Origin of the sequence: Paraburkholderia sp. UYCP14C (assembly GCF_004197395.1) — a bacterium.
Lineage (GTDB): Bacteria > Pseudomonadota > Gammaproteobacteria > Burkholderiales > Burkholderiaceae > Paraburkholderia.
Window position 1 is genome coordinate 115,344 of sequence record NZ_SELS01000011.1, and the last position, 82,472, is coordinate 197,815.

77 protein-coding genes and 1 pseudogene (1 of these 78 only partly in view) are annotated in these 82,472 nt (G+C 64.2%); 24 read left to right on the forward strand and 54 right to left on the reverse strand.

The features are described from left to right. A protein-coding gene (locus EVC45_RS12925; protein WP_129958366.1) for a sulfotransferase crosses the window boundary here: on the forward strand, positions 1-48 show its 3' portion. The gene continues 750 nt to the left of window position 1, outside the view; 48 of the gene's 798 nt are visible here — the last part of the coding sequence; its start codon lies off the left edge, out of view; the stop codon is at positions 46-48. Positions 49-132: 84 nt separating this feature from the next. Here EVC45_RS12925 and EVC45_RS12930 read toward each other — a convergent pair whose 3' ends face one another. From EVC45_RS12930 to EVC45_RS12940, 3 genes are all read right to left on the reverse strand, one after another. Beyond that, positions 133-1,065, reverse strand: a complete 933-nt coding sequence (locus EVC45_RS12930; RefSeq protein ID WP_129958367.1) for a YncE family protein — start codon at positions 1,063-1,065, stop codon at positions 133-135. 160 nt (positions 1,066-1,225) lie between these two features. Continuing rightward, positions 1,226-2,401, reverse strand: coding sequence for a pyridoxal phosphate-dependent aminotransferase (locus EVC45_RS12935; protein WP_129958368.1), 1,176 nt, complete (start codon positions 2,399-2,401; stop codon positions 1,226-1,228). Between the two features lie 234 nt (positions 2,402-2,635). Further along, a complete protein-coding gene (locus tag EVC45_RS12940) occupies positions 2,636-4,120 on the reverse strand; it encodes an RNA polymerase factor sigma-54 (RefSeq protein ID WP_129958369.1) in 1,485 nt (494 codons plus the stop codon). A gap of 507 nt (positions 4,121-4,627) precedes the next feature. Between EVC45_RS12940 and EVC45_RS12945 the strand changes: the two genes are divergently transcribed. Continuing rightward, entirely contained in the window at positions 4,628-4,966 is a 339-nt protein-coding gene (locus EVC45_RS12945; RefSeq protein WP_129958370.1) for a BON domain-containing protein, read from the forward strand. Between the two features lie 90 nt (positions 4,967-5,056). On the opposite strand, the gene EVC45_RS12950 is transcribed toward EVC45_RS12945, so the two are convergent. Further along, on the reverse strand, positions 5,057-5,509 hold the full coding sequence (locus EVC45_RS12950; RefSeq protein WP_129958371.1) for a PA2169 family four-helix-bundle protein: 453 nt from the start codon (positions 5,507-5,509) through the stop codon (positions 5,057-5,059). A 214-nt stretch (positions 5,510-5,723) separates the two neighbouring features. Here EVC45_RS12950 and EVC45_RS12955 point away from each other — a divergent pair, with 214 nt between their 5' ends. Further along, positions 5,724-5,966: a hypothetical protein gene (locus tag EVC45_RS12955; protein ID WP_129958372.1), complete on the forward strand. Its 243-nt coding sequence runs from the start codon at positions 5,724-5,726 to the stop codon at positions 5,964-5,966. 106 nt (positions 5,967-6,072) lie between these two features. Here the strand turns inward: EVC45_RS12955 and EVC45_RS12960 are convergent, their stop codons facing one another. The 5 genes from EVC45_RS12960 to EVC45_RS12980 all read right to left on the reverse strand — a co-directional run bounded on the left by EVC45_RS12960 (position 6,073) and on the right by EVC45_RS12980 (position 8,825). After that, positions 6,073-6,654, reverse strand: coding sequence for a glycine zipper domain-containing protein (locus EVC45_RS12960; protein ID WP_129958373.1), 582 nt, complete (start codon positions 6,652-6,654; stop codon positions 6,073-6,075). Positions 6,655-6,752: 98 nt separating this feature from the next. Beyond that, positions 6,753-7,097: a DUF1488 domain-containing protein gene (locus EVC45_RS12965; protein ID WP_129958374.1), complete on the reverse strand. Its 345-nt coding sequence runs from the start codon at positions 7,095-7,097 to the stop codon at positions 6,753-6,755. Further along, positions 7,094-7,666 (reverse strand): DUF4142 domain-containing protein, encoded by a 573-nt coding sequence (locus EVC45_RS12970; protein ID WP_129958375.1) that lies wholly within the window; start codon positions 7,664-7,666, stop codon positions 7,094-7,096. The genes EVC45_RS12965 and EVC45_RS12970 overlap by 4 nt, the downstream gene beginning before the upstream one ends. Positions 7,667-7,727: 61 nt before the next feature. Then, positions 7,728-8,279 carry a type 1 glutamine amidotransferase domain-containing protein gene (locus tag EVC45_RS12975; protein ID WP_129958376.1) on the reverse strand — a complete coding sequence of 184 codons (552 nt, stop codon included), beginning with the start codon at positions 8,277-8,279 and terminating at the stop codon, positions 7,728-7,730. Between the two features lie 201 nt (positions 8,280-8,480). Further along, positions 8,481-8,825: a chemotaxis protein gene (locus tag EVC45_RS12980; RefSeq protein ID WP_129958377.1), complete on the reverse strand. Its 345-nt coding sequence runs from the start codon at positions 8,823-8,825 to the stop codon at positions 8,481-8,483. A 183-nt stretch (positions 8,826-9,008) separates the two neighbouring features. Here EVC45_RS12980 and EVC45_RS12985 point away from each other — a divergent pair, with 183 nt between their 5' ends. Beyond that, entirely contained in the window at positions 9,009-10,316 is a 1,308-nt protein-coding gene (locus EVC45_RS12985) for a DNA topoisomerase IB (RefSeq protein ID WP_129958446.1), read from the forward strand. Between the two features lie 29 nt (positions 10,317-10,345). Here EVC45_RS12985 and EVC45_RS12990 read toward each other — a convergent pair. Then, a pseudogene (locus EVC45_RS12990) lies at positions 10,346-10,640 on the reverse strand (hypothetical protein). 89 nt (positions 10,641-10,729) lie between these two features. Next, entirely contained in the window at positions 10,730-11,041 is a 312-nt protein-coding gene (locus tag EVC45_RS12995) for a hypothetical protein (protein ID WP_129958378.1), read from the reverse strand. Positions 11,042-11,340: 299 nt separating this feature from the next. Between EVC45_RS12995 and EVC45_RS13000 the strand changes: the two genes are divergently transcribed. Then, positions 11,341-11,847 (forward strand): PRC-barrel domain-containing protein, encoded by a 507-nt coding sequence (locus tag EVC45_RS13000; protein WP_129958379.1) that lies wholly within the window; start codon positions 11,341-11,343, stop codon positions 11,845-11,847. A 61-nt stretch (positions 11,848-11,908) separates the two neighbouring features. Then, positions 11,909-12,322, forward strand: a complete 414-nt coding sequence (locus tag EVC45_RS13005; protein ID WP_129958380.1) for a DUF3175 domain-containing protein — start codon at positions 11,909-11,911, stop codon at positions 12,320-12,322. A gap of 36 nt (positions 12,323-12,358) precedes the next feature. Here the strand turns inward: EVC45_RS13005 and EVC45_RS47890 are convergent, their stop codons facing one another. The 3 genes from EVC45_RS47890 to EVC45_RS13020 are packed head-to-tail and all read right to left on the reverse strand — an operon-like array spanning position 12,359 to position 14,950. Then, complete coding sequence (locus EVC45_RS47890) at positions 12,359-12,574, reverse strand: LuxR C-terminal-related transcriptional regulator (protein ID WP_129958381.1); 216 nt, start codon at positions 12,572-12,574, stop codon at positions 12,359-12,361. Beyond that, positions 12,532-13,683 (reverse strand): branched-chain amino acid ABC transporter substrate-binding protein, encoded by a 1,152-nt coding sequence (locus EVC45_RS13015; RefSeq protein WP_129958382.1) that lies wholly within the window; start codon positions 13,681-13,683, stop codon positions 12,532-12,534. Before EVC45_RS13015 ends, EVC45_RS47890 begins: the two co-directional genes overlap by 43 nt. A 34-nt stretch (positions 13,684-13,717) precedes the next feature. Then, positions 13,718-14,950, reverse strand: coding sequence for an FAD-binding oxidoreductase (locus EVC45_RS13020; protein WP_129958383.1), 1,233 nt, complete (start codon positions 14,948-14,950; stop codon positions 13,718-13,720). Between the two features lie 353 nt (positions 14,951-15,303). Between EVC45_RS13020 and EVC45_RS13025 the strand changes: the two genes are divergently transcribed. Then, entirely contained in the window at positions 15,304-16,719 is a 1,416-nt protein-coding gene (locus EVC45_RS13025; RefSeq protein ID WP_129958384.1) for a PLP-dependent aminotransferase family protein, read from the forward strand. Between the two features lie 71 nt (positions 16,720-16,790). Beyond that, positions 16,791-17,363: an aromatic acid exporter family protein gene (locus EVC45_RS13030; RefSeq protein WP_129958385.1), complete on the forward strand. Its 573-nt coding sequence runs from the start codon at positions 16,791-16,793 to the stop codon at positions 17,361-17,363. 25 nt (positions 17,364-17,388) lie between these two features. Here the strand turns inward: EVC45_RS13030 and EVC45_RS13035 are convergent, their stop codons facing one another. After that, entirely contained in the window at positions 17,389-18,369 is a 981-nt protein-coding gene (locus EVC45_RS13035) for an AraC family transcriptional regulator (RefSeq protein WP_129958386.1), read from the reverse strand. 117 nt (positions 18,370-18,486) lie between these two features. Here EVC45_RS13035 and EVC45_RS13040 point away from each other — a divergent pair, with 117 nt between their 5' ends. Continuing rightward, positions 18,487-18,828 carry a carboxymuconolactone decarboxylase family protein gene (locus EVC45_RS13040; RefSeq protein ID WP_129958387.1) on the forward strand — a complete coding sequence of 114 codons (342 nt, stop codon included), beginning with the start codon at positions 18,487-18,489 and terminating at the stop codon, positions 18,826-18,828. 158 nt (positions 18,829-18,986) lie between these two features. Here EVC45_RS13040 and EVC45_RS13045 read toward each other — a convergent pair whose 3' ends face one another. Then, positions 18,987-20,483: a carbohydrate porin gene (locus EVC45_RS13045; protein ID WP_129958388.1), complete on the reverse strand. Its 1,497-nt coding sequence runs from the start codon at positions 20,481-20,483 to the stop codon at positions 18,987-18,989. Between the two features lie 73 nt (positions 20,484-20,556). Next, complete coding sequence (locus EVC45_RS13050) at positions 20,557-20,877, reverse strand: hypothetical protein (RefSeq protein WP_129958389.1); 321 nt, start codon at positions 20,875-20,877, stop codon at positions 20,557-20,559. 1,058 nt (positions 20,878-21,935) lie between these two features. On the opposite strand from EVC45_RS13050, the gene EVC45_RS45595 reads away from it, so the two are divergent. The 3 genes from EVC45_RS45595 (at position 21,936) to EVC45_RS13060 (ending at position 25,387) form a co-directional block, all read left to right on the forward strand. Continuing rightward, positions 21,936-22,076 carry a hypothetical protein gene (locus EVC45_RS45595; protein ID WP_168991464.1) on the forward strand — a complete coding sequence of 47 codons (141 nt, stop codon included), beginning with the start codon at positions 21,936-21,938 and terminating at the stop codon, positions 22,074-22,076. Between the two features lie 211 nt (positions 22,077-22,287). Continuing rightward, positions 22,288-24,039, forward strand: a complete 1,752-nt coding sequence (locus EVC45_RS13055; protein WP_129958390.1) for an ABC transporter permease subunit — start codon at positions 22,288-22,290, stop codon at positions 24,037-24,039. A gap of 10 nt (positions 24,040-24,049) precedes the next feature. Next, positions 24,050-25,387 carry an AAA-associated domain-containing protein gene (locus EVC45_RS13060; protein WP_129958391.1) on the forward strand — a complete coding sequence of 446 codons (1,338 nt, stop codon included), beginning with the start codon at positions 24,050-24,052 and terminating at the stop codon, positions 25,385-25,387. A 125-nt stretch (positions 25,388-25,512) separates the two neighbouring features. On the opposite strand, the gene EVC45_RS13065 is transcribed toward EVC45_RS13060, so the two are convergent. The 3 genes from EVC45_RS13065 to EVC45_RS13075 form a co-directional block, all read right to left on the reverse strand. Beyond that, positions 25,513-26,520: a sterol desaturase family protein gene (locus tag EVC45_RS13065; RefSeq protein ID WP_129958392.1), complete on the reverse strand. Its 1,008-nt coding sequence runs from the start codon at positions 26,518-26,520 to the stop codon at positions 25,513-25,515. A 20-nt stretch (positions 26,521-26,540) separates the two neighbouring features. Next, entirely contained in the window at positions 26,541-27,587 is a 1,047-nt protein-coding gene (locus tag EVC45_RS13070; protein ID WP_129958393.1) for a YncE family protein, read from the reverse strand. 228 nt (positions 27,588-27,815) lie between these two features. Further along, entirely contained in the window at positions 27,816-28,871 is a 1,056-nt protein-coding gene (locus EVC45_RS13075; RefSeq protein ID WP_129958394.1) for an aldo/keto reductase, read from the reverse strand. 273 nt (positions 28,872-29,144) lie between these two features. Here EVC45_RS13075 and EVC45_RS13080 point away from each other — a divergent pair, with 273 nt between their 5' ends. Both EVC45_RS13080 and pdeR read left to right on the forward strand, forming a co-directional pair. Further along, entirely contained in the window at positions 29,145-33,818 is a 4,674-nt protein-coding gene (locus tag EVC45_RS13080; protein WP_129958395.1) for a DEAD/DEAH box helicase, read from the forward strand. 213 nt (positions 33,819-34,031) lie between these two features. Continuing rightward, complete coding sequence (gene pdeR, locus EVC45_RS13085; protein ID WP_129958396.1) at positions 34,032-36,035, forward strand: cyclic di-GMP phosphodiesterase; 2,004 nt, start codon at positions 34,032-34,034, stop codon at positions 36,033-36,035. Positions 36,036-36,054: 19 nt separating this feature from the next. Here the strand turns inward: pdeR and EVC45_RS13090 are convergent, their stop codons facing one another. After that, the gene (locus tag EVC45_RS13090) at positions 36,055-37,158 is read right to left on the reverse strand and encodes a malate/lactate/ureidoglycolate dehydrogenase (RefSeq protein WP_129958397.1); all 1,104 of its coding nucleotides are present in this window, start codon (positions 37,156-37,158) and stop codon (positions 36,055-36,057) included. 124 nt (positions 37,159-37,282) lie between these two features. Beyond that, positions 37,283-38,740, reverse strand: a complete 1,458-nt coding sequence (locus EVC45_RS13095) for a M20 family metallopeptidase (protein WP_129958447.1) — start codon at positions 38,738-38,740, stop codon at positions 37,283-37,285. A 168-nt stretch (positions 38,741-38,908) separates the two neighbouring features. On the opposite strand from EVC45_RS13095, the gene EVC45_RS13100 reads away from it, so the two are divergent. Continuing rightward, entirely contained in the window at positions 38,909-39,220 is a 312-nt protein-coding gene (locus tag EVC45_RS13100; RefSeq protein ID WP_129958398.1) for a superinfection immunity protein, read from the forward strand. Positions 39,221-39,295: 75 nt separating this feature from the next. Here the strand turns inward: EVC45_RS13100 and EVC45_RS13105 are convergent, their stop codons facing one another. From EVC45_RS13105 to EVC45_RS13120, 4 genes are all read right to left on the reverse strand, one after another. Further along, the gene (locus tag EVC45_RS13105; protein WP_129958448.1) at positions 39,296-39,565 is read right to left on the reverse strand and encodes a YodC family protein; all 270 of its coding nucleotides are present in this window, start codon (positions 39,563-39,565) and stop codon (positions 39,296-39,298) included. Positions 39,566-40,054: 489 nt separating this feature from the next. After that, positions 40,055-41,608 carry an MFS transporter gene (locus EVC45_RS13110; RefSeq protein WP_129958399.1) on the reverse strand — a complete coding sequence of 518 codons (1,554 nt, stop codon included), beginning with the start codon at positions 41,606-41,608 and terminating at the stop codon, positions 40,055-40,057. A gap of 41 nt (positions 41,609-41,649) precedes the next feature. Further along, entirely contained in the window at positions 41,650-42,279 is a 630-nt protein-coding gene (locus EVC45_RS13115; RefSeq protein WP_129958400.1) for a TetR/AcrR family transcriptional regulator, read from the reverse strand. 193 nt (positions 42,280-42,472) lie between these two features. Further along, the gene (locus EVC45_RS13120; RefSeq protein WP_062137154.1) at positions 42,473-42,898 is read right to left on the reverse strand and encodes an OsmC family protein; all 426 of its coding nucleotides are present in this window, start codon (positions 42,896-42,898) and stop codon (positions 42,473-42,475) included. A gap of 318 nt (positions 42,899-43,216) precedes the next feature. Here EVC45_RS13120 and EVC45_RS13125 point away from each other — a divergent pair, with 318 nt between their 5' ends. Then, a complete protein-coding gene (locus tag EVC45_RS13125; RefSeq protein WP_129958401.1) occupies positions 43,217-43,525 on the forward strand; it encodes a DUF4148 domain-containing protein in 309 nt (102 codons plus the stop codon). 131 nt (positions 43,526-43,656) lie between these two features. Here EVC45_RS13125 and EVC45_RS13130 read toward each other — a convergent pair whose 3' ends face one another. From EVC45_RS13130 to EVC45_RS13145, 4 genes are all read right to left on the reverse strand, one after another. Next, entirely contained in the window at positions 43,657-44,211 is a 555-nt protein-coding gene (locus tag EVC45_RS13130; RefSeq protein ID WP_129958449.1) for a carboxymuconolactone decarboxylase family protein, read from the reverse strand. 32 nt (positions 44,212-44,243) lie between these two features. Further along, positions 44,244-45,572: an aspartate aminotransferase family protein gene (locus EVC45_RS13135; protein ID WP_129958402.1), complete on the reverse strand. Its 1,329-nt coding sequence runs from the start codon at positions 45,570-45,572 to the stop codon at positions 44,244-44,246. 5 nt (positions 45,573-45,577) lie between these two features. Then, positions 45,578-46,693 carry a C45 family peptidase gene (locus EVC45_RS13140; RefSeq protein WP_248295109.1) on the reverse strand — a complete coding sequence of 372 codons (1,116 nt, stop codon included), beginning with the start codon at positions 46,691-46,693 and terminating at the stop codon, positions 45,578-45,580. A 101-nt stretch (positions 46,694-46,794) separates the two neighbouring features. Continuing rightward, on the reverse strand, positions 46,795-47,649 hold the full coding sequence (locus tag EVC45_RS13145) for a MurR/RpiR family transcriptional regulator (protein WP_129958403.1): 855 nt from the start codon (positions 47,647-47,649) through the stop codon (positions 46,795-46,797). Between the two features lie 375 nt (positions 47,650-48,024). Here EVC45_RS13145 and EVC45_RS13150 point away from each other — a divergent pair, with 375 nt between their 5' ends. Further along, positions 48,025-48,927, forward strand: coding sequence for a LysR family transcriptional regulator (locus EVC45_RS13150; RefSeq protein WP_129958404.1), 903 nt, complete (start codon positions 48,025-48,027; stop codon positions 48,925-48,927). Positions 48,928-48,942: 15 nt separating this feature from the next. Here the strand turns inward: EVC45_RS13150 and EVC45_RS13155 are convergent, their stop codons facing one another. The 9 genes from EVC45_RS13155 to leuC form a co-directional block, all read right to left on the reverse strand. Then, positions 48,943-49,866: an SMP-30/gluconolactonase/LRE family protein gene (locus EVC45_RS13155; protein WP_129958405.1), complete on the reverse strand. Its 924-nt coding sequence runs from the start codon at positions 49,864-49,866 to the stop codon at positions 48,943-48,945. A 19-nt stretch (positions 49,867-49,885) separates the two neighbouring features. Then, complete coding sequence (locus EVC45_RS13160; protein ID WP_129958406.1) at positions 49,886-50,911, reverse strand: ABC transporter substrate-binding protein; 1,026 nt, start codon at positions 50,909-50,911, stop codon at positions 49,886-49,888. A 132-nt stretch (positions 50,912-51,043) separates the two neighbouring features. Continuing rightward, positions 51,044-51,799, reverse strand: coding sequence for an SDR family NAD(P)-dependent oxidoreductase (locus tag EVC45_RS13165; protein WP_129958407.1), 756 nt, complete (start codon positions 51,797-51,799; stop codon positions 51,044-51,046). Positions 51,800-51,860: 61 nt separating this feature from the next. After that, complete coding sequence (locus tag EVC45_RS13170; RefSeq protein WP_129958408.1) at positions 51,861-52,667, reverse strand: ABC transporter permease; 807 nt, start codon at positions 52,665-52,667, stop codon at positions 51,861-51,863. After that, positions 52,648-53,502, reverse strand: a complete 855-nt coding sequence (locus EVC45_RS13175; RefSeq protein WP_129958409.1) for an ABC transporter ATP-binding protein — start codon at positions 53,500-53,502, stop codon at positions 52,648-52,650. Before EVC45_RS13175 ends, EVC45_RS13170 begins: the two co-directional genes overlap by 20 nt. Then, a complete protein-coding gene (locus EVC45_RS13180; protein WP_129958410.1) occupies positions 53,499-54,524 on the reverse strand; it encodes an ABC transporter substrate-binding protein in 1,026 nt (341 codons plus the stop codon). Before EVC45_RS13180 ends, EVC45_RS13175 begins: the two co-directional genes overlap by 4 nt. Positions 54,525-54,625: 101 nt before the next feature. Next, a complete protein-coding gene (gene leuB / locus EVC45_RS13185; RefSeq protein WP_129958411.1) occupies positions 54,626-55,696 on the reverse strand; it encodes a 3-isopropylmalate dehydrogenase in 1,071 nt (356 codons plus the stop codon). A gap of 53 nt (positions 55,697-55,749) precedes the next feature. Further along, a complete protein-coding gene (leuD, locus tag EVC45_RS13190; protein WP_129958412.1) occupies positions 55,750-56,346 on the reverse strand; it encodes a 3-isopropylmalate dehydratase small subunit in 597 nt (198 codons plus the stop codon). 2 nt (positions 56,347-56,348) lie between these two features. Next, positions 56,349-57,779: a 3-isopropylmalate dehydratase large subunit gene (leuC, locus tag EVC45_RS13195; protein ID WP_129958413.1), complete on the reverse strand. Its 1,431-nt coding sequence runs from the start codon at positions 57,777-57,779 to the stop codon at positions 56,349-56,351. 341 nt (positions 57,780-58,120) lie between these two features. Here leuC and EVC45_RS13200 point away from each other — a divergent pair, with 341 nt between their 5' ends. Then, positions 58,121-58,387, forward strand: coding sequence for a hypothetical protein (locus EVC45_RS13200; protein ID WP_248295110.1), 267 nt, complete (start codon positions 58,121-58,123; stop codon positions 58,385-58,387). Positions 58,388-58,611: 224 nt separating this feature from the next. Here the strand turns inward: EVC45_RS13200 and EVC45_RS13205 are convergent, their stop codons facing one another. Further along, positions 58,612-59,211, reverse strand: coding sequence for a lytic transglycosylase domain-containing protein (locus EVC45_RS13205; RefSeq protein ID WP_129958414.1), 600 nt, complete (start codon positions 59,209-59,211; stop codon positions 58,612-58,614). 192 nt (positions 59,212-59,403) lie between these two features. On the opposite strand from EVC45_RS13205, the gene EVC45_RS13210 reads away from it, so the two are divergent. Continuing rightward, complete coding sequence (locus EVC45_RS13210) at positions 59,404-59,592, forward strand: hypothetical protein (protein WP_129958415.1); 189 nt, start codon at positions 59,404-59,406, stop codon at positions 59,590-59,592. 225 nt (positions 59,593-59,817) lie between these two features. Here the strand turns inward: EVC45_RS13210 and EVC45_RS13215 are convergent, their stop codons facing one another. The 3 genes from EVC45_RS13215 to EVC45_RS13225 form a co-directional block, all read right to left on the reverse strand. Further along, entirely contained in the window at positions 59,818-60,951 is a 1,134-nt protein-coding gene (locus tag EVC45_RS13215; protein ID WP_129958416.1) for a porin, read from the reverse strand. 387 nt (positions 60,952-61,338) lie between these two features. Then, entirely contained in the window at positions 61,339-62,385 is a 1,047-nt protein-coding gene (locus EVC45_RS13220; RefSeq protein ID WP_129958417.1) for a LacI family DNA-binding transcriptional regulator, read from the reverse strand. 254 nt (positions 62,386-62,639) lie between these two features. Beyond that, positions 62,640-63,362 (reverse strand): haloacid dehalogenase type II, encoded by a 723-nt coding sequence (locus EVC45_RS13225; protein ID WP_129958418.1) that lies wholly within the window; start codon positions 63,360-63,362, stop codon positions 62,640-62,642. 339 nt (positions 63,363-63,701) lie between these two features. On the opposite strand from EVC45_RS13225, the gene EVC45_RS13230 reads away from it, so the two are divergent. Together EVC45_RS13230 and lhpH are read left to right on the forward strand one after the other, a co-directional pair. Then, a complete protein-coding gene (locus tag EVC45_RS13230) occupies positions 63,702-64,823 on the forward strand; it encodes a branched-chain amino acid ABC transporter substrate-binding protein (RefSeq protein ID WP_129958419.1) in 1,122 nt (373 codons plus the stop codon). Positions 64,824-64,851: 28 nt separating this feature from the next. Further along, positions 64,852-65,859: a trans-3-hydroxy-L-proline dehydratase gene (lhpH, locus tag EVC45_RS13235; protein ID WP_129958420.1), complete on the forward strand. Its 1,008-nt coding sequence runs from the start codon at positions 64,852-64,854 to the stop codon at positions 65,857-65,859. 97 nt (positions 65,860-65,956) lie between these two features. Here the strand turns inward: lhpH and EVC45_RS13240 are convergent, their stop codons facing one another. From EVC45_RS13240 to gltA, 4 genes are all read right to left on the reverse strand, one after another. Beyond that, positions 65,957-66,613 (reverse strand): hypothetical protein, encoded by a 657-nt coding sequence (locus tag EVC45_RS13240; RefSeq protein WP_129958421.1) that lies wholly within the window; start codon positions 66,611-66,613, stop codon positions 65,957-65,959. Between the two features lie 59 nt (positions 66,614-66,672). Continuing rightward, complete coding sequence (locus EVC45_RS13245; protein WP_129958422.1) at positions 66,673-67,299, reverse strand: DUF429 domain-containing protein; 627 nt, start codon at positions 67,297-67,299, stop codon at positions 66,673-66,675. Then, positions 67,296-69,578: an amylo-alpha-1,6-glucosidase gene (locus EVC45_RS13250; RefSeq protein ID WP_129958423.1), complete on the reverse strand. Its 2,283-nt coding sequence runs from the start codon at positions 69,576-69,578 to the stop codon at positions 67,296-67,298. Before EVC45_RS13250 ends, EVC45_RS13245 begins: the two co-directional genes overlap by 4 nt. Before the next feature lie 316 nt (positions 69,579-69,894). Next, entirely contained in the window at positions 69,895-71,193 is a 1,299-nt protein-coding gene (gltA, locus tag EVC45_RS13255) for a citrate synthase (protein WP_129958424.1), read from the reverse strand. Between the two features lie 411 nt (positions 71,194-71,604). Between gltA and EVC45_RS13260 the strand changes: the two genes are divergently transcribed. Continuing rightward, complete coding sequence (locus EVC45_RS13260; protein ID WP_129958425.1) at positions 71,605-72,006, forward strand: hypothetical protein; 402 nt, start codon at positions 71,605-71,607, stop codon at positions 72,004-72,006. A gap of 66 nt (positions 72,007-72,072) precedes the next feature. On the opposite strand, the gene EVC45_RS13265 is transcribed toward EVC45_RS13260, so the two are convergent. The 3 genes from EVC45_RS13265 to EVC45_RS13275 form a co-directional block, all read right to left on the reverse strand. Further along, positions 72,073-72,861: an alpha/beta fold hydrolase gene (locus EVC45_RS13265; protein WP_129958452.1), complete on the reverse strand. Its 789-nt coding sequence runs from the start codon at positions 72,859-72,861 to the stop codon at positions 72,073-72,075. Positions 72,862-73,181: 320 nt separating this feature from the next. Further along, positions 73,182-74,234 carry a rod shape-determining protein gene (locus EVC45_RS13270; protein WP_129958426.1) on the reverse strand — a complete coding sequence of 351 codons (1,053 nt, stop codon included), beginning with the start codon at positions 74,232-74,234 and terminating at the stop codon, positions 73,182-73,184. A gap of 189 nt (positions 74,235-74,423) precedes the next feature. Next, the gene (locus tag EVC45_RS13275) at positions 74,424-75,110 is read right to left on the reverse strand and encodes an alpha/beta hydrolase (RefSeq protein WP_129958427.1); all 687 of its coding nucleotides are present in this window, start codon (positions 75,108-75,110) and stop codon (positions 74,424-74,426) included. A gap of 299 nt (positions 75,111-75,409) precedes the next feature. Here EVC45_RS13275 and EVC45_RS13280 point away from each other — a divergent pair, with 299 nt between their 5' ends. Beyond that, the gene (locus EVC45_RS13280; protein WP_129958428.1) at positions 75,410-77,011 is read left to right on the forward strand and encodes a DHA2 family efflux MFS transporter permease subunit; all 1,602 of its coding nucleotides are present in this window, start codon (positions 75,410-75,412) and stop codon (positions 77,009-77,011) included. Positions 77,012-77,164: 153 nt separating this feature from the next. Here the strand turns inward: EVC45_RS13280 and EVC45_RS13285 are convergent, their stop codons facing one another. Then, a complete protein-coding gene (locus EVC45_RS13285; RefSeq protein ID WP_129958429.1) occupies positions 77,165-77,941 on the reverse strand; it encodes an AraC family transcriptional regulator in 777 nt (258 codons plus the stop codon). Between the two features lie 122 nt (positions 77,942-78,063). After that, positions 78,064-78,933, reverse strand: a complete 870-nt coding sequence (locus EVC45_RS13290; RefSeq protein ID WP_129958430.1) for an NmrA family NAD(P)-binding protein — start codon at positions 78,931-78,933, stop codon at positions 78,064-78,066. A gap of 729 nt (positions 78,934-79,662) precedes the next feature. Between EVC45_RS13290 and EVC45_RS47895 the strand changes: the two genes are divergently transcribed. After that, positions 79,663-79,776, forward strand: a complete 114-nt coding sequence (locus EVC45_RS47895) for a PDDEXK nuclease domain-containing protein (protein WP_373683018.1) — start codon at positions 79,663-79,665, stop codon at positions 79,774-79,776. 516 nt (positions 79,777-80,292) lie between these two features. Here the strand turns inward: EVC45_RS47895 and EVC45_RS13305 are convergent. Continuing rightward, the gene (locus tag EVC45_RS13305) at positions 80,293-81,192 is read right to left on the reverse strand and encodes an MBL fold metallo-hydrolase (RefSeq protein ID WP_129958433.1); all 900 of its coding nucleotides are present in this window, start codon (positions 81,190-81,192) and stop codon (positions 80,293-80,295) included. A 247-nt stretch (positions 81,193-81,439) separates the two neighbouring features. After that, the gene (locus EVC45_RS13310; RefSeq protein WP_129958434.1) at positions 81,440-82,384 is read right to left on the reverse strand and encodes a hydroxymethylglutaryl-CoA lyase; all 945 of its coding nucleotides are present in this window, start codon (positions 82,382-82,384) and stop codon (positions 81,440-81,442) included. Positions 82,385-82,472 lie beyond the last annotated feature (88 nt).

Here is an 82,472-nt window from a genome sequence, read left to right on the forward strand (position 1 = left end):
GCTCTCGCGGGAACCCAGGCGCGACGGCTTGGTTATGCGGCCGCTTGAGGTGCCCACATGAACTGGCCGCATCCGATGCCGCTATGACGCGGAGTTGCCCGGCCACCATTGGGGCAACTCCGGTTGCAGCACTTACACGTCGGCGTAATCGATACCGGTCAGCGGACCGAGATGGGCAACCGTGGTGAAGTGCGCGTCACGCTTCGTGTCGATGTCCAGCTCCCGCACGTTTCCGCCCAGGTCCGTCACGAACGCGCGGCGGCCGCGCCGATCCAGCGATACGCCGATGCCTTCCTGCAACTCACGCGCGAGCACTTCGCGATCCGCGAGGCCCGACTCGGTGATCTTCGCGCGATTCAGCGTGTTGCCGTCGTATCTGTCGTCGCCGCGATCGGTCCAGTAGAGGACGCCGTCGCGATGATCGATGTCGAGATCGATCGGCTCGGGCAGACGGTCGAGCAGGCACTCGAGATCGGGACGCGCATCGGCTTGCGCGCCGGCAGGCAAATCGATGCTCGCCCGGAAAATCCGGCCCTCGCCCGCATCCGGCGGTCCCTTCTGCGTCCAGTAGAGGTGGCCGTTCGGCTTGTCGAGCGCGATGCCTACGCAATGCCGGGTGGCATCGCCGGTATCCTCCGGGAAATTGCCGGTGCGCACGAGTTCCGTCACCTCGGTGCCGTCCATGCGCGCGCGCATCACGCGCATGCCTTCGCGGTCGCACCAATAGAGGTATCCGCCCTCCATGTCCAACGCGATTTCCTTCGGCGTTCCCGCGGCACCTGATGGCACCAGCACACGATGCTCGCTGCCGTCGAGCTTCGCGCTTTCGATCGTGCCGTCGTTCGGCGGCAGCGCGCCGGCGACCGGATCGCCGTCGATCAGATGGATGCCGCTACCCATGTTGGTCCAGTACACCGTCTGGCTTTCGGCATCGACCTTGATGCCGTCGGGCGTGCGCATCAGATTCGCGAGCACCACCTCGTGCGAACCGTCCGGCCACAGCGCGATGATCGCCGGTGGACGTGCCTGCAGGACATACAACGTACCGCCATTCTCCGTAGCCACAATGAGTACCCTCCATCTGATCGTCAGAACGTCGTCGGATTGCTGGAGCCGGTCCGTGGACCCGCCACTGCGCGTAGTGGCCGACAGGCTAACTCAGGTTGTGTGAGAACTTCGTGAATGCGCGGCGGTCATCGTTCTCCGCAAACGCCGACTCCCCCTCTCAACCCCTCGCCCCTTCGACGAACCGCGTGATCCTCTCGCACGCCTCGATCAACCGATCCTCGCCCACCACCAGCCCCAGCCTGACGAAGCCGTTCGCGGTCTCCCCGAACGCACTCGCGTCGAGTACGGCCACGCCTTGCGCGCGAAACAGCTGCCACGTGAACTCGGTCGTATCGAGCCCGGTCCCGCTGACGTCGACCATCACGAACATGCCCGCCTCCGGCAACAGGCACCGCAAGCCCGGCACGCGATGCAGGCGCTCGAACACGACGTCGCGCCGCCGCCGGTAGATCTTGCGGATATCGGCAACGATCTCCGTCCTGTTCTCCAAAGCCGTCAAGGCAGCTTGCTGGATAAAACCCGGCAAGCCATATAGCATCGCGAGCGCGAGCCGCGCCATGTGCTCGATCAGCGTCTCGGGCCCGATTGCCCAGCCGACGCGCCATCCCGCCATCGCATGCGACTTCGACAGACTGCCGAGCGTGACCGTGCGTTCAGCCATGGCGGGCAGCGACGCAATGCTCACGTGATCGCGCTCGAACGTGAGCTCCGCATAGACCTCGTCGGACAGCACCCACAGGTCGTGCTCGCATGCGAGCCGCGCGATGCGCTCGAGATCCGCTCGCTGCATCACGACGCCGGTCGGATTGCACGGCGTCGCGAAGAAGATCGCTTTGGTGCGCGGCGTGATCGCCGCTTCGAGCGCGTCGCAGTCGACGTGAAACGCGCGCGCCCGGTCCACTGGCACCGCGACGAGCGTCGCGCCCGCCGCGCGCACGCAGGCCTCGTAGGTCAGATACATCGGCTCGGGAACGATCACTTCGTCGCCTGCTTCGAGCAGGCACAGCGACACCGCGAACACGCCGTTTTGCGCCCCGGCGGTCAGCACCACGTTGGTGGCGCTCGTGTCGCAGCCCGTCGTGCGCGCGTGCTCGGCGGCGATCGCGGCGCGCAGCGGCTCGCGACCGGCCATCGCCGTGTAGTGCGTATCGCCGGCGCGCAACGCATCGACGGCGCGCTCGACGATCGGTGCGGGCGTCGAAAACTCGGGATCGCCGACGCTCAGCACGATCACGTCTTCGCCTCGCCCAGCCGCCTGCTGCGCGACCCGATGAATTTCCCACGCCGACGTGCGCCGCCCTTGCAGTCGGTCAACCAGATTCGAATACTTCATTGCGCTCATCCGTTGTTGTGCCGATCCGTTGCGCGGATCTCTTTCCATTCGACCCGCCAATGTAAAGGCACACCGACGAAACGTCCAGATACGAAAAAGGGTCATGCGAGCGGAGCTCCTCGCATGACCCTGTGCGCAATGTATTGCTGTTTGAATGACTACCTTGTCCCCCCCGCCAAACTTCGTTGCCAACCCCCGTTAAAGCTTCGCCGCCTCAAACCGCCTCAAACCGCATCAAAGCTGCCGGCGCAGTTCCGCCGGAGGCACCTTCATCAGGTGCCGGTATTTCGCCACTGTGCGCCGCGCGACCAGCACCCCCTGATCCGCGAGCATCTTCGCGAGCGTCACGTCCGACAGCGGATCGCGCGTGTTCTCCGCGGCAATCATCTCCTTGAGCAGCGCGCGCACCGCGGCGGCCGAGCAGGTGCCGCCGCTTTCGGTGCCGAGCTCGCGCGGGAAGAAATGCTTGAACTCGAAGATGCCGCGCGGCGTCGCCATATATTTGTTGCCCGTCGCGCGCGAGATCGTCGATTCGTGCAGGCCCAGCTCGTCGGCCACGTCGCGCAGCACCATCGGCTTCAGCGCGATTTCGCCGTACTGGAAGAACGCCTTCTGATGCGCGACGATGCATTCGGCGACCCGCTGAATCGTATCGAAGCGCTGTTGCGCGTTGCGGATCAGCCAGCGCGCTTCCTGCAACTGCTGCGCGAGCGGCGAACGGCTGGCGCCGGCCGACTGCGCGAACAGCTGCGCGTACATGCGATGGATGCGCGCTTTCGGCTGCACCGCCGGATTGATCGACACGACCCACTTGTTGCGCGCCTGACGCACGATCACGTCGGGCACCACGTAGTTATCCTCGGCGCGGCCGTAGCAGTTGCCCGGCTTCGGATCGAGCTTGCGCACCAGCGCGCAGGCCACGCGCAATTCCTCCGCGCTGCAGCCGATCTGCTTTTGCAGTTCGGCCTGCTCGCGGCGCGCGAGACGTTCCAGATGATGCTCGGCGATTTGCCGCGCGACGTCGCGCCCCGGCGTACTCGCGGGTAACGCATTGATCTGCAGCGCGAGGCATTCCGACAGCGAACGCGCGCCGAGCCCCGGACGATCGAGCGACTGCACGAGGCGCAACGCCACCAGCAGTTCTTCCTCGGTCAACTCGGGTTCGAGATCGACGCTCTCGGCCAGGTCTGCAAGCGACTGCCGCAGATAGCCGTCGTCGTCGAGCGCCTCGATGATGAAACGGGCCACCGCGCGATCGCGGTCGTCGAGCCGGTACAGCCGCAATGCGTCGTGCAACTGCTCGCGCAACGTGGGTTGCGAGCGAGCCCAATCGGCGGGGTCGCTGCCGTCCGCGTCACCGTTCTGACGCGTCGAGCTACGCGAACCGTAGTCGCCGGAAAAATCCGCGGGCATGTCGTCCTGACCCGCGCTTTCGAGCGTTTCGCTACTGGCGCTGTCGGCCTGCAGTCCGTCCGGCTCGGCGGCGGTGGCAAGCGTATCGGCGGCGGGCAGCGCGCCGGCGTCTTCGCCCGGCGTCGTGCTGGCGAGCGCGACGTCCTCCGTTTCGGATGAGTCGTATTCAAGGAACGGATTGGTATCGAGCGCCGTGCGCAATTCCTGCTGGAACTCGAGAGCCGACAATTGCAAGAGCCGCACCGACTGCTGAAGACGAGGCGTCAGTGCAAGAGACTGCCTTGTGCGTAGTTCGATTGAAGGCATTGGTGTAGATCCCGTTCGTTAGTAGCCAAAGACTCAATGAGCCGAGTTCACTCTCCAATGCAACGTCCGTACCAACTTGCGCAAGACGCTGTTTTGATTGCGCTTTGCTTATTCAGGCCCATGAATTGCGCGCAGCGCGCGCGCCGGTTTTTACAAACAATAGGCAATTTCCGGTCCCTTTCTTTACACCCTCAGTGACTACGCGCGTTACCGCGTCGCAACCCGATTCGTCAGTCGAAAATCCCCGCGGGCTGCGGCTGTCCCGGCCGGCATGGATTGGCGCAACACCTCGGGCACGATGGTTGCGGAGCAGTGGTGTGTGGACGGACGCCGTCCTTCAAACGCGCCGATCAGGAGCGGAAACGAGTTCAGCGTCCGGTGTCGAGAAACGGGCCCCCTGACGGTACCGTAGCGGCGACGCCCCCACGTGTGTCATCAGCGGCTTCGGCCGCGATCGGCCACCGGCAACAAGACCGCCATTTTCATCAACACCTGAAGGAGAGAACCATGAAGACGATCCAGCTTCTCAAGACCGCAGGCAGCATCGCCGTCGTCGCGTTCGCATTGAACGCGAACGCCCAGACCAGCACTTCGGCCCCGCCCGCGGCGTCGGAGAGCGTCGGCCAGCATATCGACGACGGCACCATCACGACCAAGGTCAAGGCCGATCTGCTTGCCGCGAAGAACGTCAAATCGACGCATATCCACGTGAAGACCCGCAAGGGCACCGTGTGGCTCACGGGTTCGGTGCCTTCAGCCGACGACAAGACCGCCGCCGAAGATGTCGTGCAGAACGTGAAGGGCGTGGCCAGTGTGAAGAACCATCTGAAGATCGCGGCCGACTGATAGCCGCGCAATCGGCCCACGCCGATTCGGCTGGGCGCAACGTGAAAGAGCCGGCCAGTGCCGGCTCTCTCTATCGCAACGACGTGTCGATCAACGCTTCATCGCCGCATACTGGTCGCGCAGGTCGCGCACGCGATCGTGCATTTGCAGCACGCCCTGATACTGCCGCTCGACGATTGCCCGCACGTCCGCCGGCAGATCCTTTTCGAGCGCGTCGTGATAGCGTTTCTTCGCGACGTCTTCGCCCTTTTCGCACTCGGCGAGAATGGCATGGTCGCTGCGATCCGACACCGCCGATTTCACGTCGACCCAGCCGCGATGCAGCGCACCGCTCATGCTGCCGCCGGTTTCGGGCTTGCCGCCCAGGCTCTGAACGGCATCCTGCAACTCACGCGCCCCGCGCGAGCAATCTTCGGCGCTCGAGCGGAACAGCATTTTCAGCTGGTCGTCGTGCGCATCCTCGGCTGCCTTCATAAAGCCCTTTTCGCCATCCTTCGACGTTTCGACCAGGTCATTCAATACGGAAACAACGTTGGTAGCCATTCATTACCTCCAAGGGTTTCGCTGATTGCGGAATCCGCCGCGCGGAGCTTTTTATGTGCGTCGCGATGAATCGGCTCGGCGCGCGGCGGGCGGCATTTGACAGTCCGCATGACGCGTGCCCGGCATAACCTCGGCAAAACGCAGCGAGCTTCGAATGGCACGGCAGTTGCTGCTCGAATACGCTCGGCAATGTATAACGACAGGGAGAATTACGATGAAAAAAGCCGGCAGCTTGAAGTTTTTAGCGGCGGTCGCGATCGTCAGTTCGGCTACCGCGATGCAGATTCGCGCGCACGTTGCGTTGCCCGACCCGGCGGCTGCCCAGCCGCGAGCCACGATGTCGACGTGCGGCCGCGCGAACGACGGCATCACGCCGGCTTCATGCGAGCCGATGCATCGCGAAAGGCAACTCGAACGATCGCGGGCGCCGCACGATGCGCGGCAACTCTGGGTGTAGCGCGACGGCGAAACGGCGCGAGAAACGGCAAACGCACCATGCACAACGGAAACGGCCCGATGATCGTCATCGGGCCGTTTTTCGGTGGGTTGCCGCGTCGCCTATATCACGCGTGCTTCTCCGCGAATTCGTTGATCGGCTGGGGCGTCCTGCTCGGATCGAAATCGGCCCAGCGGCCCTGCTGCCAGCGGCCGGTCGCCTTCTCGATCGACATGCCGCCCGCATCACGCAGCACGCGCGCGGCGTCCAGCTGATTGTCGGGCGACACGTGCGCGGCGACGAGCACGCCCGAATCGCGCACCTCCTCGTGATATGGCACGCGATGGTCCGATTTGGCGTGCTCCCTGGTGCGTGACATCGCGCCGACCAGCGAACCGACATACGCGCCGACGCCCGCCGCGATCAGCGACACCAGCAGCGGCGCGGAAAACGCCGCGAAAATCGCCACCCCAACCACCGCGCCGATCACCGCGCCGATCGTCACGCCCATGCCCGCGCCCTTGGGCGCCTCTCGCGCGCCGGGGTCGGTATCGGTGTCGCCGCCGATCGGGAAACGCGCGTGCTGGCCGCGCGGATTGACGAAAAACAGCGTGACGTCCTCCTCCACGAAACCTGCATCGAAAAGCTTCTGCGCCGCACTTTCGGCAGCCGGAAAAGTCGTGAAACGTGCTGCGACGATGAGTGACATAAGGCCTCCTTATCGCTGACTAGCGTTCGCGGACCCTACCGCCGCCGGGTGGCGCGCGTCGGAAGGAGCGTGCGCGGACAGCGCGGCACGCGTTGGCGTTACGCCGCGGCGCCGCGATCCGGCTCCATGCCTTCCACTCTGAACAGTCCACTATGCAACACTACGCCTTCTCCATTGTTCTGGTCGAGCGCTTCCGCGCAGACCGAGCGAATGCGCTGACGGCCTTTGTCGAAAGCGGCCATCAGTGCCGCTTCGAGCGCGGATTCCGCGCCGAAATGATCTTCCAGAGCCTCGGCGGTGATCGCGCAGACCACCGGCTCGCCCTCGACTCGCGCTAGAAAGCGCACTGTCAGATTGGCGCCGTCGAAGGCGGGTTCGTCGTCGGGAAAAGTGATCTGCATCAGAGAGTCCTCATAAGCAGGCCGTGGCAGGATCGCGTTCATGACGAGCCTTTCAATTTGCCGGCCAGTTGCTGCGCCATCTCGAGGTGATGCTTGATGGTCGGCAGCGCTTGCGCGGCCGCGGCCTTCAGTTGCGCGTCGGTGCCGCTGACGCTTTGCTGCTGGAACAGGTCCACCGCGCGCTGGTGCGCTTCCACGCCGATCTGCTCCACGTAGGCCTCATCGAACTCGGTGCCCTTCAACGTCTGCAGTTTGCCGACCAGCGCGGAATCCGCCGACGGCGTCGGCTTGAACCCCTTCTTCGCGACCAGCGCGGCCATCGCGTGCGACAGCTTCGTGTGGTCGGTGATCATCTGTTGCGCGAACTTTTTGACCGCCGGATTACTGGAGTTCTTCAGCGCGATTTTGCTGGCGGCGATTTCAGTGGCGTCCGACTTCGACGCGTCGAGCACGAACTGCTGATCGGCGGGCGACAGCGTCGTGCCACCGGCTGGCGCGGCACTCGCGGGCGCGTCGCTCGCCTGCGCGCAGGCCGTCTCGATCGACCCCGCGCTCATGCCCAGCACGGCAAGCGCGCCAATCAGCACTTGTACGGAATACCGGAATTTCATGCATTTTCTCCCTGTCGAATCACCGCTGCGTGAGGCGTCGAAGCCAACGCGCCGCCTTCGATCAAGCCGCCTTGCGCTTCGTCAGTTGCCCGATCAGCGTCTTGCTGAACGCGGGAAGGTCGTCGGGTTTGCGGCTCGAAATCAGGTTGCCGTCTTCGACCACTTCCTGATCGACCCAAGTCCCGCCCGCGTTGCGAATATCGTCCTGCAGGCTCGGCCAGCTCGTCACCGTGCGCCCCTTGATGATCCCCGCGGAAACCGGCAGCCATGTGCCGTGGCAAATGACCGCGATCGGCTTGTTCGCGTCGTTGAGCGACTTGACGAAGGCCTGCGCCTGCGGCAGCAGGCGCAGTGCGTCGCCGTTCACGACGCCGCCCGGCAGCACCAGCGCGTCATAGTCGTCGGGACTGGCCTTGTCGAGTGTCGCGTCGACGTCGACGGCGTCGCCCTTGTCGACGTGTTTGAAGCCCTGGATCTTGCCCGGCTTCGCCGAAATCACGTGGACCGTCGCGCCCGCCTCGGTGAGCGCGCGTTTCGGCTCGACGAGTTCGGCCTGCTCGAAACCGTCTACCGCGAGTACCGCTACCTTGCAGCCATTCAGTGCGTCAGTCATGCGTCCTCTCCTTGCGGCGCCGCGCTCATGCCGTTGCCCGTTATGCATGTGCATAGCGCGGTGCCTTCGCTAAAAGGTTGATCCGCAAAACCCGTGCCCGGGCGGGGACCGGTGTTCAGCGGGCTCCGTTACGGTGCCGTTGCATTGACGCGGCAGTTGCGCCCGTTTGGCGCGAGCCGCTTCTTGTGCAAAGCGTCGCGGTCAAACGTCGGTTTCGGCTTCGCCGGACCGCTCGGCGCCTGGCGGCTCTTGCGGATCGACGACGTGGTCCGTGTCGATATCGCGGTCGAACTCCAACGTCGAATCGCCATCGGCCGACGCGCGCTCGCCCGTACCCGAGCGATCGGTATCGCTGCCGAGTTCGGTGTCGCCGGTTTCGAGCGCGTGATTGTCGAGTTCGGTATCGACGTCGAAAGCGTGACGCTTCGCGCCCGCCACGTCGCTGCCGCTATCGGACGAGTCGCTCGGACCCAGCGCGCCCGTCGTGCCGGACGTTTGCCTGACGGTCTGCTGCGGTTCTTCATCGGGGTTGAGTGTGCTGCTCATGACGCGGCTCCCTTTCCCGTTGGTCACATCGGCAGTTCCGCAAGGACCGTTCCGCTTCGGCGCCAGAGTTCGTTGTCAATGGCATCCCCCTTGCTTCACGGCGATCACCCGGCACGCATCGGCACGCATCGCCCCGACTCGCCGAGCCGATCCGAACCACGCTTGAAACTTCTACCTGCAACGATGGCTACCGCGACTCATTCCACGACCGCACCACGCAGCCCGACGACTGCGAACGGCAACACCGCGCCGCCACCGATGCCGGCGGGGCTGCGCCATGCCGACGACACCAGGCCCGGCTATACACGCAAACGCGACCGCGACGGCTTTATCTTTTTCGACCTGAACGGCAAGCGCATCGTCGACGAGGACGAGATTCAACGCATCAATTCGCTCGCGATTCCACCCGCCTACGAAGACGTCTGGATCTGCCCCGATCCGCGAGGTCATCTGCAGGCGACCGGCCGCGACGCGCGGGGCCGCAAGCAGTACCGCTATCACCCGCGCTGGCGCGAAACGCGCGACGCCGACAAGTACGAACGGATGGCCGAGTTCGGCCGCGCGTTGCCGAAGATCCGCGCGCGCGTCGCGCGTGATCTGAAGCTGCCGGGCATGCCGCTCGACAAAGTCGTCGCGGCCATCGTGCAGTTGCTCGACACGACGCTGATCCGCATCGGCAGCGCCGAATACGCACGCGATAATCAGTCATACGGATTAACGACGCTCCGCAAGAAGCACGTGAAGATAAAGGCCGGTCAATTGCGCTTCCAGTTTCGCGGCAAGAGCGGCATCGAGCACGACGTAACAGTGGACGATCCGAGCATCAAGCGCATCGTGCGACGTTGCGCGGAGCTGCCCGGTCACGACCTGTTCCAGTATCTCGACGAGAACGGCACACGACACAGCGTCGGCTCGACCGATATCAACGACTACCTGCGCCGAGTGAGCGGCGCGGACTTCACCGCGAAGGACTACCGCACGTGGGCCGGCAGCGTGTACGCGCTTGCGGCGTTGCGCCGGTTGATGTGCGGCAGCGCGGCCGAGGCGCGCCGTCATATCGTCGCGACCGTCAAAGAGGTGGCGACGCTGCTGCGCAATACACCCGCCGTGTGCCGGCGCTGCTATATCCACCCGGGGATCATCAGCGCGTTCGAAGCCGATGAGTTGCAGAGCCTGGCTCCTGGCCGATCGCGCCGGGGGCTGAAGGTGGATGAACTGGCCTTTGCCGTTCTGCTCGCGCAGGCGGAAAAACGCGCAGCGAAACTCGCGCGCGCATCCGGTGCGAAAGGACGCAAGACGCGGGAATCGTCGGTCGGCGACAGCATCAACGGCTCGTTGACGAGTCTGCTGAAAAAATCGCGCATAGTGCGCAAAAAATCCGCGGACGCGAAACGGGAAAGCGTCGCGGCGCATCTGCACGCCGGTGCCCGCGTTCGTACGCCCCGCGCCGTGCGGAAAACGGCATCCGATCCCAAACCGGCGACCCGGTGACGGATTCAACGATCAAGCGACGACGTCTCTCAAACATCTTCCTCGAACGCCGCCATCACTAGCCACACGTCGCGTTCACCGTCGCGTATTGCGGCCGCCAGCGCATAGGCATCGCGTGGCGAACACGCGCGCGAGCGTGTTATGCGCGACTTCACCGTTGTCGAACACACGCGCCGACAATCGCCGCACTTCCTGCTTGCCTTCGAACATCGGCTGTTGCCGTCGATACACGAGCGTCTCGGACTTCCAGCTGCGGAAGCACTCACGAACGTGCGCGAAGTCGCCGCCGCAAATGTTCGCCTGATAATGAATCTTCCTGGTCAAGGTTTTCTCCCCCTCGATGCGGAGCGCGGCATCGCCCACGCGTTACGGCGAACGCAACGGTGCATTGCCGCGACCGCATCGATCCAGCGTTACTGCCCCTTCGTATCACTACTGGCATCGGCACCGGGTGTGTTCGTCGTATCGGTCATCGGCTTCTTTGCCTTCGACTTCTTCTGATGATGCTTCATCGATGAACTCGAACCCGCGGTGCTGCCCATGGCGTTCGACGCGGGCTCGTTGCCCGCCGTGGGCGCGGCGGTCGCGGCGCTATGCGCGTTGCCGCCGCCCGCGCCGCTATTGCCGTTGCCGCCGCCCGCCTGCGCGAACACGGCGCCCGACGCGAGCGCTCCCGACGCGACCACACATGCCGCGACCAGCCATGCTTTCGGATACTTGCTCATCTGGGTTCTCCCTGAAGTAAAAAAGACCGGTGTGATCCTTCTGTCCTGAAGCCATCACTGCAAATCGAGCAAGGCCTATGCCGCGCGATGGACTCATCGCATGCTCGCATCACGTTCTTTCGTGATCGACGTTTGCGTCGGCATGGACGAAATAATTGCAATCGCGCTCGCATCCTTTACGCATGAGGTGCCTCGTCGCGCGAATGCGCCGCGCGACGAGGCATAACGGCAGCGCACGGATCGATGGAACGGCCGTTGCTCAATGCCTCGGTACATTCACCCCTTCAAAGGAGCCCATCATGATCATGCAGACCCAGACGCAAGGTGCCGCCATCGTCGGCAAAGGCGCCGCAACCGCGGAAGGCCCAGGCCCGGATGTCATGGCCGCGGCGACGCTCGACGGCAACAAGGTGATCAGTAGCGACGGCGAGCACATCGGCAAGATCAAGGACATCATGCTCGATGTGCGTTCGGGCCGCGTGGCGTATGCGGTGCTGTCGAGCGGCGGCTTTCTCGGTATCGGCGACAAGCTGCTCGCGATTCCGTGGAGTGCGCTGACGCTCGATACGGAAGAAAAATGCTTCGTGCTGAACATGGTGGCCGAGCGCGTGAAGAACGCGCCGGGATTTGATAAGGATCACTGGCCATCGATGGTGGATCAGACGTGGGCCACCACCGTGCATCAGTACTACGGCAGCGAACCGTACTGGGGCGGCGACGTTTATAGGAGCCGCGACGCGCTGGGCATCGGTGACATTCCTCCGGGTTCGCCGGAGGCGCCTGAGTCCGGCGGCGTGAAGCTCTGATCGCCAGACCGACCGTTTTCAATGCGTGGCCCGTCCGACATTTCGCTTCAGGGAGAAAACAATGGCGACCCGAAAGTCCAGCAGCAAATCGAAACGCCCTGTGTCGCGAGGCAAGTCGGGACGGCCACCGCGTCAGCGCCACGCGCAGGCGCGGGCCGCGCATCGCGCGAAAACCGCAAAGTCGAACGGCGCCTCAGGCGCGAACAAATGGTCGCACCACGTCATGGAAACGAGCGACGCGATGGACATCCAGAAGGATATTTTCAAAACCGGCAGCGCGGAGTCCATCGCGCGATCGTTGAAGCACTCGTCGACGGCGAGTCGTCGACGCAAGGGCTCGCCGTTCCAATCGGCGATGTCGATGCTCAATTTCTACATCAATCGAGCGGGCCGAAACCTGCCGAAGGAGCGGCGCGATACATTGCAACGGGCCAAGCGCAAGCTGCGTGAAGCGTTTGGACGCGAGCCGCGATGAGGTAACGGGATGGGCGCAATCACGCCGCACAGCGCTTCAGTCGGCCCCGGGCTGAATGCCGAAGGCACTCTGCACGCCTTCGAATCGCGAATTGACGTTCAGTTTTTCGAACACGTTCTTCATGTGCCATTTGACCGTCTCGGCCGGCACCCGCAACAGCGCGCTACAAACGCGCGCCGTTCCGACAGCCGGCCCAGCATGAGTCAAACTCACACGCCGCCACTCCCACCCACGGTCCGCTGGCTCTTCCACTGCCCCTGCTGCACCTCGAACAGCGTATAAGGCGGCTTGATCAGGTCCCCATGCGGATCGAACGCGATTTTCCCGGTCACGCCAGTCACGTTCACCTTCGGGAAAGCCGCGACGATCTTCGCGCGATCGAGCGAGTCCGCGTCCTGGATCGCCTGAATCATCGCGAGCGCGGCGTCGTAGGCGAACGGCGCATAAAGCTCGACATCCTGATTGAAGCGCGCCTTGTAGCGCTTGCCGAATTCCTGCGCGGCCGGCAGCTTGTCGAGTGCCGGGCCGGGCTCAAGATCGCGCGTACCCTCGCCCGCGTTGCCCGCAATCTGCAGGAATGCGTTGCTCTTCAGCGCACCGGCGCCAAACAGTTGCGCGGGCATGCCGAGCGAGCGCATCTGCTTGACCAGCATCGCGCCCTGCTCGTCGAGTCCGCCGAAGAAGATCAGATCGACGTTTTTCTGCTTCAACGAGGTCAGGATCGCGCGCAGATCGACCGCCTTGTCGTTCGTGAACTCGCGATCGACGATATTGCCGTTCGCCTGCTTCGCGCCCTTCTCGAACGCATCGGCGAGGCCCTGGCCGAACGCGGTGCGATCGTCGATGATGCCGATGCGCTTCGCCTTCAACTGCTGCACCGCGAACTCGCCGGCGATCACGCCGCCCACCCCGTCGTGCCCCATCGTCCGAAACACGTTCGGAAAGCCTTGCGCGGTGAGCGCCGGATTCGTCGAGCCCGGCGTGATCATAGCGACGTTCGCCGTGTGATAGACGGCCGAGGCCGGAATACTGCACCCCGAGTTGTAATGGCCGATCACGCCGACCACGCCGTCGTCGACGAGCTTCTGCGCGACCTGGATCGCGATGCGCGGATCGGCCTGATCGTCCTGCACGTCGAGCACATATTTGACGGGTTTGCCGCCGATCGTCGGATGCTTCGCGTTCGCTTCGTCGATCGCGAGCTGCGCGCCGTTCTGCAGATCCTTGCCGACCCGCGCGACCGGTCCGGTCAGCGGTCCGACGAAGCCGATCTTGACGATTTGCGGGTCGGCGCCGTACGACGGCGCGTGCGCGCACAACATCCCAAGGGCGAGTGCGACAACCAGGTTTCTGCGTTTCATGATGTCCGTCCTCTTCGTGCAGCAGTTGCGGTGGTTAAAAACGACGTGGGCTAAAAGGCGCGAGATCGACCGGCGGCAAGCGCCCCGCCACCAGATCGGCGACGACGCTGCCGGTCACGCCGCCCAGCGTGACGCCCAGATGCTGATGACCGAATGCGTAGACCACGCGTGGCGACGCGCTCGATGGCCCGACGACCGGCAGCCCGTCGGGCAGGCTCGGCCGGAAACCGAGCCAGTCGCTGTCCGGTTGCGGCAATTGCGGCAGCGCGTGCTGCGCGGAGCGCGTGATCAGATCGAGCAGCGCGGCATTGCGCTGCGGTCCGTAACCGCCGAGTTCGACGGTGCCCGCCGCGCGGATGCCGCCGTCCATCGGCACCATGTAGAAGCCGCGCTCGGCCCAGCCGCACGGCCGCGAAATCAGCGACGACGTGCCCGGGAATCGCACGTGATAGCCGCGCTCGGTATCGAGCGGTACGCGGTCGCCGCATTGGCGCGCGAAGCGGCCCGAAAACGCGCCGGCACAGACGACCACCTGCGCCGCGTCATAGGCGCGCCCCGCGTCGTCGACGATGCGCACACTGGTGACACCCGGCTCGATAGTGCGAACCGCGACCCGCTCATGCCTGAGACCGCGAGCGAGCAGCGCCGCGTGCAGCGCCTGCAAAAAGCCGCGCGGGTCGCTGAGGAACCAGCTGTCGTTGAACAACGTGCCGTGCGCAAAGATCGGTGCGAGATTCGGCTCGAGTGCGGCGATGCCGGCGCGGTCGAAGTTTTCGAAGCGCACGCCGAGCGAGCGGCGCAACGCGAGCGACGGCTGGGCCGCCTCGAACGACGCCGCATTGGAATACAGGTACAGACATTCGCGCGGCCGCACGAAGCGCGACAGGTCGTCGCTCGCGAGCATCTCGCGGTAACCGTCGAACGCGCGCGCCAGCAGGCTTGCAAGTGCCTGCGCGCTGTGCTCGTAGCGTCGCGGCATCGATGCGCACAGAAAGCGTGCGAGCCACGGCGCGAGCTGCGGCAGATAGCGCCAGCGAATCCGCAGCGGGCTCGTCGGCGAAAACAGGAAACGCGGCAGATTGCGGAACACCGCCGGGTTGTTCACCGGAATGCAGCCGTAGTTGGCGAACGTGCCCGCATTGCCGTACGACGTAGCCTCGCCCGGACCGAGCGCATCGAACAGCGTGACGCGATGACCGTCGCGCATCAGCCAGTAGGCGCTCGACAGGCCGATAAAGCCCGCGCCCAGCACGGCGACTTCGCTCATGGCGTTCGCCTGCCGACCGCACCGGCCGTCCGACCCGAACCCGCACCGGATGCACCGACCGGCGGTAGCGTGCTCTGAAGCTCTATCACGACCGTCCCTCCTGTACTACAGTTGCGCGTCGTCTTTCGACACAACGCCATACAAATCATGCTTTAATACTCACACAAAGTTTTTTTGTGTGCAATTAATTTGACTTTGTGTGGACTTAGGGATTTTCCCCGAGCGAAGCAGGCCGAGATCGTGCAGGTGACGTACTTTCGCTTGCCGATAAGATCACAAACGGGTTTAGTATTGGCTTGTTCGGTACGAACGAACGAATTTTTGTATGGAGATTCACGTTGGATGAAAACGCGATGGACCACACAAACGGTGAAGACAACCTCCAGACAAAGGGGCGTCAGTCGACTTATCTCGAAGTCTCGCGCAGCCTTGAGGAAAAAGTCCGCAGCGGACTCTACCCGCCGGGCAGCCGTCTGCCGGCGCAGCGCGAGCTTGCGGTGGAGCTGGGTCTGAACGTCTCCACCGTGTCGCGCGCGTACAAGGAGTTGCAGGCGCGCGGGCTGATCGTCGCGAGCAAGCGGCGCGGCTCGATCGTCACCGGCGGCGCCATGCCGGCCGTGCATGCCCGCAGCGACAGCGCGTCGGCGAACGGCGACGCCAACCCGAACGCCGTGATCGACCTGACCGTGAACCGGCCGGCCACCGGCGAATTCCTCACGCAGCTCGCGCGGACCATGACGTTGATCGCGCACGATCCCCGCTATCCGGAGACTCAGGAATATCAGCCGCCGCAAGGCCCCGAATGGGCGCGCGCCGCGGGCGCGCAATGGCTCGCCGCGCCCGGCTTCACGCCCGCTGCCGACAGCGTGGTCGTCACGAGCGGCGCGCAGCATGGCCTGTACGCGGTGCTGAGCAGCCTGATGGGTCACGAGGGTGTGATCCTGTCGGATCAGCTGACCTACTATGGCCTGAAGGCTCTTGCGCCGGTGTTTCAGTTCGAACTCGTCGGTATTCCGAGCGACGACGAAGGGCTGCTGCCCGACCGTCTCGAAGACGAGTGCCGGCATCGGCGTGTGAAGGCGATCTTCACGGTGCCGAATCTGCAGAACCCGACCGTCGTGACGATGAGCCTCGCGCGCCGCGCGGCGCTCGCCGACATCGCGCGTCGGCATCACATCGTGATCATCGAGGACGACGTATACGGCCCGCTGCTGCAAGCGCGCCTGCCGACGATTGCGAGCCTGTGTCCGGAGCTGACTTTCCACATCACGTCGACGTCGAAGATCCTCGCACCGGGTCTACGCATCGGCTATCTGCGCACACCGCCGCATGGCGCGGCACTGGCCGCGGAAGCGGTGCGCACGACGGCGTGGATGCCCGCGCCGCTGTCGACGCTGATCGCGACGCGCTGGATCGAAGACGGCACCGCGCAGACGATCCTCGACGCGCAGCGCGCCGAGTTGCGCGCGCGCCAGGAGATCGCGCGCGAACTGTTGCCCGCCGAGCATCTGGTGAGCGACCCCGCCTGCATGTTCGTGTGGTTGCGCGTGCCGCCGCCGTGGCGCTCGGACGACTTCGCGGCCAATGCGCTCGCGCGCGGCGTCAACACGATGCCGGCCTCCGCGTTCGCGGTCGATCGCTCGACGGTCGAGCACGGCGTGCGCATCAATCTCGCCTGCGCCGCGTCGCGCGAGCAGTTGACGCGCGGCCTGCAGATTCTCGCGCACACGCTGCGCGACCGGCCGCGCGCGCTGTTCGGCACGATCTAGATGACGGCGGAAGCGTGAAGCGGAGCGGCTAGAATACGGCACTACCCTGCCCCGCCGAGCCGCCCGATCCGATGACTCCGTCCGACGATTCAAGCCCATCCTCGCGCACGCACGCCGCCGATGCGCTGTTCGCTTTCCTGAAGACGCTGCCGCTCGGCGACCGCCTGATCGAGGGCGGCTTCATGGCCGTGCAGGCGGTTGCGGGCGCGAGTCTCGCGTTCGGCATCGGCCGCGCGCTGCACACGGAGCAGGCGTTCTGGGCCGCGATCACCGCGATCGCGGTGAGCCAGCATAGTTATATCGACACCCGCAAGCTGTCGCGCGACCAGTTCATCGGCGCGATGGTCGGCGGTATTTGCGGGCTGATCGGCACGCTCGCGGGCGGCGGCCATTTCGCTGCCTATGCGGCGACCGTGGCGGTCGCGATCCTGATCTGCTGGATCGTCAACGTCGGCAGCGCGGCGCGCCTGGGCGGCATCACCGCGACGATCATGTTGCTGGCGCCAAGCATCGGCCCCGCGTGGGACAAGGCCTTCGTGCGGCTAGCGGAAGTGACGCTCGGCACGGTTTGCGCGCTGGTGATTGCGCGGCTGATGGCGTCGCTCGAAAGACGTGCGTTCAGCAAGAGCGAATCGCCCAAATAGAATCGCAGGCGCCGCGACTCTTTAGTCAGTCGTCCGGAGCATCGTCCGCTTGCGTGCGACGCCGGTAGCGTCCCGGCGTCACGCCGACGCTTTGCGCAAACGCCTTGCCGAACGCCGCTTCCGATTGATAGCCGACCGCCTCGCCGATGTCCGCCGCGCTGCGTTGCGTGCGCAGCAGCAGATCGCTGGCGATCGCCATGCGGATCTGCGTCAGAAAATCCATCACGGTCACGCCCGCGCGTTCGCTGAAGTGGCGCGCGTAGGTCGCGCGCGACATCGCCGCGCGCTCGCCGAGTTCTGAGATCGTCCATGCGCGTTCGGGTGCGTCGAGCATGGCCTGCACCGATGCGCCGAGGCGCGCGTCCGACAGCAACGCGAGCATGCCGGCGCTGTTCGCGTTGCGCTCGCCGTGCACGCGCAGTGCCATTGCGAACAGCGCGTGGCTCAAGGCCGTCACGATCGCGAGCGCGCCGGGCTGACGCCGCGCCGATTCGCCTCGCATCAGCGCGATCACCGTTTGCAACGCATCGAGCGTGTGCGCATCCGCGAGCGACACGTGCAGCGGATCGGGCAGCACATTGAGCAGCAGCGCCGATGAACCGGGCGCATAGACGAAGCGGCCGCACAGCAGATCGACGCCGTCGTGATTCGCGCTGTGCCCGGGCGCGGGCGCGGACGTGGCGGTGGTTTCATGGCCATCGTTGCGCCGCACCGGCAGCATGCCGTCGTGCCCGGGCATCAACGGCAAACCGCCGGCCGAGCGCTTCGCATCGCGCACGCGATGCGCGGCGCCACGCGGAAACAGCATGAAATCGCCGGTCTGCAATTTGAGCGGCTCGCCGGCGGCGGTCTCGATCACGCAACTGCCGTCGAGCACCAGATGAAACGGCGCGACGCCCGCCTCCAGCGGCGCGTGATCGATATCGAATGCGCCCGAGAGCAGGCACCGGAGATCGAGGCTCGCTTGCGGCCGGGCAAGATCGAGCAGGCGACTGAGCGTGTCCATGAGACGAGCGCGCTAAAAGTTGAGTCGAATCAGTATTCAGGATATCGCGGCGCGGCGCAATACTGTGTCCCACGACGCCGGCAACCGCCGACGCGCAACGGACCAAGGAGCACTGCCATGTTGAACTGGATCGATTACCGCAAGGAACTGTTCGGCCGTATCGGCGAAATGTCGAAGCTCGCGCCGGATAGCGTGAAGGCGTATCAGGCCATGTCGAGCGCCGGTCAGAAGACCGATCTGCTCGGCGCGAAAACGCGCGAACTGATTGCGCTCGCGGTCGCGGTCAGCCTGCGCTGTGACGGCTGTATCACGGTCCATACGGCCGAAGCACTGAAGCACGGCGCGACCCGCGAGGAAATCGCCGAAGCGCTCGGCGTCGCGATGGCGATCAATGCCGGTGCGACGCTGGTGTACTCGGCGCGCACGCTGGACGCGGTCGCCGCGCATACGCAGGGGTAAGCGGGCTGATGACTAGCCGCTAGCCGCGGCAATCGGCAAGTCATAGCGCTTCGTTACGCGCCGCATCGACCGGGCAGGTTCGGCGATGCGGCGCGAGGCGCTTGTCGAAGCGATCGATCAAACGTTTACCAGCTTGATGACCATTCGTCTGCTGAACGTCAGAACTGAATCGTCGTGCGCAGGCCGAGAACCGCTTCGCTCTTGATGCGCTGGGACGAATCGTTCGGGTCCGGAATCCCGCCGCCCGGCAGCCAGAAGTACTGGAAGTCCGCTTGGAGCATCCACCACGGCGCGACCTGGTACTGATAGGTGGCTTCGAGCACCGTCTCCGCGCTGCGCGACGGATAGCCCGGCGTGTAGAGCGCCTGCGAGCTCGCGAGATCCTGCGCGTGCGAGCCGATCTTCGCATAGCCGAGCGCTAGCCCGACCACGTCGTTGTCACGCCCCTTGAACGGCGCTTTGAGTGTCACGCCCGCGTTGACGCCGAGATCGACCAGATTGCGGTCACCCGGCGCGCCCATGATGCGCGCGAACACGCCGAGCGATTGCGGGCTGTCGGGGCCCGCGCGCCACACCATCTGATCGGCGACCGCGTAGATGCTGTAGTTGCCGTGATGACTCGCCGGCACGCCGTTGCTCGCCGGATTCGCGAGCGACAGTCCGTTGGTGTCGAAACCCTGATCCGCGAAGTTGTTGCTGTTGTACCAGAAGCCGAGCTTGTAGGTGCCCGGCAGCCCAGCCGGCTTCGGATCGGATGGATTCGACGACGGCTGGTTGATCGCGTACTGCAGTTCACCGATCAGGAGCGCGCCGTTGCCGAGATTGAAGTTGGTGCCGCTCGCGTTGAGCTTTTGCGGATCGCCGACGCCGGGCGCAGGATTGCCGTCGAATACGCCGCCCAGCACGGTTACCCCATTCGCGAACGACGCCCGCGCCCTCACGCCGAGCGACGACAGCGGATAAGCCGGTCCGCCCGCCGGCAGATCGACGGCAGGCAGCACTGGCCAGCCGAACGTCGCGTTCATGAAGGTGGCCGCGTACTGGCTGATCATGAACTCCTGGTCGAGACTCTGCTGACCGATCTTCACGTCGACGTTGCCGAACGACTGCTGATACCACAGTTCCCACAGACGGGTCGCGGCGTCGGCTTCGATGCCGCTCGCGGTTTGCAGCGTTTGCAGATTTCTGGCGGTCAGGCTCGTGCCGTGAATCTGCAGACCGGATACGTTGAAGGTGCCGCCCGCCAATCCAAAGGCTTTCTGCGTATCGACGACGAGCCCGAACTGGGTCAAGCCCTGATAAGCGCCGCCGCGATTCGTGCCGCCCGACACGTTGCCCATGTACTCGCTGGTTTCCTGCAGATTGAACGTCACACCATAGTTGCCGAGCCAGGGACGCAAGCCGCCCATGTCGCCGAGCAGGTTCGAGCGCTCCCACAATCCCGTCGGCGCGGCCGCGCTTTGATCGGCGGGCGCCGCGTTGTCCGTGGCGCCGGGAGCCGATGCGGCCGGTGCAGTCGATGGCGCCGCTTGCGCCGGCGCGGCTTCGCCGGATGTCTGCGCGAACGCGCAAGGAACGAGGCCGAGAGAAAGAACGGCACTCACGGCAATGGGACCGCCGCAGCCCAGCAGTCTGCGCTTGTAGATTTTATCCATCACGTATTGGGGTATTGAAGTTATAGGCGGATCGCTCCGTTGTTATTCGCACACTCACATGGCAAGCGTGTGCTCAATTCATTGCCGGCATGCAAGCTTGCGCGAGCCACCAACGCTGCCGTAACGGACTCTCCGGATCGTCGCAGGTCGATGCTGACAGCGTCGCGAGCACCGTGCCGACGGCCACGGCCGTCGCGAGAATCGCGTAACCCCTCGGCGTCAGCGGACGCCCGGCATGAGCCGCGCGCAGCGCGGCACGAGCGGCCATTCGCGTCGCCCGCTCCAGCAGACGCAGCGACTTGCGATCCGTGCCGCATGGCAGCGCGACACCTGCACCGCACGCCGTCGACCACAGCGGCGCATGCGCGAGCGCCGACATGCAAACGGACAGCAAGGATACATGCAGGTACGCGAAAGAGTCGGCGCACCGCGAGCGCAACGCGCTTACGTGTGCCCACCGCAACAGGCGTTGCCGCAATTGATTAAACAGATAGACAAGCATCATCCCTCCGCGTCGCTCGCCTCGAAGGCGAGCGCAATGCGCAAGCGCAACCGCCTCTGCAAGCAGAGGTTGCAGACGACGGTCAGAAATGAGGAAGCGTGCTACGGAAAACCGGCGGCAAAGGCCGGTCAGAATTGAAGCGCGCTAACCCGACTTGGGCGAGTTAGCGGCGAAGGAGTGAACCTGCATCGACTATCTCGCGGTTGTGCTGCCGGCGCTGGCCGGCATCGGACTTCCACTGCCTGAACATGCGTCCATGGACGACTCCTTCGATACGTTGGGGCGGATTGTATTGACACCGTCCGCAAAAGCGCAAGTAAAAAACGCATAAAGGTCACATCCGGTTCTCGGGACATCACACAACGATTCTCAAACTCGTTGCGCAAGCCTGCGTCGATGAATGTTGGCTCTGCTTACAGAATCTGGTTGACTCCGGGTTTTTACCGCGTCTAGAATTCGCCCGTCTTCTCAACTGGGGCTGATGCCTTGGACACCTGCAGTGGTCGATCTTCGAACAATTTCACTGCCTGACCGGCAGAACGTCCGCGCCCCTTCCCTGCGCCGCCGTTCCGCCAGCAGGCAGAACGGTGCGCGCCGTAGCAAATCTTCTCCGTGCACCTCGATCATCAGCGCCATGTGGACGCGGCTTTCGCTCGTCTGCACTGGCACGCCCTCGCAAGCCTTCGGGTTTGCGGCCGGCGCTCGCCCATACGCCGCGCCTCGTCGCGGCTTCGGGCGAGGGCCGGTAGAACCCCGCTGCGCGCCTGAGCGCAGCTCAACCCGACGAGGAGCCCATATGCCCGACAGTGACAGTTGTTGCTTATGCCCCTTCGCTTCAGTCTTACAGAAGGAAAGCCGCTAGCACCCTGACGCCGCGCCAAGCGTGCGACGTCGGACCGTCTGCCCGCTTTCCGCTTGCCGCGTCACACACGACGCGCGGAGAAAACGTCATGAATTTCGCTCTGCTTTTGCCGCATCTGCCTTCTCGCAACGAGTCGCGCGCTCACTACGAGTCGCTTCTGTCGCTCGATCCGGTCCGTTCAAATCGGCTCGCCATGCTCTGGCGCCGCCTCGGATCGCTGCTCTCTTAAGCTTTGCCAAGTTTCCGTCACGAATCAACGTCATGATCGAAAGATTGTGGCGTTGATTCGTCGTGGCCGTTGCTTGCCGAATCAACCCTTACAACTTGCGCTTCGTCATGTCCCAACTCAACGATCCGTCGCGAATCGATGCACATGTCGCCGCCCTGCACGCCGGCACGACTTAGCTGCGCGCAAATACTTTCGCCCTCGGAGGTTACTGATGGAGTTCGGTTTCAACCTGAACCGCACCGCCCATGCATCCGCCCGGCGGCTGCTTCCAAACGGCTGGGACTTCGTTGCCTTTCCGCTGATCATCTGTCTGATCGCGATGGCGTCGATCGGCTTTCATCAGACGCTAGCACCGATGTCGACGCTCAACACGCAGGTGATCTCGCTCGATCCGCTCAACCTGCCCGAGTACGCGATGCGCACCACGCTTCGCATGCTCGCGGCGATGGTCGCGTCGCTCGTCTTCACGCTGGTCTATGGCACGCTGGCCGCGAAAAGCCGCCGCGCCGAGAAGGTGCTGGTGCCGATCCTCGACATCCTGCAGTCGGTGCCGGTGCTTGGCTACATTTCGTTTACGGTCACCTTCTTCCTCGCGATGTTCCCGGGCCGCGTGCTCGGCGCCGAGCTCGCCGCGATCTTCGCGATCTTCACGAGCCAGGCGTGGAACATGACGTTCAGCTTCTATCAGTCGTTGCGCACGGTGCCGCGCGATCTCGACGAAGTGTCGCGCGGCTTTCATCTGACCTCATGGCAACGCTTCTGGAAGCTCGAAGTGCCGTTCTCGATGCCGGGCCTGATCTGGAACATGATGATGTCGATGTCGGGCGGCTGGTTTTTCGTGGTGGCTTCCGAGGCGATTACGGTCGGCAATCATACGGTTACGCTGCCGGGCATCGGCGCCTATCTGGCGCAGGCGATCAGCGATCAGAACCTGCATGCGGTCGGCTGGGTCATTCTGACGATGACGGTCGTGATCCTCGCGTATGACCAGTTGCTGTTCCGTCCACTCGTCGCGTGGGCGGACAAGTTCCGCATGGAGACCACGAGTTCCGGCAACGCGCCGCAGTCCTGGCTGCTCGACATGATGCGGCGCACCCGTCTGATTCACCAGTTGCTGACGCCGGCGGGCGTGATGCTCGCGACCGCCGCCCGCCTGCCTTTCCGGGTGCCATTCGCGAGCGTTCGGCGCGCCGGCCGGGCGCGCAGCGAGAAGTCGACCCGCGTCGGGGACATCGTGTGGGGCGTGCTCGTATTCGTGCTGACGGTCTATGTGATCTATCGCGTCGTCGCCTATGTGCGTACCGGCGTCACCCTCGACGAGGTCGGCCACGTGTTCGTGCTCGGGCTCATCACACTGCTGCGCGTCGCGGTGCTGATCGCGATCTCGTCGATGATCTGGGTGCCGATCGGCGTATTGATCGGCCTGCGTCCGGCGCTCGCCGAGAAGGTTCAGCCGCTCGCGCAGTTTCTCGCCGCGTTCCCCGCGAACCTGCTGTTCCCGGTGTTCGTGATCGTGATCGTGCGCTTTCATCTGAATCCGGATATCTGGTTGTCGCCGCTGATCGTGCTCGGCACGCAGTGGTACATCCTGTTCAACGTGATCGCGGGCGCGACCGCCTATCCGAACGACTACCGCGAGGCGGCCACCAATTTCCGCATTCGCGGCTGGCAATGGTGGCGCCAGGTGATGCTGCCGGGCGTGTTCCCTTACTACGTGACCGGCGCGATCACCGCATCGGGCGGCGCGTGGAACGCGAGCATCGTGTCAGAGTTCGTCCAGTGGGGCGATACCAAGGTAGTCGCGCACGGCCTCGGCGCCTATATCGCCGAGACGACCGCCGCCGGCGACTTTCCGAAGATCATTCTGGGCGTCGCCGTGATGTCGCTCTTCGTCACGTTGTTCAACCGCTCGCTGTGGCGCCCCCTGTATGCCTTTGCCGAATCCAGGCTCCGACTCGACTAGGAGTGAACCCATGCAAAACGTCATTCAAGCCGTTCCCGCCGACCAGTTGCAGTCATCGCCGCGTGTTGGCGCGCAGGTGCTCAATATCGAGCACGTGAGCCGGGGCTTCCATAAAAACCAGAGCGAGCTGCTGGTGCTCGACGACGTCAATCTGACGCTGCACGAGGGCGAGATCGTCGGAATGCTCGGCCGCTCGGGCTCTGGAAAATCGACGCTGCTGCGCATCATCGCCGGCTTGATCCGGCCGACGAGCGGCCAGGCGACCTACCTGGGCAAGCCGCTCGACGCTCCCGCCGAGGGCGTCGCGATGGTGTTCCAGACCTTCGCGCTGTTTCCGTGGCTGACGGTGCTGCAGAACGTCGAAGCGGGGCTGGAAGCGCTAGGCGTCGGCGTCGAGGAGCGGCGCACGCGTGCGCTCGCGGCGATCGATCTGATCGGCCTCGACGGTTTCGAAAACGCGTACCCGCGCGAACTGTCGGGCGGCATGCGCCAGCGCGTCGGCTTTGCGCGCGCGCTCGTCGTCGACCCGACCATCCTGCTGATGGACGAGCCGTTCTCCGCGCTCGACGTGCTGACCGCCGAAACGCTGCGCACCGACCTGCTCGACCTGTGGAACCAGGACCGCATGCCGATCAAGTCGGTGCTGATCGTCACGCACAACATCGAGGAAGCCGTGTTCATGTGCGATCGCATTCTCGTGCTGTCGTCGAACCCCGGGCGGGTAGTGGCCGAGACCGTGGTGCCGTTCGCGCATCCGCGCAACCGGCTCGACCCGGATCTTCGCGCGCTCGTCGACGAGATCTACGCGAAGATGACCGCGCGCCCCACCGGCACTGCCGCCAAACGTGAACTCGAACCCGGCAGCTGGTTGCCGAACGTGTCGACCAACCTGATGGCCGGTCTGATCGAAACGCTAGCGGCAGCGCCCTACAATGGCCGCGCCGACATGCCCGAGATTGCGCGCACGCTGCAGTTGGAAGTCGACGAACTGTTCCCGATCGCGGAAATGCTGCAGTACCTCGGCTTTGCGGAGCTCAGCGCGGGCGACATGCTCCTCACGCCGCCCGCGCATCGATTCGCCGAGGGCAGCACGCAGGAGCGCAAGATCATGTTCGCCGATCATCTGTTGCAGAGCGTGCCGCTCGCCGCGCGAATCAGAAAGGTGCTCAACGAACGGCCCGGACATCGCGCGCCGCGCGTGCGCTTCGAGCAGGAACTCGAGGACATGCTGTCCGACAGCGCGGCGCAGGAAACACTCGACGCGGTGATCGACTGGGGCCGCTACGCCGAAATCTTCTCGTACAACGACAAGACGGAGACCTTCAGTCTCGCGGACGTCGAGACCTGAGCGGGTGCCGAAACGAAAATGGCCGCGGAGAACCCAGGGTACTCCGCGGCCATTGCGAATCGCGCGGAACTGCATGGATCGAGCTACCCGCCCATGCCCGCCAGCTTCGCCATTCATTCCAGCTGTTATCGCGCGCCGACTCCGCCTGCGCCGTGCCGTCCGCGCAGCCGCGCGGCGATGCGCCCGAACGCGTACCACTGCTGCGCGATGAGTCCACCTCCATACGAGCGCGCGGCACCCTGCGGCGCGGGCAACTGATCGCGAATGCCGGTCGGCTCGACGGCGCGGTCCCACGACGCGGTCCTGAACAGCATGTCCCACCACGGAAACAGCACGCCGAAGTTGCAGCCGTAGCGAGTGCCTTCGTGGCCATAGCCGATCGCATGATGACGCCGATGAAACGCGGGGCTCACGATCAGGCGTTCGAGCAGCCAGCCATACGTGAGGCGCGCATTCACGTGCTGCACGCTCTGCATGAAATTGCCGAGCGCCACCAGCACGACGAACTGGCTCGGCTGCACGCCGATGAACAGCGAAATGGCCGCAAAAAAAGCCGCCTGCAAGACGTCGTCGAGAAAGTGATTGCGGTCGTCGGCCCACAGCGACATCTGCCGCTGGCTGTGATGAACCGCATGCAACTCCCACCACACGCTGAACCGATGCTGCCAGCGGTGATACCAGTAGCCGGCGAAATCGAGCACGATCAGATAGATCAGAAACGACACGAGCGGTTGATCGGTGACGCCCGGCCACAAATCATCGACGTCGAGGTTGGGCACGTCGTGGATCGCCATCAGGCTCTGCCAATGGTTGAAGAACGGCTGCAGCAGAAAGAAGAACGCGATGTTGATGATGCCGAGCTTGGCGATCCATGTGTAGATCACGTCCGCGCGCAACGCCTTGCGGTCCGTCCAGGTCTCCACCGGGCGAAGCGCTTCGAGCGGCCGCAACAGCAGATACGACACGACTATCTGCAACGCGCCAACGATCACCCAGTAGAGCGCGTCGTAAGTGTCTTCGTCATAGCCCATCAGATTGAAGCGGTAAAAGATCGGCTGGACGACATCGACGTACAGCAGCGTCTGCAGCGCTGAGATGCCGTTGTCGAGTTGAGCGACGAGTTCGTGAATCATGTAAAGCCTTTCTGGTTGCCTCAGTCCGGATTGGGTGCGTAAACCGACGCACGGTTGGCGAAATACAGACCGTGCGGCGAGCGCCCCACCGCGATCGTATCGACCAGCCGATGCGTGCTCAGGTCGATGACGCCGACGTGCCTCGCGAAGCGGAACGTGACCCATAGATAGCGCCGGTCCGCCGATAGTTCCATGTCGTCGGGACCGGGCATCAGGCCGGTGATGTCGGCCACTTTGGTCAGCGTGTGGTAGTCGAGGATGCTGATCGTGCTTTCCACGCGATTCGACACGGCGATATGCTGACCATCGTCGAGATTGCGGAAGTTGTGCGCGCCGCGGCCCGTGTGGATCTTCTTCACGAGTTGGCGGTTCTTCCAGTCGACCACCGCGACATTGTCTTCGCCGGTCATGCCGACGAGCAGATAACGATCGCCCGGCGTCATCCAGAGTCCGGCTGGCGTCTTGCCTACATGCAGCTTCCACGAGACCGACTGAGTCGGCAGATCGATCGCCGCGACTTCGCCGGTGTCCTGCAGCGTGACGAACACCGTACGGTTATCGGATGCAAAGGTCAGGTGGCTCGGTGTCTTCGCTAGCGGGATCCGCTTCGCGAGCGTCATGTTTCCACCATCGTAGTGATAGATGTCGACGCGATCGAGCCTCAGGCCCGCGGTCACGAACCACTTGTGATCAGGCGAAAAGCCAAGCTGATACGGATCTTCGATGTCCTCGACGCGGCGTTGCACACGCCCGCTGTGAGGGTCCACGAACATCAGGTCGTTCGAAATCGAATCCGCGACGATCAGCGAATTGCCGTCAGGCGTGATCATCAGATGGTGGGGTTCCTTGCCGGTCGGCTCGGTGCCGATCACTTTGTGCGTGGCGGGATCGATCAGCGTGAGCTGCGCTTCGCCCGAGTCGAGCACGATCACGTTGTCGGCCGCGTGGGCGAAATGCGGCAATGTCAGCGAACAGCAAGCCAATGCCACGAAAGCGCCGGCTTTTGTAATTGAAGCGAATGAAAATGTCACGACCTGGATAGGAGTCTGAAATAAAACGCGAGACATCGGGGTAGCCGATGCGAAGAAGACCTGCAGTGTGAAGTCTACGCGCAATCGCGTGACAAATGTGATGATCGTCGCGGCCACGCGCGTATGAAACTGACGCGGCGCGACGCTGAGGATTCAGGCCTCTTCGAACGATGCGATGCAACGCCGCTTGTTGCGCCGGACGCCGGACGCCGGACGCGGGCCTTCGCCGCACGTCCAGTCTGCGTTCGCAAGTACGCGGTGGCGCTATCGCGGCACGCCGCTCCGCACGTCTGCCAACTGCTGCCGACGCTGCTCCCCCTGCCGCTCCAGCATCCAGCCCGGATACTCGGATGGCAGCGTGCTGACCTCGGCGAGCTTCGCGAGCTCATCGGCGGAAAGCGCGACGTTGGTCGCAGCGATGTTGTCGTCGAGCTGCTCGATTTTCTTCGCGCCGACGATCACCGTGCTGACCACACGCTGATGCAGCAGCCACGCCAGCGCGATCTGCGCGACCGACACGTTTTTCGCCGCGGCGATCTCGCGCATCACGTCGATGCAGTCATACGCGCGCTCGCGATCGACCGGCGGAAAATCGAAGCTCGTGCGACGGCTGCCCGCCTCGGCCTGCTGCTCGCGTCCATATTTGCCGCTCAGCAAACCGCCCGCGAGCGGACTCCACACCATCAGGCCGAGGCCTTCGCTTTGCAGCATCGGTACGAGTTCGCGTTCGAGATCGCGGCCCGCTAACGTGTAGTACGCCTGCAGCGTTTCGAAGCGCGCGGTGCCGAGCCGCTCGGCGATGCCGAGCGCCTTCGCGATCTGCCACGCGGCCCAGTTCGACACGCCGACGTAGCGCACATGACCGTGCTGCACGAGCGTATCGAGTGCGCGCACGGTTTCCTCGATCGGCGTGGCCGGATCGAACCCGTGGATCTGATACAGGTCGACGTGGTCGAGCTGCAGACGCTTCAGGCTCGCCTTGATGCCGTCGAGGATGTGATAGCGCGACGCGCCGCGCGCGTTCGCGAACTCGCCGGTCTGGCCGAACACCTTGGTCGCGATCACCACCTTGTCGCGCGGCACTTGCAGATTCTTCAGCGCCTGGCCCGTGATCTGCTCGGACAGGCCGCCCGCGTAGACGTCGGCCGTATCGATGAAATTGATGCCCGCGTCGAGCGCCCGGCCGACCAGCCGCTCCGCGTCGTTCTGCTGCAGATCGCCGATCTGCCGCCAGATGCCTTCGCCACCGCCGAAGGTCATCGTGCCCAAACACAACTCCGAAATAAACACACCGGTACGGCCCAACTGGTTATAACGCATCGTCGACGCTCCATCGTGGGTGCAGGGAGAGTCGACAAGCGTACTGCAATTGGCGGAGGCTGGCAGGAGGGGCGCGCGCGGCAAAAACGACGAATTCCAGCAGCAACGTGAAGCCCGACGCGCCGCGCACGAGTGCCGAAAACCTGCGAGACTGAGCGCTATTGCCCGGTCAGGTGGAATGACCTGCAACCGCCAAACCGGGCGACTTCAGATGTTTGCAACCCAACCGCGCCACCACTGGATATCCCCCGCGCCGCCCTCACCTACCCGAGCATGACTTCGGCCAAAACCACCGCCGCACTCGACGCGGCGCCCCGTTCCCGCAAGGCCCGCTCCACCGCGAGCGCGGCGCGCGCCGCCGCGCCTGCGCTGCCGCCGGCCGAACGGGCGCTCGACGGCTTTCACCCCGCCGTAGCCAACTGGTTCCGGAAAACCTTCGCCGCCCCGACCGACGCGCAGTCCGCCGCCTGGCCACAAATCCGCAGCGGCCGCTCGACGCTGGTCGCCGCGCCGACCGGCTCCGGCAAGACGTTGACCGCGTTCCTGTCCGCGCTGAACGATCTGGTAACGCAAGGCGAAGCGAACCATGGTGTGCTGCCCGACGAAACACTCGTCGTCTACGTGTCGCCGCTGAAGGCACTGTCGAACGACATCCGCCTGAACCTGCAACTGCCGCTGCAAGGCATCGCCGTCGAGCTCGACGCGCTCGGCCTGCCGCCGATCGACATCCGCACCGCGGTGCGCACCGGCGACACCACGCAGCAGGAACGCAATGCGTTGAAAAAGCGCGCGCCGCACATTCTCGTGACGACGCCCGAATCCCTATACGTGCTGCTCGGTTCGGATTCGGGCCGCCGCATGCTGGCGACGGTGCGCACGGTGATCGTCGATGAAATTCATGCGCTCGCGGGCAGCAAGCGCGGCAGTCATCTCGCGCTGAGCCTCGAACGGCTCGATGCGCTGTGCGCCCGGCGCCTGCCGCGCATCGGTCTGTCGGCGACGCAAAAGCCGGTCAGCGCGGTCGCGCGGTTTCTGGTCGGCGGCGCGAGCCTCGACAGCGACGTGCCGGCCGAGTGCGCGGTGATCGACGTCGGCCACGTGCGCGCCCGCGACCTCGCGCTCGAAATCCCGCCGGTACCGCTCGAAGCGGTGATGGCCAACGAAGTATGGGAGCGCGTCTACGACCGGCTCGCCGAACTGGTCGCGCAGCATCGCACGACGCTGGTTTTCGTCAACACGCGCCGCATGGCCGAGCGCGCCGCGCGTCATCTGACCGAGCGGCTGGGCAAGGACGCGGTGGCCGCGCATCACGGCAGTCTCGCGAAAGAACATCGTTTCGACGCCGAGCAGCGCCTGAAACGCGGCGAGTTGCGCGTGCTGATCGCGACCGCGTCGCTCGAACTCGGCATCGATATCGGCGATGTCGATCTGGTCTGCCAGATGGGCTCGCCGCGCGCGATCGCGCCGTTCCTGCAACGGGTCGGGCGCTCGGGGCATCACGTCGGCGGTATGCCGAAGGGGCGCCTCTTTCCGGCCTCGCGCGACGATCTGCTCGAATGCGCGGCGCTGCTCGATTGCGTGCGGCGTGGCGAGCTCGATGCGCTGCGCATCCCGCGCGCGCCGCTCGACGTGCTCGCGCAGCAGATCGTCGCGGAGGTGTCGAGCGCCGAGTGGAGCGAGGATGCGCTGTTCGACATGCTGCGACACGCCGCGCCGTACGCGGATCTGTCGCGCGAGCAATACGACGCGGTGCTGCGCATGCTCGCCGAGGGCTACACGAGCCGCCATGGTCCGCGCGCCGCGTATGTGCATCGCGATGCGGTCAGCGGCACGCTGCGCGGCCGGCGCGGCGGCAAGCTGGTCGCGGTGACCTCAGGCGGCACGATTCCGGAGAACGCCGATTACGCGGTCGTGCTCGAACCGCAGGCGCTCAATATCGGCACCGTCAACGAGGACTTCGCGGTCGAAAGCCTCGCCGGCGATGTGTTCCAGCTCGGCAACGCGTCGTACCGGATTCTGCGTATCGAAAGCGGCCGCGTGCGCGTCGAGGACGCACAGGGGCAACCGCCGAACATTCCGTTCTGGCTCGGCGAGGCGCCGGGGCGCAGCGACGAGTTGTCGTTCGCCGTCGCGCGACTGCGGCAGCGGGTCGAGGCGTTGCTGACGGAACGCGAGCCCGCGGCAAGTGAAGATGCCGCGGCTCGAAGCGCCGCGGCCGAATTCGAAGCTGCGGCAGCGCCCGCGAAATCCGCGGCAAAGAGAGGACGCAAAGCGAAAGCTGCCGTGGCGGAGGGCGAAACGCAAACCACCATAGCGCCTGCAACCTCGTTGGCTCCGCTGCCCGCAAACGAACCCTCCACCCCACGCCTCGACCACGCCATTGCCTGGCTCGCCGACAACCTCGCGCTCGACGAACCCGCCGCGCGGCAGATCGTCGAATACCTGGCGCGCGCACGTGCAGCGCTCGGCGTGCTGCCGACCCAGAGCACGCTCGTGATGGAGCGCTTCTTCGACGAATCGGGCGGCACCCAGCTCGTGATCCACTCGCCGTTCGGCAGCCGCGTGAATCGCGCGTGGGGGCTCGCGCTGCGCAAGCGCTTCTGCCGCAGCTTCAACTTCGAACTGCAGGCCGCGGCCACCGAAGACGCGATCGTGCTGTCGCTGACCGGCAGCCACTCGTTCGTGCTCGACGAGGTCTGGCGCTATCTGCATTCGAACAGCGCCGAGCATCTGCTGATCCAGGCGCTGCTCGATGCGCCGTTATTCGGCGTGCGCTGGCGCTGGAACGCGACGACCTCGCTCGGCCTGCCGCGCTACACGGGCGGCCGCAAGACCGCGCCGCAACTGCAGCGCATGCGCAGCGAGGATCTGCTCGCAAGCGTGTTTCCCGAGCAGGCCGCGTGTCTGGAGAACGTCGTCGGCGAACGCGAGGTGCCGCGTCACCCATTAGTTGACCAAACCATCGACGACTGCCTGCACGACGCGATGGACAGCGAACGCTGGCTCGCGCTGCTACGCCGCATCGAGCACGGCGAGTTGCGGCTCGTCGCGCGCGATCTGCCGGCGCCGTCGCCGCTCGCCGCCGAAATCCTGACCGCGAAGCCCTATGCGTATCTCGACGACGCGCCGCTCGAGGAGCGCCGCACCCAGGCAGTGCTGAACCGCCGCTGGACGGACCCTGCAAGCGCCGACGATCTCGGCGCGCTCGACGCCGCCGCGATCGACAGCGTGCGCGATGAAGCGTGGCCGCAGGCGCGCACCGCCGACGAAATGCATGAAGCACTGACGGGCCTCGCGTGCATCACCGAGGCCGAGGCGCGCGCGCACGAAGATTGGCCGACGCTCCTTGCGGCGTTGGCGAAAGCCGGCCGGGCGACGCGCTTGCCGCTGGCCGCGCCAGCGAACGCGAGCACCGCCAACGACAATCACGATGACAACGCGCTGTGGCTGCCCGCCGAACGCCTCACCAGCTTCGAAGCGCTGTACCCGGATATCGCGCGCGATCGCTACACGCCGCCGCTGAGCGCCCCGAAGGGCTACACCGAGAGCTGGAGCGCCGACGACGCGCTCGTCGACGTACTGCGCGCGCGGCTGACCGGCTTCGGCCCGTTGACGGTCGAGGCAATCGCGCGCCCGCTCGGTTTGCCGCTCGACCGGATCGAACAGGCGCTGATCCGGCTAGAAGCCGAAGGCTATCTGTTGCGCGGCCGCTTCACGCCGCACACGAGCGACGAGCAATGGTGCGAACGCCATCTGCTCGCACGGATCCACCGCTACACGGTGAAGCGGCTGCGGCGGGAAATCGAGCCGGTCGAGCGGCACGACTTCATGCGCTTCCTGTTCGAATGGCAACATCTGACGCCGACCACGCGAGCCGAAGGCCGCGACGCGCTCGCCGCCGCGCTCGACCAGCTCGAAGGCTTCCAGGCCGCCGCCGGCGCATGGGAGGAAGACATCCTGCCGGCGCGCGTGCGCGCCTACAGCAGCAGTTCGCTCGACGAGCTGTGCCGCGCCGGCAAGATCGTCTGGACCCGCCTGACCGAGCGGGCGCGCGGCGCCGCCGGTCCGGTCCGCGCCACGCCGATCGTGCTATTGCCCCGCGCGCAGTTGCGGGCGTGGCGCGCGCTGCTCGATCCGGCGCGCCAGCTCGAGTTGTCGGCGCTCGCGCAAAGCGTGCACGACACCCTCGCGCAACACGGTGCGATGTTCTTCGACGAACTGCTCGCCGAAGTGCGCGTGCTGCGCATGGAGCTCGAAAACGCGCTCGGCGAGCTGGTCGCGGCCGGCCTCGCGAACTCCGACAGCTTCGCGGGCCTGCGCGCGTTGCTGAAGCCGGTCGCCAAACGCAACGCGTTTTCCAGCGGCCGGCGCACGCGGGCGAGCGCGCTGATCGGCGGCATGGACGACGCGGGGCGTTGGGCGCTCGTGAGCCGCCCGTCCGCGGCCGCGCCGGAAAATCCGCCCGAGCGGCGGCGTCAGTTGCCGCCCGAGGTGCTCGAACACGTCGCGATGACGTTGTTGCGGCGCGACGGTGTCGTGTTCTGGCGCGTGCTCGAACGCGAGGCCGAATGGCTGCCGCCGTGGCGCGATCTGCTGCGCGTGCTGCAGCGGCTCGAGGCGCGCGGCGTGATCCGCGGCGGGCGTTTCGTCAACGGGCTCGCGGGCGAGCAGTTCGCGCTGCCCGAGGCGATTCCGCTGCTGCGCGAGGTGCGGCGGCAATCGAACGATGGTGCGCTTATCTGCGTCGCGGGGACGGATCCGCTGAATCTGGCCGGCACGCTGCTGGTCGGCGGCAAGGTGCCGGCCGTGGCGGGAAACCGCGTGCTGTATCGCGACGGCGTGGTGGCGGCCACGCTGGTGGCCGGCAAGTTCTGGTTCGACGCGGCGCTGGACGCCAGTCCGATCGAACGCGAACGCGCCCGCGCGTTGCTGGCGCACCGTTTCTAGTGGTGTCATCGTGGCGTCGTTTTGCCGCGCAATAATCGCGCGGGAGGCCGCGTCAATCGCGCGGGAGGCCGCGTCCATTGTTAGCAAAACGTTAATGATTCTTCGCTCGAATTGTCACGCTTAGATACAATAAGGCAGATTCAATTTAGTATGAGGAAGACTGTCTGCCGCCGCCCGCCGTGGTAGGGACTGCCGGCACATTCCGGGGATTTCATGAGCGACGAGCTACACGACCAGGTGCTTTACGCGCGGTTCGGCACGAGCAGCCCTTGCTGGCGCCTAGCGGCGACCAGCGACACGCTGGAACTCGTGCCGGCGCACGGCCACGCGGCTGTCGGCGTCGCCATTCCCCTCACCTCTTCTCAAGCCTCCCAGGTCCGCGCGCTGAGCGGCGTGACCTCGCACGTGGTCGTCGACGTGCAGCTGGACGGCGCGCCGCTGCGGCTGCATCTGGTCGGCAAGAAACTCGACTGTCATAGCTGGGGCGGCACCGCGTCGGCCCATGCCGACACGGAATCGGTCGCGCGCGCGCTGCTGCACGGTCTGTCGTTCGCCGAACAGGTGGTCTCCGAGGTCAATTCGGTGGTCGTGATCGTCGACCGGCACGGCCGGATACAGCGCTTCAACCGGCTCGCCGAGGAGCTGACTGGGCTCCGGGAAGAAGACATCATCGGCCGCAGCGTGTGGACGCTGTTCATGTCGTCCGCCGGCGACGTGGTCTCGAACCAGGTCAGCGCGAACTTCTTCAATCGCGGCGAGCCGTACGAGATCGAGCGGCGCATCAAAACGGTGCACGGCGAGCGGCTGTTCCTGTTTCGCAACAAGTTTGTGCGCAGCGGCAGCGGCATCGAAGACCAGTTCCTGATCTGCTCGGGCACCGACATCACGGAGCAACGGCTCGCCCAGGACCGCCTGATCGAGCAGGCCACCACCGACCCGCTCACCGGCCTCGCCAATCGCAACGCGATCCAGGAGCGCATCCAGATCGCGATCGAACAGGCCGCGCCCGGCGAAACCGTCGGCGTGCTGTTTCTCGACCTCGACAACTTCAAGAAGGTCAACGATCACTACGGCCACGTGTTCGGCGACCGGCTGATCTGCGACGTGTCTGATGCGATCCGCAATTGCCTGAATCCGGGCGACTCGCTTGCACGCCTGGGCGGCGACGAATTCATCGTGCTCGCGGCGAAGGGCTCCGCGCATGAGCTCGAAAACATCGCGCAGCGCATTCTCGACCGCATGCGCATGCCGTTCGCGGTCGGGCTGGTCGAGGTCTATACCGGCTGCTCGATCGGCATCGCGTGTTGGCCGGAGCACGGCGACAGCCTCGAATCGCTGATCCGTTCGGCCGACACCGCGATGTACGTCGCGAAGGACGAAGGCAAGCGCACGCATCGCGTGTTTTCTCCGGACATGAACCGCCGGGTCGCGGAGTTCATGTGGCTCGACACGAATCTGCGCCGCGGACTCGAGGAAGGCCAGTTCGCGCTGCACTATCAGCCGAAGCTGAACCTCGCCACGGGTGCCGTGCAAGGCGCGGAAGCGCTGGTGCGCTGGAATTCGCCGGAGCGCGGCCAGATCATGCCGGTGGAATTCATCCGCTATGCCGAGGAATCCGGACTGATCGGCGTGCTCGGCCGCTGGGTCATGGAGACCGCCGCCAAACAGGCGGCCCGCTGGAAGGCGGCCGGCTATGACCTGCGCGTCGCGATCAACGTGTCGGCGCGACAGCTCACCGATACGGCCGTGGTCCGCCATTTCACCGAGGCGTTGCAGCATGCGAGCCTCGATCCTTGCCTCGTCGATCTGGAGCTGACCGAAAGCTGCCTGATCGAAAACGAAGCGGCCGCGATCGAGCTGATCAAGCAGTTCCGCCAGCTCGGCGCGCAGGTGCATCTGGACGACTTCGGCACCGGCTACTCGTCACTGTCGCAACTCGGCCGGATTCCGCTCGACGTGATCAAGCTCGACCGCAGCTTCACGCGCTCGATCCACGCGGACATGAAGGCACAGGCACTGGTGCGTTCGATGGTCGCAGTCGCGCAGGAGCTCGATTTCCAGGTGGTCGCCGAAGGGATCGAAACCGAAGCGGAAGAAGCCTTCATGAAGGGGCTCGGCGTCGATTACGTGCAGGGCTACCTGTACGCGAGGCCGATGCCCGCCACCGAGTTCGAGCGCTGGCTGCTCGATCGACGCAAGCTCAGGCTGATCGCCTGAGCCTTTGCTGTCGCGCGCTTCAGTCGAGGCGCGCGGACCAACCTGCCACTTCGTCTTCACTCATACCGACGGCGCGCGCCGCGGCGTGGATTTGCGTCCACGTGGCGGCGTCGATCGGAATGCCGGCGGCTTCGCGCTGCGCGCGCGTCACGCGCTCGGGCTCACCGGGCTCGTAGATGCGCTCGGTGCCCGCCGCGAGCGGCGACGCCTTCACCCATGCGAGGAACGCATCGGCTTCGGCTTGCGCGTCGGGCGCGTCGAATGCGGCCGGATCGATGATCACCGACAGCATGCAGTTGATGATCGCGTGCGTGGTGCCGAGCGTGTCCGCATGCGTCGTGAAGCCGCCCGACAGCGCGCCGCCGAAGATCTCGCACATCGCCGCCAGCCCGAAACCCTTGTAGCCGCCGAACGGCGTCAGCGCGCCGAACGGCGCTTCGTGCATGACCTTCGGTTCGAGCGTCGGCATGCCTTCGTGATCGATCAGCGCGCCGGGCGGTGTGTGCTTGCCCTGGTTATAAGCGACGCGCGTCTTGCCGAACGCGATCGTACTCGTCGCGAAGTCGAGCACGAGCGGCGGCTTGCCGGGTCGCGGATAAGCGGCGCAGAACGGATTCGTGCCGATGCGCCGGTCCGCGCCGCCGAACGGCGCGACGAGCGGATCGCCCGCCACGTTGACGAAGTGGAACGACACCAGACCGGCGCGCGCGCACTGCTCGGCCCAATGCCCGATGCGGCCGATATGATGCGCGCCGCGCAACCCGACCGCGCAGATGCCGAGCCGCTGCGCGCGCTCGATGCCCCGCTCGATCGCCTCGAACGCGATCACCTGACCGAAGCCCTTGCCGCCTTCGACGGTCAACACCGCGCCCGCGTCCTTGACGACGTCGGCGTGCCGGTTCAGTTGCAGTTGCTGGTCGGCGAGCGACTCGACATAGCGCGGAATCATGCCGACGCCGTGCGAGTCGTGCCCGGTCAGATTCGCGGCCACCAGATGATCGGCCACCAGCTCGGCTTCGCGCGGCGCACTGCCCGCTCGCTCCCAGATCGCCCTGACGTAGGCATGCAGTTGATCGGCCGGAATCCGGGGCGTGGTGGCTTGAGCGGTCTGGGAGTCGGTCATTCAGCGTGTGGGTGTGGTTCGAACGGAAGGAATGAAACGGCGGGAACGGACAGCTGCTTCAAAACAGCAGCAGTAAACAGCGGGCCCGGGCGATGCCCGAGCCCCGCTCAAAGGCAATCAGCACTCAAGGCGCCGCGGCGATCACCTCGGCCACCGCGGCCGTCAGCTTCTTGCCGTACGGCACGTGCAGGAACTCGTTCGGCCCATGCGCGTTCGACTTCGGCCCGAGCACACCGCACACCATGAACTGCGACTTCGGGAAGCCCGCCTTCAGCACGTTCATCAACGGGATCGTGCCGCCGAGGCCCATGTAGGCGGCGTCGGCACCGAAGTGCTGACGCGATGCGTCATTCAGCGCGGTGGCGAGCCACGGCGCGACCTCCGGTGCGTTCCAGCCGCTCGCCGCGCCTGCATCGGGTTTGAAGGTGACCTTCGCGTTGTACGGCGGATCGAATTCGAGCAGCGCCTTCAGTTCGGCGACCGCCTTGTCCGCCTCGATGGTCGGCGGCAGACGCAGCGACAGCTTGAACGCCGTGCGCGGACGCAGCACGTTGCCGGCGTCGGCGAGCGCGGGCAAACCGGCCGCACCGGTCACCGACAGCGACGGAAGCCACGTCGAATTGAGCAGCGCCTGGCGCGGATCGGTCGTGGTGGGCAGCACCTGGCGGCCGTCCTGGCCGCACGCCCACGGCATCTTCTTCCACACGTCATCGCCGAGAATCCTGGCGGCGGCCTCCGCCTCGCGCAGACGATCGGCCGGCACCGGGCAATGGAAGCCCTTGGGCAGCAGCGTGCCGTTCGCGGAGTCTTCGAGACGGTCGAACAGTTGCCGCATGATGCGGAAGCTCGACGGCACGATGCCGCCGTAGACGCCCGAGTGGATACCTTCGTCGAGCACCTGCACTTCGAGATCGCCGGCGACGAGTCCGCGCAGCGACGTGGTCAGCCACAGCTGATCGTAATTGCCCGCGCCCGAATCGAGACACACGACCAGCCCGACGTTACCGAGCCGCTCGCGCAGCGCATCGACGTAGGGCAGCAGATCGTAGCTGCCCGACTCCTCGCAGGTTTCGATCAGACCGACGCAGCGCGGACGCTCGACACCCTGCGCATCGAGTGCGGCAAGCGCCGTCAGGCTCGCGTAGATCGCGTAGCCGTCGTCCGCGCCACCGCGGCCGTAGAGCTTGCCGTCTTCGAGCTTCGGCGTCCACGGACCGAGGTCGTTGCGCCAGCCATCGAACTCGGGCTGCTTGTCGAGGTGGCCGTACAGTACGATGGTTTCGTCGCTGCCCGAGCGCGTCGCGGCCGTCTCGAAGAAGATCACCGGCGTGCGGCCCGGCAAGCGGATCACCTCGAGCTTCAGGCCGCGCACCGGTTGCTGCTCGGCCCATTGCGCGGCGTCGGTGATCACGCGCTCCAGATAACCGTGCTTCGCCCAGTCGGGATCGAACGCCGGACTCTTGGCCGGCACCGCGATGTAGTCGGTCAGCGCGGGCACGATCTCGTCGTTCCACTTGCGCTCGACGAATTCTCGTAGTGTGTCCGGGTTCAGTTGGGCCTGCTGGGTGTCGTCGGTGATCATGATCGGGTCCGTGAAGTACCGTTCGGTCGAAACGATCATGATAGTCCCGATGCGTGTCGGGCTGAACCCCTTGCAGCGATTGGGTGCCGAGTGGTAATGCGTTGGTGCGAGGCACGCAACGGCCATTCGCGCGACAATCCCTACATGCATCGCGCATCAGGAGTTTTTATGGGTGGCAACGCGGCCGTTCAGGCCATCGGCGCGGCGTTCGCGCTAGCGCTGTATTTTCTGCCGGCGATCATCGCGGACCGGCGCAAGCGTCGCGACGTGCTGACGCTCGCGCTGTTCAACGCCTGCCTCGGCTGGACCGTGCTCGGCTGGCTGCTCGCGCTGTATTGGGCGCTACAGCCGAATCCGGCGGAGAGCCTTGCGAGTGAAGTCGTAGAGACACGCAAGCTGTCGACCTTGCGCGCGTTTTCATCGGCGCTGACGCTGCGCGTGCGGCGACGCGAGGCTGCGCGCGACCGGCCCGGGCGCTGAAGCGATTCGGGCTCGAATACGACGGGCAATAGACGAACAACAGGAAACAGATTGATTGACGTGCACGTGCGTCACTCAGGCTGCGCGCCCGATGCGACTCCACTGTACCGAGCCCGCCGGGATCGAACGCGGCTCCGCACGCACGGCTTGCGGTGCAAAGGTTTCGTGGCGCAGTTCGCCGTGTTCGTCGAACCACTCGCAGATCAGCCAGTTGCCGGGATTCAGCGCTACCGGACCTGCGTACGTCACGGTCATGCGCGGGCCCCCTTCCTTTAACTTGACGACGTCGCCCACGTTGAAGGCGGCGGATGTTGTCTGGAATGCGTCAATGGTAGCGGTCAGCATATTTCGTCCCCCTATCTTGAGCTTTATTAAGTCATTGAGCCCGGCTTTATCGACTTCGACCTGCTGAATGATCATTCTAAAAGTCGAGACAGATTATCAATTGAATTTAAACGCGGCAAGCGCTTTTTATTGATACCGTTTTCACTGGGACGGGAGCCGACGCCTGACGGCTAAAGTTCCCGGCGCTCCGAGAAAATGTCCACCACACCATCTGGGTAACCCCTATGTGCGCTACCGCACATATGCAACAGTTACTGCAGGCCGTTTTCAGGCCGGTAGAAAATGCGAGCCGCTATTCGTCTGCTTAGAAAACGTGACGCAATGCCGCATAGCCGTTAATCAGCGGGAACCGGTTTGATCTAAATCAGGATTACCTGTGAATCGGTAGATCGCCGGTAAATATCATGCAATTCGTTATACCGCTTCGTTCAAATTGAACGATTTTTTTCAGCCAGCCAACAAATGAAAACGATTACCGGCGAATTATTTTCAAACCGCTTGCGCGGCTGAGCGCCGCACGCCTTGTTGATGACGCACCAGCAGCACGCTCAGGCCAATACACACGAACATCAGCGCGGCATTGATCGCGAGGCTCAGTTGGAACGCGTGCGCATAAGACGCGGGGGCTGCGCTGCCGCCGAGCGCCCCGAAGAACGCGCCGCTGATCGCCGCGGTGCCGAACGCGGAGCCAATCTGCAACGTCGACGACACCACCCCCGATGCAAGCCCAGCCTTCTCGGGCACCACCTCCTGCAGCACGATGCGCATGATCGACGGCAGCAGCAGACCATGTCCGACGCCCGCGCAGACCAGCCCGCAGTAGAACAGCAGATCGGGCGTCGCGGATTGGGTCGCGGACCAGCCGGTTACGGTGAAGCCGAGCGTCATCATCGAGAAGCCGAGCGTCAGCACGTGCGCGCCGATGCGCTTGACCACGGCCGGCGACGTCAACGGCCCGATCACGAAGCCGAGCGCGAACGGCATGATCGCGATGCCGGACGCGAGCGGCGTCCAGTGCAGCCCCGTCTGCAGGAAGATGCCGTAGGTCAGGAAGAACGCGCTATTGCAGTAGAACAGGAACGCGAGCACGAGACCGAGCGCGAACGCGCGATTGCGGAACAGTTGCAGATCGACGAGCGGATGGCCGCCGCCGCGCTCGACGCGTCGCTCGGTCGCGACGAACAGCGCGAACACCGGCACCGCGAGCGCGAACATCGCGAAGGTCCATGCGGGCCAGCCGGCTTCGCGGCCATGCGTCATCGGATAGATGACGAGCAGCAGCACCGCCGACAGCAGCGCGACGCCCTTCAGATCGACGCCGGTATGCGTGGCCGGCTGGTTCTCCGGCACGAACTTCCATGTGCCGATGAACGCCGCGATGCCGATCGGGATGTTGATCAGAAAGATCACGCGCCAGTCGAGCCCGAACGGGTGATACGTAATTAGCGCGCCGCCGCCGAGTTGCCCGACGATCGACGACAAGCCGAACACGAATCCATACAGACTCATCACGCGTGTCTGCTGATGCAGCGGTACGACCGCGCGGATCGTCGCGAGCACTTGCGGCGCCATCACCGCGGCCGCGATGCCTTGCACGATGCGCGAGATCACAAGCATGTGGCCGCTCGTCGCGAAGCCGCACAGCGCCGACGCGACCACGAAAGCCGCCATGCCCGTCATGAACATGCGACGGCGGCCGAACAGATCGCCGAGGCGGCCGCCCGTGATCAACAGCACCGCGTACGCGGATGCATAGGCGGACACGACGAGTTGCAGTTGCGCGTCGCTCGCGTGGAGGCCCGTGTGAATCGACGGAAGCGCCAGATTGACGATGAAGTAATCGAGCGGCGCGAGAAAGGCGCCGACGAACAGCACCGCGAGCGCGAGCGCCTGGCGCTGGAAGCCTGGCGCGGCCGCTTTGGCGGCGATAGCCATGCCTGCCACCGCCGGGCCGGGGCCGGTCACGGCCCCGGCTGCGCACGCCGCGCAGCTGGCGGATCCACCGAATGCCGCCGGAGCGGACTTGATCGCTTCGCTTTTCATGACCGACCGTTCAAAAATTAGTTAAAAAATTTTGCGCCGCGCTACACCAGCGCGCGCATCGCCACATCGACGATACCGATCAACGCATCCTGCCGATGCGCGACCCGTCCCATGACCCGCAAGCCCTGCATCACGCACAACAGGAAATCGCCGACGGCTTTTTCGTCGAGCGTCGAATCGAATGCGCCGCTCGCCTGTCCGCGAATCACCGCCGCCGCCAGCAAAGTCGCCATGCGGCGCTGAATCGCGGCGACGCGCGCGCGCAGCACTTCGTCATCGGGCTGCATTTCGAGCGTCGTATTCGTAATGAAACAGCTGCGCCGTCCGCTCAACCCGCACGACACCCGCGCGTAGTGCAGCAGTGCGTCGCGCAGCGCCTGCTCCGGCTCGGCCGTCGCGCTCAGTCGCTGCGCAAGCCGCGCGACCGCGCCTTCCGAGTAATGGTCGAGCGCGGCGAGCATGATGCCGTGCTTGTCGCCGAACACGCCGTACAGGCTGCCGCGCAGCAGACCGGTGGCCTTGCACAGATCGTCGATCGACGTCGCGTGGTAGCCGTGATCCCAGAACACCTGGCTCGCGTTGGCCAGCACGGTGTCCGTGTCGAACTCGCGCGGACGGCCGCGCGGGCACGTTTCGCCGGCTTTTTTCGATGCTTGCTTTGAATGACTCAATTGCGATGACCTTGCGGCCTGGTTGGCGTCGGTTCGTGGATATTATGACTGACTGTTCAAGAAATCAAGGATGGCTTTTCGTAGGCCTATTAGCGTCGGGGTCATCCGTTCATTCAACGACCGCCAGTAAAAAGCCGGCGGCGGGCGTGGCCCTTCGCCGGCTTCGTTGCGAGACGACAGCGACAGCAGAGGCTCAGGTCTCGAGCTTCGCATCCATCGTGATCGTCGCATTCAGCACCTTCGACACCGGGCAACCGGCCTTCGCATCCGCGGTGGCCTTGTCGAACGCCGCCTTGTCTCCGCCCGGAATCTTCACGGTTACGTCGAGATGCACCGCGGTGATCGAGAAGCCGCCGCCGTCCTTGTCGAGCGTGACGGTGGCCGTGGTGCCGATCCGCTCCGGCGTGATGTTGGCCTTGCCCAGCTCCGCCGACAACGCCATCGAGAAACACCCCGCATGCGCAGCCGCGATCAGCTCTTCCGGATTCGTGCCGATGCCGTCCGCGAAGCGCGTCGCGAACGAGTACTGGGTGTCCTTCAGGACGCCGCTGTCAGTGGAAATCGAGCCCTTGCCGTTCTGCAGGCCGCCTTGCCAGACTGCCGATGCCTTGCGCTTCATTGCTCTCTCCTGTTTGTGCCTTGCCGCGCACGCTGCCCGACCGAAGATGATGCCCGCCGCGGCGGTCCGCCCGGAAGTGTCCGCGCTCGGGCATCGGTCGCAGGTGCCGCGCGGCTCGCAGGCGCGGGCGTGGACCGGATTTCATCATAGGCGCTTCCGTGCGCCGGCGCGGAAAACCACCCTTTCACTATCTCAAATTCGACAATAATATTTCACCGAAAAGGCGCTTTTTTGCCGACCTCGTAAGAAATAGACTGCGTACAAGGATCGGGAAACGTGATTCACACCGATCAACTACACAATCAATTGGAGGTCACCATGAAATCGCTTATTTCCGCCGTCGTCGTCGCATCCGCTCTGATCGTTCCGGCAGTGTCGTTCGCCCAGCAGGCAAACGCTCCGGTCACGCGCGCTCAGGTGCGCGCCGAACTCGTAGCCGCGCAAAAAGCGGGCCTCCTGAACCAGAACGACACCAACTATCCGATGGCCGTGCCGCAAAGCTCGACGATCGTCACGGCTTCGACGGACGGTTCGCAGGATGTCGGCGGCGCGAAGGCTAGCTCGTCGGACGCAGGCGCCCCGACGACGGTGCAGCAACGTCTCTTTTCGACGTATCGCGGTAACTAAAAGTAGTCACTGACCGCGCTGGCAGTTGATGCAGCACGCAGTAGAAAAGCCCCGGTTGCGAAGGTTCGCAACCGGGGCTTTTCGTTGGCGCATGCGGCGCTAATACGCGCCGCCGCTTGCTTGCAAACAGGCTATTCGGAAAACGGCAGGCTTTGCTGTCCCAATGCGCGCATGTCGAATACGTTCAGCGTCATTGCGACCAGCGCGTAGTAGCCGAGCAGGCCGACCAGGTTGATCACGACCTGATGCCCGAAACGCCCGACCGCCTGCTCATACGTCGTGTCCGTCACGCGCTTCGTCTCGTACAGTTCGCTCGCGAAGTCGTAGATCAGCGCGTCGTCGGCATCGGCGAACTCGGGGCGGCGCCCCTGCCGGATCGTCTCGGCGTCCGCTTCGCTCACGCCCGCCTGCAGCGCGATCGGATGGTGGATGTACCACTCCGCCTGCGCCTGCCAGCGCGAAGCGGTCACCAGAATCGCGAGTTCCGATAGCCGCAGCGGCAGCCCGGTCTGGTAGCGGCAAAACGCGCCGAGGCGTTGCGCGTGCTGAGCGAGTTCCGGGCTGTGAATCCAGCCGAGGAACGGTCCGTTCAGATTGCCGCGCGGGCCGGACAGGATTTCATCGAGCACCGCCTTCTGTTCCGGCGTGGCGGTGGACGTGTCGAAGTGAGGCAAGCGCTCGGTCATCATCGTTCTCGTTAAGGGCGGTGGTTCGGATATCAGACGGCTGCGAGCGACGCGCCGATCGCATCGCTCAGGCGGCTGACGATCTCGTCGATATCACGTTCCGTGCAGATAAACGGCGGCGCGAGCAGCACGTGGTCGCCGCTCTTGCCGTCGACGGTGCCGCCCATCGGATACACCATCAGGCCGCGCGCGAACGCTTCGCGTTTGATCGTCGCGTGCAGTTTCAGTCTGGCGTCGAACGGCTCCTTGGTAACGCGATCCTTCACGAGTTCGACGCCGACGAACAAGCCGCGCCCGCGCACATCGCCGATATGCGCATGCTGCGCATAGTGCTCGCGCAGCCGGCCGCGCAACTGCTCGCCGCGCGCCTGCACGTTCGCGAGGAGCCCATCTTCCGCAATCACGCGCTGCACTTCGAGCGCGGCCGCGCATGCAGTTGCATGACCGATATAGGTATGGCCATGCTGGAAAAAGCCCGAGCCGCCGACGATCGTCTGATAGATGCGGTCGCTGACCAGCGTGGCGCCGATCGGTTGATAGCCGGCGCCAAGGCCCTTGGCGATGGTCAGCAGATCGGGCGCCACGCCGTCTTCGTCGCACGCGAACAGATAGCCGGTGCGGCCCATACCCGACATGATCTCGTCGAGAATCAGCAGCACGCCGTAGCGGTCGCACACCGCGCGGATCTTGCGGAAGTACTCGCGCACCGGCGGCACCGCGCCGGCCGTCGCGCCGACCACCGTTTCCGCGACGAACGCCGCGACCGTGTCCGCACCGAGTTCGAGGATCTTCTGCTCGAGTTCATCGGCGAGACGCTGCGCGAACGCTTCTTCGGTTTCGTCCGCGCGTTGCTCGCGATACGCGTAGCACGGGCTCACGTGATGCGCTTCGATCAGGATCGGCAGGAACGGTTCGCGGCGCCACGCATTGCCGCCGATCGCGAGCGCGCCGAGCGTGTTGCCGTGATAGCTCTGCCGACGCGCGATGAAATGACGCCGCTGCGTCTCGCCCTTCTCGACGAAATACTGGCGCGCGAGCTTCAGCGCCGCCTCGATCGCCTCCGAGCCGCCCGACACGAAGTACACGTGCTCGAGTCCGGCCGGCGCGCTCGCGACCAGCCGGTTGGCCAGTTCCTCGGCCGGCTCCGTCGTGAAGAACGACGTGTGCGCGTACGGCAGCTGTTGCGCTTGCCGCTTGATCGCGTTGATCACGCGCTGGTTGCTGTGGCCGAGGCACGACACGGCGGCGCCGCCCGACGCGTCGATATAGCGCTTGCCCGTGGAGTCGATGATTTCGATGCCGTCGCCCGCGACGGCCACCGGCAAGGACTGCTTCGGAGAACGATGGAAAACGGTGGACATGGTGTTCAGTTCCTGTTGATGGTGTCGGGTGCTGAAACGCGGGCCGCCTCGGGTGCAGCGCAGGCGATGAAAGTGTCGAACACGCATTGCCGCTGCCGATATGCCTTCATCGACACGCCCGCACTGCCGATTTCGAACAGCGCGGTGGCGAGGGTGTTCTCGTCGTCGGGATCGTGAGGATCGTCGCGATAGATCGGCAAGCCTTCCGGCGCGCGATCGTGCAGTACGTCGAGCAAGTCCGCCGGTTGCGGCGAGCCGGCCGCGGCGAGCGCGGGCAACAATGCGTTCAGGCGCGACTGCCGGTCGCGCGACGACTCGGTGACGATCTGCACTTGCGCTTCGCAGCCCGGATGAATCATGTGATTCGCGTGGCCCGACAGAGTCCGCACCGGCTGCACCGAGCAGCGCCGCGCGCTTGCTTCGACGCTGAACAGCCGCGCGTCGCCCGCACAGCCGAGCGTGTGATGGAAACCGCTCGCCGACGGCATGCCGCTCAGGATCTGCAACGCCTGATCGAGCGAGCCGGCGTCGAGCACCGCACGCGCGACGAGCATGCGCGGCACGCCGGCTGCCGGCGCGCGGATGCGCAGGTTATTGATGGCTTGCGTGAGTCCGGCGCGATTGGCCGCGAACGTATGACCCGGCAGCGAGCCGGGATAGTAGAAGCTGACGAAGCCTGGGCGGCCGTTCGGCTGGACCTCGACCATCGCGCAGCGTTCGCGCAGAAACGGGTCGCCGTCTTCGTTGTGCGCGATGTAGCGCGGGTTGCCGGCGTTGCCCGGGATGGCGGCAAGCGTCGTGCAGCCGTCCGGCGCGTTGTGAATCAGCTCGCCGCGGCAGTTCCACAGGAATACGTCTTCGGCGGCCCAGCCGAGGCCGGCCGCCATGCCATCGAGTTCGGCGAGCAGCGCCGGACAATGCGCGCGCGCCGCGTCGCGCAGCGTCTGCACGAACGGCGCGCCGCGCCAGCGCCGCACCGCCTGCCAGGCGGCGCTTTGCGCCATGTAATCGGCGAACACCGGCCGCGCGATTTCGCCGAGCCGGTAGCCGATCTCGTACGGCTCACCGCTGACCTGAAAGACACTGAATCCCTGCATCGACGCCACGGGTCGCACCCACATTCAACAATCGGTACGTATTTATACGCTAATGCAACGTTTGTTGTCAAATGGTGTTGGACGGCACCAGCTGGAGCGCGGCGTGCTTCACTTCACGCAATCGCTCAAGGGACGTACGCACCCTTCGCATGCAACGATTGTTCGGCGAGCGCAAGCTGCTCGAGCGCGTCCGTGCCTTCCAGCGCGAGCAGATGCGCGACCAGTGCCTCGGCGATCGCGGTAGCGGCCACCAGCGACGGAAAGAACGATGGGCTTTCGTGCGAGAAGATCAGCACCTTGTCGGCATTCAGGGCGATCGGCGAGACGGCGCTGTCGGTGATGGCGATCAGCTTGCTGCCTTTTTCGAGCGCGGCCTCGGCGACGCGCGCGGCCTCGACCGAATACGGCGCGAAGCTGATGACGATGGTCGCGCTGTCGCGCTCGATCGTGCGCAGCTGCATTTCGAGCGTGCCCGCCTCGCCGTTTAGCAGCGATACCGACGGACGAAACAGCCGATAGCCATAGACGAGACCGAATGCCACCGGGTAACACGAGCGAAAGCCCGCCACGTGAACGTGCGGCGCACGCCGCAGCACCCGCGCCGCCTCAACGATCACGCGGCCGTTATGCGCGGCGGTCGTTTCGAGATTGTGCTGCTGCGCGACGAGCAGGTCGTTCGCGAGTGCATCTTTCGATTTGACCATCGAGCGCGCCCGGCTCGTCAACGGCTCGGGCCGCGTGCGCACACGCGCGACGAACAGATCGCGCAATTCGTTCCAGCCGGGAAAACCCAGTTGCTGAGACAGCCGCACCAGCGACGCGGGTTGCACCTGCGCGCGCTCGGCCACCTTGCGCATCGACGACACCGCGACCTCGTCGGGATGATCTAGCAGGAAGCCTGCTCCCATCTGGAACTGCGGGCTCAGTTCAGGGAAGCGCGCCCGGATCAGGGCGACGAGCTGATCGAAGCTGTCTGGCATGGTGAGGTGGCTTGGTGCCGGGGTGAGAGATGACAACAAATGTTACCACCGGGTAGGGGTGTTTCAACGGAGTGAAGACGCGCTTAACAATGCACGGAGAGTCGACTGCAAGTCCTTACGGAAACGGCGTCGCCTTGCCCGAGAATGATCGTTCGCAATAAGATCTGGGCCGCCGGAAACCAGCACAATTGACTGATCATGAAAGTCTTATCAAGCGAACGTGCAGACGCCGCCGTGCGCGCGGCGGCAACTGGCATTGATAGAGAGGAACGCCCGTGCGCCTTCGATTTTTGCACTTGTAATTGACCCCGTGCATACTCTCTTTCCACCAAAGCAAGCATGGCGCGGCGAGAAGACCACGTCCCCGGAGATGCAATGCGTTTCGATTTGCAGTCGCTGAAACTGTTCGTCGCTGTCTGCGAGCATGGCAGTATTGCCCGCGCGGCAGAAGCCGAAAATATCGCGCCTTCCGCGCTCAGCAAGCGCATGTCCCATCTCGAGGACACGCTCAAGAACGCCCTCTTTGTGCGCAGCAACAAGGGGCTCGAACTCACGCCCGCAGCCGCGGCTCTCCTGCAGCATGCCCGTGTACTGCTGCGTGACATTGCCCAGATGGAAAGCGAGTTGCTCGACCATTCCGAGGGCCTGCGCGGACAGATCCGGCTGCATGCCAGCCTCTCGACCATCGTCCAGTACATCGCTAACGACATCCGCGACTTCCTGGCACTGCATCCGGGGTTGCGCATCGATCTGCAGGACAGCCTGAGCCCGGCCGTGGTCCGCGCCGTCGCCGAAAACACGGCCGACATCGGCGTGTTCGGCGGCACGACCGTGACCACGGGCCTACAGGTCTATCCGTACCGCAGCGACCGGCTGGTGGTCATCATGCCGCCCGATCACCCGCTCAGCCGCGCCGATAAAGTGAAGTTCCGCGAAGTGGCCGAGTACCCGCTGGTGGGGCCGCAACCGGGCAGCTATCTGAATTCGCTGGTACTGCGCGCGGCGGCCGATCTCGACCATCCGCTCAAGCTGTCGATCCGCGTCAACGGCTTCGAGCCGGTGCGCAGCATGGTAGAAGCGCGGCTGGGCATCGGCCTCGTGCCTGATCATCATGCGCAGCGCTATGTCAGTTCGGCGCCACTGGTCGCCGTCGAACTCGACGAACCGTGGGCCGAACGGCACTGGAAAATCTGCGTGCGCGAAGCCGAGTCGCTCCCGCCGCCCGTGCAGCTCCTGCTCAAGCACCTGCTCGCGCGCCACGATGCGGCAGGCACCTGATCGTGCCCCCGGCCTTCACGAATACGCCAGCCTCAGCCCGGCTTGCGGCCAAGCCATCGTGCCGAGCCGTCCCGTGCCCGACAGCGTGAGGTAAGCCGTTTTCATGTCGGCGCCGCCGAAGCAGAGGTTGGTCACCATGCCGTCGGGCACCATCACCTGTCGCAGTACCTCGCCCGACGGCGCAACCACCGTGATGCAACCGGTGACGAGCGTGGCCACGCAGATGTTTCCCTCCGCGTCCACGGCGAGGCTGTCGAAGCGCTGATAACCCGGCAGCCCGCACACCAGCCGGCCGCCGTGCGGCGACGGATACGGATGCTTGCGCGCGCGGCCGGGCTCTTCCAGGTCGAACGCCCACAGCCGGGCGGTCTCGGTCTCCGCCACATAGACGACACGGTCGTCCGGCGACAGGCCGACCCCATTGGCCGTCGTGAGCGGGTAAGCGACTTCGACGATCGCCGATCCATCGGCGCGTCCGTAATAGAGACCCGCGTGATCCCGGTCGCGCAGCCGGTTCTTGCCGAAGTCGGTGAAGTAGAAGCCGCCGTCGTGGTCGAACACGATGTCGTTGGGTCCGCATAGCGGATGCTCGCCGCAGCGGTCGTACAGCGTAGTCAGTGCGCCTGTTTGCGGGTCGAAGCGCTCGATGCGGCCGCTTGTATAACGCGGATGCACACCCGGCTTCGTGCGATTCAGCCCGGCAACGGTACGGAACAGGAAGCCTCCGTTGTTGCAGATGTAGAAGGCTCCATCCGGTCCGAGCGCCAGCCCGTTGGGTCCGCCGCCGATCTCGGCCACGACGCTCACGGTGCCGTCGGCGGCTACGCGGCTGATGGTCTCGCGCTCGATTTCGACCAGAACGATCGAGCCATCGGCCATCGCCACGGGCCCTTCGGGAAATTTCAGCCCTTCGGCCAGGATGCGGATGCCGCTCTCCATCGTTGCATCTCCTCGCAAATCAGTGCTTGTCTGCATTTTCGACGAAGCGATTGTCGTAAGTGGCCTTCAGGTCGATCGACGCACGGCCGATCTCTGGATCGAAGGCGGCCAGCACGTCGCGGACGGTCCGCGCGGCGGCGTCCGTCATCAGGCCGTCACGCGAAATGCAGCTCTGCATGTTGCCGTAGGCTCGCGCGAAGACATCCTTATCCGCCAGAGCGTATTGCTTCGGCACGGCTGCAGCGACCTGCTCGGGCGTCGCGTGCGCCATCCAGCGCTCGGCTTCGAGGACGGCGTCCGTCACCGCCTGCACGGTATTGGGATATTTCGCGGCGAACTCTTTGGTCGTGTAGATGGACGCTTCCGGATAATCGCCGCCCAGCGTCGCGCGGGTTCCGGCGGGATCGCGCATCACGGCCAGCGGGTAGAGATCGCCACTGCCCTGCAGCACGGTTGCGACGGGATCGTTGCTCATCAACGCATCGATCTGCCCGCTGCGTGCCGCGGCAATCGCACCCGCCGACGAGCCCACGCCGATGATGGACACATCGCCCGGCTTCACGCCGGCCTTGTTCAACAGGTAATTCACGCCCATGTGAAAACTCGAACCTGGCGAGCTCACGCCGATGCGCATGCCCTTCAGATCCGCATACGACTTGATCTTGCCGTGGCTCGCGCGGGTCACGCCGAACACCCAGCCGGGGCAGGAGGCCAGGGTCACGAACGACACCAGCTTCTGTCCCTTGGCCGCCATCGTGATCGTGTTCGAATAGGCGCCCGCGACGATGTCGGCGCTGCCGCCCAGCATCGCCTGCAGCGCCTTCGCGCCGCCGCTGAACACGCCGATCTCGACGTCCAGCCCGGCCTGCTTGAAGTATCCGCGGCTGTCCGCGATGACGAACGGCAGATACGGAAAGCCCACGCCCGCCGCGGCCAGGCTCAGCTTGGGCTTCTCCGGCACCGGCGCGGCGCTCGCGGCCGACTGGTTCACGAGAGCCGCGCATGCGCAGAGTACTGGCAACAGCTGGCGCCTGATCGTTCTCACGATGGTTTGTCTCCATGTTTTGCGGGCCGGCGGCTTCAGATGGATGGGCGGTTTCTGCCCCAACCCGCGAGGAGGCCCGGCTTCTCATGATCCGCCGGACCGTAGCGTAACAGCTTCATATATACGTTTGCGTCAATAGGTGGCGCGTCCGCCGGACAGATCGAAAACCGCGGCAGTCGTAAATGAATTCTCTTCGCTGGCAAGCCACGCGATCATCGCGGCCGCTTCATCGAGTTCGAGGAAACGTCCGCGCGGAATCTTGCCGAGCATGTATTCGATGTGCTCGGGCGCCTGCTCCATCGCGCCGGGTGTGCGCGCCACGGCAGGCGTGACGCAGTTGACCGCGATGTCGTGGCTCGCCAGTTCCTTGCCGAGGGACTTGGTCATCGCGATCACGGCGGCCTTCGCCGAGCTGTACGCAGCGGCATTCGGGTTGCCTTCCTTGCCGGCGACGGACGCGAGGTTGACGATACGGCCATAGTTCTGGCCGACCATTACAGGCACCACGGCGCGGCAGCAATGGAAGGTGCCGTTGACGTCGACATCGATCACCTGCTTCCACACGTCGACGGGATACTCGGCCAGCGTGGCATTGGGTCCGACGATGGCCGCGTTGTTGATCAGGACATCGATACGTCCCGCTGCTTTCAGCGTGGATGCCACGGCCGCCTCGACGCTCGCGTAGTCGGCGATGTCGACACGCTCGAAGTGAACGTCGTGATCGCCCAGTTCGGCGCGCGCCTGTTCCGTGCCTGCGGCATTGATGTCCCAGATCACGAGGCGCGCGCCGGAGGCCAGCAGCCGGCGGCCGACCGCGAGGCCGATGCCTTGTGCGCCGCCCGTCACGACGGCGACGCGGTCCTTCAGGTTGATAGCGTTGGTCTGCAAAATGACTCCCTCAAAGTTGGTTCGTCGAGCGCCGCCCACACACATGCATGCGTTCGTGCGCTCATGCGCTCGCGGCCACGGTCTGTCCGGCCACAGGGCGCCAGCGCAACAGGTAACCCTCGACCATCGACACCGCCGTATCGAGCGCCAGTGCAAACACCGTCAGCACGAGGATGCCCGCGATGACCGAGTTGATGTCGAACACGCCCTCGGCCAGCAGAATCAGATAGCCCACGCCCTTCTCCGAGCCCAGGTACTCGCCCACCACGCTGCCGACGAACGCGATGCCGATCGCGTTGTGCAGGCTGGAGAACACCCAGCTCGTCGCCGAGGGCAGGTACACGTGCCGCATCAGCTGACGCGGGTTGGCGCCCAGCATGCGCGTATTGGACAGCACCGCCGGGCTGACCTCGCGAACGCCCTGGAACACGTTGAAGAACACCACGAAGAACACCAGCGTCACGCCCAATGCCACCTTGGACCAGATGCCGAGGCCGAACCAGAGCGCGAAGATCGGCGCAAAGATCAGGCGCGGCATCGAATTCATGGCCTTGATGAACGGATCGAACACGACCGCCAGAAACGGATCGAGCGCGAGCCACAGACCGCACGCGAGGCCCAACACCGTGCCGATCGCGAACGCCAGCATGGTTTCGACCAGCGTCGTATAGAGATGGCGAAACACCGAGCCCGTCACGATCCATTCGACGATGCGACGAGCGACGCCGACGGGATCGCCGAAGAAAAACGGCGACAGCCATTTCTGATTGGTGCCGAGCCACCACAGGAACAGCACGCCGAACAACAGCGCCAGCCGGGTGACATTCACGGTGAACCGGTTGTTCGGGTCAAACGCGATTGCGCGCATAGCTTTTCAGAACCTCCTCTCGAAGCACGTCCCAGATCTGGTTGTGCAGTTGCAGGAAACGCTGCGTCATGCGGATTTCCGACATTTCGCGCGGACGCTCGAGGTCGATCTCGAACTCAGCGATGGGCCGCGTGCCGGGCCCCGCCGACAGCACGACGACGCGGTCCGACAACGAGATCGCCTCTTCCAGGTCGTGAGTCACGAACATCACGGACTTGCGGTCGTACGACCACAGCCGCAGCAACTCGTTTTCCATCAGGTGCCGGGTCTGGATGTCCAGTGCGCTGAACGGCTCGTCCATCAGGATGATGCGAGGATTCAGCGCCAGCGCCTGCGCGAGCCCGGCACGCTTGCGCATGCCGCCCGACAGCTGATGCGGATATTTCTTGCCGTGCCCGTGCAACCCCACCCGCCCCAGCCATTCGTGCGCGACGCCCAGGGCCTCTTCGCGCGGTATGCCGCGGAAGATCAGGCCCATGGCGATGTTTTCTTCGGCGGTCTTCCAGGGCATCAGCGCGTCGACCTGGAATAGATAGGCGGCCTGCTTGTTCAGACCGGTGGTCAACTTGTCGCCGAATACGCTCAGGCTGCCCGACGAAGGCCGCGTCAGCCCGGCCGCAACGTTCAACAGCGTGGACTTGCCGCAGCCCGTGGGACCGACGATCGAGACGAACTCTCCGTCGCCGATCGTCAGGTTGCCGCCGGAAACGGCCGTGTAGGTCTGCGCGTTCTTGCCGTTGCCGGCGAACGTACACGTCACGTTGTCGAAGCGCAGCGCTTCGCGCACCGGCGCGTGGCCGGGCTCGAGCGGGACACTGCACGGCGCCGTGCTCATGGCTGGATCTCCGCTGCTTTCTCGACGAAGTGGTTGTCATAGGTCGTGGCGAGGTCGATCCTGGCCGAGCCCACTGTCGGGTCGAATGCCGACAGCACGTCACGCACGGTCTGCGCGCCCTTCGGCGTGATCTCGCCGTTCTGCGCGATACAGCGTCGGCTGTTCCTGAAGGCCTCGGCGTAGAGCGCCTTGTTGTCCTCCAGGTACTCGGGCGGCACGTTGTCGGCGACCTGTTCCGGCGTCGCTTTCGCGATCCACTTCTCGGCGCGTACGATCGCATTGGCGACTGCCTGCACCGTCTTCGGATTCCTGTTGATGAAGTCCTGCGTCGCGAACAGGCTGGACTCGGGGTAATCGGAGCCGAACACCTTGACGTTGCCCTCGGCCGTGCGCATGTTCTCGAGCGGCTTCAGGCTGCCGTCCTTAACCAGGATCGTGGCGCTCGGATCGTTGACGATCAGCGCATCGATTTGCCCTGCCCGCACCGCCGCGACTGCGCCCGCCGCCTGGCCCACACCGATGATCGACACGTCCGTCGGCTGCAGCCCCGCCTTGTGCAGAATGTAGTTGACCGCCATGTGCGTGCTCGAACCCGGCGCGCTCACGCCGATACGCATGCCCTTCAGATCCTTCGCCGACTTGACTTCGCCCTCGCGCTTCTGGGACACGCCGAAGATCCAGCCCGGACAGATGACCTGCGCGGCGATCACCACCAGATGCTGGCCCTTGGTGGCCATCGTGATGGTGTTCGAATAGGCGCCCGCGACCATGTCGGAGCTGCCGCCCAGCAGCGCCTCCAGGGTCTTCGAGCCGCCTGAGAAAGCGGCGATGTGCACGTCCAGCCCTTCGTCCTTGAAGTAGCCGCGCTGCTGCGCGACCAGCATCGGCAAATAGGTGATGCCGACGGAAGCCGCCGCGATGTGCAGCTCGGGCTTTTCAGGCACATCCTTGGCCACGGCAGCGACGGAACCGCATACAAGCTCGAACGCTGCGCACAGCGCAATGGCGAATTTCAGCTTCATGGTTGTCTCCTCCCTTTGCGGGGGTTTTCTGGTGTGACCATCTACTGCCGAGGATGAGCCGGAGTCCGCGTGGCATCCGGTCCGTGCAATGCGCTTGCCGCCTAAGCTGCCTGCTTGCGAAGCGCCTCGACCACGGCATCGCCCATATCGCGCGTGCCGACGCATTGCGTGCCTTCCTGATGGATGTCGGCGGTACGGTAGCCCGCTGCCAGCACGGCACGCACGGACTTTTCGACGCGGCTCGCGGCGTCTTCCATCTCGAAGCTCTCGCGCAGCATCATCGCCAGCGACAGGATCGCCGCGAGCGGATTGGCGATATCCTTGCCGGCAATGTCCGGCGCCGAACCGTGCACCGGCTCGTAAAGCCCCTTGCGGTTGTAGCCCAGCGAGGCCGAAGGCAGCATGCCGATGGAACCCGTCAACATGGCCGCGGCGTCCGAGAGAATGTCTCCGAAGATGTTGCCCGTGACGATCACGTCGAACTGCCTGGGCCGGCGCATCAGCATCATCGACGCAGCGTCCACGAACAGATGGCTCAGCTCGACGTCCTTGTAATCGCGCCCGACACGCACGACCACTTCGCGCCACAACTGGCTCGCCTCCAGCACGTTGGCCTTGTCCACCGAGCACAACTTGCCGCGCCGACGACGCGCGGCCTCGAAGGCCGCACGCGCGACGCGCTCCACCTCCGATTCCGAATAGCGCATCGTGTTGAAACCCACCCGCTCTCCCGCGTGGTTGGTCTCGAAGCCGCGCGGCTGGCCGAAATAGACGTCGCCGTTCAACTCGCGCACGATCACGAGATCCAGCCCATCGACCACTTCCGGCCGCAGCGTCGAAGCGCCGATCAGTTCGGGGAACATATACGCCGGGCGGAAATTGGCATACAGGGTCAGCGCTTCGCGCAACTGCAGCAACCCGGTGCCGGGACGACGCTCGCGCGGAATGTCGGCTTCGTCGGCCACACCCACCGAACCGAACAGGATCGCATCGGCCTTGCGCGCGAGCGCCAGCGTGGACTCGGGCAGCGGCACGCCATGCGCCTGAATGCCCGCCTCGCCGATAGCGGCTTCCTCGGTCTCGGCGTGAGGCGCCACGACCCGCAGCACCTTGAGAGCCTGCGCCACGACTTCCGGACCGATGCCATCACCGGGCATGACTGCAATCTTCATCTGAACTTCTCCTTGGTTGTTATCGCTGGGTTGTCGTCAGGTAGAGCGCGCTGTCACCACGCTTGCTTGCGGTTGCGTTCGAATGCATCGATGCGGTCCCGGTGTGACAGCGTGTAGTCGATCTCGTCCATGCCGTGCAGCAGACACTCTTTCGCGAAGGGCTCAACGTCGAACGCGTGGACGGAACCGTCGGGCAGCGTCGCCGTCTGCGCGGGCAAGTCGATCGCGATGCGGCTGCCAGGTCTCGCAGACAGGTCGTCCAGCAGCGGCAACACTACGGACTCGGGCAATACGATGGGCAGCAGTCCGTTCTTCAGGCAGTTGATGAAGAAGATGTCGCCGAAGCTCGGGGCGATCGCCGCACGGATACCGTAGTCGTACAGCGCCCAGACGGCATGCTCGCGCGACGAGCCACAACCGAAGTTGCGATTGGCCACGACGATGCGCGACTCGCGGTAAGGCGCCTGGTTGAGCACGAAGTCCGGCCGCCTCGCGCCATCAGGCTCGAAGCGCAGCGCGCGAAAGAGAAACTGGCCGAAATCGTCGGAGCGGGGTTTTTGCAGGAAGCGCGCCGGCAGAATCTGGTCGGTATCGCAGTTGATGGCGGTGATGGGCACGGCCACTGCGTCGAGGTACGTCAGGCATTCCATGTTCAGGCTCCCAGCAGACGGCGCACGTCCGTCAGATGTCCCGTCACCGCGGCTGCGGCCGCCATCGCAGGGCTCATCAGATGCGTGCGCACGCCGGGCCCCTGGCGGCCCACGAAATTGCGGTTCGACGTCGACGCGCAGCGCTGGCCGGGCGCGGCGATATCGCCGTTCGTCGCGAGGCACATCGAACAGCCGGGAAAGCGCCACTGAAAGCCGGCCTCCACGAACACGCGGTCGAGCCCTTCGGCCTCGGCCTGCGCGCGCACCTGGTGCGAGCCCGGCACCACCCATGCCTCGATGCCCGGCGCGATGTGGCGGCCGCGCGCGACATCGGCGGCACTGCGCAGGTCCTCGATGCGTCCATTGGTGCACGAGCCGATAAATACCCGGTCGATCGCCACCCCTTCCAGCGCCTCGTGCGGGACCAAGCCCATGTAATCGAGCGAGCGCGCCATCGCGGCGCGCAGATCGGGGTCGGCCTCCGCTGCGGGATCGGGCACGCGAGCGTCGATCGAACACGCATAGCCGGGTGTGGTGCCCCAGGTCACCATCGGGGCGATCTCGCTCACATCGATATGTACCTCGCGGTCGAACCTCGCGCCGGGGTCGGTGAACAAGGTGCGCCAGTGCGCGATGGCCCGCTCCCGCGCTTCGCCCGCGGGTGCGAAGGGGCGCTCTGCCAGATAGGCGAAGGTGGTTTCATCGGGAGCGATCATGCCGGCGCGACCGCCCGCCTCGATGGTCATGTTGCACAACGTGAGCCGGCCTTCCATCGACAGACCGGCGATCGCGGAGCCCGTGTACTCGATCACGTAGCCTGCTGCTCCGGCCACACCGATCCGCGCGATCACGGCCAGGATCAGGTCTTTGGCGGTGACGCCCTGGCCCGGCGTGCCGTCGAGCATGACGCGCATGTTGCTCGACTTGCGCTGCCACAGGCATTGCGTGGCAAGCACGTGAGCGACTTCGGTCGCGCCGATGCCGAACGCGAGCGCGCCGAGCGCGCCGTGCGTCGACGTGTGGCTATCCGCGCAGACAACGGACATGCCGGGCAGACTCAGCCCCTGCTCGGGCCCGACCACATGGACGATGCCGCGCCGCGAATCGTCCATGTCGAACAGCGTGATGTGAGACTCGGCCGTATCGCGCTGGAGGGCCAAGATCATCGCGCGCCGCTCGGGGTCGGCCACGGCCGCCATGTCGTTCGCCGCGCTGGAAACGTAGTGGTCCGCGGTGCCGAAGATGCGCTCCGGCGAGCGCGGCTTGAGGCCGCGTTCACGCAACAGGTCGAACGATTGCGCGGTGACGTCGTGAATGAAATGCCGGTCGATGAACAGCAGATCCTGTCCGTCGTCGCGCGACATGACCCGGTGACTGTCCCAGATCTTGTCGTAAAGCGTCCGCGGACCGGCCATTGCCTGGTCGGGTTGCATTGCTTCGCCTCGCTCCATCAATTTCCCGGCCGCTGCGGCAGGGGCCTTGCGTTCTCTCGGTTGATCCCGATGTGCGACCATCATGCCGTAGGCGAGACGGGTTGTTCGTGGTGTTTTGGCAAGGCACCATCGCCGATCGCGATGACGAGGATGTCTTCGATCGAAGGTTCATGCAGAGAGGCCGCGGTGGCCATTGATGGATAGGCCCCAAATCAACTTCCCAGAAAACCTACGAAATCGCAAACCGCCGAAGAACGACACCTCTGGAATGAATGGTTGCCGTGGATCGTTTAATGCTGGAGGAAGGACACGCCGCAGATTGAAAGCGGCCGAGGAACTGCATGGCGAATTCGCCCATGCGGCAAGACTGGAGAAGGCAGCATGAACTCAAGGAAGGCGCAATGACCCGTACGGACGGAGAACAGGAATATCTGGCCGCCAGCGAATCCTACTTGACCGCCATCAAACCGACGGCGCGACAGACCGCAACGTTCTGTGCGGCGACAGCACAGATGCTCGCGGATGATCTGGGCGGGAAGGTGGCGATCTCGTTGCCGGAGGGAATTTACATCGTGCGAATGCCGAACCGGAGGAAATATGGAACTTGAAATCAACGCGCCGGCGCAATACCAGTGGGTATGTAGCCACGGCAACCGGATCGCCGAAAGATGCCAGCAATGCGTATGACTCAAGAATACGCATTTGTTGAGTCCGGTAGCGCGCGTTCGTCGCCGCTCATCGTAGAACGACCGGTGAGCGGCTGTAAGCAGGCATATTAGCGATTGCGCCTGCTCTCGCGTAGCCGTCCAGAACCTCACGTGTTCAAGCCGCACTACAGGCCGAATTCAGCCTTCATCATGCTCAAGTGATCGGCCACGCGTCTTGCATAGCCCTTCGCGCCACCGCTATAGCGATCTAGTGCGTACTCGATGTTCCCATCTGCCGCTCTTATGTAGTCACGCAAAATTGCCGACCCGATGCGCACGTTCGTGCGCGGATCGGTCAAATCCGACGTGCGAACGACAAGATCCTGGTGCTGGGACGGAAGTACTTGCATCAGCCCTTTGGCGCCAATCACACTCACCGCGAATCGATCGAAACTGGATTCGACCGCAATAACCGCAAGTAACAGCAGCGGCGAGATCGTGTATCGCCTGGCTGCATTCATCACCGCGTGACCAATCTCCAATGCGTCGTGCAATCCTATATGGAAGCGAGCGTTCACAACGACGGCGATTGCTTCCGCAGTGGGCGTTTCGCTTTCGGGCGCGTCGACAATTTCCATGGGCGTTGGCCCAAGTTGCGAATCGGCGGCATGGCACAGTCCCGTTAGCGAGCCGAAAATCACAATTGCCGCGAAGACAATACCGTGGAGACCGTTAGCTATAGCGCGTGACCAATCAATAAAATCTTCGTTCAGATTCGCGAACATGGCCTATTTCCCATAAGAGTCCCTGGTCACGAGGTTCCATCGGGGCTTGCCCTGAAACAGCCTGACGAAGGTAGGTCAACAACAAAATCAAAAGCAAAGTCAATCGGCGTCCAGAGGGTATGCCTAATTGGGAAGCCAGTTCATTGTTGGGAAAACCTTGGCGGGCGGGTAGACGCACCATGACCCGTCTTCATGTCGAAAGAAGACCAGCGCAAACGTTCCAGACGAACGCGTGACTTCAACCCGGACAACTCGCCATGGCATGTGTCGCGAGCGATCTGGTCGGGTGACCCGGAAATTTCCGGTTTTTCCAAACCAATCACTGACGATAACCCGAAGGGATTCGCACCGATTCCTCATTTCCTTCTCCGTGCCTCGTGATTGAACTAGCAAACCGAGTCAATTGCATTAGCAATGTCAGTTGCGCAATACAACAAGATCCATTGATGGCGCCCGGAACCCAAATCCCTGGCGGCATTTCACGCAGAAAAAATAGCCGGTGTGAGGGTCTGGAGGAGTTGTCACACCGGCCTCTTCAATTGAAGAGTAAAAGCAGCGCTTCTCAGGTTCATTGAGTCCTTGCACTTCCTACGATCTCGCAGGCGCTCAGAACTGATGCATGACACCCGCGAAAATGCCTTCCTGGCTATGGCCGTAATTCGGATTGCCATTCGACGCCGTGTTGGTCACAGGATTGAAGTTGTTGTTTCCATAAGCGCTGTCGTACAAAGCGAGGTTGGACGTCGAGCTGTTGTGGATATAGCCGGCTTCCGTGTACAGGAACGTACGCTTCGACAGGTTGTAGGTAGCACCAAGCGTGTACAAGGTCGCATTGCCGTTGCCGTGATTGGCATTCGCATGGTAGACGGCTGTCGTGACCGCCGTCGCGGTGGATACCTGCCAGGCCGCGCCGAACCACTCGTGATCCACAGAGGTCGGTGCGCTGACGCCGCCAGGTTGTGAACCCGGCGTCACACCGACGCTCGCGTCGCTCGCATTCGGTGCGTTCAGGTGCTGGTAACCTGCATAGAGATGCACCGGCCCGAACACCAGCGTTCCGCCCGCGAGCAGCGAACGCGAGTGGTTGTATACATCATTGAAAGTGCCATCAGCCCCGCGCACTTCGTCGTAAATCACGCGAAAATCGCCCATCCCGAACGTGTAGACGCCTTCGATACCGTTGGTACGACCCTGCCCCGTGGGCGTGGCGGCTGTATTCCAATGAGTGTTGTTGGTAAGAGCGTATTGACCTCTGAAGTACAGCCCACTCCAGGTGGGCGTCTGATATTCGAAGGCATTTGCAGCACTCGCCCAATTGCGCCCGCGCACCAGCGACGAGATCCCGTAACGCTGCATCAGTTGAGGGTCGGTGCCCCAACTATCCTGTGAAATCTCTCCTGCGCCGATGTTGCCCATCTTGAACGTGCCGTAGCTCGGATTGGTGAATCCGATCGTGGCATGACGGCCGAAGAGATTGCCTTCCAGTTGACCGTTCATCGTGTTCAGCTGGCTTTCCAGCTGGAAGATGGCCGAGGTTCCGCCACCCAGATCTTCGCTTCCCTGCAGCCCCCACCACGAGCAACCGAAATTGCCGCTTTCCGCGCTCCACGCGTGGCCTCCTGGAATACCGCTTTCGAACTGGATGCCGTTATCGATGCGTCCGTACAAGGTGACGCTGCTTTGGGCCTGCGCCGCGGCGGCCGTCGCCAGCAATGAAAGTGCTAACACCGTCTCCTTCATTTCGCTCTCCTATGTTTACTATTTGCTTCAACACCGAATCTTCGACCTCATCGAGTAACGCGAGCACAATCATCAGACCGCCAAGGGGTTGCATATCCGCAACCCCTTCTCATTGAAAAAGGCTCGATGGCAAGACCACCGGTTACCCCGCACATGCTCCCGCGGCAACTAGTCGAGCCGTCTGCGCATCGACTTCCATGACTCAAACCCGACTTGCTCTCAGGTTCTACTCTTCTGAAAGCGCTTTCATAACTGGACGGATTGGGCCGTATCTGTCCCACCCTCGAAATTCAATGCAATGTTGTACTAGTATATTAGTTGTATGAAAGCGCTTTCATAACTCGGCAGTTCTTGCCCATCACGGGCTCTGCCGTCAAAAAAATCAGCCTATGGAGTTTGTTTTGGTTCGGAGGACCGCACGGCGCAAGTGGTTTCCCGCACGATCAGGCTCAGCGGGGCCACGCTCAGCGTAACGGCCTCCTTGCGGATCAGTCGCACGATCGCTTCGGCGGCTTGACAGCCCATTTCATAGATCGGCTGGCGCACCGTGGTGAGCGGCGGCGTGACGTACTGCGAGGTTGGCACGTCGTCGAATCCGACTAGCGATACGTCTTCCGGCACGCGCAGGCCGCGCCGATGGAGGACCAGACGTGCCCCGTAAGCAGTCTGGTCGTTCGCGCAAAATATCGCGGTAAAGCCAACCCGCCGTTCGAACAGGCGTTCCATGGCAGTCACGCCGCCAGATTCGAGAAAGTCGCCCTGCTCGACCCGAACGCTATCGAAGCCAATGCCTGCTTCCTCGAGCGCCATGCGGTAGCCGACCAACCGGTCGACCGCATCGGCGTGGCTCATCGGTCCCGCGATAAAAGCGATCTTGCGATGACCCTGGGCGATCAGGTGCCGCGTCGCATCGCACGCGCCCTGCACGTTATCGATGGGGAAGCCGGCCAGCGTCGGAGCGTCCTTAAACTCGCGCCCTAGAACGACGATGGGCGTTTGCCGGGAGAATTCCAGTAGGCAGTCTTCATCGAGTTGGCCGTGCAGAATGACGATGCCGTCGACACGTCGCGCGATGAACTGCTCGATGCGAGCACGCTCCTCTTCCACACTCCAACGACTGCTGACGAATACCGGGGTGAATCCTGGCTCATGCAGCGCGTCTTCGATACCGCGAAGCCACTCGGCGTAAAACGGGCTCGCAACGGTTTGCGTCAGCACCCCGATGGTGTCGGTCTTGCCGCTGGCAAGACTGCGGGCGAGCACGTTCGGCCGATAGTTGAACCGCGCTATCGCCTGTTCAACAGCCTCTCGCTTCTCCGGCGACACCCGGACCGTACCGTTCAGGATTCGCGATACCGTGCTCGGAGAAACGCCCGCGGCACGCGCGATCTCTTCGAGCTTGACGTTGGGCGGGGTGGGATCGGTAACTTTCATGAGCCAAGCGTAGTCGACTCTGAAAGCGCTTTCAAAGAGGGGAAACCCGAATGCGCGATGCATGTCACGCCCGCCGCTTCTGTTCAGAGCATCGAGGGTTCGGCTCCTTCCTTGAAAGAAAGCTCGCGCCTGAACTCGCCGAATTCGTGGACGCACTATCTGCCAACCACAAGGCTCGATGGCTCTCCGTCGAGAACGGCCGATCGCTCGCCTCCCTCGCGAATCGAGGGGGACATAGCTTGCGAGCCGCCAACTCACTTCATCAGCGCTTCCCGATGCGCGTTGACGAAGTCCTCCATGCTGTCAAAGCGGAAGTCGATGTTCGGCTGCGAGCCCGGATTCATCGTCGCACCAAAGCCAGGCTGCGAGTGACGGCGGTAAATCCAGCACGACGCCAGGCCGAACTCGTTTGCGGGTTTATGGTCATGGAATAGGCTTTCTGCCGTGTGAAGGATTGTCTCCTTCCTGATGCCGCGGTCATTGAGCTTCTCGAGCATGTACGCGAAGTTGCGTGGCGACGGCTTGTAAGAGCCGACGTCCTCCGCTGTGATGATGGCGTCGAACTCAACCTGCAGTTTGGCGTTGCTGAAGGTGAAGCTTTCGTTGTCGATGTTCGACAGGATCACCAGCTTGTAGTGCTTCTTCAGATACTGCAGCGCGCCTGCGGAATCGGCGAATGCCGGCCAGTTTCTGATCGACCGGCCGTACGCCACGCATTCATCGTGGGTATAGGGCAAGCCCCACTCTTCGGCCATGCGCTTGTACACGATGGGCAGCAGATCCTGATAGCGCTTCGCAGGCGTGAAGCTCTGCTGCGACGACTCGTGGCGCGCGTGGGCCTCCAGAACCTGGTCACGTGTGAGCGGCGTCCCGGCTCGCTCTAGCAGAGGTTTCAAACCTTCAAAGATGCCACTCTCCCAGTCGATCAGGGTGCCGTAGCAGTCAAAAGTCAGTGTGTCGAAATCAGTCAGTTTCACGCCCCCTCCTGTCAGATGTCCATGACGAGAACCACGATGATTGAGCAAGCGCCGCAAGCAGAACTTTAATGCAGCAGCGAAACGCCGGCTTCACCATCTCGACCCGGCTCGACAGCGACTTCTCCCGCGCTCTGCCTCTGGCTCGCAAGCCTGGGTGTTTTCCCGGATGCGACTGCACAGAAAAATAGCGTCCATGAGAGTTAAGCTATCCCGCGACGTCCTCTTCGAGGCGCCTTTGCGAGTATCCGATTCGCCGCCGAGGTGCGCGCGCGGAACGGTTGAACCCGCGCCGAAGAGGATTGAGTCCGGTCAAACCCCGGTCCAATACCTGGAGACTTTATGCGCCCTCTCGTCATAACAATGGCTGTCCTGACAGCCGCCGGCATCACCGCATCGGCCAACGCTCAATCGGTGGTCACCCTCGGTCACTCGGCTCCGCTTACAGGCCCGCAGGCGCCGAACGGAAAGGACAACGAGAACGGCGCCCGCCTCGCTATCGATGAACTCAACAAGAGCGGTGTCACGGTCAATGGCCAGAAAGTAACGTTCAAACTCGACTCCGAAGACGACCAGGCAGACCCGAAGGTTGGCGTTCAAGTCGCGCAGAAACTGGTCGACAGCGGCGTGATTGCTGTGCTCGGCCCGTACAACTCAGGTGTGGCTATCCCGGCATCGCGCGTCTACAACACCGGCGGGGTACCGATGCTGCCGGTTGCCTCCAATCCGGCACTGACGAAGCAAGGCTTCAAGAACATCTTCCGGATCGGCGCGAGCGACGAGCAGCTAGGCGGAACGATGGGTGAGTTCGCGGCCAAAACATTGAAGGCCAAGACCGCCGCGGTGATCGACGACCGCACGGCCTATGGGCAAGGTGTGGCCGAGCAGTTCATCAAGGAGGCCAAGGCGAACGGTATTCAGATCGTGGACCAGCAGTTCACGAACTCGTCGGCGACTGACTTCCTCGGCATTCTCACCAGCATCAAGGCCAAAAATCCGGATGTCGTCTTCTTCGGCGGATACGCCGCTCAAGGCGCGCCAATGGCCAAGCAGATGCGTGCACGCGGTCTGCGAGCCAAGCTGCTGGGCGGTGACGGCATTTGCTCCGCCGACATGGGCAAGGTTGCCGGTGACGCGGCGTCGATCGTGTATTGCGCCCAGGGCGGCATCGCGCTCGACAAGACGCCAGCCGGCCGTGAGTTTCTGCAGAAATACAAGGCCGCCTTCAACACCGACACCCAGGTCTATGCGGTCAGCTATTACGACGGCGTAAAACTGCTGGCCGATGCGATGGTCAAAGCGGGGACCACGACCGACAAGGCAAAGCTCACCGCCCAGTTGGCCAAGACCAACTATAAGGGCGTGGCAGGCACCTACTCTTTCGATGAAAACGGCGATCTGAAGGGCGCGCCCACGACCGTCTACATCATCAAGAACGGCCTTCCGGTGCCATACGGTCAGTGACGTTCAATCGAGCAACCTCAACCCACACATGAAAATCACTCGCACCATTTCGACAGTCGAGGTTCATACCGGCGGCGAAGCGTTCCGTATCGTCACGAGCGGGCTTCCCCGCCTCCCCGGTGACACCATCGTGAAGCGTCGAGCGTGGCTGAAGGAGAACGCCGACGAAATCCGTACCGCGCTGATGTTCGAACCGCGCGGTCATGCCGACATGTATGGCGGATACCTGACCGAACCCGTTAGTCCCACCGCAGACTTCGGCATCATCTTCGTCCACAACGAGGGTTACAGCGACCATTGCGGGCACGGCGTCATCGCGCTGTCCACCGCGGCGGTCGAGTTGGGCTGGGTTCAGCGCCAGATTCCCGAGACCCGAATCGGCATCGACGCTCCGTGTGGTTTCATCGAGGCGTTCGTGCAATGGGATGGTGAACACGCGGGCAACGTGCGTTTCGTGAACGTCCCATCGTTCATCTGGAAACGGGATGTCACGGTCGAGACGCCGTCGTTTGGCACGGTAGAAGGCGACATCGCCTTCGGTGGCGCCTTCTACTTCTATACCGACGGTGCGCCGCACGGTCTCGCAGTCCGGGAGTCTTCCGTGGAGGAACTCATCAGGTTTGGCGCCGAGGTAAAAAAAGCCGCAAACGACGCGTACCCGGTTGAGCATCCGGACATCCCGGAAATCAACCACATCTACGGGACCATCATTGCCAATGCACCGCGGCACGAAGGGTCGACACAAGCCAACTGCTGCGTGTTCGCCGACCGTGAGGTGGACCGTTCACCCACCGGCTCAGGCACGGGCGGACGCGTCGCGCAACTCTATCTGCGCGGCGAACTGGCCAAACACGAGACGCTCGTCAATGAGTCGATCATCGGCACGGTCTTCAAGGGGCGGGTACTCGGCGAGACAACCGTCGGCGACTTCAAGGCTGTCATCCCCGAGGTCGAGGGCAACGCCTATGTTTGCGGTTTCGCAACCTGGCTCGTGGACGAGCGTGACCCGTTGACTTACGGTTTCCTCGTCCGCTAAGCGGCGCCTTGCAGTTGCTTTGAGCGCGGAACGCCGTGACCGGCATTCCGCGCTTTTTGCTTGGTGAATCGAGCGTCTCGACTGACGATGACGCTTCTCATCGCCCGTTCTTGCGTTGCGTCCTCTTTGCAGTCGCACTGCTCCGGTTTCGAAGCGCGAAGAACACACCGGCTGCGAGCGCGATGAGCAGGACTGCGATCAGGCCGCCACCCATGCCGGGCATACCGGTCATGCTGCTTGACGCACGCTCACCGGGCGCCGCCGAAGCAGCCGCGGGCGCGGAAGCCTCCGGCGCGACCGGCTGCGGAAGCGCCACACCGGCGGCACTGCCTTGCCGCACCAGAGAGGCTTCCGAGGTCGGCAACGCCTGCGACGTCGGCGCCACTTCAGCCGCGGACGCGACAGGAGGCGCCTCCGGATTCGGTCCGACAGGCGCCATCGCCGTTTCCGAAGCGGTCACGACAGGCGCGGCCGCCTGAGGACCGGCCTGGACCGACCGGGCCATCGTCTTCCACTTATCAAAGACGCCATCCACGCAGTGCACGTCGATACAGGCGTTTCGCGCCTGCCGCCACTGCGCCAATTGCGCGGACGAGAGTTTCCCGCTGCTCAGAAGAGCCTGTTGCTGCGCGAAGATGTCGTCGTACTCGTTGTTCAGGATCGCGTGATCGCAAATGACGCGCTCAGCGGCTTGCCGCGTGGTTGCGCACTGAATGTCGTTCGCCGATGCCGCGGTCGAACCGAACGCTGCCATGGATAGCAGCACTACTCCAAATCGCCGTGCTGGATGCACCCGTCCTCCCGATGTGAGTGTCAAAGTCTAGGCACCACGATGAATCCGCCCGACTCGTCACCATACGTATCGACTGTGCCTTCCAGCAGATAACGTGCCGCCAGCGCGCATAGCGCCGCGTCGATATCGTCGATCGATCTCAGCGGCGCTGTGTCGATGCCTTCCCGTGCGAGGATTGCCCGGCGCTGCGGGCCTTTTTGCTTCGCGGATGCGACGTCCGTCCCGAGAAATGCGCAGGTGATCGCGTGAGGGAACGTTTCGAAGCACACGCGGCCCGTGATTTTTTCGCCGCCATTGAAAAGCGGAAAGTGCGCGGCGAATGCGTCGTAGACGCGCTCGCCGTTGAACATCCATCCGTAGAAGCCGCCTTTGCTGGCCATCGCCAGTTCGCGAGCCGGCGTCGCAAACGAAAAGATTCGCTGCCGCGCGAGTGCCGTCTCCGCTAGCCGTCCCGCGGCGCCCGTTCGCCAACGGCACGGCGCGTCGATACCCACCGCCGCCACCTCGTGTTCGAGACACCGCTCGAGCATCTGTTCGGGCGTCGCGTGGCCGAGATTGCACACGATCTCGGTGCCGCGCAGGATGACCAGATGGTTGCCCTTCCGGTCACCGCCGATATCGATGCCAGCTACGACCGGCGGCGTCAAAGCAGCGCCACCACCCTCACGTCGCCCTGCTCCGCCGACGCCACCACCTTCTCGCCGATCCGGCGGAACATGATCGTGACCGACGCATCGCCGACCCGCAGATCGCTGACTTCGAGCCAGTCGATACCTTCAGGAAGCATCGGCTGTTCGATCAGCACTTCGCGGCGCTCGGCATCGATCGAGATGCCCAGACATGCCTCGAGCATCATGAACGGCGAGCCCGCCGCCCATGCCTGCGGCAAACACGCGACCGGATAGGCGGTGGGCGGCTCGCCGCGGCGTCGCGGGAAGCCGCAGAACAGTTCGGGCAGGCGCATGTCGAAATTGACCGCGGCCTGAAACAGCGCCTGCAGCAGCTTCACGGCCGACGCCTTGCCGCCGTAGCGCGACAACCCGCGCGCGCACAGCGCGTTGTCGTGCGGCCAGACCGAGCCGTTGTGATACGCCATCGGATTGAAGCGCGCCTGGCTCGCGGCCAGCGTGCGCACGCCCCAGCCGGTGTGGAACAGCGTCGAGTCGAGCGCGCGCACCACCGCTTCTCCGCGCTCGCGGGTAGGCAGGCCGAACGCGAGCAGGTGCCCCGCGTTCGATGCCATCACGCGACACAGCTCGCCATGACCGTCGAGCGCGATGCCGTAAAAGCCGACCTCGTCCATCCAGTACTTTTCTTCGACGCAGCGGCGGATCTTCTTCGCACGCTCCGCGTATTGCGCGGCCGCGTCGCGCAGGCCGCGCAGCTTGGCGTAGTGAGCCATCGTGTCGAACGCGGCGCTCGCATAGGCCTGCACTTCGACGAGCGCGATCGGGCCGTCGGGAAAGCGTCCGTCCGCATGGAACACCGAATCGTGACTGTCCTTCCAGCCCTGGTTCGCGAGGCCGCCATCCGATTCGCGCTGGTAATCGAGCAGTCCGTACCGGTTCTTGTCGCACACGCCCGCGACCCACTGCGCCGCGCGTTCGAGCGCGGGCCAGAGTTCGTCGATCAGCGCGACGTCGCCGGTGCGGGCCGCGTAGGCGCCGGCCAGCACGATGAATAGCGGCGTGGTGTCGACGCCGCCGTAGTACAGCGCGAACGGCACTTCGCCGGCCGCGGCCATTTCACCCTTGCGCATCTCGTGCATGATCTTGCCCGGCGCGGCGTCGCGAAACGGCGAGTTCTCGCGCGCCTGATGCTCGGCGAGAAAGCGCAGCACGCCGGCCGCGAGATGCGGCTGCAGCCACAGCGTCTGCAGCGACGTGATCACCGCGTCGCGGCCGAACGGGGTGGAAAACCATGGGATGCCCGCGTACGGGTATGGGCCGGTTGCAAGGTCCGTCGTCAGCAGGCCGAGGTCGGCGAACGAGCGGTCGATCCATGCGTTGAACAGCGGGTTGCTCGAACGCACGCGCGCGCTCGCGTTGCGTCGTTCGCGCATCACCAGATGCGCGTCCACCTGGGCGGCGCGTACCGCCGCGCGGCCGACGCGGGGACGCTCGGTATCGATCTGCGACATATGCGCTTCACTGAGCGCATGCATCGGCTGCGACACGTCGGCGCCGGGCTTGCCGGTCATCGGCACGACGTGTACCGACACCGACAGATAAAGCGATACGCACGCCTGCGCGGGCAGCTTGACGGTGTAGTCGGCGCGGTCGGCGAACAGCTTGTCCGGCTGCGGCGAGAACGCGATTTGCACGTTGCGCGCCACGTCGTCGAGACCAATATAGCCGAGCAGCACCTCCTGATTCTCGATCCGCGCTGGCTCCACCCGACCCTGTTTGTCGCGCTTCAGGCCGCGCACTTCGAACATGTCGCGGAAATCGCTGGAAAACGAAATGGACAGCGGCACGGTCGCATCGCTGGTGCCGTAGTTCGTCAGTTCGATCGCCTCGTTGAGCACGGTGCCCGACAGCACGCGCACGCGCTCGACGTGGATCACGCCTTCAGGTGTGCTGCTGCCGCCGAGCGGCGGCAGCGGGCGGTTGGTCAGGTGAGCGGTAAACGTGGTGTTGTCGCTGCTGACGCTGCCCGACAGCAGCGACGGCGCGCGGCCGCCGAAGGTCAGGCGAAGTTGCGACATCACGCGCGTGTCGTTGACGAACAGGCCGTCGTCGTGGCCGGTGATATCGCCGAGCGGATCGTTGACGATGAAAGTGTCGCCCGACTTCAGCACGTGCTGCGTGGCGCTCGCGACGTTGAGGTTTTCCGTCGGAATGAAGACGCCGTCCTGCTCGGGCTCGCGATGATCGACGCCGCCCGAGTGGGTCAGCCCGCCGAGGGCTTCTGGCTGCTGTTTCAAGGTCGCTCCTATGAATTCGCTGCTGCGTTCAGTTGCACTTCGGGTCTCGCCTCGGAATTGGCGCCGGCTTGGCCGGTTGGCCGCCCCCCGGTCGGCCCCGGTCTGCCGGCCCATCCGATTGTAGAGGCTCCGTGCGCGTGAGACGAACTTATCGCGTCGGAGTTTCAGCTTTTTGCGCCGTTTTTTTTGCGGCGTTTTCGGTGGCACAGGACCTGCAGGCGGCAGGAATGCGCAGAACGCAAAAAAACCCACGGCCTCGTGAGCCGTGGGTCCGGGAACCTCGCTGAACGCTTGATGGAGCGTTCTGCCGGGTCTGTTACCGTTTCGCGACCGGCTTCGCTTCGCGCAGCGTCTCACCGATGAACAGCTGACGCGGACGACCGATCTTCTGCTCGGGATCGGCGATCATTTCGTTCCACTGCGCGATCCAGCCGACCGTACGTGCCATCGCGAAGATACACGTGAACATCGACGTCGGAATGCCCAGCGCGCGCTGCACGATGCCCGAGTAGAAGTCGACGTTCGGGTACAGCTTGCGCGACACGAAGTATTCGTCTTCGAGCGCGATCTTTTCCAGCGCCATTGCAAGCTTGAACAGCGGGTCGTCGTGCAGGCCCAGCTCTTCGAGCACTTCGTGGCAGGTTTCGCGCATCAGCTTCGCACGCGGGTCGTAATTCTTGTACACGCGGTGGCCGAAGCCCATCAGCTTCACGCCCGAATTCTTGTCCTTCACCTTCGCGATGAAGTCGGGAATGTTGTCGACCGAGCCGATTTCTTCCAGCATGTTCAGCGCGGCTTCGTTCGCGCCGCCGTGCGCCGGGCCCCACAGACACGCGATACCCGCCGCGATACACGCGAACGGATTCGCACCCGACGACCCGGCGAGACGCACGGTCGACGTCGACGCGTTCTGCTCGTGGTCCGCGTGCAGGATCAGGATGCGGTCGAGCGCGCGCACCAGCACGTCGTTGACCTCGTACTCTTCGGCCGGGTTCGCGAACATCATGCGCATGAAGTTCGCGCTGTACGACAGCTCGTTCTTCGGATACACGAACGGTTGACCGACGGTGTACTTGTACGCCATCGCGACCAGCGTGGGCAGCTTCGCGATCATGCGGATCGCCGATACGTCGCGATGCTGCTGGTTCGAGATGTCGAGCGAGTCGTGATAGAACGCGGACAGCGCGCCGACCGCCGCGACCAGAATCGCCATCGGGTGCGCGTCGCGACGGAAGCCGCGGAAGAAGAAGTGCATCTGCTCGTGCACCATCGTGTGCTGCGTGACGGTGTTCTCGAACTCCTCTTTCTGCTGCGCGTTCGGCAACTCGCCCTTCAGCAGCAGGTAGCAGGTTTCGAGGAAGTCGGCGTTCTGCGCGAGGTTGTCGATCGGATAGCCGCGGTACAGCAGCTCGCCCTTGTCGCCGTCGATATACGTGATTTCGGAGTTGCACGCCGCCGTCGACATGAAGCCGGGATCGTATGTGAATTTGCCGGTCTGGCCGTACAGCTTGCGGATGTCGATGACGTCGGGGCCCAGCGAGCCCTGATAGATCGGCAGATCGATGGTCTGGTCGCTGTCGGAGAAGCTCAGCGTTGCGTGTGACTTCGAGTTCATCTACATCTTCCTTTTGCTTGATACCGCACAAGTGCCGGCATGCATCGCAGTCGTACCGCGAGACGCGATATAGGCGCTCTCGAAGAGGTACGGGGCATGCCCAGGCTCCGCTGCGCATTCTACGGCTCGACGCGTCGTTGATTGCGTCGATTGCTGGCAACAGACCATCTCCGTGTGCGCAACATTCGTTGTCGGCACGCGGCGCGTGCATTCGCGAGCGGTCCGCATGCGTGCATCGCGAAGCCGATGAAAGTTGCACGAAAGTTGGAACACCAACCGCAACAATGTTTTGCTGCCAGCACACTGCGTCGGCCTCGATCCATCTGCGATACTCGATGCGTGCATTGATGCTTGCGGCCCGCGATTCGAAGCGGGCTTTTTTGATCACACAGAAAAGCAGGACGGATTCAAATGAATGCCTCTCTCGAAACGCTGTTTCCGGATCATGTCCATACCGAAAGCCACACGGTCACGGCGCTCAATCATCAGGACATCGTCGTCGCCTTGTCGGCGGCGCTAAAGACGCAGGACGTTGCGGTGCTGCACATGCTCTATCCGCGCACCGACGCGCGCACGCACCGCAGTCTCGACACGCTCGTCGACGTGCTGCATGGGCACGGTCTGCATGAAGTCGCGGATCTGGTCGCGCAGGAAGCGCACTATCTGCTGGTCAAAGACCCGGTAAAGGCGTGGAAGGTGTTCCACGAAATCCGCAACGACTCGCTCGCGATCGGCGTGCATCTGTACTATCACGGGCTCGTCGGCGAAGCGGCCGAACGCGCGCTCGACAAGGACGCGCACCGCAAGTCCTGATGCAGTCAACGGGCGGTCGGCGGCGGCACGCGCAGGCCGATCGCCCTCGAGGTTCGCGGCACTGCTTCAGCGCGCGCTCATCGCCAGAAGGAATTCATCGACGTAGCGATTGAACGCGGACGGATGCGCGAGGTTCATACCGTGCGACGCACCGCGTACCGTTTCACGGCGCGCATCCGGCAACCATCGCTGCAACGCGGTCACCGTGCGGTGGAACATGTCGGGACTCTTTTCGCCGTCGATCAGCAGCACCGGGCAGCGCAGGTCGGCCGCGTCCTCGGGTACGTAGGCGGGCAGCGGATCGCGGAATTGCCGTGCGAGCGTGTGCGCGTTGTCGGTCGCCATGCGGCGAAAACCCGGCGTGCTCATCGCCCAGAAGCCGGGGCGGCTCACCGAGTCGACGAAGAGTTGCAAGCCTGCGTCGACCTCCCCTCTTTCGATCAGTTCGGCCGCTTTCGCACGTAATGCGTTGACCGTCTCCGGCAGGCTCGCGGGCGGCCGGCCGGCGATCTGCAACGGGCCGCCTGGATCGGCGAGCGTCAGTGTGCGCACGTGTTCGGAATGGCGTCGCGCGAAATGATAGGCGACGCAGCCGCCGCGCGAATGCCCGACCACATGCGCGGGCCCCGCGCCGAAACGGGCGATGAACTCCGCCACTTCGTCGGCATGATTGCTCCAGCTGAACGGATGGTCCGCCGCGCTATCGGTTGCCGGCCAGTAGTGCGTGAGACTGACCGCGACGCAGCGATAGCGCTTCGACAGACCTGCCAGTTGCGGTTGCCAGTAGCGGTAGTCGCACAACGAGCCGTGCACGAACAGCAGCAATTCGCCGTCGCCGGCCTCGACGTAAGGCATGCGCAAGCCGCTGCGTAGTTCGATGGAGGATGGCGATGCCGACAGGGACGAAGCGGAAGCGGATTGATTCACGGGTGATCTACTGACAGCGCGGCATCGGCATGCGAAGGCGCACGCAGCCGGCAACAGGCGATGGGAAAATGGGACGCGATGCCTATTGTCACATAAGCATCAGCGACGCGCCGGGCAGTCGCCTGATCAGCGCGCCGACCCAATGCGAATCCGGCGGACCCTGACGGCTGACCAGGCGCTGATGCACCACGCGCCCGAGCACAGACCCGAATACGGGTCTTGGTAAAGGCCCGAGCACCCGCCTCCGCTCACTCACCCCCGGCGTCCTCGACCAACCCCGCCGCGGCCGCCGCGCCCGCGCCTCGCACCGCGCAGGTCAGTGGTTCGTCGGCGACGTGCACGTCGAGCCCGGTTTCCTCGCTCAACCGCCGCCCCAGATTGCTGAGCAGCGCGCCGCCACCGGTCAGCACGATGCCGGTGTCCGCGATGTCCGTCACGAGTTCGGCGGGCGCCATTTCGAGCCCGCGCTTGACCGCGCCGATCACCTGACGCAACGGCCCTTCGATCGCCTCGGAGATATCGTGATTGCTCAACTGCACGGTGCGCGGCAGGCCGTCGTCGACGCTGCGGCCGGTCGCGTTCATCTGCGCGAGCGGCACGTCGTGCACGGCCGAGCCGATGTTTCGCTTGACGTACTCGGCGGTCTGCTCGCCGAGCAGCACGCCGTACAGGTTGCGCACGTAACTGATGATCGCCGCATCGAAATTGTCGCCGCCGACGCGCACCGAGCCGCTATACGCGGTGCCGCCCAGCGCGATCACGCCGACCTCGGTGGTGCCGCCGCCGATGTCGACCACCATCGAGCCGGTCGCGTCGCGCACCGGCAGACCCGCGCCGAGCGCGGACGCAAACGATTCACCGATCAGGTTGACTTTCCACGCGCCGGCCGCCTCGGCCGCCTCCCGGATCGCGCGGCGCTCGACGTGGGTCGCCGCGGCCGGCACGCACAGCGTGAATGCCGCGCGCCAGCTGAATAGCGAGCGCGGCCGCGCCATGTCGACGAATTGCTTGACCATGTGTTCGGCGGCGGAGAAGTTGGCGATCACGCCGTGGCGCATCGGCCGCACCGCTTCGAGATTGAGCGGCACTCGGCCGAGCAACTGGCGCGCCTCGGCGCCGATCGCGGCGATCCGTTTCGCTCCGCTCGCGGGCTGCTTCTCGAAGCACACGACGGACGGCTGGTTCAGCACGATGCCGCCGTCGTCGGTATAGATAAGAGTGTTGGCCGTGCCGAGATCCATCGCCACGGAATGGCGGAACAGTCGCTCAAAGAGCGGGTAATGCGGCGTCGGTCTGGCCATAAGAAGGCTCTGATGTGTCGTTATCCGCCGTCTCGGGCGGTCTGGAAATGCGCCCCCGGTACCCCGAAACCGCGCGATACGCCCGACTGGGCGTTGCGCTTCCCGCGCGGCGGGGGTGATTTTCAAGCTATTGCCCGTATGACGGCAAGTCCATCAGAATCTTTAGGGCCACTTTCTAGGGGGGGTGTATCAATCGCGCGACAGCCCACCCAGTGCGCGTTCCAGCGCGTCGCGGCCGAGCGCCACGCCGTCGGCGGTGATCGTGTGGCCGACGCCGGGCAGCATGTAGGCGTCGACCGGATAGCCGGCGGCCTGGAAAGCGTCCGCCGCGGCTTTGAGTTCGCGCACCGGGATCACCTCGTCGTCCTCGCCGTGCACCAGCGTGAGCGGCGTCGAGTGGTTCGACGACACGATCGGCGACGCGAGCCGCCCCGAATACGCGACCACGCCCGCCACGCCCTCCACGCTCGACGCGACGTGATGCAGCGCCATGATCGAACCTTGCGAGAAGCCGACCAATGCAAGCCGATCGAAAGACAACCGCCAATGCGCGAGTTCGGCATCGAGCACGCGGCGCAGCGCCGGATAGGCGGCGGCGACGCGCGCTTCGCGGTTCGCCTCGTCGACGTCGCGCAGGCTGAACCACTGGCGGCCGCCGAAGCCGCCGTCGAACGGATCGGTGCCGTCGAGCGACACGAAGGCCGTGCCGGGCAGGTCCTCGCTCCAGATGTCGGCGAGCGGCATCAGATCGCGCGCGTTGCTGCCGACGCCGTGCATCAGCACGACGAGGCTCGTCGCGGGCGCGTCGTTCGACGTACCCTGCGATGCGGGTTGCGGCGCGCGCCGCCAGCCGTGTTCGAATTGCTGCCAGCTCATGGTGGTGTCCTTTTTTCCGTGGGATTGGGTTTGCGGGTCTGGCTGTCGTGATTCAGCCTCAGCCGCGAGCATACGCCGCGGGCCGCGTTCGCGTCGCCGGGATCCGCATCGGCCACGGCCGCGGCTGTGGCCGACGCCGGCCAGCGATTGCGGGTATGCTTTTGCCGATCGACGGACCCGCCGCCGCGGCGCTCTGTCCGAGGCACCCTGCGCTGACCATCCATGGCGAACCGCGCACCCTCGCCGTCCGTCCGCAGGCCGTCCGCGCTGTCCGCCGCAAAACGTCCGGAGAAACCCGTTTGAGCCAGCCCAACGCCGCGCCTGAGTCCGCGTCGCCGCCGCCTCAGTCACCCGTGCCACCGCCGCCCCCCGCACCGCTCGAAGGCGGCCGGCTGGTTCTCGCGACGATCGCGGTCGCGCTCGCCACGTTCATGAACGTGCTGGATACGTCGATCGCGAACGTCGCGATTCCGACCATCTCGGGCAACCTCGGCGTGTCGGTCGACGAAGGCACGTGGGTGATCACCGTGTTCGCGGCCTCCAACGCGGTGGCGATTCCGCTGACCGGCTGGCTCACGCAGCGCATCGGCCAGGTGAAGCTGTTCGTCGGCGCGATCCTGTCGTTCACGCTCGCGTCATGGCTGTGCGGCGTCGCGCCGACGCTGCCGATCCTGCTGCTCGCACGGGTATTTCAGGGCGCGGTGGCCGGCCCGCTGATTCCGTTGTCGCAGGCGATCCTGCTCGGCTCGTATCCGAAAGAGAAATCGTCGACCGCGCTCGCGCTGTGGGCGATGACCGCCACCGTCGGCCCGATCGCGGGCCCGGCGCTCGGCGGCTGGATCACCGATAGCTACAGCTGGTCGTGGATCTTCTACATCAACATCCCGGTCGGGCTGTTCGCGGCCGGCGTCACCTGGATGATCTACCGCACCCGCGAATCGCCGACGCGCAAGCCGCCGATCGACGTGGTCGGCCTCGGCCTGCTGATCACGTGGGTCGCGTCGCTGCAGATCATGCTCGACAAGGGCAAGGACCTCGACTGGTTCTCGTCGCCCGTGATTGCGATTCTCGGCCTCGTCGCGCTGGTCAGCTTTGCGTTTTTCCTCGTCTGGGAGCTGACCGAGGAGCATCCGATCGTCGATCTGCGGCTCTTTCAGCAGCGCAATTTTCTCGGCGGCACGATCGCGATTTCGGTCGCGTATGGGGTCTTTTTCGGCAATCTCGTGCTGCTGCCGCAATGGATGCAGGAGTATCTGAACTACCGCTCGGTCGACGCCGGCCTCGTCACCGCGCCGCTCGGCATCTTCGCGATCATCCTTGCGCCGATACTCGGCCGCGTGCTGCCGCACTCGGACGCGCGCGTGATCTCGACGGTCGCATTCGTCGGCTTCGCAATCGTGTTCTACATGCGCTCAAAGTACGTGATCGAAATCGACACGTGGCATCTCGTGCTGCCGACGCTGCTGCAAGGCATTCCGATGGCGCTGTTCTTCGTGCCGCTGACGGCGATCATCCTGTCCGGCCAGCCGCAAAGCAAGATTCCGGCGGCGGCCGGTTTATCGAACTTCGTGCGCGTGTTCTGCGGCGCGGTGGGCACATCGATCGCGGGTACCGCATGGAACAGCCGCACGATTCTGCATCACGCGCGGCTCACCGAGCAGGCGTCGGTCAACAACCCGTTGTTCGCGCAGCAGATCGACAACACGCAGTCGCTGCTGCATCTGAGTCCGCAATCGGCGAATGCGCTGTTCGATTTCACCGTGAACACGCAGGCCGCGATGATGGGCCTGAACGACATCTTCTTCGTGTCGGCGATCATCTTCGTGCTGATCATTCCGCTGATCTGGATCACGCGGCCGGCCAAGGGCGGTGGTGGAGCGGATGCGGCCGGCGCGCATTGAGGCGGATTGGTTTGCGCACGACGGCGACGCTCGCGCGGTGACCGCGCGGTGACCGCAGGGTGACCGCAGGGTGGTCGCAGGGTGGTCGCAGGGTGACCGCAGGGTGGTCGCAGGGTGACCGCAGGGTAGTCGCAGGGTGGTCGCGAAGCGGCGTCAGCGGAAATAGCGCGCCGGGGTGTCGCCGAACGCATCGCGAAACACCGCGATAAACGACGACACGTCGTTGTAGCCGACTTCGAGCGCCACCTGGGTGACGCTCTCGCCGGCGCCGAGATGTTCGAGCGCGGCCAGCAGGCGCAATTGCTGGCGCCATTGACCGAAGGTCTGCCCCGTTTCCTTCGCGAACAGACGCGCGGCCGTGCGCGCGGTCACGCCGGCGGCCGCGGCGAGTTCCTCCAGCACCAGCGATTGCGCGGGATTCGCGCTGAGCGCCTCGGCGATGCGCTGCGCGCGCGGATCGCCCGGCCAGTTCAGGCCGAGCGGCGCGGCCGGCAAGCAGGCGACGCGATCCAGTAGCACCTGCAGCAGACGGCGGGCGGGTTCATCGGGTGGTTGGTCGAGCGGCAGAACGGCCGCGGCCCCGAGCAGCGCCTGCACTAGCGCGTCGGGGATCAGGGCGCCGGTTTGCGTGGGCAGCGGCGCGGCGTCGGGGGCGGCATCTGCTGCGGAATCGGTCGCGACGTAGAGCGAATACAACTGCACGGGCCCCGTCGCGTGCAGGCTGTGCAGCGTATTCGCGGCGATCCACAGCGCGCGGGCGGGCGGCACGACCCAGCGGCCGGACGCCGTGCGCACGGTCAGCACGCCTTCGCTGACGTGGATCAGACGCGCGCGCCGACATGCGCGCCACGGCTCGTCCAGCGCCGCATGGCGCTCGCCGACCACGAAGACCGCTTGCTCGATGCCGTCCGGATCGAAGGCTTCCGTCATGGTGTCTGCTCTGACGCGGGACGTCCGCGAAGGGAGCAAGATTAGCACGCGCGCGTGGCTCGACTGCGGGGCGATCTCAACGAGTCCGGCAACCGTGAGCGCGGCCCCGCCCGAGGTCTGGCCTACCCTGCCCGCCTCAGCAGCTCCTCCAGCACAGTCCGATACGAGGTCGTCCCGACCACCCGCTCGTGCGCCCCGTCCTCGAAATCGATCCACCCCGAGTTGAAACCGTCGAGCATCTCGATGCGCGGCGCGGGCCACTCGGTGCCTTGTGCCTGAAACCGCGCTTCCCACTGCTCGCGCGGCACCGTCCGCGCTTCGACCGGACGCCCGAGCAGGTCGGCGAGCAGCGCGGCGATCTCGCGCTGCGTATAGCGCCGCGGCCCCTCGATCTCGATCACGCGCCGCCCCTGCCACGACTGCGTGAGCGCCTGCGCGACCACGCGGCCGATATCGGCGGTCGCGACCATCGGAAACGCGCGTTCGAGCGGCTGCAGATAGCTCTGCATCACGCCGGAGGCGCGGGCCGGTGCGATGTCCCACAAGGAGTTCTCCATGAACCAGGCGGGCCGCAGGATCGCCGTTGGAATCGCCGGATCGGCGAGCGCCTGTTCAAGAATATGCACCTGCGTGATGAGGCCGAGTCCCGTCTCGCGCTGCCCGCCCACCGACGACAACGCCGCCACCCGCCCCGGCCGCGCCTTCGACAACGCTTCCTTCAGCACCGCGGCCGCCGCATGCGCGTTCGGATAGCCGCGCTGCGGCGCGAAGTTCGGCGCGATCATCACGAACACGCCGGACGTGTCGCGAAACGCAGCGGTGAGCGCGTCGGCATCGTCGAACGATGCGATCGCCACTTCGGCGCCGCGCTCGCGCCACGGTGCCGCCTTGCTTTCGTCGCGCAGCACCGCGCGCACTGCGTGGCCCGCGTCGAGTAGCGCGCGTGCCGCCGCGCCGCCCACCTGTCCTGACACACCGGTAATTGCAAACATCGTCTTCTCCTCGATTACGGCGGATGCCGTGTTGGGAGGCATTCTCGGTGTGGCGCGGCGATTCCGCGATGGCACGAGTGTTACTTGTTTAGTGACTCGATGTCATCAAATCTTCTGCTGACGCATGGCTTCTTGCTATGGAGAAACATCAAAGTCTGCGGGAAAAAGTTGACCAGAAGGCCCTACCACCGTTGAAGTCGTAATCACGAGACAGGGTCAAAGTTCGCGGCAGCGACTACGATTTCTGAGACTGCACCGGAATCCAGGTGCGCAAAGTCTGCGGGATCGCCCGCTCACAACCTTCGTGAAAGCTGTGCCCGCAAAGGCGGAAGAGCTAGTTTCCATTTCGACCAGGCAACTGTAACGCAATGGTCGGTTGGACGGCAAAAAGCGATCATGGCGCGCAAGATACGTCGATGCGCTCATGACATTCTGCGAACAGCTCGAGAGCTCCCCGTTTCGGGGTGTACCGCGCGATGACCTGCTGCCCGGGTTGCGGGTCACCCACGACCGCGGCCAGACTGTGATCGCGTACCGCGTTACGCAACGATTCGTACAGCTTCGACTTTCTCGCATTGGCGGAAGACGCCTATGAGCGCGACATCGAGCGCGCGCTTACGCAGCACATCACGCGTTTCCTCCTCGAACTGGGTACCGCCTTTGCATTTTGTCGGACGCTAGTACCGGCTCGAGGTCGGCGGGGTCGATCTGCTTTTCTACCATCTCAAGCTGAGGTGCCATGTCGTCGTCGAACTCAAGACGACGCCGTTCAAGCCCGAATACGCGGGCCAGCTGAACTTCTACCTGTCCGCGATCGACGCGCCCCTTCTCAATCAGGAATAGTCCTGAATCCGCATGGCTGGTCTTTCGGGTTCCGCTGGAAAGATGCGCCACGTTCCATCTCGATGACGATAAAAGAACATCGCCTTTGAGCCCGTTCCGTTGTCGGCGACAACACAAACGTAGCGTCCAATCCTTGATCGCCCATAGTGGCTAACTCTGAAGCCTCGCCCAGGGTCTGGTGCTAACCAATCCTGGACCATTGCTCTCAACGACCGTCCCGCGCTATTCATTAGCTTTCTCCATCTACTTCGACGTCATCAGATCTTTATAAGCGGTTTCAAAACGAGTAGTAGTAGGGGTAAGCGTACTTTTCGCGTGAAATCCGGCTGTTTCACCCTGCCGAACCACCTGCAGCAAGGCTTGCCGCCGATCAAGCTTTGCGCGAACCGGGGATGGGAGGTTATCGACGTTTTGGATCTTTTCGGATCTAACCGCCATTCTTTGCACAAAAGGTACGCGCATCCCACAGACACCTCTCTTCCGGTCAGCCCGGACGCCTAACGCGGCGTGCAGTCCTCATTCTTTCTCGAACGCAAAGCGGAACGCGTCGCCGTGACTAACCACACGGCCCGCCGTCGGTGACGGGAAGTGAGCGGTGAGAATCCTGGTCGACGTGTCCGCGTAGCGGCTCATCACTCCGAGGCGCGTTTCATAAGCCATCTGGGCGTCGAAATCCGCAGCGTTCGACAAATGAGGGGCGACGAACTGAATCGGGTGATGGATGACGTCGCCCGTCATGACCGCGTGATCACCATGCTCGTGTCCGATATGCACGAGGACGTGACCAGCCGTATGGCCGGCCGCGGGCGAAAACCATACGTCGTCGTTGAGTTCGTGTTCGAAGCAGTGGTCCATTTCGACGAATGTCGCCTGCCCGTGCTCTACCACAGGCAATACGCTGTCAACAAAAGAGCCTCGATTGACCGGCATCTCGGGATGCGATTGATGCAGTTTCAGCAGATGATCGTATTCGACCCGCGACATGATGTATTTCGCGCGCGGAAAAGTCGGCACCCAGCGGCCGTCCTCCAGTCGGGTGTTCCAGCCGACATGATCGGTATGCAGATGCGTGCACATGACGTAGTCGATGTCTTCTGGACGGATACCGATCGCTGCCAGATTCTCGAGGTATGGCGTCTGCAGATTGCTCCACGCCGGCATCGACGGGCGTTGCTTGTGGTTTCCATTACAGGTATCCACAAGGATCGTGTGATGGCGCGTTTTTACTACGTAGCTATGAAAGCTCAAATAAAGCTTGAACTCGGTCGGCTCGATGAACTGAGGGCCGAGCCAACTTCGCTGCTCTTTCACAAAGTCGATGTCGACGGTAGGAAACAACCAGTTGGGCTCAAATTCGAGGCTATCAATCTCGCTGACCTTCCGGACTTCGATGTCCCCAATCTTCTGGACGCGCACTGCACTCTCCTTCCCTTTAACTAGAAAAATTCGCACGCCTGGCGCGCCACACTTTGTCAACGAGCCATCGTTGCTATAGCCGAAGACGGCTTCTCATGATCAGAAGCGGGTCTCGGGCGGCGGTGTATTCCACCAGGCCCGAAACACGCTGCGCGCAATCGCGGCGAGCACAAACGCATGCATTGAGATGCGCGGCTTGTATGCGTTCATCCACCTATCCCGCCGGGTGGCGGGGCCACGGCCGCGGCTACACCGCTTCGGCCGCGCGCAAAGCGAATGTCTTGGGCAAGCCAGCGCGCGCAATCGCGCCTGTAAACGGCTCACCCGGAAGCCAGCTTGCAATCATTTCTCGTATTGACGCCAAGGCATCGATATCGATGCCCGTGTCGAGACCTTCGGACTCAAGCAGGAACACGGTGTCTTCGGTATTGATATTGCCTGTGGCATTCGGCGCGAACGGACAGCCGCCCAGACCGCCAAGCGACGCGTCAAAGCTGCGTACGTCCGCGTCCAGCGCGGCGATGACATTGGCCAGCCCAAGACCTCGAGTGTCATGGAAGTGACAGGCAACCGGCACGTCACCGGTAATAGCGAGGACCTTGCGCATCAGCGCCCTGACCTGTCCCGGATTCGCGTAGCCGACCGTGTCGGCAATCGTGATTTCGTCCGCGCCGGCCTTTAGAAGTGTCTCGACGAGTCCAAGCACCGTACTCTCTTCGACGCGGCCGGAGAGAGTGCATCCAAACGCCGTCGCGACGCCCGCGCCAAGCGCGATGCTGCGCGTGCCACCGCCTGCATCCCGCTCCTCGACTATCCGTCTGAAGTCATCGACCGACTCCGCAGTTGTACGTCGCACGTTTTTCAGGTTGTGCTCGTTGCTGGCCGAAAGCACGTAGTGCACTTTTCGCATACCGACTTCGAACGCTCGCTGCGCACCTTTGAAATTGGGCACCAAGGCCGCAGCGTGCAGGCGCGGTATCTCAAGGGCGCCGCGTGCAACCTCAACTGCATCGGCAAACTGGGGGACGACTTTTGGCGGGACGAACGAGGTTACTTCAATCTGGTCGGCCCCCGCATCTACCATCCGTCGACACCACTCGAGCTTCTGCCCGGCCGACAGTATCGTTTGAACCATTTGCAGTCCATCGCGCAGGCCCACCTCGCGAACCTGCACTTTTTCACGCATCGTCATCCTTATCATCCTTACTCATACGTCAGAAATATAGCGGACAGATTGATGCCTAAAAAACGAGCGAACAAGGCACCGATCGCGGCGAATT

Coding starts and splice junctions, on each gene's coding strand:
- EVC45_RS13150 (WP_129958404.1), top strand. CDS start 48,025: ATGCGTTTCGATTTGCAGTCGCTGAAACTGTTCGTCGCTGTCTGCGAG.
- EVC45_RS12965 (WP_129958374.1), bottom strand. CDS start 7,097: ATGAACGCGATCCTGCCACGGCCTGCTTATGAGGACTCTCTGATGCAG.
- EVC45_RS13035 (WP_129958386.1), bottom strand. CDS start 18,369: ATGGACACGCTCAGTCGCCTGCTCGATCTTGCCCGGCCGCAAGCGAGC.
- EVC45_RS13285 (WP_129958429.1), bottom strand. CDS start 77,941: ATGACGGAAGCCTTCGATCCGGACGGCATCGAGCAAGCGGTCTTCGTG.
- EVC45_RS13275 (WP_129958427.1), bottom strand. CDS start 75,110: ATGAGCTGGCAGCAATTCGAACACGGCTGGCGGCGCGCGCCGCAACCC.
- EVC45_RS12980 (WP_129958377.1), bottom strand. CDS start 8,825: ATGAGCAGCACACTCAACCCCGATGAAGAACCGCAGCAGACCGTCAGG.
- EVC45_RS13070 (WP_129958393.1), bottom strand. CDS start 27,587: ATGTCTCGCGTTTTATTTCAGACTCCTATCCAGGTCGTGACATTTTCA.
- EVC45_RS13075 (WP_129958394.1), bottom strand. CDS start 28,871: ATGCGTTATAACCAGTTGGGCCGTACCGGTGTGTTTATTTCGGAGTTG.
- EVC45_RS13140 (WP_248295109.1), bottom strand. CDS start 46,693: ATGTGGGTGCGACCCGTGGCGTCGATGCAGGGATTCAGTGTCTTTCAG.
- EVC45_RS13060 (WP_129958391.1), top strand. CDS start 24,050: ATGCAAAACGTCATTCAAGCCGTTCCCGCCGACCAGTTGCAGTCATCG.
- EVC45_RS13055 (WP_129958390.1), top strand. CDS start 22,288: ATGGAGTTCGGTTTCAACCTGAACCGCACCGCCCATGCATCCGCCCGG.
- EVC45_RS13105 (WP_129958448.1), bottom strand. CDS start 39,565: ATGCTGACCGCTACCATTGACGCATTCCAGACAACATCCGCCGCCTTC.
- EVC45_RS13310 (WP_129958434.1), bottom strand. CDS start 82,384: ATGACGATGCGTGAAAAAGTGCAGGTTCGCGAGGTGGGCCTGCGCGAT.
- EVC45_RS12975 (WP_129958376.1), bottom strand. CDS start 8,279: ATGACTGACGCACTGAATGGCTGCAAGGTAGCGGTACTCGCGGTAGAC.
- EVC45_RS12940 (WP_129958369.1), bottom strand. CDS start 4,120: ATGCCTTCAATCGAACTACGCACAAGGCAGTCTCTTGCACTGACGCCT.
- leuC (WP_129958413.1), bottom strand. CDS start 57,779: ATGCAACCCGACCAGGCAATGGCCGGTCCGCGGACGCTTTACGACAAG.
- EVC45_RS13260 (WP_129958425.1), top strand. CDS start 71,605: ATGAATGCCTCTCTCGAAACGCTGTTTCCGGATCATGTCCATACCGAA.
- EVC45_RS12955 (WP_129958372.1), top strand. CDS start 5,724: ATGAAAAAAGCCGGCAGCTTGAAGTTTTTAGCGGCGGTCGCGATCGTC.
- EVC45_RS13175 (WP_129958409.1), bottom strand. CDS start 53,502: ATGAGCACGGCGCCGTGCAGTGTCCCGCTCGAGCCCGGCCACGCGCCG.
- EVC45_RS13025 (WP_129958384.1), top strand. CDS start 15,304: ATGGACCACACAAACGGTGAAGACAACCTCCAGACAAAGGGGCGTCAG.
- EVC45_RS13125 (WP_129958401.1), top strand. CDS start 43,217: ATGAAATCGCTTATTTCCGCCGTCGTCGTCGCATCCGCTCTGATCGTT.
- EVC45_RS13090 (WP_129958397.1), bottom strand. CDS start 37,158: ATGACCGACTCCCAGACCGCTCAAGCCACCACGCCCCGGATTCCGGCC.
- EVC45_RS12995 (WP_129958378.1), bottom strand. CDS start 11,041: ATGAGCAAGTATCCGAAAGCATGGCTGGTCGCGGCATGTGTGGTCGCG.
- lhpH (WP_129958420.1), top strand. CDS start 64,852: ATGAAAATCACTCGCACCATTTCGACAGTCGAGGTTCATACCGGCGGC.
- EVC45_RS13180 (WP_129958410.1), bottom strand. CDS start 54,524: ATGAAGCTGAAATTCGCCATTGCGCTGTGCGCAGCGTTCGAGCTTGTA.
- leuB (WP_129958411.1), bottom strand. CDS start 55,696: ATGAAGATTGCAGTCATGCCCGGTGATGGCATCGGTCCGGAAGTCGTG.
- EVC45_RS13080 (WP_129958395.1), top strand. CDS start 29,145: ATGACTTCGGCCAAAACCACCGCCGCACTCGACGCGGCGCCCCGTTCC.
- EVC45_RS13220 (WP_129958417.1), bottom strand. CDS start 62,385: ATGAAAGTTACCGATCCCACCCCGCCCAACGTCAAGCTCGAAGAGATC.
- EVC45_RS13210 (WP_129958415.1), top strand. CDS start 59,404: ATGTCGAAAGAAGACCAGCGCAAACGTTCCAGACGAACGCGTGACTTC.
- EVC45_RS13265 (WP_129958452.1), bottom strand. CDS start 72,861: ATGCCTTACGTCGAGGCCGGCGACGGCGAATTGCTGCTGTTCGTGCAC.
- EVC45_RS12960 (WP_129958373.1), bottom strand. CDS start 6,654: ATGTCACTCATCGTCGCAGCACGTTTCACGACTTTTCCGGCTGCCGAA.
- EVC45_RS13230 (WP_129958419.1), top strand. CDS start 63,702: ATGCGCCCTCTCGTCATAACAATGGCTGTCCTGACAGCCGCCGGCATC.
- leuD (WP_129958412.1), bottom strand. CDS start 56,346: ATGGAATGCCTGACGTACCTCGACGCAGTGGCCGTGCCCATCACCGCC.
- EVC45_RS13130 (WP_129958449.1), bottom strand. CDS start 44,211: ATGACCGAGCGCTTGCCTCACTTCGACACGTCCACCGCCACGCCGGAA.
- EVC45_RS13200 (WP_248295110.1), top strand. CDS start 58,121: ATGGCGAATTCGCCCATGCGGCAAGACTGGAGAAGGCAGCATGAACTC.
- EVC45_RS12970 (WP_129958375.1), bottom strand. CDS start 7,666: ATGAAATTCCGGTATTCCGTACAAGTGCTGATTGGCGCGCTTGCCGTG.
- EVC45_RS13215 (WP_129958416.1), bottom strand. CDS start 60,951: ATGAAGGAGACGGTGTTAGCACTTTCATTGCTGGCGACGGCCGCCGCG.
- gltA (WP_129958424.1), bottom strand. CDS start 71,193: ATGAACTCGAAGTCACACGCAACGCTGAGCTTCTCCGACAGCGACCAG.
- EVC45_RS13205 (WP_129958414.1), bottom strand. CDS start 59,211: ATGTTCGCGAATCTGAACGAAGATTTTATTGATTGGTCACGCGCTATA.
- EVC45_RS13270 (WP_129958426.1), bottom strand. CDS start 74,234: ATGGCCAGACCGACGCCGCATTACCCGCTCTTTGAGCGACTGTTCCGC.
- EVC45_RS13015 (WP_129958382.1), bottom strand. CDS start 13,683: ATGAAACGCAGAAACCTGGTTGTCGCACTCGCCCTTGGGATGTTGTGC.
- EVC45_RS13000 (WP_129958379.1), top strand. CDS start 11,341: ATGATCATGCAGACCCAGACGCAAGGTGCCGCCATCGTCGGCAAAGGC.
- EVC45_RS13020 (WP_129958383.1), bottom strand. CDS start 14,950: ATGAGCGAAGTCGCCGTGCTGGGCGCGGGCTTTATCGGCCTGTCGAGC.
- EVC45_RS12950 (WP_129958371.1), bottom strand. CDS start 5,509: ATGGCTACCAACGTTGTTTCCGTATTGAATGACCTGGTCGAAACGTCG.
- EVC45_RS13145 (WP_129958403.1), bottom strand. CDS start 47,649: ATGCCAGACAGCTTCGATCAGCTCGTCGCCCTGATCCGGGCGCGCTTC.
- EVC45_RS13100 (WP_129958398.1), top strand. CDS start 38,909: ATGGGTGGCAACGCGGCCGTTCAGGCCATCGGCGCGGCGTTCGCGCTA.
- EVC45_RS13120 (WP_062137154.1), bottom strand. CDS start 42,898: ATGAAGCGCAAGGCATCGGCAGTCTGGCAAGGCGGCCTGCAGAACGGC.
- EVC45_RS12945 (WP_129958370.1), top strand. CDS start 4,628: ATGAAGACGATCCAGCTTCTCAAGACCGCAGGCAGCATCGCCGTCGTC.
- EVC45_RS12985 (WP_129958446.1), top strand. CDS start 9,009: ATGGCTACCGCGACTCATTCCACGACCGCACCACGCAGCCCGACGACT.
- EVC45_RS13040 (WP_129958387.1), top strand. CDS start 18,487: ATGTTGAACTGGATCGATTACCGCAAGGAACTGTTCGGCCGTATCGGC.
- EVC45_RS13030 (WP_129958385.1), top strand. CDS start 16,791: ATGACTCCGTCCGACGATTCAAGCCCATCCTCGCGCACGCACGCCGCC.
- EVC45_RS13135 (WP_129958402.1), bottom strand. CDS start 45,572: ATGTCCACCGTTTTCCATCGTTCTCCGAAGCAGTCCTTGCCGGTGGCC.
- EVC45_RS45595 (WP_168991464.1), top strand. CDS start 21,936: ATGAATTTCGCTCTGCTTTTGCCGCATCTGCCTTCTCGCAACGAGTCG.
- EVC45_RS13095 (WP_129958447.1), bottom strand. CDS start 38,740: ATGATCACCGACGACACCCAGCAGGCCCAACTGAACCCGGACACACTA.
- EVC45_RS13065 (WP_129958392.1), bottom strand. CDS start 26,520: ATGATTCACGAACTCGTCGCTCAACTCGACAACGGCATCTCAGCGCTG.
- EVC45_RS13155 (WP_129958405.1), bottom strand. CDS start 49,866: ATGGAGAGCGGCATCCGCATCCTGGCCGAAGGGCTGAAATTTCCCGAA.
- EVC45_RS13005 (WP_129958380.1), top strand. CDS start 11,909: ATGGCGACCCGAAAGTCCAGCAGCAAATCGAAACGCCCTGTGTCGCGA.
- EVC45_RS13170 (WP_129958408.1), bottom strand. CDS start 52,667: ATGCGCGCAATCGCGTTTGACCCGAACAACCGGTTCACCGTGAATGTC.
- EVC45_RS13240 (WP_129958421.1), bottom strand. CDS start 66,613: ATGGCAGCGTTCGGTTCGACCGCGGCATCGGCGAACGACATTCAGTGC.
- EVC45_RS12935 (WP_129958368.1), bottom strand. CDS start 2,401: ATGAAGTATTCGAATCTGGTTGACCGACTGCAAGGGCGGCGCACGTCG.
- EVC45_RS13110 (WP_129958399.1), bottom strand. CDS start 41,608: ATGAAAAGCGAAGCGATCAAGTCCGCTCCGGCGGCATTCGGTGGATCC.
- pdeR (WP_129958396.1), top strand. CDS start 34,032: ATGAGCGACGAGCTACACGACCAGGTGCTTTACGCGCGGTTCGGCACG.
- EVC45_RS13045 (WP_129958388.1), bottom strand. CDS start 20,483: ATGGATAAAATCTACAAGCGCAGACTGCTGGGCTGCGGCGGTCCCATT.
- EVC45_RS13290 (WP_129958430.1), bottom strand. CDS start 78,933: ATGTTTGCAATTACCGGTGTGTCAGGACAGGTGGGCGGCGCGGCGGCA.